At 68.3% G+C, this 115,343-nt stretch carries 100 protein-coding genes, 2 tRNA genes and 1 pseudogene (1 of these 103 running past the window's edge); 60 read left to right on the top strand and 43 right to left on the bottom strand.

The window, feature by feature from the left end:
* The 5 genes in view from A5694_RS11955 to A5694_RS11935 are tightly spaced (at most 38 nt apart) and all read left to right on the top strand, a layout consistent with a single transcriptional unit that may run on beyond the window.
* Positions 1-4,047, top strand: partial view of a non-ribosomal peptide synthetase gene (locus A5694_RS11955; RefSeq protein WP_064922046.1) — the 3' portion only. The gene continues 2,436 nt to the left of window position 1, outside the view; the window shows 4,047 of its 6,483 coding nt (coding positions 2,437-6,483); the start codon falls outside the window, past its left edge; its stop codon occupies positions 4,045-4,047.
* A complete protein-coding gene (locus A5694_RS11950) occupies positions 4,044-8,429 on the top strand; it encodes a non-ribosomal peptide synthetase (RefSeq protein WP_234787917.1) in 4,386 nt (1,461 codons plus the stop codon). The genes A5694_RS11955 and A5694_RS11950 overlap by 4 nt, the downstream gene beginning before the upstream one ends.
* Complete coding sequence (gene mbtG / locus A5694_RS11945) at positions 8,426-9,769, top strand: NADPH-dependent L-lysine N(6)-monooxygenase MbtG (protein ID WP_234786390.1); 1,344 nt, start codon at positions 8,426-8,428, stop codon at positions 9,767-9,769. Before A5694_RS11950 ends, mbtG begins: the two co-directional genes overlap by 4 nt.
* Entirely contained in the window at positions 9,766-9,996 is a 231-nt protein-coding gene (locus A5694_RS11940) for an MbtH family protein (RefSeq protein ID WP_064922044.1), read from the top strand. The genes mbtG and A5694_RS11940 overlap by 4 nt, the downstream gene beginning before the upstream one ends.
* A gap of 38 nt (positions 9,997-10,034) precedes the next feature.
* Positions 10,035-10,550, top strand: coding sequence for a hypothetical protein (locus A5694_RS11935; protein ID WP_082952633.1), 516 nt, complete (start codon positions 10,035-10,037; stop codon positions 10,548-10,550).
* A gap of 3 nt (positions 10,551-10,553) precedes the next feature.
* Here A5694_RS11935 and A5694_RS11930 read toward each other — a convergent pair whose 3' ends face one another.
* Positions 10,554-12,086, bottom strand: coding sequence for a xylulokinase (locus A5694_RS11930; protein ID WP_064922043.1), 1,533 nt, complete (start codon positions 12,084-12,086; stop codon positions 10,554-10,556).
* Positions 12,083-13,477 carry a pyridoxal phosphate-dependent decarboxylase family protein gene (locus A5694_RS11925; protein WP_064922042.1) on the bottom strand — a complete coding sequence of 465 codons (1,395 nt, stop codon included), beginning with the start codon at positions 13,475-13,477 and terminating at the stop codon, positions 12,083-12,085. The genes A5694_RS11930 and A5694_RS11925 overlap by 4 nt, the downstream gene beginning before the upstream one ends.
* Before the next feature lie 112 nt (positions 13,478-13,589).
* On the opposite strand from A5694_RS11925, the gene hrcA reads away from it, so the two are divergent.
* From hrcA to A5694_RS11905, 4 genes are read left to right on the top strand one after another with little or no spacing between them, the layout of a single operon-like run.
* The gene (gene hrcA, locus A5694_RS11920) at positions 13,590-14,633 is read left to right on the top strand and encodes a heat-inducible transcriptional repressor HrcA (RefSeq protein ID WP_064922041.1); all 1,044 of its coding nucleotides are present in this window, start codon (positions 13,590-13,592) and stop codon (positions 14,631-14,633) included.
* A gap of 33 nt (positions 14,634-14,666) precedes the next feature.
* Entirely contained in the window at positions 14,667-15,812 is a 1,146-nt protein-coding gene (gene dnaJ / locus A5694_RS11915; RefSeq protein ID WP_064922040.1) for a molecular chaperone DnaJ, read from the top strand.
* 3 nt (positions 15,813-15,815) lie between these two features.
* On the top strand, positions 15,816-16,559 hold the full coding sequence (locus A5694_RS11910; protein WP_064922039.1) for a 16S rRNA (uracil(1498)-N(3))-methyltransferase: 744 nt from the start codon (positions 15,816-15,818) through the stop codon (positions 16,557-16,559).
* The gene (locus A5694_RS11905) at positions 16,552-17,253 is read left to right on the top strand and encodes a helix-turn-helix domain-containing protein (protein ID WP_064922038.1); all 702 of its coding nucleotides are present in this window, start codon (positions 16,552-16,554) and stop codon (positions 17,251-17,253) included. Before A5694_RS11910 ends, A5694_RS11905 begins: the two co-directional genes overlap by 8 nt.
* On the opposite strand, the gene A5694_RS11900 is transcribed toward A5694_RS11905, so the two are convergent.
* The 3 genes from A5694_RS11900 to A5694_RS11890 are packed head-to-tail and all read right to left on the bottom strand — an operon-like array spanning position 17,232 to position 18,505.
* Positions 17,232-17,879, bottom strand: a complete 648-nt coding sequence (locus A5694_RS11900) for a class I SAM-dependent methyltransferase (RefSeq protein WP_064922037.1) — start codon at positions 17,877-17,879, stop codon at positions 17,232-17,234. The two genes, A5694_RS11905 and A5694_RS11900, sit on opposite strands and share 22 nt — an antisense overlap.
* Before the next feature lie 48 nt (positions 17,880-17,927).
* Positions 17,928-18,311 carry a type II toxin-antitoxin system death-on-curing family toxin gene (locus tag A5694_RS11895; RefSeq protein ID WP_064922036.1) on the bottom strand — a complete coding sequence of 128 codons (384 nt, stop codon included), beginning with the start codon at positions 18,309-18,311 and terminating at the stop codon, positions 17,928-17,930.
* A complete protein-coding gene (locus A5694_RS11890; RefSeq protein WP_064922035.1) occupies positions 18,308-18,505 on the bottom strand; it encodes a hypothetical protein in 198 nt (65 codons plus the stop codon). Before A5694_RS11890 ends, A5694_RS11895 begins: the two co-directional genes overlap by 4 nt.
* Positions 18,506-18,656: 151 nt before the next feature.
* Here A5694_RS11890 and A5694_RS11885 point away from each other — a divergent pair, with 151 nt between their 5' ends.
* From A5694_RS11885 to A5694_RS11860, 6 genes are all read left to right on the top strand, one after another.
* Complete coding sequence (locus tag A5694_RS11885; RefSeq protein WP_064922034.1) at positions 18,657-19,709, top strand: PhoH family protein; 1,053 nt, start codon at positions 18,657-18,659, stop codon at positions 19,707-19,709.
* Complete coding sequence (gene ybeY, locus A5694_RS11880; protein WP_064922033.1) at positions 19,706-20,242, top strand: rRNA maturation RNase YbeY; 537 nt, start codon at positions 19,706-19,708, stop codon at positions 20,240-20,242. The genes A5694_RS11885 and ybeY overlap by 4 nt, the downstream gene beginning before the upstream one ends.
* On the top strand, positions 20,239-21,537 hold the full coding sequence (locus A5694_RS11875; RefSeq protein ID WP_064922032.1) for a hemolysin family protein: 1,299 nt from the start codon (positions 20,239-20,241) through the stop codon (positions 21,535-21,537). Before ybeY ends, A5694_RS11875 begins: the two co-directional genes overlap by 4 nt.
* 101 nt (positions 21,538-21,638) lie before the next feature.
* Positions 21,639-22,535: a GTPase Era gene (gene era / locus A5694_RS11870; protein WP_064922063.1), complete on the top strand. Its 897-nt coding sequence runs from the start codon at positions 21,639-21,641 to the stop codon at positions 22,533-22,535.
* A gap of 49 nt (positions 22,536-22,584) precedes the next feature.
* On the top strand, positions 22,585-23,259 hold the full coding sequence (locus tag A5694_RS11865; RefSeq protein ID WP_165604331.1) for a DUF5642 family protein: 675 nt from the start codon (positions 22,585-22,587) through the stop codon (positions 23,257-23,259).
* Positions 23,260-23,261: 2 nt separating this feature from the next.
* Positions 23,262-24,719 (top strand): flavin-containing monooxygenase, encoded by a 1,458-nt coding sequence (locus A5694_RS11860; RefSeq protein WP_064922031.1) that lies wholly within the window; start codon positions 23,262-23,264, stop codon positions 24,717-24,719.
* An 8-nt stretch (positions 24,720-24,727) separates the two neighbouring features.
* On the opposite strand, the gene A5694_RS11855 is transcribed toward A5694_RS11860, so the two are convergent.
* From A5694_RS11855 to A5694_RS11845, 3 genes are all read right to left on the bottom strand, one after another.
* The gene (locus A5694_RS11855) at positions 24,728-25,606 is read right to left on the bottom strand and encodes a sulfurtransferase (RefSeq protein ID WP_064922030.1); all 879 of its coding nucleotides are present in this window, start codon (positions 25,604-25,606) and stop codon (positions 24,728-24,730) included.
* A 13-nt stretch (positions 25,607-25,619) separates the two neighbouring features.
* Positions 25,620-25,958, bottom strand: coding sequence for a hemophore-related protein (locus A5694_RS11850; RefSeq protein ID WP_064922029.1), 339 nt, complete (start codon positions 25,956-25,958; stop codon positions 25,620-25,622).
* Positions 25,959-26,098: 140 nt separating this feature from the next.
* Positions 26,099-27,535, bottom strand: a complete 1,437-nt coding sequence (locus A5694_RS11845) for an amidase (RefSeq protein WP_064922028.1) — start codon at positions 27,533-27,535, stop codon at positions 26,099-26,101.
* 76 nt (positions 27,536-27,611) lie between these two features.
* Between A5694_RS11845 and recO the strand changes: the two genes are divergently transcribed.
* The 5 genes from recO (at position 27,612) to A5694_RS11820 (ending at position 31,771) form a co-directional block, all read left to right on the top strand.
* Positions 27,612-28,418: a DNA repair protein RecO gene (recO, locus tag A5694_RS11840; protein WP_064922027.1), complete on the top strand. Its 807-nt coding sequence runs from the start codon at positions 27,612-27,614 to the stop codon at positions 28,416-28,418.
* A gap of 112 nt (positions 28,419-28,530) precedes the next feature.
* Positions 28,531-29,049 (top strand): hypothetical protein, encoded by a 519-nt coding sequence (locus tag A5694_RS24075; protein ID WP_165604330.1) that lies wholly within the window; start codon positions 28,531-28,533, stop codon positions 29,047-29,049.
* A gap of 136 nt (positions 29,050-29,185) precedes the next feature.
* Positions 29,186-30,409 carry a class I SAM-dependent methyltransferase gene (locus tag A5694_RS11830; RefSeq protein ID WP_064922025.1) on the top strand — a complete coding sequence of 408 codons (1,224 nt, stop codon included), beginning with the start codon at positions 29,186-29,188 and terminating at the stop codon, positions 30,407-30,409.
* 82 nt (positions 30,410-30,491) lie between these two features.
* On the top strand, positions 30,492-31,379 hold the full coding sequence (locus A5694_RS11825; protein ID WP_064922024.1) for a decaprenyl diphosphate synthase: 888 nt from the start codon (positions 30,492-30,494) through the stop codon (positions 31,377-31,379).
* Positions 31,379-31,771, top strand: a complete 393-nt coding sequence (locus tag A5694_RS11820; protein ID WP_064922023.1) for a hypothetical protein — start codon at positions 31,379-31,381, stop codon at positions 31,769-31,771. Before A5694_RS11825 ends, A5694_RS11820 begins: the two co-directional genes overlap by 1 nt.
* 12 nt (positions 31,772-31,783) lie before the next feature.
* Here A5694_RS11820 and A5694_RS11815 read toward each other — a convergent pair whose 3' ends face one another.
* Positions 31,784-32,176, bottom strand: coding sequence for a Fur family transcriptional regulator (locus A5694_RS11815; protein WP_064922022.1), 393 nt, complete (start codon positions 32,174-32,176; stop codon positions 31,784-31,786).
* The gene (locus tag A5694_RS11810; protein ID WP_064922061.1) at positions 32,173-32,529 is read right to left on the bottom strand and encodes an ArsR/SmtB family transcription factor; all 357 of its coding nucleotides are present in this window, start codon (positions 32,527-32,529) and stop codon (positions 32,173-32,175) included. Before A5694_RS11810 ends, A5694_RS11815 begins: the two co-directional genes overlap by 4 nt.
* Positions 32,530-32,689: 160 nt before the next feature.
* Here A5694_RS11810 and A5694_RS11805 point away from each other — a divergent pair, with 160 nt between their 5' ends.
* Positions 32,690-34,087 carry a glycine--tRNA ligase gene (locus tag A5694_RS11805; protein ID WP_064922021.1) on the top strand — a complete coding sequence of 466 codons (1,398 nt, stop codon included), beginning with the start codon at positions 32,690-32,692 and terminating at the stop codon, positions 34,085-34,087.
* A 478-nt stretch (positions 34,088-34,565) separates the two neighbouring features.
* Positions 34,566-36,068 carry a PGRS repeat-containing protein gene (locus tag A5694_RS24950; protein ID WP_165604329.1) on the top strand — a complete coding sequence of 501 codons (1,503 nt, stop codon included), beginning with the start codon at positions 34,566-34,568 and terminating at the stop codon, positions 36,066-36,068.
* 97 nt (positions 36,069-36,165) lie between these two features.
* Here the strand turns inward: A5694_RS24950 and A5694_RS11795 are convergent, their stop codons facing one another.
* Positions 36,166-36,906: a hypothetical protein gene (locus A5694_RS11795; protein WP_064922019.1), complete on the bottom strand. Its 741-nt coding sequence runs from the start codon at positions 36,904-36,906 to the stop codon at positions 36,166-36,168.
* A gap of 38 nt (positions 36,907-36,944) precedes the next feature.
* The gene (locus A5694_RS11790; RefSeq protein ID WP_064922018.1) at positions 36,945-38,936 is read right to left on the bottom strand and encodes a TPM domain-containing protein; all 1,992 of its coding nucleotides are present in this window, start codon (positions 38,934-38,936) and stop codon (positions 36,945-36,947) included.
* A gap of 126 nt (positions 38,937-39,062) precedes the next feature.
* On the opposite strand from A5694_RS11790, the gene A5694_RS11785 reads away from it, so the two are divergent.
* Positions 39,063-40,316 carry a deoxyguanosinetriphosphate triphosphohydrolase gene (locus A5694_RS11785; protein ID WP_082952632.1) on the top strand — a complete coding sequence of 418 codons (1,254 nt, stop codon included), beginning with the start codon at positions 39,063-39,065 and terminating at the stop codon, positions 40,314-40,316.
* 6 nt (positions 40,317-40,322) lie between these two features.
* On the opposite strand, the gene A5694_RS11780 is transcribed toward A5694_RS11785, so the two are convergent.
* Positions 40,323-41,117: a sensor domain-containing protein gene (locus A5694_RS11780; protein WP_064922017.1), complete on the bottom strand. Its 795-nt coding sequence runs from the start codon at positions 41,115-41,117 to the stop codon at positions 40,323-40,325.
* 82 nt (positions 41,118-41,199) lie between these two features.
* Here A5694_RS11780 and dnaG point away from each other — a divergent pair, with 82 nt between their 5' ends.
* A complete protein-coding gene (dnaG, locus tag A5694_RS11775) occupies positions 41,200-43,113 on the top strand; it encodes a DNA primase (protein WP_064922016.1) in 1,914 nt (637 codons plus the stop codon).
* 110 nt (positions 43,114-43,223) lie between these two features.
* Here the strand turns inward: dnaG and A5694_RS11770 are convergent, their stop codons facing one another.
* A complete protein-coding gene (locus A5694_RS11770; protein WP_064922015.1) occupies positions 43,224-43,475 on the bottom strand; it encodes a hypothetical protein in 252 nt (83 codons plus the stop codon).
* A 129-nt stretch (positions 43,476-43,604) separates the two neighbouring features.
* Between A5694_RS11770 and A5694_RS11765 the strand changes: the two genes are divergently transcribed.
* Positions 43,605-43,680: transfer RNA gene (locus tag A5694_RS11765), tRNA-Asn, on the top strand.
* 25 nt (positions 43,681-43,705) lie between these two features.
* On the opposite strand, the gene A5694_RS11760 is transcribed toward A5694_RS11765, so the two are convergent.
* Positions 43,706-44,110: a hypothetical protein gene (locus A5694_RS11760; RefSeq protein WP_064922014.1), complete on the bottom strand. Its 405-nt coding sequence runs from the start codon at positions 44,108-44,110 to the stop codon at positions 43,706-43,708.
* Positions 44,111-44,235: 125 nt separating this feature from the next.
* Complete coding sequence (locus tag A5694_RS11755; protein ID WP_064922013.1) at positions 44,236-46,155, bottom strand: acyl-CoA dehydrogenase; 1,920 nt, start codon at positions 46,153-46,155, stop codon at positions 44,236-44,238.
* A 52-nt stretch (positions 46,156-46,207) separates the two neighbouring features.
* Here A5694_RS11755 and A5694_RS11750 point away from each other — a divergent pair, with 52 nt between their 5' ends.
* The 3 genes from A5694_RS11750 (at position 46,208) to A5694_RS11740 (ending at position 48,880) form a co-directional block, all read left to right on the top strand.
* On the top strand, positions 46,208-47,338 hold the full coding sequence (locus A5694_RS11750; RefSeq protein ID WP_064922012.1) for an esterase-like activity of phytase family protein: 1,131 nt from the start codon (positions 46,208-46,210) through the stop codon (positions 47,336-47,338).
* 187 nt (positions 47,339-47,525) lie between these two features.
* On the top strand, positions 47,526-48,212 hold the full coding sequence (locus tag A5694_RS11745) for a TetR/AcrR family transcriptional regulator (protein WP_064922011.1): 687 nt from the start codon (positions 47,526-47,528) through the stop codon (positions 48,210-48,212).
* Positions 48,212-48,880 (top strand): TetR/AcrR family transcriptional regulator, encoded by a 669-nt coding sequence (locus tag A5694_RS11740; protein ID WP_064922010.1) that lies wholly within the window; start codon positions 48,212-48,214, stop codon positions 48,878-48,880. Before A5694_RS11745 ends, A5694_RS11740 begins: the two co-directional genes overlap by 1 nt.
* Positions 48,881-48,884: 4 nt before the next feature.
* Here the strand turns inward: A5694_RS11740 and A5694_RS11735 are convergent, their stop codons facing one another.
* From A5694_RS11735 to A5694_RS11725, 3 genes are all read right to left on the bottom strand, one after another.
* Complete coding sequence (locus A5694_RS11735) at positions 48,885-49,250, bottom strand: PAS domain-containing protein (protein ID WP_109535675.1); 366 nt, start codon at positions 49,248-49,250, stop codon at positions 48,885-48,887.
* Positions 49,251-49,667: 417 nt separating this feature from the next.
* Positions 49,668-51,476 (bottom strand): putative bifunctional diguanylate cyclase/phosphodiesterase, encoded by a 1,809-nt coding sequence (locus A5694_RS11730; RefSeq protein ID WP_064922059.1) that lies wholly within the window; start codon positions 51,474-51,476, stop codon positions 49,668-49,670.
* A gap of 226 nt (positions 51,477-51,702) precedes the next feature.
* On the bottom strand, positions 51,703-52,152 hold the full coding sequence (locus tag A5694_RS11725; protein WP_064922008.1) for a MarR family winged helix-turn-helix transcriptional regulator: 450 nt from the start codon (positions 52,150-52,152) through the stop codon (positions 51,703-51,705).
* 138 nt (positions 52,153-52,290) lie between these two features.
* Between A5694_RS11725 and A5694_RS11720 the strand changes: the two genes are divergently transcribed.
* Both A5694_RS11720 and A5694_RS11715 read left to right on the top strand, forming a co-directional pair.
* On the top strand, positions 52,291-54,285 hold the full coding sequence (locus tag A5694_RS11720) for an ATP-binding cassette domain-containing protein (RefSeq protein WP_064922007.1): 1,995 nt from the start codon (positions 52,291-52,293) through the stop codon (positions 54,283-54,285).
* Positions 54,282-55,091, top strand: a complete 810-nt coding sequence (locus A5694_RS11715) for an energy-coupling factor transporter transmembrane component T family protein (protein WP_064922006.1) — start codon at positions 54,282-54,284, stop codon at positions 55,089-55,091. Before A5694_RS11720 ends, A5694_RS11715 begins: the two co-directional genes overlap by 4 nt.
* A 203-nt stretch (positions 55,092-55,294) precedes the next feature.
* Here the strand turns inward: A5694_RS11715 and A5694_RS11710 are convergent, their stop codons facing one another.
* From A5694_RS11710 to A5694_RS11700, 3 genes are read right to left on the bottom strand one after another with little or no spacing between them, the layout of a single operon-like run.
* Positions 55,295-56,626 (bottom strand): ABC transporter substrate-binding protein, encoded by a 1,332-nt coding sequence (locus A5694_RS11710; RefSeq protein WP_064922005.1) that lies wholly within the window; start codon positions 56,624-56,626, stop codon positions 55,295-55,297.
* Positions 56,623-57,435, bottom strand: coding sequence for a carbohydrate ABC transporter permease (locus tag A5694_RS11705; protein WP_064922004.1), 813 nt, complete (start codon positions 57,433-57,435; stop codon positions 56,623-56,625). Before A5694_RS11705 ends, A5694_RS11710 begins: the two co-directional genes overlap by 4 nt.
* The gene (locus A5694_RS11700; protein ID WP_064922003.1) at positions 57,422-58,294 is read right to left on the bottom strand and encodes a carbohydrate ABC transporter permease; all 873 of its coding nucleotides are present in this window, start codon (positions 58,292-58,294) and stop codon (positions 57,422-57,424) included. Before A5694_RS11700 ends, A5694_RS11705 begins: the two co-directional genes overlap by 14 nt.
* Positions 58,295-58,327: 33 nt before the next feature.
* On the opposite strand from A5694_RS11700, the gene A5694_RS11695 reads away from it, so the two are divergent.
* Together A5694_RS11695 and A5694_RS11690 are read left to right on the top strand one after the other, a co-directional pair.
* Positions 58,328-59,842, top strand: coding sequence for a TldD/PmbA family protein (locus A5694_RS11695; RefSeq protein ID WP_064922002.1), 1,515 nt, complete (start codon positions 58,328-58,330; stop codon positions 59,840-59,842).
* Positions 59,839-61,221, top strand: coding sequence for a metallopeptidase TldD-related protein (locus tag A5694_RS11690; RefSeq protein WP_064922001.1), 1,383 nt, complete (start codon positions 59,839-59,841; stop codon positions 61,219-61,221). Before A5694_RS11695 ends, A5694_RS11690 begins: the two co-directional genes overlap by 4 nt.
* A 10-nt stretch (positions 61,222-61,231) precedes the next feature.
* Here the strand turns inward: A5694_RS11690 and A5694_RS11685 are convergent, their stop codons facing one another.
* Positions 61,232-61,699 (bottom strand): nuclear transport factor 2 family protein, encoded by a 468-nt coding sequence (locus tag A5694_RS11685; RefSeq protein ID WP_064922058.1) that lies wholly within the window; start codon positions 61,697-61,699, stop codon positions 61,232-61,234.
* Positions 61,700-61,760: 61 nt separating this feature from the next.
* Here A5694_RS11685 and htpG point away from each other — a divergent pair, with 61 nt between their 5' ends.
* Positions 61,761-63,698, top strand: a complete 1,938-nt coding sequence (gene htpG, locus A5694_RS11680; RefSeq protein ID WP_064922000.1) for a molecular chaperone HtpG — start codon at positions 61,761-61,763, stop codon at positions 63,696-63,698.
* A gap of 2 nt (positions 63,699-63,700) precedes the next feature.
* Here the strand turns inward: htpG and A5694_RS11675 are convergent, their stop codons facing one another.
* Positions 63,701-64,705: a synaptic vesicle VAT-1 family membrane protein gene (locus A5694_RS11675; RefSeq protein WP_064921999.1), complete on the bottom strand. Its 1,005-nt coding sequence runs from the start codon at positions 64,703-64,705 to the stop codon at positions 63,701-63,703.
* Positions 64,706-64,810: 105 nt separating this feature from the next.
* Between A5694_RS11675 and A5694_RS11670 the strand changes: the two are divergent.
* A pseudogene (locus tag A5694_RS11670) lies at positions 64,811-65,485 on the top strand (carboxymuconolactone decarboxylase family protein); the annotation flags it as partial.
* On the opposite strand, the gene A5694_RS11665 reads toward A5694_RS11670, so the two are convergent.
* Positions 65,478-66,350 (bottom strand): alpha/beta fold hydrolase, encoded by an 873-nt coding sequence (locus A5694_RS11665; RefSeq protein ID WP_064921997.1) that lies wholly within the window; start codon positions 66,348-66,350, stop codon positions 65,478-65,480. The pseudogene A5694_RS11670 and the gene A5694_RS11665 sit on opposite strands and share 8 nt — an antisense overlap.
* 114 nt (positions 66,351-66,464) lie before the next feature.
* Between A5694_RS11665 and mddA the strand changes: the two genes are divergently transcribed.
* Positions 66,465-67,256, top strand: coding sequence for a methanethiol S-methyltransferase (gene mddA / locus A5694_RS11660; protein WP_064921996.1), 792 nt, complete (start codon positions 66,465-66,467; stop codon positions 67,254-67,256).
* Here mddA and A5694_RS11655 read toward each other — a convergent pair.
* The gene (locus A5694_RS11655; protein ID WP_064921995.1) at positions 67,198-67,581 is read right to left on the bottom strand and encodes a DoxX family protein; all 384 of its coding nucleotides are present in this window, start codon (positions 67,579-67,581) and stop codon (positions 67,198-67,200) included. The genes mddA and A5694_RS11655 overlap by 59 nt on opposite strands.
* A 79-nt stretch (positions 67,582-67,660) precedes the next feature.
* Between A5694_RS11655 and A5694_RS11650 the strand changes: the two genes are divergently transcribed.
* On the top strand, positions 67,661-68,533 hold the full coding sequence (locus A5694_RS11650; protein WP_064921994.1) for a sigma-70 family RNA polymerase sigma factor: 873 nt from the start codon (positions 67,661-67,663) through the stop codon (positions 68,531-68,533).
* Between the two features lie 126 nt (positions 68,534-68,659).
* Positions 68,660-68,733 (top strand) — tRNA-Ile (locus tag A5694_RS11645).
* A gap of 94 nt (positions 68,734-68,827) precedes the next feature.
* On the opposite strand, the gene A5694_RS11640 is transcribed toward A5694_RS11645, so the two are convergent.
* The gene (locus tag A5694_RS11640) at positions 68,828-69,565 is read right to left on the bottom strand and encodes a PE-PPE domain-containing protein (protein ID WP_064921993.1); all 738 of its coding nucleotides are present in this window, start codon (positions 69,563-69,565) and stop codon (positions 68,828-68,830) included.
* Between the two features lie 286 nt (positions 69,566-69,851).
* On the bottom strand, positions 69,852-70,640 hold the full coding sequence (locus A5694_RS11635; RefSeq protein WP_064921992.1) for a PE-PPE domain-containing protein: 789 nt from the start codon (positions 70,638-70,640) through the stop codon (positions 69,852-69,854).
* Between the two features lie 308 nt (positions 70,641-70,948).
* On the opposite strand from A5694_RS11635, the gene A5694_RS11630 reads away from it, so the two are divergent.
* The 7 genes from A5694_RS11630 to A5694_RS11600 all read left to right on the top strand — a co-directional run bounded on the left by A5694_RS11630 (position 70,949) and on the right by A5694_RS11600 (position 77,002).
* On the top strand, positions 70,949-71,947 hold the full coding sequence (locus A5694_RS11630) for an alpha/beta hydrolase (protein ID WP_064921991.1): 999 nt from the start codon (positions 70,949-70,951) through the stop codon (positions 71,945-71,947).
* Positions 71,947-72,804 (top strand): SDR family NAD(P)-dependent oxidoreductase, encoded by an 858-nt coding sequence (locus tag A5694_RS11625; protein WP_109535673.1) that lies wholly within the window; start codon positions 71,947-71,949, stop codon positions 72,802-72,804. Before A5694_RS11630 ends, A5694_RS11625 begins: the two co-directional genes overlap by 1 nt.
* 26 nt (positions 72,805-72,830) lie before the next feature.
* On the top strand, positions 72,831-73,751 hold the full coding sequence (locus A5694_RS11620; RefSeq protein ID WP_064921989.1) for a hypothetical protein: 921 nt from the start codon (positions 72,831-72,833) through the stop codon (positions 73,749-73,751).
* A gap of 11 nt (positions 73,752-73,762) precedes the next feature.
* Entirely contained in the window at positions 73,763-75,247 is a 1,485-nt protein-coding gene (locus A5694_RS11615) for a flavin-containing monooxygenase (protein WP_064921988.1), read from the top strand.
* A gap of 9 nt (positions 75,248-75,256) precedes the next feature.
* A complete protein-coding gene (locus tag A5694_RS11610) occupies positions 75,257-76,042 on the top strand; it encodes a MerR family transcriptional regulator (RefSeq protein WP_064921987.1) in 786 nt (261 codons plus the stop codon).
* Between the two features lie 70 nt (positions 76,043-76,112).
* Complete coding sequence (locus A5694_RS11605; protein WP_064921986.1) at positions 76,113-76,430, top strand: hypothetical protein; 318 nt, start codon at positions 76,113-76,115, stop codon at positions 76,428-76,430.
* Positions 76,427-77,002, top strand: coding sequence for a carboxymuconolactone decarboxylase family protein (locus A5694_RS11600; RefSeq protein WP_064921985.1), 576 nt, complete (start codon positions 76,427-76,429; stop codon positions 77,000-77,002). The genes A5694_RS11605 and A5694_RS11600 overlap by 4 nt, the downstream gene beginning before the upstream one ends.
* A gap of 65 nt (positions 77,003-77,067) precedes the next feature.
* Here A5694_RS11600 and A5694_RS11595 read toward each other — a convergent pair whose 3' ends face one another.
* Positions 77,068-78,015 (bottom strand): 2-hydroxyacid dehydrogenase, encoded by a 948-nt coding sequence (locus tag A5694_RS11595; RefSeq protein ID WP_064921984.1) that lies wholly within the window; start codon positions 78,013-78,015, stop codon positions 77,068-77,070.
* Between the two features lie 108 nt (positions 78,016-78,123).
* Here A5694_RS11595 and A5694_RS11590 point away from each other — a divergent pair, with 108 nt between their 5' ends.
* Entirely contained in the window at positions 78,124-78,843 is a 720-nt protein-coding gene (locus tag A5694_RS11590) for a DUF2652 domain-containing protein (protein WP_064922057.1), read from the top strand.
* A 24-nt stretch (positions 78,844-78,867) separates the two neighbouring features.
* Here A5694_RS11590 and A5694_RS11585 read toward each other — a convergent pair whose 3' ends face one another.
* From A5694_RS11585 to A5694_RS11575, 3 genes are all read right to left on the bottom strand, one after another.
* On the bottom strand, positions 78,868-79,554 hold the full coding sequence (locus tag A5694_RS11585) for a cutinase family protein (protein WP_064921983.1): 687 nt from the start codon (positions 79,552-79,554) through the stop codon (positions 78,868-78,870).
* A gap of 89 nt (positions 79,555-79,643) precedes the next feature.
* Positions 79,644-81,227: a Na+/H+ antiporter gene (locus A5694_RS11580; RefSeq protein WP_064921982.1), complete on the bottom strand. Its 1,584-nt coding sequence runs from the start codon at positions 81,225-81,227 to the stop codon at positions 79,644-79,646.
* 2 nt (positions 81,228-81,229) lie between these two features.
* Entirely contained in the window at positions 81,230-81,880 is a 651-nt protein-coding gene (locus A5694_RS11575) for a TetR/AcrR family transcriptional regulator (protein ID WP_064921981.1), read from the bottom strand.
* A 107-nt stretch (positions 81,881-81,987) separates the two neighbouring features.
* Here A5694_RS11575 and A5694_RS11570 point away from each other — a divergent pair, with 107 nt between their 5' ends.
* Entirely contained in the window at positions 81,988-83,019 is a 1,032-nt protein-coding gene (locus A5694_RS11570; protein ID WP_064921980.1) for a Rieske 2Fe-2S domain-containing protein, read from the top strand.
* Complete coding sequence (locus tag A5694_RS11565) at positions 83,016-84,104, top strand: NAD(P)H-dependent amine dehydrogenase family protein (protein WP_064921979.1); 1,089 nt, start codon at positions 83,016-83,018, stop codon at positions 84,102-84,104. The genes A5694_RS11570 and A5694_RS11565 overlap by 4 nt, the downstream gene beginning before the upstream one ends.
* Positions 84,105-84,118: 14 nt before the next feature.
* Here A5694_RS11565 and A5694_RS11560 read toward each other — a convergent pair whose 3' ends face one another.
* Genes A5694_RS11560 through A5694_RS11555 form a run of 3 tightly spaced genes read right to left on the bottom strand, consistent with a single transcriptional unit; the run spans position 84,119 to position 85,996 of the window.
* Positions 84,119-85,147 carry a nitronate monooxygenase gene (locus A5694_RS11560; RefSeq protein WP_064921978.1) on the bottom strand — a complete coding sequence of 343 codons (1,029 nt, stop codon included), beginning with the start codon at positions 85,145-85,147 and terminating at the stop codon, positions 84,119-84,121.
* Complete coding sequence (locus A5694_RS25260) at positions 85,144-85,269, bottom strand: muconolactone Delta-isomerase family protein (protein WP_082952631.1); 126 nt, start codon at positions 85,267-85,269, stop codon at positions 85,144-85,146. The genes A5694_RS11560 and A5694_RS25260 overlap by 4 nt, the downstream gene beginning before the upstream one ends.
* A gap of 13 nt (positions 85,270-85,282) precedes the next feature.
* On the bottom strand, positions 85,283-85,996 hold the full coding sequence (locus A5694_RS11555; protein ID WP_064922056.1) for an SDR family NAD(P)-dependent oxidoreductase: 714 nt from the start codon (positions 85,994-85,996) through the stop codon (positions 85,283-85,285).
* A 125-nt stretch (positions 85,997-86,121) separates the two neighbouring features.
* Between A5694_RS11555 and A5694_RS11550 the strand changes: the two genes are divergently transcribed.
* A complete protein-coding gene (locus tag A5694_RS11550) occupies positions 86,122-87,051 on the top strand; it encodes a LysR family transcriptional regulator (protein ID WP_064921977.1) in 930 nt (309 codons plus the stop codon).
* On the opposite strand, the gene A5694_RS11545 is transcribed toward A5694_RS11550, so the two are convergent.
* From A5694_RS11545 to A5694_RS11530, 4 genes are all read right to left on the bottom strand, one after another.
* The gene (locus tag A5694_RS11545; protein ID WP_064921976.1) at positions 87,048-87,737 is read right to left on the bottom strand and encodes an MPT63 family protein; all 690 of its coding nucleotides are present in this window, start codon (positions 87,735-87,737) and stop codon (positions 87,048-87,050) included. The genes A5694_RS11550 and A5694_RS11545 overlap by 4 nt on opposite strands.
* 149 nt (positions 87,738-87,886) lie before the next feature.
* Entirely contained in the window at positions 87,887-88,921 is a 1,035-nt protein-coding gene (locus A5694_RS11540) for a DUF1942 domain-containing protein (RefSeq protein WP_064921975.1), read from the bottom strand.
* Positions 88,922-89,061: 140 nt separating this feature from the next.
* The gene (locus A5694_RS11535) at positions 89,062-90,867 is read right to left on the bottom strand and encodes a serine/threonine-protein kinase (RefSeq protein WP_064922055.1); all 1,806 of its coding nucleotides are present in this window, start codon (positions 90,865-90,867) and stop codon (positions 89,062-89,064) included.
* Positions 90,868-91,005: 138 nt separating this feature from the next.
* On the bottom strand, positions 91,006-92,118 hold the full coding sequence (locus A5694_RS11530; RefSeq protein ID WP_064921974.1) for a cellulase family glycosylhydrolase: 1,113 nt from the start codon (positions 92,116-92,118) through the stop codon (positions 91,006-91,008).
* Between the two features lie 148 nt (positions 92,119-92,266).
* Here A5694_RS11530 and A5694_RS11525 point away from each other — a divergent pair, with 148 nt between their 5' ends.
* Together A5694_RS11525 and A5694_RS11520 are read left to right on the top strand one after the other, a co-directional pair.
* Positions 92,267-93,103, top strand: coding sequence for an SDR family oxidoreductase (locus tag A5694_RS11525; protein WP_064921973.1), 837 nt, complete (start codon positions 92,267-92,269; stop codon positions 93,101-93,103).
* A 14-nt stretch (positions 93,104-93,117) separates the two neighbouring features.
* Positions 93,118-94,668 carry a class I adenylate-forming enzyme family protein gene (locus A5694_RS11520; protein ID WP_234787916.1) on the top strand — a complete coding sequence of 517 codons (1,551 nt, stop codon included), beginning with the start codon at positions 93,118-93,120 and terminating at the stop codon, positions 94,666-94,668.
* Here the strand turns inward: A5694_RS11520 and A5694_RS11515 are convergent.
* Positions 94,659-95,369: an ankyrin repeat domain-containing protein gene (locus A5694_RS11515; protein ID WP_064922053.1), complete on the bottom strand. Its 711-nt coding sequence runs from the start codon at positions 95,367-95,369 to the stop codon at positions 94,659-94,661. The genes A5694_RS11520 and A5694_RS11515 overlap by 10 nt on opposite strands.
* A gap of 47 nt (positions 95,370-95,416) precedes the next feature.
* Positions 95,417-96,799 carry an HNH endonuclease signature motif containing protein gene (locus tag A5694_RS11510; protein WP_064921972.1) on the bottom strand — a complete coding sequence of 461 codons (1,383 nt, stop codon included), beginning with the start codon at positions 96,797-96,799 and terminating at the stop codon, positions 95,417-95,419.
* Between the two features lie 201 nt (positions 96,800-97,000).
* On the opposite strand from A5694_RS11510, the gene A5694_RS11505 reads away from it, so the two are divergent.
* The 9 genes from A5694_RS11505 to A5694_RS11465 all read left to right on the top strand — a co-directional run bounded on the left by A5694_RS11505 (position 97,001) and on the right by A5694_RS11465 (position 112,239).
* On the top strand, positions 97,001-97,948 hold the full coding sequence (locus A5694_RS11505; protein WP_064921971.1) for a hypothetical protein: 948 nt from the start codon (positions 97,001-97,003) through the stop codon (positions 97,946-97,948).
* Positions 97,949-98,097: 149 nt separating this feature from the next.
* On the top strand, positions 98,098-99,555 hold the full coding sequence (locus A5694_RS11500; RefSeq protein ID WP_064921970.1) for a type I restriction-modification system subunit M: 1,458 nt from the start codon (positions 98,098-98,100) through the stop codon (positions 99,553-99,555).
* Positions 99,556-99,557: 2 nt separating this feature from the next.
* Positions 99,558-100,721, top strand: a complete 1,164-nt coding sequence (locus tag A5694_RS11495; RefSeq protein WP_267887752.1) for a restriction endonuclease subunit S — start codon at positions 99,558-99,560, stop codon at positions 100,719-100,721.
* The gene (locus A5694_RS11490) at positions 100,721-101,947 is read left to right on the top strand and encodes an exonuclease domain-containing protein (RefSeq protein ID WP_064921968.1); all 1,227 of its coding nucleotides are present in this window, start codon (positions 100,721-100,723) and stop codon (positions 101,945-101,947) included. Before A5694_RS11495 ends, A5694_RS11490 begins: the two co-directional genes overlap by 1 nt.
* A 104-nt stretch (positions 101,948-102,051) precedes the next feature.
* Entirely contained in the window at positions 102,052-103,395 is a 1,344-nt protein-coding gene (locus tag A5694_RS11485) for a Fic family protein (RefSeq protein WP_064921967.1), read from the top strand.
* Complete coding sequence (locus A5694_RS11480; RefSeq protein WP_064921966.1) at positions 103,392-106,820, top strand: DEAD/DEAH box helicase family protein; 3,429 nt, start codon at positions 103,392-103,394, stop codon at positions 106,818-106,820. Before A5694_RS11485 ends, A5694_RS11480 begins: the two co-directional genes overlap by 4 nt.
* Before the next feature lie 11 nt (positions 106,821-106,831).
* On the top strand, positions 106,832-109,192 hold the full coding sequence (locus tag A5694_RS11475) for a Tex family protein (RefSeq protein WP_064921965.1): 2,361 nt from the start codon (positions 106,832-106,834) through the stop codon (positions 109,190-109,192).
* 7 nt (positions 109,193-109,199) lie between these two features.
* Positions 109,200-110,576 (top strand): FAD-binding oxidoreductase, encoded by a 1,377-nt coding sequence (locus A5694_RS11470; RefSeq protein ID WP_064921964.1) that lies wholly within the window; start codon positions 109,200-109,202, stop codon positions 110,574-110,576.
* Positions 110,577-110,667: 91 nt separating this feature from the next.
* Entirely contained in the window at positions 110,668-112,239 is a 1,572-nt protein-coding gene (locus A5694_RS11465) for an acetolactate synthase large subunit (RefSeq protein WP_064921963.1), read from the top strand.
* An 11-nt stretch (positions 112,240-112,250) separates the two neighbouring features.
* On the opposite strand, the gene A5694_RS11460 is transcribed toward A5694_RS11465, so the two are convergent.
* Together A5694_RS11460 and A5694_RS11455 are read right to left on the bottom strand one after the other, a co-directional pair.
* A complete protein-coding gene (locus A5694_RS11460; RefSeq protein ID WP_064921962.1) occupies positions 112,251-112,898 on the bottom strand; it encodes a cutinase family protein in 648 nt (215 codons plus the stop codon).
* Positions 112,899-113,092: 194 nt separating this feature from the next.
* Positions 113,093-113,767, bottom strand: coding sequence for a cutinase family protein (locus A5694_RS11455; protein WP_064921961.1), 675 nt, complete (start codon positions 113,765-113,767; stop codon positions 113,093-113,095).
* A 431-nt stretch (positions 113,768-114,198) separates the two neighbouring features.
* Between A5694_RS11455 and A5694_RS11450 the strand changes: the two genes are divergently transcribed.
* Complete coding sequence (locus A5694_RS11450) at positions 114,199-115,323, top strand: Hsp70 family protein (RefSeq protein WP_064921960.1); 1,125 nt, start codon at positions 114,199-114,201, stop codon at positions 115,321-115,323.
* Positions 115,324-115,343: the final 20 nt, after the last annotated feature.

Raw genomic sequence — 115,343 nt, 5'->3', positions numbered from 1 at the left:
GTGATCGGTGAGATCTACATCGGCGGAACACATCTGGCCCGCGGCTACTTCGACCGGCCCAGCCTGACCGCGGAACGCTTCGTCGCCGACCCGTGGGCCGTCGGGCAGCGGATGTACCGCACCGGTGACCTGGCCCGCCGCAACGCCGCCGGCGACCTGGAATTCATCGGCCGCGCCGACGACCAGGTCAAGGTCCGCGGCTTCCGCATCGAACTCGGCGAGGTGGCCGCGGCCATCTCGGTGGACCCCAGCGTCGGACAGTGCGTGGTCGTCGTCTCCGACCTGCCCGCGCTCGGCCGCAGCCTGGTCGCCTACCTGACGCCCGCCGGAGACACGGAGGTGGAGATCCCCCGGATCCGGGCCCGGGTCGCCGCCGCGCTACCCGAATACATGGCCCCGGCCGCCTACGTGGTGGTCGACGACATCCCGATCACCACCCACGGCAAGATCGACCGTGCCGCCCTGCCCGACCCCCAGCCGATCGAGACCGCCGCATACCGGGAACCCGAGACCAACACCGAACACACGGTGGCGCAACTGTTCTCGCAACTGCTGGGCCGCGAGCGGGTCGGTGCCGACGACTCGTTCTTCGACCTCGGTGGCCACTCGTTGCTGGCCACCAAACTGGTGGCGGCGATCCGCGCCCGTTGCGGCGCGGAGATCGGGATCCGCGACATCTTCGAGGCCAGCACGGTGGCCCGGCTGGCCGCCGCGATCGAGCGGGCCCGGGCCGGTGAGAACGGGCCGGGCCGCCCGCCGCTGGTCGCGGTGCCACGATCGGGTCCGCTTCCGGTCTCGGCGTCGCAGCTGCGTACCTGGTTCGCCTACCGGCTGGACCCGGACGCCACCGGCGACAACATCCCCCTGACAGCCCGACTCACCGGCCCCTGCGATACCGCTGCCTTGACCGCCGCGCTCAACGATGTGGTGGCCCGCCACGACAGCCTGCGCACCACCTTCTGCGAGATCGACGGGCTGCCTCATCAGATCATCAACCCACCCGTTTCCGTGCCGGTGACCGAACTGCACTGCCCGGCAACCGATCCGGAGGAGGTAGCGCAGTGGACCCGGGCGCGGCTCGACGAGCAGCGCGGCGCGGGCTTCGACCTGGAGCGCGACTGGCCGATCCGGGCGGCGCTGCTTCACCTGCCCGGCGACGAGCGGGTGCTCTCGCTGGTGGTGCACCACATCGCCGCCGACCATTGGTCGGTGGAGGTGCTCTTCACCGACCTGCTGATCGCCTACCGGGCCCGCGCCGCCGGCGCCGAACCCTCGTGGGCGCCACCGGCATTGCAGTATGCGGACTTCGCGCACTGGCAAGGCGAGCTGCTGCGGGACGAGTCGGGGCTGATCGACGCGCAGCGCCGCTACTGGATCGAAGAACTGGCCGACCTGGCCGACGACACCGGCCCCCGGCCGGACTTCCCGCGCCCGGCCACCGTCAACGGCTCCGGTGACTCCGTCGCGTTCACCGTCACGCCGCAGGTGCGGGCCGGGCTGGCGGCGCTGGCCCGCGAGACCGGTGCCACCGAGTTCATGGTGGTGCAGGCCGCAGTCGCGGTGCTGATGCACCTGGCCGGCAGCGGCGACGACATTCCGCTCGGGGTACCGGTCGCCGGCCGCAACGACAACGCCCTGGACAACCTGGTCGGGTTCTTCGTCAACATCGTGGTGCTGCGAAACCGATTGTCGGGCAACCCGACCCTGCGCGAGGTGGTGCTGCGGGCGCGGGAAGCCGCCCTGGGCGCCTACGCCCACGCCGACCTGCCGTTCGACCGGCTGGTGGAGGCGCTCAACCCGGTCCGGACGCTGTCGCGCAACCCGCTGTTCCAGGTGGTGGTGCACGTGCGCGACGCCGCCGAGGTCAGCCACGTGGTGGACAGCAGTGCCGCGGGTGAGCTGGTGTTCCGCACCGTGATGCCGACGTTCGACATCGCGCACGCCGACTTGTCGGTGAACCTGTTCGCCACCGACGACCCCGCCGACGGCCCCCGCTATGACGGTCACCTGATCTACCGCACCGACCTCTACGAGCGCGCCACCGTGCAGCGCCTGGCCGACTGGTTGGGACGGGTGCTGGCGGCGATGGCCGGCGCACCGGAGCAGACCCTGCGCGAGATCAGCCTGGTCGACGATGAGCAGCGCGAGCGGATCCTGCACCAGTGGAGCCGCGGCGCCGAGGCTCCCGCGGACGACCCGCGGACCATCGCCGAGGTGCTGGCCCCAAGCCGCAGCTTCGACGGAGTCGCGGTGCGCTGCGCCGGTGCCGAGTTGACCTACCCGCAGCTGCACCGCCGCTCAGACCAGCTGGCCGCCCTGCTGATCGCAGCCGGCGTGCGGCCCGGAACGCTGGTGGGCCTGTCGGTGCGACGCGACCTCGACCTGGCGGTAGCGCTGGTCGGCATCATGAAGGCCGGTGCCGGCTACTTCCCACTGGACCCCAGCTATCCACGTGCGCGCCTGGAGTTCATGGTCGAAGACGTCGCACCGAAGGTGGTCGTGGTCAGCGCGACGACGCGTGAGGCCATGCCGGCCCCGGACGGCGTGACGCTGGTGTGCCTCGACGACGCCGACGTGCAGGCGGAACTGTCGAAAGACGCTCCCGGAGTGGACCTTCCGGTGCCGCACCCGGACGACCCGATGTATCTGGTGTTCACCTCCGGCTCGACCGGTGTGCCCAAAGGCGTCGTGGGCACCCACCGGTCGATGAGTGCCCGGCTGAACTGGCAACTCGCCCACTACCCGGTGCCCGGCGAGGACATCCGGCTGGCCCAGTCATCGATGACGTTCCTGGAGGGTGGCATGGAGCTGCTGGCCGGGTTGGCCGCCGGGGCCACCATGATCCTGGCCGACGACAACGAGTTCCGTGACCCCGAGGCGCTGGCCCGTCTCATCGTGGATGAACGGGTGGCTCAAGTGACGGCGGTGGCCAGCCTGATCTCGGTGCTGGTGGACTCCGCGCCCCAGGCCGTGGCCGGCCTGCGGCGCCTGGTGTGCAGCGGTGAACCGGTCTCGGCGGACCTGCTGGCCCGGCTCGGTGCGGTGCTGGATCCGAAAGCTCAGCTGCTCAACAACTTCGGAGCCACCGAGACCTCCGGTGCGGTGGTGCGCGGCGAACTGGCGCCGCCCACCCCGAAACTGGGCCGGCCCACGCCCGGCTCGCAGGCCTACCTGCTCGACGACACGCTGCAGCCGGTGCCGCCGGGCGTGGTCGGCGAGGTCTACTACGCGGGACCGCAGATCGTACAGGGGTACTGGAAACGTCCCGGGCTGACCGCAACCCGGTTCGTCGCCAATCCGTTCAATCCCGGTGACCGGCTCTACCGCAGCGGCGACCGCGCCCGCTGGAGCAGCGACGGAGTACTCGAATTCGTTGGCCGCACCGACCATCAGGTCAAGGTCCGCGGCTTCCGGGTGGAGCTGGCCGAGGTGGAGGCGGCGCTGCGGGGTGCCCCCGGGGTGGCGGCGGCGGCCGCCCGTACCTGGGAACAGCGGGGCAGCACCACGTTGGCCGGCTATGTGGTCCCCGACGGTCCGATCGCCGACGCGGCGGAGTTCATCGCGGCGGTGCGCGCCGCGGTGGCCGCGGCACTGCCCGGCTACATGGTGCCGTCCTCGCTGACGGTGCTGGAGACGATGCCGCTGACCGACTCCGGGAAGCTGAACCGGCCGGCGCTGCCGCAGCCGGCGGTGGCCACCCGTGGCGAAGCCGACCCGCCGGTCACCGCCACCGAACAGACCCTGGTCGGCATCTGCGCTGAGTTGCTGGGCGTCGAGCGGATCGGGCGCAGCGACGGCTTCTTCGAACTCGGCGGCGACAGCATTCTCTCGGTGCAGTTGGCCGCCCGGGCGCGAGCGGCCGGACTGGACATCGACCCGCGGATGATCTTCGAGCACCCCACGTTCGCCGACCTTGCCGCCGCCGCCGACATGCGGGTCGCCGGCGACAGCGGCCCCGACGACACGGCGTTCGCACCGATGAGCGTCTCGGGTCTCAGCGGTGAGGAACTGGCCGACCTGACTGCGGCATGGGGCGATTCGCCGTGACCGAGGCCACAACACAGCGCAGCACTGCGCAATCCGTCGAGGACGTGCTGGCCCTGTCCCCGCTGCAGCAGGGGCTGTTCTCGCTGGCCAAGCTCGCCACCGATGGGTTGCCAGTCGACGACGGGGTCGACGTCTACACCGTGCAGTTCGTCATCGACATCGTCGGCGCCGTCGACGCCGGGCTGCTGCGCCGCAGCGCCGAGGCGATGCTGGCCCGGCACGCCAACCTGCGGGCGTCGTTCTGGGATGTCGACCTGCCGCACCCGGTGCAGATCATCCCGGCACGGGCCAACCTTCCGTGGCGGGAGATCGACGCTGCACCAAGTGAATTCGAACAGATCGCACACACCGAACGCACCACCAACTTCGACCTGGCCCGCGGCCCGCTGCTGCGCTTCGTGCTGGCCCGCTCCGCCGCCGACCGGCATCGGCTGATCCTGACCGTGCACCACCTGCTGCTCGACGGCTGGTCGATGGCGGTGTTCTTCGACGAACTGGTGGCGATCTACCGGGCCGGTGGCGTCGACCCGCTGCCCCCGCCGCGGCCCTACCGGGACTACATCGGCTGGCTGGCCAACCAGGACACCGATAAAGCCGTCGCCGCCTGGCGCGACTACCTGGCCCCGCTCAGCGCCCCGACCATCCTGGCCGACAGCGAACGCGCCCAACTGGGCAGCGTCCTACCGCAGACCCACGAGGTGGCCCTGAACCCCGATGACACCGCGCGGCTCACCGACTGGGCCCGGCGGCACGGGCTGACGCTGAACACCGTGCTGCAGTTCGCCTGGGCGGTGCTGCTGAGCCGGCTCACCGATCGCACCGAGGTGGCGTTCGGGGCGGTCGTCTCCGGTCGGCCCCAGCAGCTCACCGGCGTTGAATCCATGGTCGGCCTGTTCATCAACACCGTCCCGGTGGTCGTGTCACTGCCGCCGCGCGCCGAGGTGATCGCGAGCTGCCAAGCCTTGCAACGGGATAGCGCGGCCATGCGTGATCTGGGCTACGTGAGCCTGTCCACGGTGCAGCGGGCCAACACCAACGCGGTCTTCGATACCCTGCTGGTGTTCGAGAACGCCCCGATCGGTGCGGCGGCCGCCGGGGTTACCGCCCCCGACGGCGTGCGGTTCATCCCGGTCACGGTGGAAAGCCTCACCCACTACCCGCTGACCGTGGTGAGCTACCCACCCCGCGACGGCCGGCTCACCGTGCTGCTCGAGACGGTTCCCGAAGCGCTGGGAGAGCTGCCGGTCGTCGACCTGGGCCGGCGGCTGCTGCAGCTGCTGCGTCAGCTGGTCGACCCGGCGCGGCCCCGCATCGCCGACCTGGAGGTGCTGTTGCCCGCCGAGCAGGCCCGCCGGGCCGAACCGGGGCGTGCGCCTGCGGTAGCGGTGCCCGAACTGTTCGCCGCTGCGGCCGCCGCCCACGGCGACCACCCGGCGCTCACCGGCGAGAACCGCACGCTGACCTACGCCGAACTGTCCAGCGAAACGGCCCGGGTGGCACGGGCTTTGGCCGGACGGGGGATCGGCCCGGAGGACCGGGTCGCGATCGCCCTGCCGCGCTCACTGGATTCGGTCATCGCGATCCTGGCGGTGTTGCAGGCCGGCGCAGCCTACGTCCCGATCGATATCAGCCTGCCGGAAGCCCGGATCGAATCCATTCTGCGCCAAGCCGATCCGAAACTGACCCTGACCCCTGAGCTGCTGGCCGAATTACGTTCCGGCGCGGCCGAGCACTGCCCGACCCCGACGGCGATCCACCCCGACTGCGCCGCCTACGTCATCTTCACCTCCGGCTCCACCGGAGAACCCAAGGGGGTCGTCGGCACCCACCGGGCACTCGCGTCGTACTTCGCCGACCACCAGCAGCGCATGTACGCACCCGCGGTGGCCCGGCTAGGCCGGGCATTGCGCATTGCGCACGCCTGGTCGCTGAGCTTCGACGCCAGCTGGCAGCCGCTGGTCGGCCTGTTAGGCGGGCACAGCGTGCACCTGTTCTCGGCCGAGGAGATGCGCGACGCCGAGGCGATCATTGAGGGCATCCGCCGGCACCGGCTGGACATGATCGACACCTCACCGTCGATGTTCACCCAGCTGTTCGACGCCGGCCTGCTCGACGCGCACGCCGCCCACCGGCTCAGCGTGCTGGCGCTCGGCGGAGAAGCCATCGCCCCGCACACCTGGACGAAGCTGCGGTCGGTGTCGGCGGCGGTGGCCGTGCACAACTGCTACGGGCCCACCGAGACCACCGTGGAAGCCGTCGTCGCCGACGTCGCCGACACCGACGTGCCGGTGATCGGAGAAGCGGTGCGGGGCATGACCGCTCACGTGCTCGACTCCGGGCTGCGCGAGGTGCCTGACGGGGTGGCCGGCGAACTGTATCTGGCCGGTGCGCAGGTCACCCGCGGCTATCTGGGGCGCGCCGGTGCGACTGCGGCCCGCTACATCGCCGACCCCTTTGCCGCCGGCGGCCGGATGTATCGCACCGGGGACCTGGTCCGGCGCCGCGCCGACGGCCGGTTGATCTATCTGGGCCGCGCCGACGATCAGGTCAAGGTGCGCGGCTACCGGGTCGAGATCGCGGAAGTCGAGACCGCGCTGGCCGCGGCGACCGGCGTGACCGCCGCTGCGGTCCTGCCCGTTCAGGGGCCGACCGGAACCCAATTGGCCGGGTTCGTCACCGGTGTCGATGTCGATGTCGCCCGGGTCCGCGCCGAGATCGGCGGCCGGCTGCCGGCCTACCTGGTGCCGGCCCGCATCACCGTCGTGGAGTCGATGCCGTTGACCCCCAACGGCAAGCTCGATGCCGAGGCGCTGGTCGCCCTGGCCGGGCCCGTCGTCGGCGGCGGCGAGGAGCCGGCCACCGAAACCGAGCGGGCCTTGGTGGAGATCCTGGCCGAGGTCTTCGGCGACACCGGAGGTCTGGCGGACGCGTTCCCCGGCGTCGAGACCGATCTACGTGACGTGGGGCTCGACAGCATCGTCGCGCTGTCGATGGTGCGCGCGGCACGCCGGCGCGGGCTGCTCATGCGTCCGCGGACGGCACTGACCTGCACCACAATTCGGGATCTGGCCGCGGCGCTGGACACCGAAGCCGCCCACGCCGAACAGGCCGTCGAATGCGCCGCTGACACCGGGCCGATCCCGCTGCTGCCGGCTGGCCGCTGGCTCTACCAGTTCGGCAGCCCGCGCCGGCTCGGACAAGTCGAAGCGGTTCGCCTTCCGGCCGATACCGAACCAGAACGGGTGCGCGCTGCGCTGGCCGCGATCGTCGGCGCACACCCGGTGCTGCACGCGCGCCTCGACCCGGCCACGCTGCTGTTGCACCCGATCGAACCCGTCGACGTCCTGACCGAGATCGCCGTCGAGGCTGATGATCTGGCGGCGGTCACCGAGCACGGCACCCGGTTGCTGGCGAGCCTGGACCCACACGCCGGCGTGCTGCTGCGTGCGCTGTGGCTTCGCCCGCCGACCGGAGCCGGGGTGCTGTTGCTGTGCGGGCATGTGCTGGCCCTGGATCCAGTGTCGTGGCAGGTGATCCTGGGGGAGCTGCACGCCGCGCTGGCGGGCGCCGACCCGCTTCCGGAACGCAGCGGCTACCGGCGCTGGGCCACCGCCCTCACCGAGCGCGCGCACGCGCTGGACACCGTGCCGTACTGGGCTGCCCAACTGGCCGGCGACGACCCGCAGCTGGGCGCTCGACGGGTTCGTCCCGACGTGGACCGCGCCGGTGATCTGACGGTATCGGTGGCCGTCGCCGACGCGGAGATCACCGCTGCGCTGTTGGCGTCGCAGGTGCCGATGCATGACCTACTGGTGGCGGCGACGGCACGGATGATCACCGCCTGGCGCAACCGGCGCGGGCAAGACGGTGCGGCGCCACTGCTTGCCCTGGAGACCCACGGACGCGCCGAAGACGTCATTCCCGACGTTGACACGGCCGACATCACCGGGCTGCTGACCGCGATCTACCCGCTACGGGTACCCCAGGCCGACCCGGCCGGCGTCGCACACGCGCTGGCGCAGATCCCCGGCAGCGGAATCGATTTCGGCCTGTTGGCCTACCTGCGCGCCGACACCGCCGCCCAACTGGGCGCCGCACCCGGGCCCCAGGTGCTGCTGAATTACCTCGGGCGCGTCGACCGGGCCGGCGACGGGCCGGCCGTGGCACCCGATCTGATCGCCGCACTGCCGTCGGTGCCCGAACCCGAGCAGGCGGTGCGCAACGAGCTGAGCATCTTCGCCGCGGTGGCCGACCTCGGGTCGGGTCCGGCGTTGATGACACAGTGGCGGGCGCTGCCCGACATCCTCGCCGCCGGGGAGCTGAGCGAGCTGCAAGAACTCTTCGTCGAGGCGCTGGGCGATCTGGTGGAGGAGCTGCGATGAGCACGCTGGCGGTGGTGGGCGCGGGCGCCAAGGCGGTGGCGGTGGCCGCCAAGGCTGCGGTGCTACGCGAAATGGGTGTCGACGCACCCGAAGTGGTCGCCGTCGAACGCACCGAGGTGGCCGCCAACTGGCGGGCGACCGGGGGCTGGACCGACGGCGCGCACCGGCTGGGCACCAGCCCGGAGAAGGACGTCGGCTTCCCCTACCGCTCCGCGGTGGTGGCCGGCCGCAACGCCGAGATCGACGAGCGGATGACGCGCTACAGCTGGCAGGCCTATCTGATCGCCACCGGCCAGTTCGCCGAGTGGGTGGACCGCGGCCGGCCGGCCCCTACCCACCTGCGGTGGAGTCAGTATCTGCGCTGGGTGGCCGAGGCGGTGCGGCTCAACGTGATCCCCGGCGGGGTGGACCGGCTGTCGGTCGACGGCGCCGGCTGGTTGTTGCATACCCGCGAGACCGAAGTGGCCGCTGACGCGGTGATGATCACCGGCCCCGGCCAGGCGGAGAAGTCGATCTTGCCCGGCAACCCACTGGTGCTCTCGATCGCCCAGTTCTGGCACCGGGCCGCGGCCGACCGGATCAGCGCCGAGCGCGTCGCCGTCATCGGTGGCGGCGAGACCGCCGCGTCGATGCTCAACGAGTTGTTCCGGCACCGGGTTTCGACGATCACGGTGATCTCGCCGCAGGTGACGCTGTTCACCCGCGGGGAAGGGTTCTTCGAGAACACGCTGTTCTCCGACCCGACCGACTGGACCGCGCTGACCCTGTCGGAGCGCCGCGATGCGCTGGCCCGCACCGACCGCGGGGTGTTCTCGGCGCGCGTGCAGGACGCGCTGCTGGCCGACGACCGGATCCGGCATCTACGCGGCCGGGTCGCGCACGCGGTTGCCCGTGACGGCCGAATCCGCTTGACGCTGAGCACGAACCGCGGCGGTGAGAACTTCGAGACCGTGCACGGTTTCGACCTTGTCATCGACGGCTCCGGTGCCGACCCGCTGTGGTTCGTCTCGCTGTTCGGTCAGGACACCCTGGATCTGCTGGAGCTGGGGCTGGGTGGCCCGCTGTCCGGCGACCGGCTGGCCGAGGCGATCGGTCACGACCTGGCCGTCGCCGGCGTCACCCCGAAGCTGTTCCTGCCCAATCTGGCCGGGCTGACCCAGGGGCCGGGTTTTCCGAACCTGAGCTGCCTGGGCCTGCTGTCCGACCGGATTCTGGGTAGCCACATCCCGACGAGCAGTCCCCGGCAAGCGGGAGGTAACCCCGGTGAACGCCCGCTTTCGGCGCCCGCCGAGGGTGCTTTCGCGTCTGGCCGCGCCCTGAAGAACGAGGAGAGTCGATGAGCACCAACCCCTTTGACGACGACAACGGCACCTTCTACGTGCTGGTCAACGACGAGGACCAGTACAGCCTCTGGCCGACCTTCGCCGATGTGCCCGCCGGGTGGCGGGTGGTCTACGGAGGTGAACAGGGCGCCGCCCGCGCGGCCTGCCTGGACTACGTCGAACAGCACTGGAACGACCTGCGTCCCAAGAGCCTTCGTGATGCCATGGCGGCCGAACAGGGGTAATCTGTGCGCGGTAACCGTCGTGCGACAGGGGTGGAACTGTGACTGGAAGACTTCTCCTGACCGGCGCCGCGGCGCTGGCCGCGATCGGGATGAGTTCGGCGACCATCGCGTCGGCGGAGCCGGCCGCACCCCAGGATGTTGTCGCGGGCGCACCGATTCCGCTGGAGCCGGCCCCGGCTCCGCCCGCACCCCCCGCCCAGGGAGCGCCGCTGCCCACCACCGATGAGGTGTCCGGCATGCTCACCCGGCTCAGCGACGCCGGGATCGGCTACAAGGAGAAGGGCGACCTGGTCGAGAACGGCATCACCCAGCAGGAGGGGCACGGCCTGGACCACGAGCTGCGCAAGGCCTACCGCGACGGGGCGTTGCCCTACAACTTCGACGTGCTCAACGTCGTGCCGACAGGCGACGGCAAGGCGCTGGCCAACGTCACCGTCACCGGTCCCAAGATGCCGGCCCCGAAGACCGTGCCGCTGCAGCTGGTCGACCAGGGCAGCTGGGTTCTGTCGCACGATTCCGCGATGCAGCTGTTCCAGCAACTGGCCCAGGGCTGAGTCTCAGCGGCCCAGCCGGGCGAACATGCCCTTCTGCGCCTTGTAGAGCCGGGGGAACTCGGCGAAGAGCCGGTCATAGACCGCGCGGTGGGCCGCGACCGGCTCGAAGACGCCGTCGAGCGGGATCAGATCGCGCAACTCATCGGGATCCAATGCCCCCATGCCGATACCGGCAAACAGTGCGGCGCCGCGCAACTGGGCATTCAACGGGTCGGCCACCCGCTCGCAGGTGCGACCGCACACGTCGGCGATGATCTGGCACCACAGATCCGAGCGCGCCCCGCCGCCGACGATCCGAATCGGCCCGTCATTGCGGCAGAACCGGTTCACGCAGTCGAGCAGCCAGCGGCTGTTGTAGGCCACCCCTTCGAGCACTGCACGCACCAGATCGGCACGGGTGGTGTCCAGCGACAGATTATGAAATCCGCCGCGGGCGTTGCGATCGTCGACGGGGGAGTGTTCGCCTTTGAGCCACGGGGTGAAGATGACCCCGTTCGAACCGGCCGGCGCACCGGCGGCCACGGCGGTCAGCGCGTCGTAATCCAGATCATCGAACACGTTGTCGCGCAACCATTGCAACGCCCGACCGGCGGTGTCCTGGTTGTTGACCAACAGGTAGCTCGACGGGTCGAGGCCCGGCACCGTGGCCAGCTGGTGGAACGCATCGGTCTTCTTGACCGCCACCGGGCAGCTGATCCACGACGTGGTGGAGATGGTCAGGTGCAGCTCGCCCTGGCGCACCCCGCCCGAACCCACCGCCGCGCTGTGCAGGTCGGGAGTGCCGGTAACCACTTGTGCCGCCGGCGAAATGCCGAGCTCTGCGGCGACCGCCGGCGCCACCGGGGAGATGATCGACCCGGTCGGCACCAGCGGGGGCAGCCGGAACCGGTCGACACCGGCCTGCCGCACCAGCACCTCGTCATAGTCGAGCACGGACAGATTGCGGTTGTCGGTGAGCCAGGCGCCCATCATCGACGCCCGCGACGCCGCAGCCCGCCCGGTGAAACACATGCTCAGGTAATCCACCGGCTCCAGCAGCCAACGGGCCGCGCCGAACACCGCCGGGTCGCCGTGTTGCAGGTGCAGCATGTGCCCCACCGGGTCATCGCCGCTCGGGGTCGGGATGCCGCCGTTGCGCCGCAGCCAACTGAGTAGCGCCCGCGGCCGGTAGCCCTGCAGGCGCCCCCCGAACGCCTTGCGGCTGTGGGGGGCACCGCGGGTGTCCATCCACATCACGCACGGTCCGACCGGCCGGCCGTCGGCGCCAACCGGGACGGTGCTGGCCCACTGCCCGGTGATCGAGACACCGGCCACCTGTTCACCGCGCACCCCGCTTTCGGCCAGCCCGCGTTTGGTGGCGTCGCGGATGATCTCCCACCACAGGCCCGCGTCCTGGGTGGCCGCCCCGCCCGGGCCGTACTCCGTGGGCACCGCGGTGAGGTCCGACCACAGCACGGTGCCGTCCAACGCCACGAAACCGACCTTGGGGCCGCCGGTGCCGAGGTCGACGGCCAGCACGACCTGATCGCGGTTCATAGAGGCGGCAGCGACTGCTGGGTGTCGAGCATCTGCTCCATGAACCCCTCGATGAACTGGGCCGCCTCCTCGGTCATTCCGCCCGGCACCCCGCCGTAGACCGCGGCGCTGATCGGCGCCTCGCCGGCTGCGTTCTTCTTCTTGGCGTACTCGACCGCGGCGGCGAGGTCGACGGCGAACGCCTCGGCCACACCGGGCTGCGTTTGCGGCCGGGTGACCGCCATGTGGATGGCGTTGGGGTACTGCTGGCCGTTGAAGCGCCAGCCTTTGGGCTTCATGGCGTCGGCGACGTGGTAGATGTCGAACTCGTCGGAGCGGAAGGCGAAGCAGAACGTCGGGGAGCCCATGATCGTCAGCTCGGGGTGGCTGCGTACCGCGTCCTGCATGGTGAACGCGGTCTCGAAGATCGCCTTGGCATACGACCGGTAGCCCTCCCGTCCCAGCTGCACCATCGACGCCCACGCCGCCGCGATCAGCCCACCCGAACGCGAGCCCTCGATGCCCGGCGAATGGTATTTCCCGCCGCTCCACTCCGGCAGGAAGAAGTACTGCGCGTTGCGGTAGGCCTTGTCGCGAAACAGCACGGTGGAGGCGCCCTTCAACGCGTAGCCGTACTTGTGGTTGTCGGCGGAGATACTGGTGACGCCGGGGACCCGGAAATCGAACAGGGGGACGTCATACCCGAGCTCCTGGGCGAACGGCAGCACGAACCCGCCCAGGCAGCCGTCGACGTGCAAACCCACCCCGCGTGACAAGGCCAGCTCTCCCAGCTGTGGGATCGGGTCCACGGTGCCGTAGCCGTAGTTGCAGGCCGAGCCCATGATCGCGATGGTGTTCGCGTCGATGTTGTTCGCCACCCAGTCGACGTCCACCTGCGTGGTCTGCGGGTCGATCGGGGCCGTGCGCAGTTCGATGCCGAACAGGTGACAGCCCTTGTCGAACGCCGGGTGACCGGTCTCGGGTTTGATGAAGTTTCCCCGGGTGATGCCCCGGTGCTTGGCGGCGTGTTCCCGGTAGGCCAGCAGCGCGTGGATGATGCTGCCGGTGCCGCCGGTGGTGACCATCCCGACCGGCTGCCCGTCGGTGACCGCATCGGCATGCATCAGGTCCAGGGCCATCGCGATGATCTCGCCCTCGAACTTCGTCGCCGACGGGCAGATGTCGCGCTGCAACACGTTCACATGGGCGAACAGCCCGAACGCCTCGTCCAGGAAGCGGTAGTGCTCATGGTCGCCGCAGTACATGGTCCCGGACACCTTGCCGGTCTCCCAGGTGGGATCTTCGGCTTGCGCCATCTCCCGCAGCTCGGCCAGCACCTCCTCGCGTGGCCGGCCCCGCTCCGGTAGCACGCGGTTGACGGTGAAGCGGTCGGAATAGGGGAAGTCGGACATGCCGGTCCTCTCTGCTGCGCCAGCGTGCGGAGACGTACGGAAATCGCGGCGTGTCGGCGTGCAAACACGCACGTTCGCGCCAGGAAATAACCCAGAAAGTAATCTAGTGCCTATGGGTGTGGCTGATGATCGTCGCTTCGAGGTGCTGCGCGCCATCGTCGCGGACTTCGTCGCGACCAAGGAACCGATCGGGTCCAAGGCCCTGGTCGAGCGGCACAACCTCGGGGTGTCCTCGGCCACCGTGCGCAACGACATGGCCGTGCTGGAGGCTGAGGGCTACATCGCCCAGCCGCATACCAGTTCGGGGCGGGTGCCCACGGAGAAGGGCTACCGGGAGTTCGTCGACCGTATCGACGAGGTCAAGCCGCTCTCGAGCGCCGAGCGCCGGGCGATTCTGACCTTCCTGGACTCCGGCGTCGACCTCGACGACGTGTTGCGTCGCGCAGTGCGCACGCTGGCCCAGCTGACCCGCCAGGTCGCCGTGGTGCAGTACCCGACCCTGTCGGTGTCGACGGTGCGCCACCTCGAGGTGATCGCGCTCACCCCGGCGCGTTTGCTGCTGGTCGTCATCACCGACTCCGGGCGGGTCGACCAGCGCATCGTCGAACTCGGCGACACCATCGACGACCACCAGCTTTCCCAGCTGCGTGAGCTGCTCGGCGCCGCCCTGGAGGGTAAGCGGATCTCGGCGGCCTCCACCGCCGTCGCCGAGCTCGCCGGGCACCTGGACGGACGCAGCGGGCTTTCCCCGGGCCTGGCCAACGCGGTCGGGCGGTCGGCGACGGTGCTGCTGGAATCGCTGGTCGAGCACCACGAGGAGCGCCTGCTGCTGGGCGGCACCGCCAACCTGACCCGCAACGCCGCCGACTTCGGCGACTCGCTGCGGTCCGTCCTGGAGGTGCTCGAAGAGCAGGTCGTGGTCCTGCGGCTGCTCGCGGTGCAGCAGGAAGCCGGTAAAGTCACGGTGCGCATCGGTCACGAGACCGAGGCTGAGGAGATGGCCGGCGCCTCGGTGGTGTCCACCGCCTACGGCTCCCAGGGCACCGTGTACGGGGGGATGGGGGTGCTGGGCCCCACCCGGATGGACTATCCGGGAACTATCGCCAGTGTCGCTGCAGTTGCAATGTACATCGGTGAAGTTCTCGGAGCCCGATAATCTCCGGCCGGCAGAAGTTGGGAAAGGTCAGGCGTGGCACGCGATTATTACGGACTGCTCGGCGTCGAAAAGGGCGTCAGCGACACGGAGCTCAAGCGCGCATACCGAAAGCTGGCTCGTAAATACCATCCCGACGTCAACCCCGACGAAGAGGCGCAGCACAAGTTCAAGGAGATCAGCGCCGCCTACGAGGTGCTCTCCGACCCGGAGAAGCGCCGCATCGTCGACCTCGGCGGCGACCCGCTGGAGAACGGCGGGGGTGGCAACGGGTTCGGCGGCTACTCCGGCTTTGGCGGGCTCGGCGACGTCTTCGAGGCCTTCTTCGGCGGCGGTGCGACGTCGCGCGGCCCGACCGGACGAGTCCGGCCGGGGTCGGACTCGCTGCTGCGGATGCGCCTGGATCTCACCGAGTGCGCGACCGGCGTGACCAAGCAGGTCACCGTCGACACCGCCGTGCTGTGTGATCGCTGCCAGGGCCGCGGCACCCACGGTGATTCCCGGCCGATGGCCTGCGACACCTGCCACGGCCGCGGCGAGGTGCAGACCGTCCAGCGGTCGCTGCTCGGCCAGGTGATGACGTCGCGGCCGTGCCCGACCTGCCGTGGCGTCGGTGAGGTGATCCCCGACCCGTGTCACCAGTGCGGGGGCGACGGCCGGGTGCGGGCCCGCCGCGATATCAGCGTGAAGATCCCCGCCGGAGTCGGTGACGGCATGCGGGTCCGGCTGGCCGCCCAGGGTGAAGTCGGGCCCGGCGGCGGACCGGCCGGTGACCTCTACGTCGAGGTGCACGAGCAGCCCCACGAGATCTTCGCCCGCGACGGCGACGACCTGCACTGCCACATCTCGGTGCCGATGGTCGACGCCGCGCTGGGCACCACGGTGGCGGTGGACGCCATCCTCGACGGCCCCACCGAGATCACCATCCCGCCCGGCACCCAGCCGGGGGCCACCATCGCGCTGCGCGGCCACGGCATGCCGCAGCTGCGGTCCGGTGCGCGCGGAGACCTGCACGCCCACATCGAGGTGGTGGTGCCGGAGCGGCTGGACAATCACGACGTCGAGCTGCTGCGCAAGTTCAAGCAGCACCGGGAACGCGAGACCGCCGAAGTCCGCTCGGCGCACGCTGCGCACAGCGGTGGACTGTTCAGCCGGCTGCGCGAAACGTTCAGCGGCCGCTGAGCCTTGGGCGGCCTGTTCTACGTCGAGGCGCTGCCCGAAGTGGGGGCGCTGGCCGACGTCGGTGGCGACGCCGGCTTCCATGCCGCGACGGTGCGCCGAATCCGGCCCGGGGAAGACCTGACCCTGAGTGACGGCGCCGGTGCGGTCGCCGAATGCCGGGTCGAGGAGGCCGATCGCGGCGGGCTGCGGGCCCGGGTGCTGCAGCGCCGGACGGTCGAGGCACCCGTGCCGCCGGTCACCGTGGTGCAGGCCCTGCCGAAATCGGAGCGCTCTGAGCTGGCGGTCGAGCTGGCCACCGAGGCCGGTGCCGACGCGTTCGTGGCTTGGCAGGCCGACCGCTGCGTGGCCCGCTGGGACGGCCCGCGGGCCGACAAGGGGCTGCGGCGCTGGCGTGCGGTGGCCCGGGCGGCGGCCGGCCAATCCCGTCGGGCCTGGGTGCCGCCGGTGGACGGCGTGCTGAGCACCGGGGCGCTGGTGGCCTGGGTCGGTGAGCGGGTCGCCGCGGGTACGACGGTGCTCGTGCTACACGACGCGGCCGGATCCGGGTTGCCCGACGTTGCCGCTGCTCCGGCGTTGGCGGTGGTGGTCGGCCCGGAGGGCGGCATCACCGACGCCGAGCTGGCGGCGCTCACCGGCGCCGGGGCCGTCGCCGCACGGCTGGGGCCCACCGTGTTGCGCACCTCGACCGCGGCGGCGGTCGCGCTGGGCGCGCTGGGGGTGCTGACCCCGCGCTGGCGCCGTGGATAGCCGGGCGGATTCGGCGCCGTCGCTGGTCATCGACGACGGCTACGCGGTCTATCGGGGTCCGGTGGGCAGCGGCGGCCCGATTCACCGTCACGGGGCATTTCAGATCGTGGTCGCCGGAGGAGGCGAACTCGCGATGGTCGACGCCTCCGGAATCCGCCACCAGGCGGCCGCGCTGGTGGTGTCACCGATGGCGCCGCACCGCATCCTGGCCGCGCGGGAGCTGGTCACCTACTTCGTCGAGCCGCACTGCCTGTTCGCCGACCGGTTGCGCCGGCGCTACGGCGTGGGGGTCGCTGCCGCACCCGAGTTGGGTGAACTGACCGAGCAGGACGTTGCCGACGCGTGCCGCCGACCGTCACGAGACCTCGATGCGCGCCTGGTGACGGCCCTTGCCATGCTGGCCGACAGCACCGTCTCGATGCCGAGACTGGCTGCGGCGGTGGGTGTTTCCCCGCAACGGCTGCGGGCGCTGGCCCGCCAGGAACTGGGGATGCCGCTGACCCGGTGGCGCGTCTGGTCACGGCTACGGCGGGCCGTCGAGGCGTTGCAGTCCGGTGCACCGCTCGCCCAGGCCGCGGTCATCGCGGGGTTCGCCGACCAGGCCCACTTCACCCGGCAGATGCGGGAGATGATGGGGCTGACGCCGGCGCTGGTGTTGCACGCCCTGAGCGATCAGCGTTTGCGGGCGACGTAGATCGAGATCGAGCCGTTAATGGTGGACACCAGGTCGGCTTCGCGCACGTCGGTGAAGCCGGCGGCCGAAATCAGCTGCGGGAGAACGCCGTCGGCGTTGGGTTGGGTATCGGTCTTGCCGTCGGCGAACTGGACGAACCGAAACGCCAGGCGCATCAGCGGTGTCCGTTGTAACCCGAAGTCGGTGATCACCAGCCGGCCGCCCGGCCGCAGCACCGCGAACATCGACGCCAGGATGGCGCGTTTGACGTCCATCGGGCATTGGTGCAGCACCAGGCTGGACATCACGCCGTCCATCGACTCCGCGCCCACCGATGCCACCAGGTCGTCGCCCATCCCGGTCAGCCAGCGGACCCGGTCCTGCGTGTCCTTGTCGCGCGCCACCGCCAGGATCTCCGGATCGGGGTCCAGGCCCACGACCGTTGCCTGGGGTTCTACCCGGGCGGCGAGCAGCGCCAGCGATCCGGTGCCGCAGCCCACGTCGAGGATCGCGTCGCCGGGCCGCGGCGCCAGGTGCATGACGGTCAGGCTCCGCCACAGCCGCTCACGCGTCATCGCCACTACGTAGTCGAAGAATCGGGCCGGGGCCAGGCGGCCCAGGGCAGGGGTGAAGGTTTCCTCGCTCATGGCTGTCAGTCTGCGGGCCCCGAGGCGGTCGCGTCTTGAACGAAGCGCTCAGCGAGCCGCGAATGACGACAGGGGGGCGGCGATGTCCTCGATCGGGAGCTCACCGCGCTGTGCGACGTGGTTCATGAATGCCTCGGCCGCGTCGACATCGAAGTCAGGGGAGAGCTCAATGCCATTGAGATACAGGAAGGTCCATGCTGACGCCCAGGCAGTGCGCTTGTTCCCGTCCACCAGGGCATGGTTGCGGGCCAGCGACTGCAGCAGCGCCGCCGCCTTGGCGTACAGATCGGGATAGGCGTCCACACCGAAGACGGTCGCCTGGGGACGGGCGACGGCGGCGTCGAGCAGCCCGTAGTCACCGATCTCGCACGCGTGACCCAGGGCGAACGCACCGGCGACCAGTACGTCGTCGCGGTCGAGAAATTCGGTCAAGCCAGGCGGCGATTCAACTCGGCGGAGCGTTGCGCGATCAGGGCGGCCCCCTCCGCGACCCGGCGCCGGTGTTCGCTGGCCGCGCTGACGACTGCACGGTGCGCGAAGACTCGCAGCGAGACGTTCTCTTCCCCGGCGGCGGCGCGGACGGCGGCGAGTTCCTCGTCGGTGAAGGTGATGTTCAGAGACGGCACTCGACAATGGTACCGCGGACAGTACTGAAACCGGTACCGCAAGGGGCAGGATGAATGCCTGGGGCGTGACAGTGCCCGACGGTAGACTCACAGCATTCGTTTGACCCGCGGATCCCCCGCAAAAGCCAGGAAAGCAGGTATCGGAAACCCCGTGACGCCCCGCGATACCCCCGCTGCCGAACCCGTCGTTCGCAGCAGCGTCGACATTCCACCCGACCTGGTCGTGGGTCTGCTGGGTTCCGCCGATGAGAACCTGCGGGCGCTGGAACGCCTGCTGGCCGCCGACCTGCATGTGCGCGGCAACGCGGTCACGTTCGCCGGGGCGCCGGCCGACGTCGCGCTGGCCGAGCGGGTGATCTCCGAACTGGTGGCGATCGTGGCGGGCGGCCAATCGTTGACGCCCGAAACGGTGCGGCACAGTGTCGGCATGCTGACCGGCGCCGGCGACGACAGCGCATCGCCGGCGGAAGTCCTGACCCTCGACATCTTGTCCCGGCGCGGCAAGACGATCCGGCCCAAGACGCTCAACCAGAAACGCTACGTCGACGCCATCGACGCCAACACCATCGTGTTCGGCATCGGCCCGGCCGGCACCGGCAAGACCTATCTGGCGATGGCCAAGGCGGTCAGCGCGCTGCAGAGCAAGCAGGTGACGCGCATCATCTTGACCCGCCCGGCGGTGGAAGCCGGTGAGAGCCTTGGCTTTCTGCCCGGAACGTTGAGCGAGAAGATCGACCCGTATCTGCGCCCGCTCTACGACGCGCTTTACGACATGATGGATCCGGAGCTGATTCCCAAGCTGATGAACTCCGGGGTGATCGAGGTGGCGCCGCTGGCCTACATGCGGGGCCGCTCGCTCAATTCGGCGTTCATCATCCTCGACGAGGCACAGAACACCACCGCCGAGCAGATGAAGATGTTCCTGACCCGGCTCGGGTTCGGCTCCAAGATGGTGGTCACCGGCGATGTCACCCAGATCGACCTGCCCGGCGGCGCGAGGTCGGGCCTGCGGGCCGCGGTGGACATTCTCGAGGACATCGACGACATCTGTGTCGCCGAGATGAGCAGTGTCGATGTGGTGCGCCACCGGCTGGTCTCCGACATCGTCGACGCCTACTCCCGCCACGAAGCCGAACACAGCGGGCCGGGTCTGACGATGAACCGGGCGGCCCGGCGCGCCTCGGCGGGCAGGTCGCGCCGGTGAGCATCGAGGTCTCCAACGAATCCGGGCTGGATGTCTCGGAAGTCGAGCTGATCAGCGTCGCCAAGTTCGTGCTGGCCCGGATGGACGTCAACCCCGGCGCCGAGCTGTCGATGGTGCTGCTGGACACCGCGGCGATGGCCGACCTGCACATGCGCTGGATGGATCTGCCCGGGCCCACCGACGTGATGAGCTTCCCGATGGACGAACTCGAGCCCGGTGGCCGTCCCGACGCCCCCGAGCCCGGCCCGTCGATGCTCGGTGACATCGCACTGTGCCCGGAGTTCGCCGCCGAACAGGCCGCCGCGGCCGGGCATTCCCTGGGCCAGGAACTGGCCTTGCTCACCGTGCACGGGGTACTGCATCTGCTGGGCTACGACCACGCCGAGCCGGACGAGGAAAAAGAGATGTTCGCGCTGCAGCGTCGGCTGCTCGAGGAATGGGTCGCCGACCAGGTCGAGGCCTACCGGGCCGAGACCCAGAGCGAAAAAGATCGCCGGCTGCTCGACAAGACCAGGTACTTCGACGAACCGTGACCGGAACACCGCTGCTAGTCAGCGTGATCGCGCTGATCGGTCTGGGCGGGCTCTTCGCGGCGATCGACGCCGCGGTGAGCACGGTGTCGGTGGCGCGGGTCGAGGAACTGGTCCGCGCGAAACGTCCGGGCGCGGTGTGGCTGGCCAAGCTGATGGCCGAACGGCCCCGCTACATCAACCTGGTGGTGCTGCTGCGCATCACCTGCGAGATCACCGCCACCGCGCTGCTGGTGTTCCTGCTGCACGCGGTGCTGGGCCTGGACTGGGGACTGTTCGCCGCCGCGGCGATCATGGTGGTGGTGAGCTTCGTGGTGATCGGGGTGGGGCCGCGCACCCTGGGCCGGCAGAACGCCTATTCGATCGCGCTGGCCTCAGCGCTTCCGCTGCATGTGGTTTCGGTGTTGCTCACCCCGATCAGCCGACTGCTGGTGGTGCTGGGTAACTTGCTGACGCCGGGCCGGGGCTTCCGCAACGGGCCGTTCGCCTCCGAGGTCGAGTTGCGTGAAGTGGTGGATCTGGCGCAGCAGCGCGGGGTGGTGGCCGCCGACGAGCGCCGGATGATCCAGTCGGTGTTCGAACTCGCCGACACCCCGGCCCGCGAGGTGATGGTGCCCCGCACCGAGATGGTGTGGATCGAACATGACAAGTCCGCCGGCCAAGCCACCTCATTGGCGGTGCGCAGCGGGCATTCGCGCATCCCGGTGATCGGCGAGAACGTCGATGACATCCGCGGCGTCGTCTACCTCAAAGACCTTGTCCAACAAACCTATTACTCGACCAACGGTGGACGCGACACCACGGTGGCGCAGGTGATGCGCCCGGCGGTGTTCATGCCCGACTCCAAGGCGCTCAACGCACTGCTGCACGACATGCAGCGTGGCCGCTACCACATGGCGTTGCTGGTCGACGAGTACGGCGCGATCGCCGGACTGGTCACCATCGAGGACGTGCTGGAGGAGATCGTCGGCGAGATCGCCGACGAATACGACCAGGGTGAAGTAGCGCCGGTGGAGGAGTTGGGCAGCAGCAGGTTTCGGGTTTCGGCGCGGCTGCCCATCGAGGACGTCGGCGAACTATACGGTGTGCAGTTCGACTCCGGACTCGACGTCGACACGGTCGGCGGCTTGCTGGCGCTGGAGCTGGGCCGGGTTCCGCTGCCCGGCGCCGAGGTAACCTCACACGGGCTGCGACTGCAGGCCGAGGGCAGTCGCGACAGCCGGGGGCGGGTGCGGATCAGCACCGTGCTGGTGAGCCCGGTCGACCCCGAGGGTGAGGAGGCCGCAGGTGAGCGGTGAACCGGGGATGAGCATGCGCCGAGTGTGCGGTTTGGTACGCGACACGCCGGTGCGGGCGTATCAAACCGCACACCCGGCCAACAACTCCCGGGCGGGTGACCATGGCTGAATTCCATTCCGGCTTCGTGTGTTTGGTCGGCCGGCCGAACACCGGCAAGTCCACCCTGACCAACGCGCTGGTCGGCCAGAAGGTGGCGATCACCTCGAACCGGCCGCAGACCACCCGGCACACCATCCGCGGTATCGTGCACCGAGAGGATTTCCAGATCGTCCTGGTCGACACCCCGGGCCTGCACCGCCCACGCACCCTGTTGGGCAAGCGGCTCAACGATCTGGTCCGCGATACCTACGCCGAGGTCGACGTCATCGGCTTGTGCATCCCCGCCGACGAGGCGATCGGCCCGGGGGACCGCTGGATCATCGAGCAGATCCGGACGGTGGCACCCAAGACCACCCTGGTCGTCGTCGTCACCAAGATCGACAAGGCCAGCCGCGACAAGATCGCCGCGCAACTGCTCGCGGTCGGCGAGCTGGCCCCGGAAGCCGAGATCATTCCGGTCTCGGCCGTCACCGGCGAGCAGGTCGACGTACTGATCGATGTGCTGGCCGCGGCGCTGCCGGTCGGCCCGGCGTTCTATCCCGACGGCGAGTTGACCGACGAGCCCGAAGAGACCCTGATGGCCGAGTTCATCCGGGAAGCCGCCCTGGAGGGGGTGCGCGACGAACTGCCGCATTCCCTGGCGGTGGTGATCGAGGAGGTGGAGCGACGCGAAGGCCGGGACGATCTCATCGACGTGCACGCCGTGCTCTACGTCGAACGGGACAGCCAGAAGGGGATCGTGATCGGCCGCGGTGGCGCCCGCCTGCGTGAGGTGGGCACCGCTGCGCGTACCCAGATCGAAAAGCTCTTGGGCACCAAGGTTTTTCTCGACCTGCGGGTGAAGGTAGCCAAGAACTGGCAGCGCGACCCCAAGCAGCTGGGCCGGCTGGGCTTCTAAAAGGGGTGGGCCACCTGCGCTGGAAAGCGGCATTGGGTACATTCCAGGGGTGCCGGAACGCAAGCCGTTGGTTGTCGCCGCTGTTGCCTTGATCATGTGCGCGCAAGCGCTGACCGGCTGCGGGGGATCCCATAAGCCGCTCGATACCACCAAGCTGTTCAACGTCGAGTCGACGTTCGGCTCGGACTTCAAGACCCAGACCAAGGGACCCAACGACATCGATCCCAAAATCCTCGGCCCGCAGAAGATGCCGCCCGGCGTGACCTTCGATCCCGCCGACTGCGCCGACTACGCGGCCAGCAGCGGACGGCCGCCCAAGGGCATCCGCGGCAAGATGTCGATGGTCTCGGTCGTCGGCAACGGCAACCAGTTCGTCGCGATCGCCATGCAGGCCGACCAGGACCTGCCGTATGACGCGGCGGCCGCCGAGAAGTGCAAGCACGTCTCGTTCCAGGCCGGCAAGCTCACCGGCTACCTGGACGAGACGGACGCCCCGCAGATCGACCGCGCCCAGACCACGGGCTCGCACTCGGAGATCGAGATCACCGGCAAGGACGGCCAACAGCAGTCCCGGGAGTCCTACACCTTCACCGCCTATCTCGGCAGCGCCCTGGTGCAGGTCACCGCGAACCCGCAGCCGGTGCGCGGGCAGCCGCTGGCGATGGTGGACGCCGACCGGGCCCGCCAGCTGCTGGTCGACGCGGTGTCGGCGCTGCGCAGCTAACCATGCCGGCACGCGAACCCCGCGTGGTCGTGATCGGCGCGGGCGTAGCCGGCATCACCACCGCCCACCTGCTGCGGGAGCGCGGGTTCACCGACATCACCGTGCTGGAGAAGGGCTCCGACGTCGGCGGCGTCTGGTACTGGAATCGGTATCCGGGGCTGCGCTGCGATGTACCGTCGCAGATCTACCAGTTCGGGTTCGCGCCGAAACCCGACTGGCGGGATACCTGGGCGACCGGTGCGTCGATCCAGCGCTACCACCGCGACGTCGTCGATCAGCTTGGGCTGGCGCCGCTGATCCGGCTCGACACCGAGGTGACCGCAGCGGAATGGGATGAGCAGCGCCACTGGACGCTGAGCACCGCCAGCGGTGAGCAGCTGACCGCTGACTTCGTGATCTGCGCGACCGGCGTGTTGCACCACCCGTTCACTCCCGACCTTCCCGGGCTGGCCGACTTCGCCGGCCCGGTGGTGCATACCGCCCGCTGGGACGATGAGCTCGACACCGACGGAAAGCGGATCGCGGTGATCGGTACCGGATCGACCGGCGTACAGGTGGTTTCCGCGCTACAACCGGACGCCGCGTCGCTCGACCACTACGTGCGGTCGGCGCAATGGATCCTGTGGGCGCCCATGTCGCTGCGGCAGCTGCCCGGGGCGGCCGCGGTGCTGGCGCGTTTCCCGAAGCTGCACCGGACGCTCTACCGGTTGATGGCGCTGGGCGGGTCGGCCCTGTTGACCGACGTCACGACCCGCCCGTCGTGGCGGCGCCGGGCGGTGCAGGCCTATGCCCGAGCGTGCCTGCGAATCCAAGTCCGCGACAAGGCATTACGGGCCAAACTCGAACCCGATGACCAGCCGTTGTGTAAGCGTCAGGTGGTGTCGGGAAGCTATTACCGGGCGATTCGCGCCGCCAATGCCGAGCTGATCACCGACGGCATCGCCGAAATCACCCCGCGCGGCATCCGCACCGCCGACGGCACCCACCGTGACACCGATGTCATCGTGCTGGCAACCGGGTTCCACGCCCATAACTACATGCGCCCGATGCGGTTGATCGGCCGAGACCGGATCAGCATCGACGACGCCTGGGCCAAAGGGCCGCGGGCCTACCGGATGACCACGATCCCCGGGTTCCCCAATCTGTTCACCGTGCTGGGACCGAATTCGCCCACCGGATCGATCTCGCTGCAGTACACCGCGGAGGTGACCGCGCGCTACATCGCGCAGTGGCTGGAGAAGTTCCGCACCGGGGAGCTGACCAGCGTCGAGGTCACCGAGCAGGCGACCACCCGGTTCAATGACGACGTCGCCGCCGCGATGGGCCCGACCGTGTGGAACACCGGCTGCAACTCGTGGTACCTCACCGACGGCGGCGCGGTGGACCTGTGGCCGTTCGATCGGGCGACGATGACGACGATGCTGGGCAGTCCGGACCCAGCGGATTTCCACCTGGGCTGACCGAGGGCTCAGGCTTCGCCGCGGGCAATCGGACGGGACGGATCCGAACTCCACTGCGACCACGACCCCTGGAACAGCGCGGCCGGCCGGCCGGCGGCGGCCAGCGCCGCCACGATCACCGTTGCGCTGATCCCGGAACCGCAGTAGGCCCCCACCGTGTCGTCGCTGCCGATACCGCGTTCGGCCAGCAACCGGGCGAGCTCGTCGTCGGGCAGGAAGGTCCCGTCGGGCGCCAGCAGGGCGGTGAACGGCAGGTTCTTGGCACCGGGGATGTGGCCGGCAGCCGCGTCGAGCGGTTCGTCGTCGCCGCGGAACCGTTCGGGGGCACGGGCATCGAGTAGCGCCAAGGCGCCGGAACGGGCGCCGTCTCCGGCCTCGTCGGCGGTCAGGGTGGGGCGGATGCCGTCGTAGAGGTCTTCGGGCAGCAGGGTGACGTCGCCGGGTTCGGGACTGACCTCACCGGTTTCGAAGCCGGTCTCCAGCGCGCCGCCGGCCGCCGTCCAGGCCGCCAGGCCACCGTCAAGAATGCGGACGTCCCGGAGGCCGGCGGTGGTCAGCAGCCACCATAGGCGCCCGGACGCGGCCCGCTGCCAGTCGTCGTAGATCACCACCGGCTGCCCGCGCCGCACCCCCCAGCGGCGGGCGGCGGCCTCCAGGTTGCGGCCCGTCGGAAGCGGGTGCCGGCCCCGGCCGGTGACGGCAGGGTCGGACAGCTCGTCCTCAAGCGAGACGTACACCGCGCCCGGCAGGTGGCCCTGCAGGTATGCCTGCCTGCCGTCGGGGGCTTGCAGGCTCCAGCGGACGTCGAGGAGGGTCACCGGATCACCGGCTCGCAGCAGCTCAGCGAGCTCCGCGGCGCTGATCAGGACCTTGTCGCGTGGGCCCACCGCGGGGCGCCGCTCAGTAGTTGTTGCAGGAGTTGGCGATCGAGGTGATCGTGCCGATGTACTGCTGGGCCTCCGGCATCGCCTGGATCTGGGTGGCGATCCGCTGCCGCTTGTCGGGCGGCGACGACAGGAAGGACCGCAGCCAGGTCTGGGCGATCGGGGAGGCGTTGAACTCCGCGGCCGCGGCGGGGTTCTCGGCGTTCAGCGCCGCGTTGACCTGCGAGTAGTTGCAGGTGGTGTTGATGATCGGCCCGAGGTCGGGATCGGCCGATGCCAACCCGGCTCCAGCGGAGAGCGACAAAGCCAGACTGCCGGCTGCGACAGCGATCCTGGTCAACGACAGAGTGGCCATTTTGCAGACGCCTTTCCCCAGTGCACCTTTATGTGGATACGAAGACCTAAAAGACGGACCAAGCTTAGCGGACAGCCGATGACGTCGCCGTAGTCACAGGTCGGGGGGTTTTCGGCGTATCACCGGCTAGCCGGGCCGTATTAGGGCTCGATGCGCCACCACGGTGTGGGTTGCTGCGCAGCCCAGCCGCTGATGCCCTCCAGCTCCGCGGCCAGCGAGACCAGCAGTCCGTCGCTGTTGGCCGGTCCCATCAATTGCACCCCGATCGGCAGCCCTGCGCAGGTGAACCCGGCCGGGACGTTGATCGACGGCCACCCCAGCAGGTTCCACGGCCAGGTCAGCGGGCAGGCCGCGATTATGGCGCGGTCGGTTTCCAGGGCGTTCAGGTCGTCGAATGCGTGCACCAGCGGTGGCGGCTGGGCGGTGGTCGGTGCCAGCACCACATCGACGATCCGGAAGATCGAGCCCACCCGGCGCTGGTCCTTCGCCTCGTGCGCGCGGGCATTACGCAATACCGCCTGGGACAACAGCCGGCCGGTGCGCATGTTGGCCAGCGTGCGTGGGTCGAGCGTGACGCCGCCGCCCAGGCTGATCGCGGCATCGAGCACACCCGCAGTGGAGCGGGACAGAAAGTTCCACGACAGCCGCACCCCATAGTCGGGGTTGCCCGGGAGCACGATGTGCCCGAGTAGTCGCAGCCGAGCGGCGACGTGCTCGAGCGCGGCCCCGATCTCGGGGTGCAACCGGGCCGGAAACCCGGTATAGGGGAAGCGGGTGGACATCGCGATCCGCAGTTGCCCCGGCGCCTTGCCAACGTAGTCGGACACCGTGACCGGCGGCGGTTTGTGCAGGTCGCCCTCGGCATTGCCCGAGGCCGCATCCAGCACCAACGCCGCGTCCTCCACGGTGCGGGCCAGCACCCCGTTGACGGTGATGCCGTTGAACGCCTCCGGCAGCGGCCAGGTGGAGATGCGGCCGCGCTGCGGCTTGATACCCACCAGATGCGTCCACGCGGCCGGGATGCGCACGCTGCCGGCGCCGTCGGATCCGATCGCCGCGGCGACCAGGCCCGCGGCGACCGCGGCGGCACTGCCTCCCGACGACCCGCCCGGAGTGTGCCGGCGAGACCAGGGATTGCGGGTATGACCGAACCCCGGACCGCTGGTGAAGGGCCACTGGCCCAACTCGCAGGTGTTGGTCTTGCCGACGATCACCGCGCCGGCGGCTTTGAGTCGCCGCACCACTTCGGCGTCGTGGCGCGCGGGTTGGACGTAGCCGGAGGTGCCGAAGAAGGTCGGCACGCCGGCGATGTCGGTGTCGTCCTTGACCGCGATCGGCACGCCCAGTAGCGGAGCACGGTGGCCGGCCGCCCGGCGCCGGTCGGCTTCGGCGGCACACCGCAGCGCCGAATCGGTGAACACCACCCGGAAGGCGTTGAGTGTGGACTGGCTGGCGTCGATGGCATGCAGTGACCGGCGGACCAGGTCAACCGAGGTCACCTCGCCGCTGGCCAGCTGGTAGAGCTGTTCGGTGAGGGTGGGAAAGCGGGTCCCGGGCGCTGCGGGCGGGTGGGTCATCGGTGACGAGAGTATCCGGCGTGCCACGCCGGTGACCGTCCTCGAAACGCCCCTGCGGTGATGCGAAACTGGTGCGATGCGGCTGTACCGGGACCGGGCGGTGGTGCTGCGCCAGCACAAGCTCGGCGAGGCCGACCGGATCGTCACTTTGCTCACCCGCGACCATGGATTGGTCCGCGCGGTGGCCAAGGGGGTGCGCCGTACCCGCAGTAAGTTCGGCGCCCGGCTCGAGCCGTTCGCCCACATCGATGTTCAGCTGCATCCGGGCCGCAACCTCGACATCGTCACCCAGGTGGTGTCGGTGGACGCGTTCGCCACCGACATCGTCAGCGACTACGGCCGCTACACCTGTGCCTGCGTGATGCTGGAGACCGCCGAACGCCTCGCCGGCGCCGAGCGTGCCCCGGCGACGGCGCTGCACCGGCTCACTGTCGGCGCGCTGCGGGCGGTGGCCGACGGCAGCCGTCCCCGCGAGTTGGTGTTGGACGCCTACCTGCTGCGCGCGATGTCGGTGGCCGGATGGGCGCCGGCGCTGACCGAGTGCGCCCGTTGCGCTACCCCCGGCCCGCACCGGGCGTTTCACATCGCTGCCGGCGGCAGTGTCTGTGCGCACTGCCGGCCGGCCGGCGCCACCACCCCGCCGTTGGGCGTACTGGACCTGATGTCGGCGCTGCACGACGGCGACTGGGAGGCCGCCGAGCTTTCCACCGCGGCGCACCGCAGTCATGCCAGCGGCTTGGTGGCCGCCCATCTGCAGTGGCACCTCGAACGCCGGTTGCGAACATTGCCACTGGTGGAACGTGTTCAGCGGCCAGCGGGATATGACGCGGCGGCCGGTGCCGACGCGGGTGTCGACTCGAGGGCCACCGGCAGCGACGGCTGAGCCCGCCCCTAGGCGACCTGGCAATTGTGTGCGTTTCCGCGGACCACCGGCCCGTCGGCGGTAGGCTGATGCGACTTCACGATCCGAACGCTCAATTTGGAAGGCAGGCCGAATGATTCACGACACCGGGTGGGGGCGCTGGGCGCACAGCACTGCGCCGCGATACGCGGCCGGCCTCGGAGCAGCGGCGGGAGCGCTGCTGGTCGCGGGCTTGGTCCCGGCGGTCGGCCCGGTCGCACAGGCGGGCATCGAGCCCGTCCCCGGTGTCGGGATCATGGCGCCGTTGCCGGCTCATGCCCCGGGCGCTGATGGAGCCGACGGAGCGGACGGGGCCGATGGCGCGGACGGCGCTGCCGGCAAGGGCGGCCAAGGCGGCAAGGGCGGCCAGGGTGGCAAGGGCGGCCAGGGTGGCAAGGGCGGTCAAGGTGGCAAGGGCGGCCAGGGCGGCAAGGGCGGCGACGGTGGCCGAGGCGGCGCCGGTGGCCACGGGGGCGCCGGTGGCGCCGGTGGTGCGGCCGGCCCCGGTGGCCAACCCGGTGCGGGCGGTGCCGGTGGCGCCGGCGGTGCGCCCGGACCGGGCGGTCAGCCTGGTCAACCCGGTCAGCCCGGTCAGCCCGGTCGACCCGGCTGAGTTCGCAGAACATCATCAACCGACGGGCCTGGCACGGCACGGCGATGTGAGTCGCACCCGCCGTCCCGGGCCGAATAACCCCCGCTAAAGTCTGACTCGATCGTGGGGGGCCAATGCAGCAAGGAGCCACAAAGAAGTGACTGAGAACCCACGCGCAGACATCGTCTCCCGGCAGTACGAGCGGTGGACCTACCCGCCGCCCATCCACGACCTTCAGGCGTGGTCGGCAGGAAACTGGGAGTGGTTCGACCCGAGCCATGCGCACCGGGTGCTGTGGCCGGATCGGGAGTACCGTCCCGACCTCGACATCCTCATCGCCGGCTGCGGCACCAACCAGGCGGCAGTCTTCGCCTACAACAACCCCAAGGCCCGGGTGGTGGCCGTCGACATCAGCCAATCGTCGCTGGGGCACCAGCAGTACCTCAAGGACAAGCACGGGTTGTGGAACCTGGAGCTGCACCAGCTCCCGATCGAGGAGTTGTCCACGCTGGGCCAGGATTTCGATCTGGTGGTCTCCACCGGGGTGCTGCACCATATGGCCGACCCGAAGGTGGGCATGCAGGCGATCGCAGACCGCCTGCGGCCTGACGGCGTCGCCGGCATCATGCTCTACGCGCGCTACGGCCGCATCGGCATCGAGATCCTCGAGACGGTCTTCCAGGACCTGGGGTTGGAGCAGAGCGACGAGTCGATCCACACGGTTCGCCAGGCCATCCGGATGCTGTCCCAGGACCACCCGGTCCAGCCCTACCTGAAGATCGCCGGCGACCTGGCTTCGGATTCCGGCCTGGTGGACACCTTCCTGCACGGGCGGGCCAAGAGCTACGACGTCGACGGCTGCATCGACCTGGCCACCTCGGCCGGGCTGGACTTCCAGGGCTGGCTGCTCAAGGCGCCCTACTACGCCCATGATGTGGCCGCGCCGGCGGGCGGCGGCTTCTACGAGAAGGTGAACGCGCTGCCGGAGGCCAAGATCTGGTCGGTGATGGAGCGCATTCACACCCTCAATGCGCGGCACTTCTTCATGGCCACGCGCCCCGACCGTCCCAAGAGCAGCTACGTGGTCGACTTCTCGACGGCCGACAGCCTCGACTACGTGCCGCTGTTCCGCTTCAAGTGCGGCCTCAACGGCAATGAGATCTTCCGGCCGGGCTGGCGTATGCCGCTCAACCCGGCTCAGCTGCCGTTCGTGCAGAGCATCGACGGTCGCCGGAGCATCCGCGAGATCGCCGCGAACCTGGCGCAGGCCGGCGGTCCGAACCGGGCGAGCGCGGCGGACCTGGAGAAGTTCGGGCGGCGGCTGTTCCAGTCGCTGTGGCGCCTGGACTTCGTTGCGATGGACCTGAGCGTCGATTCCTGATCGTCGCGCTAACAGGTAAGTCGCCGCGGCGAATACGCCCTCGTAGCGGGCGGCGCGGTGCCGGTCGGGCAGGATAGGGCACATGGTGTTGAATCGGGCCAATCGGAAGGTCACCTTCCCGCAACTGCCTGCGGCGCCCGACGACTATCCGGTCTTCCCGGATAAGTCCACCTGGCCCGTGATCTTTCCCGAGCTGCCGGCTCCGCCGGGAGGGGGACCGTGCCGTCCGCCGCAGCACACCTCCAAGGCCGTGGCCCCGCAGATCCCGGCGGAGTCGCTGCCCAACCACGTCGCCGTCGTGATGGACGGCAACGGCCGTTGGGCCACTCAGCGCGGGTTGGGCCGCACCGAGGGGCACAAGATGGGCGAGGCGGTGCTGATCGATATCACCTGCGGCGCAATCGAACTCGGCATCAAATGGTTGACCGTGTACGCGTTCTCCACGGAGAACTGGAAGCGCTCCGCCGAGGAGGTCCGGTTCCTGATGGGGTTCAACCGCGAGGTGGTGCGCCGCCGCCGGGAAAACCTCAACGCGATGGGTGTGCGGATGCGCTGGGTGGGATCGCGGCCGAAGATGTGGCGCAGCGTCATCAAGGAATTCGAGATCGCCGAGGCCATGACCGTCGGCAACGACGTCATCACCATCAACTACTGCGTCAACTACGGCGGCCGCACCGAGATCGCCGAAGCAGCACAGGCCATCGCCGCGGAGGCGGTGGCCGGCAAGCTGAACCCGAACCGGATCACCGAGGCCACCATCGCCCGGCATCTGCACCGGCCGGACATGCCCGACGTCGACCTGTTGATCCGCACCTCCGGGGAGCAGCGATCGTCCAACTTCATGCTGTGGCAGGCGGCCTACGCCGAATACATCTTCCAGGAGAAGTTGTGGCCGGACTACGACCGCCGCGACCTGTGGGAGGCCTGCGAACAGTACGCCGCTCGGCAACGCCGGTTCGGGACGGCGTGATGCCGGGGCTGGCCGACCGCCTCGCCACCGTGCTCGCCACGGTGCTGACCACCGACGCGGAGCCTGACGGTGCAGTGACCGTCCACCACGAGGCCACCTTGGCCTCCTTGCGGGTGGTGCCGATCACCGACGAGCTGGAGCTGGTGTCGCTCACCCAGATCCTGGGCTGGGACCTGGCGCTGACCAAGAAGCTGCGTGAGCGGGCGGCCGAGCAGGCACGGCTTAGCCAACTCGGGACGGTCACCCTGGTGGAGAAGGGCGCCACCAAGACCGCGGATGTGTTGCTGCGCTACAACTTTCCGGGTTCGGGCCTGACCGACGACGCACTGTGCACGCTGGTCCTGCTGGTGCTGGCCAAAGGTGTCGACATCCGTGAGGCGCTCACTGCCTGAGGGCCGCCGCGCTCACTTCCTGCAGTCCGCGCAGGTGCCGAAGATCTCGATGGTGTGGCTGACATCGGAGAAGCCGTGCTCGGCGGCGATCTGGGCCGCCCACTCCTCGACTTCGTGATCGCCCACCTCGACCGTGGCGCCGCAGTGGCGGCACACCAGGTGGTGGTGATGGTGCTCCGAGCAGCGCCGGTACACCGATTCGCCGGTGTCGGCGCGCAGCGTGTCGACGGTCCCGGCGTCGGCCATTGCCTGCAGTGTCCGGTAGACCGTGGTCAGGCCGATGTTCTCCCCGCGCTCGCGCAGCGCGTCGTGCAGCTCCTGGGCCGAACGGAAGTCATCGATGGTCTCCAGCAATGCCGAGATCGCTGCGCGCTGCCGGGTGGAGCGCACCCCCGGGGCGGTCAACGGTCCTCACCGGCGTGGGCCACCGCGTCGATGACGATGTGCGCCAGGTGGTGGTCGGCCAACCGGTAGAGCACTTCGCGGCCCGACCGTTCCCCGGTGACCACCCCAGCCGATTTCAGGATTTTCAGGTGCTGACTGACCAGCGGCTGGGGCACCCCGAGCGCGTCGACGAGTTCGTGCACGCAGCGGTGCGATTCCTGCAGCTGCAAGACGATCGCGATGCGCACCGGAGCGGCCAGCGCGCGCAGCAATTCGCCGGCGGCATCGAGGATCTCCCGCGGCGGCGTCGCGGGGAAGGCGGGCCCGGTGTGCTGGTGATCGTCGGCGACCAGGCCGGATGCCGGGGGGGACATCCCACCACCTCCGCCCATGTTGGAAACCGTTTTCAGCTGGCTCCACTGTTCCATGCGTAATGACGCATGTCAAAGAAGCTCGGCGCTGTCGATACGATGTCGGTGCTCTGCGTGTCGGCGTTGCCGGCGCGGCCCCGACAAGACAGGAGTGCACCCCCTCGTGGCGTCCGTCATCGACACCGTCGTCAACCTGGCCAAGCGCCGCGGGCTGGTCTTCCCGGCCGGCGAAATCTACGGCGGCACCAAATCCGCGTGGGACTATGGCCCGCTCGGCGTGGAGTTCAAAGAGAACATCAAGCGACAGTGGTGGCGCTCGGTGGTGACCGCCCGCGACGATGTCGTCGGGCTGGACTCGTCGATCATCCTGCCGCGGGAGGTATGGGTGGCCTCCGGTCACGTCGAGGTGTTCAACGACCCGCTGGTGGAGTGCCTGTCCTGCCACAAGCGGCACCGCCAGGACCACATGCAGGAGGCGGCAGCGGCCAAGCGGCTCGCAAAAGGGGAGCAGGTCGATCCAGACGCAGTGCCGATGAGCGAGATCGCCTGCCCGGACTGCGGCACCAAGGGCCAGTGGACTGAGCCTCGCGAGTTCAACATGATGCTCAAGACCTACCTCGGTCCCATCGAAAGCGAGGAGGGGCTGCACTACCTGCGCCCGGAGACCGCCCAGGGTATCTTCGTCAACTTCGCCAACGTGGTCACCACCGCGCGCCGCAAACCGCCGTTCGGAATTGCCCAGACCGGCAAGAGCTTCCGCAACGAGATCACCCCCGGCAACTTCATCTTCCGGACCCGCGAGTTCGAGCAGATGGAGATGGAGTTCTTCGTCGAGCCCTCCACCGCCGCCGAGTGGCACCAGTACTGGATCGACACCCGGCTGCAGTGGTACGTCGACCTCGGTATCGCCCGGGATAACCTGCGTCTGTTCGAGCATCCGCTGGAGAAGCTGTCGCACTACAGCGCCGGCACCACCGACATCGAGTACAGGTTCGGTTTCCAGAACAACCCCTGGGGTGAGCTGGAGGGCATCGCCAACCGCACCGACTTCGACCTGTCCACCCACACCAAGCACTCGGGCGTCGACCTGTCGTTCTACGACCAGGCGTCCGACACCCGGTACACGCCGTACGTGATCGAGCCGGCCGCGGGACTGACCCGCTCCTTCATGGCGTTCTTGATCGACGCCTACCACGAGGACGAGGCGCCCAACGCCAAGGGCGGGGTGGACAAGCGCACCGTGCTGCGGCTGGACCCGCGGCTGGCGCCGGTCAAGGCCGCGGTGCTGCCGTTGAGCCGCAACGCCGACCTGTCACCGAAGGCCCGCGACCTGGCCGCCGAGTTGCGGCAGTGCTGGAACGTCGAGTTCGACGACGCCGGGGCGGTGGGCCGGCGCTATCGGCGGCAGGACGAGATCGGCACCCCGTTCTGCATCACGGTTGACTTCGACTCGCTCGACGACCAAGCGGTCACCGTGCGGGAACGCGACAGCATGACCCAGGAGCGGGTGGCCATCGACGCGGTGGCCGACTATCTGGCCGTTCGACTCAAGGGCTGCTGAAGGCTCCAGCGGCCTCGTGCCGGTAGCGGCTTACCCCACGATTGGTCGGGGACTCGACAGTACCTTGATCATTCTTCAGGTACGGCCGTGAGCCGGTGAAGAGGCCTGCCCGTCGGCCGGCATGGTCCAGCAGGGGTAGCCGAATAACGGAGTGCGCCGCAACGGATTACAGACTCAAGTTTCGGACCCAGCGGCCGTTTCCGTAACCGACCGTCCCGCATGAACGACACGAAGCGCAGGCATACGTGAGACTGTTGCGGGTCAGGTTGACAGCCGCGCCCGGGCCGGTGTTGGCTCAACTTCGGCTGAGAAATCATCCAGAGTCTGGGTCGGGGAATTGGGTTCTAACACGGGAGGATGGCAGATGGCGGGAAGTAAATACGCAGGGAAACAGCATGATTCACGTACTGCGAAGGCCCGCCGTCGCAATCGTGTGATCGGGGCGGGGGGCTCGGCGGCCGCATTCTTGGCGTTCGGGATGGCCCCATTGGCCACCGCGCCGGACGCACACGCCGACGGACTCGACTGGCTGGTAGATCTGTTCGACCCGAGCATGGTCGCAGGTCCCGCCGTCGACACCACCGGGGTCGACGGCGTGTTCGGCGACTCGCCGTTCTGGGACCAGCTGCTGCTGGCCAACCCCGAGCTCGACCCGGCGAGCGTGGTCGAGTCGTGGATGTACGACCCGTGGCACACGGCCATGGAGGCGTGGATCACCAGTGACATCGGCCAGCAGATCGACAATGCCATCAACACCGCCTACATCCAGATGAACGGCGTGGACAGCCTCGAGGGCGCGTGCGGGCTGATCTGCAACGGTGTCGACGGCACCGAGGAGAGCCCGGACGGCGGCGCCGGCGGATTGTGGTTCGGCGACGGCGGCGACGGTTGGGACTCCACCGTGCAGGGCGTGGCCGGTGGTGACGGTGGTGCCGCCGGGTTCTTCGGCAACGGCGGCGACGGCGGCGACGGCTGGGATTCCACCGTGGCCGGGATCGACGGTGGCGCCGGCGGCAACGGCGGTACCGGTGGCAGCGTCATGGGCGACGGCGGGGTCGGCGGTACCGGTGGCGACGGGTACGACGCGACGGCTAACGGTGTCGGCGGCACCGCGACCGGCTCCAACGGTGGTGCTGGCGGTAACGGTGGCGACACCAGCGATGCCGCCACCTTGATCTTCGGCAACGGCGGGGCCGGTGGCGCGGGCGGTGCCGGCGGCGACGGCACCGCTAACGGTGCTACGGGCACCGTCACTGGCGGCAACGGTGGTGTCGGTGGCACCGGCGGGAACTCGTTCGCCCCCATCGGCAATGGCGGTGAAGGCGGCGCCGGAGGTGCGGGCGGCGCCGGTGGAGACGGGACTGCCAACGGCTCCCAGGGCAACTCGACCGGCGGCGACGGCGGTATGGGTGGCACCGGCGGCACTGCCGAGAACGGCCACGGTGGCACCGGCGGGGTCGGTGGAGCCGGCGGCGACGCCAGGTCTAACGGTCACCTCGGTGTCGCCACCGGTGGTGACGGCGGGGCCGGTGGCACCGGCGGCCAGGGTCTCATCGCCGGCACCGGTGGTGACGGTGGGGCCGGTGGCGACGCCAGGTCCAACGGTTCCGGCGGCATCGCGACCGCTGGTGCCGGTGGTACCGGTGGTGCCGGCGCCGAAGGTGCTACCGGCGCGGCCGGCCAGCCCGGCGGGACCGGTGGTGCCGGCGGCAACGGCGGGGCCGGTGGCGACGCCACGACCAAGGGGTCCGGGGGCACCTCGACTGCCGGTAACGGCGGCGACGGGGGCGCCGGTGGCAACGGCGGCACCGGCGGCACCGGCGGCGCGGTCGGCGGCCAGGGCGGCCCTGGTGGCACCGGCGGGGCCGGTGGCACCGCGACGGCAACCGGCAACGACAGCACGGCGACTCAGGGCACGGCCGGTAAGCCTGGGCCGGACGGCCAGCCGGGCGCGGCCGGACCGACCAGCACCGCTCCCTGAAACGTCTCGACGCAAAAGTGCCCGCACCCCTTGGGGCGCGGGCACTTTCGCGTCGGCGTCGGCGGCGAGATGAGGTTGGCGCCCTGGGGGATCGAGGTCAGTCTCCGGCGACTTCGGGGAATCTCGGCCTGGCTGGCTTGAACCAGTCGGTCCGGGTCCGCCAGGACAGCGCGGACGCGTAGACGAACGCGGTGGCGCTCACGCCCGCGCAGATCCAGCTGGGCAGCGTGACGCCACTGCCGACCAGCACGCTGGTCAACTGCACCAGGATCGCCGCGGGTTTGAAGGTTGCCCAGACCAGGTACAGGTCGATGGCGGGTCTCGAGCGCGGATCGCTCCGGAGGATCAGCAGTACCCGGGCGGTGAACCCGAACAGATACAGCGCAACGGCGGCGACCAGCGCCCAGTACACCCCGAACCACGGTCCGCGGGGCGCGAACACGTCGAAGTGCTCAGGTTGGCCCCAGTCGGCGACGCAGAACACGACGACCACGAGCGGCAGAATGACTTTCAGCGGCGTCGTGACGTGCCGGTGCCCCAGCAAACGGGCTTGGTCGTCGTCGGTCAATCGCGTCGCCAAGTGCTCGAACATGACCAACACGGCGCAGAACATGCACAGCACAGCTAGCATCCCGGCGACGTTCCACAACCCGAGTACCTGGTGTACGAGCGGGTCGAAACGCGTCGTCCCGACCGGGGACATCAGCAGCCCGGCGCACCCGATGAGCACCAGGACGCGGGAAGGATTGGCGTCCCAGCGCGAACCCCAGGTGTGTCGGCGGACCCACAGCGCATACCCGCACGCCAACAGGATCACCGTGAGGGCGACGTCGACCACGGCTCAGGAGTCTACGTAGGAACCGGCAGGACGGGGCCTCAGAACCGGCCGCCGCCGCCGAAGAAACCCCCGCCACCGGAGGAACCGCCGAAGGATGTCGGACTCCAGCCTCCACCACCGCCACCGAAGCCGCCGCCCATCCCGCCTCCACTGAGGATGTTGCCGATGATGATGCCGCCGAGCATGGCCCCGGTGTCGTTGCCACCGCCGGGGCCGCCGTAGCGGCCGTAGTACTGCCGCTGGGCAGCTTGCACGTCCGCCTTGGCCAGGGATTGCGCCGCGGCCGCCAGCGTGGCGGCTCCGTTGGCCTGGGCGATGGCGCCGGCGACGTCGGTGGCGCGCTTGTCCTGCGCGGCCTCGAGCCGGCGTCTGGCCTCGGCCAACCGGGTGCGCGCCTCCGGGCCGACGCTGCCGCGGCGGGTGTCGATGTAATCCGACACGGCGCGGATCCGCGACGAGGCGGTGAACAGCGCCTGTTCCAGGGTGCGGGTCAGCCGCTCGGCGGCGGCGCGTTCCTCAGCCACGGTGCCCAACAGGGCGTCCAGGTCGGAGTCGGCCTTGGTCAACGCGGTAAACGCCCCCAGCGGATCGCCGGTGGCCCGGGCGGCGGCAACGGCCTGCACCGCGGTGTCGCGGGCAGCGGTCAGCTCGGAGCGGCGTGCGCCCGCACCGCGCTGCAGCTGGGCATTGGCCTGCGCGATCCCGGCCTCGGCGTCGGCAATGGCCTCCGGCAGCGTCGCGACCGCGTGGCGGATGTCGCGGGCGGCGTTGTCCACCGCGTCGAGCAGGGCCCGGCCCTGAGCCAGCCCCGACTCGGCGGCCCGCACCGCGTCGACCAGTTCGCTCTGCCCGCCGGTGATCGGGCGGTCGGCCAGGGTGCGCGCCCGGGTGATGTTGCGCTCGGCGAAGGCCGCCCGGTCCTGCGCCGTCTTGACATTGCCGGACACCGAACTCAGTGCCGTGGCGTCGAATTCCCCGTGCAACCCGACCAGATGCTGCTCGGAGGCCGGAATGCGCCCGGTCAGCTCGACGAGCTGCTTGGTCAGGTCGTCCAGGCGGGCCGGTGCATTGAGAACCAGGTCGCGCAACTGCTCGAACGATGCACGCTGGGTCTCCAATTCGCGGTCGGCCTTGGCGGCGGTGACGATCACCCCGGTCAACAGATCGCGCTGCTGGGCCGGCGTCTCGGGGATGTCGTCATCGAGTTGCTGACGCACCGCGAAGGCGTGCTCCATGGCCGCCTTGGCGCTGGCGACCGCCTGCGCGAACGGCCTGGTGCGTTCCTCGCCGAACTCGTCGACGGCCAACTGCAACTCGTTGGCGCTGGTGCGCACCGCGTTGTCGACGTCGACCACCTTCTCCCGCGACAGCGCATCCAAGGCGAACACCGGCACGTCGGCCAGCGCGTTCGGATCGGTCGAATCGACCCGCCGGGCCGCTGCTAGCACCGCGTTGTGCCGGCGCCGCCGCAGATAGCGTGCCACCAACAGCACCACCACACCGGCGGCCGCCACCGCGGCCAGCGCGATCAGGATCGGCACCCAGCTCACTTCGGCCGGCGCTGCCGCCACGTCCAGCCCGCTGGCGGCGACAGCGGCCGCCCCGGCCCAGTCCCCACGGTGCAGGGCCGGCTCGATGTCGTTGCGCCGCAAGGCGTCGACCTTGTCAGCGCTGATCTCGCCGATGCCGTTGGATACCAAAAACGCGTAACTGCGATCGGCGGTTGCCACCGCCAGCAGCGCGTCGTTTCCGCCCAGGTCGCTGAGCTGCGCCGTGCTGCGGCCCCAATCGTCGGCGGTCAGCCCGGAGAAGACGTCGACGTAGACCACCCACAGCCGGATGTGCCGGTCGGTGTAGAGCTTGTCGATCGCAGCCTGCACGCCGGCGCGGTCGGATGGCGAGAGCACTCCGGCGCTGTCGGTGATCGAGCTGGGCAGCCGCAACGGGGGTTGCGCCGCTGCGCCGGGGGCCACCAGCAGCACCGCGATGACGACCGCCAGGGCGGCGCTGAGCAGGCGCGTGATTCGCATGCTGGCCAATGTATATGCGATCTGCGGGTGGCCGCTGAAATTATGTGATGGGCCGGGGGTAGCTGGGCACGGCGTTTCGGCCCGGCATGTCATCGATGCGGACCGGGCCAAAATAGACTGGCGGCGGTGGCCACAAACTCATGCGACAACTACGGCGCGCACGACCGCGACCGCATGGTGGGGGAGTCGTCGAAAACCGCCGGCCTGCCCGGGACCGGCGGCCAGCACCGCACCGACTTCGCCCGCGACCGGGCCAGGGTGCTGCACAGCGCCGCCCTGCGTCGGCTGGCCGACAAGACGCAGGTCGTCGGTCCCCGCGACGGTGATACCCCCCGCACCCGGCTGACCCACTCGCTGGAGGTGGCCCAGATCGGGCGGGGCATGGCCATCGGGCTGGGCTGCGATCCCGACCTGGTCGACTTGGCCGGGCTGGCCCACGATATCGGGCACCCCCCGTACGGGCACAACGGCGAGCAGGCGCTCAACGAAATCGCCGCGGAGTGCGGTGGATTCGAAGGCAACGCGCAGAATTTCCGGATCCTGACCAGCCTGGAACCCAAAGTCCTGGGGCCGGACGGGGCAAGCGCGGGACTGAATCTGACCCGGGCGGCGCTGGACGCCGTCACCAAATATCCGTGGCCGCGCGAGTCGGGAAACGGCCCGGCCCGGACCAAGTTCGGCTTCTATGACGACGACCGGGCCGCCGCCGAGTGGATGCGCCAAGGCGCGCCGGAGGGTCGGGTCTGCCTGGAAGCGCAGATCATGGACTGGGCCGATGACGTCGCCTACTCCGTGCACGACGTCGAGGACGGTGTCATCGCGGGCCGTATCGACCTGCGCGTGCTCGCCGACGCCGCGACGGTGGCCGAACTGGCGCGCCTGGGCGACCCCGACGGCGTCCATGATCTGGCCGCGGCCGCGCATCGACTCACCGAGCTTCCGGTGGTGGCCGCTGTCGGCGGCTATGACGCGACCCTGTCGGCGTCAGTGGCACTGAAGCGGCTGACCAGCGAGCTGGTGGGCCGCTTCGCGTCCGCGGCGATCAGCGCCACCCACGCCGTTGCCGGCCGCCGGCCACTGAGCCGCTACCAGGCCGACCTGACGGTGCCCGAATTGGTGCGGGCCGAAGTTGCCGTGCTGAAAACCCTTGCAGTGCAATTCATCATGTCCGAAGATCAGCATCGCAAAATTCAGGAGGCCCAGCGCGAGCGGGTTCACGCGGTGGCCCACCGGCTGCTCGCCGGGGCGCCGGAGAGCCTGGACCCGATCTTCGTCCCGGCGTTCGCCGCCGCCTCCGATGACGGCGCACGACTGCGGGTCGTCATCGACCAGATCGCGTCGTGCACCGAGGGCCGACTGGAGCGGCTCGCGGCGGGCTGAGCCGACTCAGGCGAGCTTGGTGACCTTGTCCATCATCGCTCGCACCGCATCGATGCTGCTGGTCTGCGGGTCGCCGGAACCGGTGGCGTTCTCGGTGCCGGTGAACGCGATCAGCACCCCGACGATGCAGTTGCCCTGCACGCCGATGGCCCGGGTGTCCGGCGCCTTGGGGCTCTTGTCCAGCACGATCGAGGCCGCCAGCACGTCATCGGTGACCCGCACGTCGGTGATATGCATTTCGGTGCCATGCAGGTGCGGCTGCCCGCCCGAATCCGAGTCGGCGTTGACCGGATGCCCGTCACAGCGCTTCCACTGCGCGGCGAACTTGGCGAACAGCGCTTGTGCGTCCGCCGCAGTGGGCAGCGCGACCACGGCCTCCTTGACGAACATCACCCGGGTGGTGAGCGGCTTGAAGCCGTCCCGGTTGGGTTCGGAGTCGATCCAGGTCTCCCGCGCGTAGCTTTGAACGTCGGCTCCGGAGTACACACTCTTGGGGGCGACATCCACGACGCCGACACATTCGCCGGGCGACGACGAGTCCTCCATCGCTTCCAGACCGCCGTAGGACGGCGGGCCGGTGACGGTCGTGAACGGCTGATCCAGCATCTTGGTCAGCTCGGCGCCGTCGAGCAGGACCTGCTTGACGGTCTCGCCGGTGACCCCCGATGCGGCGCCGCGGGAACGGTCGGGCAGAACCAGCCAGGCGAGCAGCGCCACAGCGGCCAGGGCGGCGACCGCGATCACGAGCAGCAGGCGCGGTCGTCGGGATTTCGCCGCCGTTGGCTGCTCGGACAGACTCATGCGCGCTCCCTGACGTCGACGTTGACGAACCGAGCTTAAAACATGGCGGCTTGCGGCCGGCTGTGCGCTCTAGACTGACCCGGTGCCCGGCCGTATCTCCGATCGCGACATCGCCGCCATCCGCGAACGTGTCCGGATCGAGGACGTGGTCGGCGATTATGTGCAGCTCAGGCGGGCTGGGGCCGACTCGCTCAAGGGACTGTGCCCGTTCCACAACGAGAAGTCGCCGTCGTTTCACGTCCGGCCCAACCACGGCCTGTTCCACTGCTTCGGGTGCGGGGAAGGCGGCGACGTCTACGCGTTCGTGCAGAAGATCGAGCATGCCAGCTTCGTCGAGGCGGTCGAGTTGCTGGCCGACCGGGTCGGCCACACCATCACCTACACCGGGGCATCGGCGACCAACATCCAGCGCGAGCGCGGGGGGCGCAGCCGGCTGATCGCCGCCAATGCGGCGGCGGCCGAGTTCTATGCCGCGGCGCTGGGCACCGCCGAGGCGGCACCGGCGCGCAAATACCTCACCGAACGCAACTTCGACGCCGCCGCCGCGCAGCGGTTCGGTTGCGGTTTCGCCCCGTCCGGGTGGGACAGCCTGACGAAACACTTGCTGCGCAAGGGCTTCGAGTTCAAAGAGCTTGAGGCCGCGGGCCTGTCCCGGGAGGGGCGCCGCGGTCCGATGGACCGGTTCCACCGCCGGCTGCTGTGGCCGATCCGTTCCTCGGCGGGGGAGGTGATCGGGTTCGGCGCGCGCCGGTTGTTCGACGACGACCCGATGGAGGCCAAGTACGTCAACACTCCCGAAACCACGCTGTACAAGAAGTCCAATGCGCTGTTCGGCCTGGACCTGGCCAAGCGGGACATCGCGCGTGGCCACCAGGCCATCGTCGTCGAGGGCTACACCGACGTGATGGCGATGCACCTGGCCGGGGTGACCACCGCGGTGGCCTCGTGCGGCACCGCCTTCGGCGACGAACACCTGGCCATGCTGCGCCGACTGATGATGGACGACAAGTTCTTTCGGGGTGAGCTGATCTACGTCTTCGACGGCGACGCGGCCGGACGACAAGCCGCTCTCAAAGCCCTGGACGGCGAACAACAGCTGGCCGGACAGTCATTCGTCGCAGTGGCCGCCGACGGCATGGATCCGTGCGACCTGCGGCTGGCGCACGGCGACGAGGCGCTGCGCGACCTGGTGGCACGCCGCACTCCGTTGTTCGAGTTCGCCGTTCGCACCGCTCTGGCCGAGATGGATCTGGACAATGCCGAGGGCCGGGTCGCGGCGCTGCGCCGCTGCGTGCCGATGGTCGCCCAGATCAAGGACCCCACCCTGCGCGACGAATACGCGCGCCAGCTGGCCGGTTGGGTGGGTTGGGACGACGTCGCGCAGGTGATCGGGCGGGTGCGCGCTCAGGCCAAGCAGGCCAAGGATTCGCGCGGCGGCGCGGCGCGGGTCTCCACCGCGACCGCCACAGCCGCTGCCCAACCGCCGGTGGCGCGTCCTAACCCGGCCGATCCGACGCTGTGGCCGCAGCGGGAGGCGCTCAAAGCCGCGCTGCAGTTCCCGGCGCTGGCCGGGCCGGTGTTCGACAGCCTGACGGTGGAGAGTTTCACCCACCCCGGCTACGCGGCGGTGCGCTCGGCGATCGAGACGGCCGGCGGAACCGGCGGGACCGCTGCCGCGGCCGCCGGCGCGCAGTGGATCGAGACGGTGCGTGAGCAGACCACCTCGCCGCTGACCGTCGGGCTCATCCACGAGCTGAGTGTGGAGTCGATCCGCGTCGACGACGACAAGTTGCCCCGCTACATCGGCGGGGTACTGGCCCGGCTGCAGGAGGTGTGGGTGGGCCGGCAGATCGCCGAGGTCAAGTCCAAACTGCAGCGCATGTCACCGGTGGAGCACAGCGACGAATACCACGCGCTCTTCGGTGACCTGGTCGCGATGGAGGCCTATCGGCGCAGCCTGCTGGAGCAAGCCAGCGGCGACGAAGTGACCGCCTGATCGCAAGCCCGGCCGGAGGTCGGGTGCAGCGGGTCAGGCGTGATCGGCACCGCGTGATCGCAAGCCCGGCCGGAGGTCGGGTGCAGCGGGTCAGGCGCCACCGGCACCGCCTAGAGCTCGGAGTCCTCCGGGTCTTCCGGCCGCAGCACCATGGTGCCGTCCTCGAGTTCGGTCAGGGTCACCATCGTGGGGTCGGGATGGATCCGGTTGGCGATGCTGCGCCGTCCCTTGTCGATCACCGCCTTGGCGATCGGGCTGCTGGTGAGCGCGTGGTAGGTGCCGACGATCTGCTCGTAGCGTCGACGGCCGGCTTTCGTGCCCATCACATACCCGACGCCCATCACGACGACGTACCCGATCAATGCTGCTCCCTACAACGTGCGGTGTTCCCATCCTGCCCCATCCGGCGGCGCGGCGATTCGGTGCGACCCCCGCGGGACGGTGCTCCTGTCGGCATGCGCTAGAGTCGTGCACGTCCACGCGGACAGCAGTCCCCTGTAGCTCAATTGGCAGAGCATTCGGCTGTTAACCGGAGGGTTGGTGGTTCGAGTCCACCCGGGGGAGCCACGTTTTACCGGCGTCAGCCCAACCCTCAGTCCAGCCTGGGAATCACCGAAGGACCGGACTGCTGCGGCTGCGCCTGAGGCGCGAACATCTGCGGCGGTTGCTGCGGCATTCCCGATTGTTGCTGCTGCTGTTTGGCGGCACGGGCCTGTGCGATCGCGTTGACCAGCGGGCTGGCGGCCATCAGTTCCCGGCGCTCTTCTTCGCTCAGCTCGTAGATCGCCCAGGCGCCCCAGGCGGCCGGGCGCACATACACGGTGACCTTCTGGCGGCCGTTGTTGAAGACGGCCGGAACCGCCACGGCTCGATCGGCGGCGGCAAAGCTGGCCATTTCCTGGGTGATCCGCTCGATATCGGCGGATTCCTGCAGCTCATAGGTCGGCGACTGGCCGCCCTTGGTCGGTGAGGCGTTCAGCGCGAGGAACCACGCCATGGGTGATACTCCTTTGTTTGGGCTCGATGCCGACAGCCTATAAAGGCGGCCGGCGACACGGCCAACCGGCGGTCAGCAAGCCTCGACGGAGGAGAGGCGAAGCTGGACCGAATCAAACCCGGCGGCTAGACCAGGTGTTCCGGATGCAGCATCTCGGCGTATCGCAGCTGTTCGGGGATGCCGAATCCGTCGACCAGGGTTTGGGCGTGCGGCCGCAACTTGCGGCACCGGTCGTTGATGCCGCGGGTGACGGCCTTGGCCCGATCGGTGGACAGGTACCGGTGCTCGATGTACCACGCCTTGTCGTCCTCGATGACGCTGAGCGCGTACAGGTCGCACACCAGCTCCAGCAGATCGCGGGCCTCGGCGTCCGGGCAGGAGTCGATGCCGGCGACGAACGCCTCCAGCACCACCCGGTCGATGTGGGCGGTGGCGGCGTGCAGCACGTGGTCCTGGACCGCGTTGAACGCGTCGAAGTCGCTCATCTCCTCGGACTTGGCGCGCAACCGGCGTGCCACCGAGGTCAGCAGATATTGTTCGCGGTCTTCGAACATGTGCAGTTGGGTCCCGCGGTTGAACAGGCTGCCCTCCTCTTCGCTGTCTTGGCGGGCGTCCACGAACGTTTGGATGATCGTCTCTGCCGCGGTACGTTTCAGCACCCGGTCCCCGACGGTCTCGGCGGCGAACCGCACCCAGTCGACGGGGCTCATCCCGGCGATGTCGTCGGCGTAGGCGGTCAGCAGTTGCTTGGCCACCAGCTGGGTCAGCACGTGGTTGTCGCCCTCGAAGGTGGTGAACACGTCGATGTCGGCGCGCAACGCGATCAGCCGGTTCTCGGCCATGTAGCCGGCGCCCCCGCAGGCTTCCCGCGCTTCCTGGATCGCCCGGGACGCGTGCCAGGTGTTGGCGGCCTTGAGCCCGGCCGCCCGCGCCTCGAGCTCACGCTGCTCCTCGGCGTCGGGATCGTCGGACGTCTGCAGGTCATGGCAGCGGCCCACCAACTCGTTCTGGGCGAACTGCAACGCATAGGACCGGGCGATCAGCGGGAACAACCGGCGCTGATGCACCAGGTAGTCCATGATCAGCACCTCGTGTTCGGCTCCGTCATCGCCAGGCGCACTGAACTGCCTGCGCTGCAACGCATATCGGGTGGCGATGTCGAGGGCGACCCGCGCGGCCGCTCCTGCGCTGCCACCCACCGAGACCCGGCCCCGGATCAGGGTGCCGATCATGGTGAAAAACCGTCGGCCGTCGCTTTCGATCGACGACCGGTAGCTGCCGTCGGCGTCGACGTCGGCGTATCTGTTCAACAGGTTCTCCCGGGGAATCCGGACCTGGTCGAACACGATGCGGCCGTTGTCCACGCCCGGCAGGCCGCCTTTGTAGTGGCAGTCCGAGGTCGTGACCCCGGGCAGGTCATTACCGTGTGCATCCCGGATCGGCACCAGGAAGCAGTGCACGCCATGGCTTTTGCCAGCGGTGATCAGCTGAGCGAAGACCGCCGCGACGGTGGCGGTTTCGGCCGCACCACCGATGTAGTCCTTGCGCGCCGGACCGGTCGCGGAGTCGATGACGAACTCGCCCGTCGTCGCGTCGTAGGTGGCGGTGGTCTCCAGTGACTGCACGTCGCTGCCGTGGCCGGTCTCGGTCATCGCGAAGCAGCCGAGCATCTCGAGGTCGATGATCTTCTGCACGTAGGCGCGGTGGTGACGTTCGGTGCCCAGGTTTTCCACGGCGCCGCCGAACAACCCCCACTGCACCCCGGCTTTGACCATCAGGGACAGATCCGACATCGCCAGCAGTTCGATCATGCTGATCGCCGCGCCCACGTCACCGGTTCCACCGTGCTCCTTGCGGAAACTGTCGGCGGCCACGCCGGTGCCGGCCAGGATCCTGAGCTGTTCGGCGACTTTGGCGCGGGCGATCGCGGTGTTGGGGGTGTAGTGCGGACGGAACTTTTCATCGGAGAGGGTGGCCCGGACCCGGTTCTTCACCGCGCGCCAGCGGCCGTCCAAGGTGTCGCGCAGAGCTTCGGAAGTGGTCACTCCTGCACGGTATCCGGGCGAGGTGGCCGGTAAACGGGGTTTAGATTACGGTGTGCGCTCCACGCTGGCCGGGTTGCTGTCGCTGTGTTGGCTGCTGGTCGCCGGCTGCGGTCGCTGCGAGGCACCGGCGCCGGGGCTGGAATATCTCGGCCAGATCCACCTTCCGTCGAACACCACATTCGACGGCACGGCGGTCGGCGGTCTGTCGGGCATCAGTTATGACCCCGGCCGCGACTGCTACTACGTGATCAGTGATGACCGGTCGGCCAAGGGGCCGGCGCGGTTCTACACGGTTCGGCTCTCGGTGTCGGATCGCGGCGTCGACGATGTCACGATCAGCGCTGTCCACTCGCTGCTGGACGAGCGCGGAGGGCCGTTTGGCCCGCGATCTTTCGGCAGTTCGCCGCCGGTGGTACCGCCCGACCCGGAAGGGATCGCGTTCGACGGCGGCCGACAGCGGCTGTATTGGTCGTCGGAGGGCGAGCGGCTCACCGACGGCCCGCACGGCCCCGTGCTGGCCGACCCCTGGGTCAGGATCGCCGGGCTCGACGGCAGCTACCTCGGCCAGTTCGCCATGCCGCCGGAGCTGGCGATGTCGGCACAGCTCAGCGGGCCGCGCCGCAACACGACGCTCGAGGGTCTCACGCTGACCGCCGACGGCCGGCTGCTGTTCGCTGCGATGGAGGGGCCCGGCTACGACGACGGTGCCCCACCGGATCAGGTCCACGGGGCGCTGACTCGGATCACCGCCTACCGCCTGGACGCGCACGGCGACCCCAGGGCCCCGGTCGCCCAGTACGCCTACCCGCTGGAGCCGGCGACCCCGCCCGCCGAAACCAACGGCCTCACCGACCTGGTGGCGCTGTCGGATACCGCCTTCCTGGTGATCGAGCGGGCGTTCAGCGCCCGACCGGCGGTGCGGCTGTTTCGCGCCGAGATCGGTGACGCCACCGACGTGCTGGGTGTGCCGGCACTGGCCGGGCGGGCCCTGACCCCGATGACCAAGACGCTGCTGGCGGACCTGTCTGCCACGCCCGGCCTGGATCCGCTGGACAACATCGAGGGGATCACGCTGGGGCCGCGGCTGCCTGACGGCCGGCAAACGGTGGTGCTGGTCAGCGACGACAACTTCTCGCCGCGGCAGGTGACCCAGTTCGTGGTGTTTGCGGTGCCTGCGGCCTGAACCACCCGGCGGGCCGGACCTGGGGAGACTGAATACGCTCCGACGACAGCTAATTGGACGTTTTCCGAATGCCGACGGCGGTAATTGACGATTCCGAGTATCGAAAAGAGTCAACTTCAACATTGCCCTGATAGCGTTAGCGCAATGCGGTACGACTGCCGGTCAGTGACGAGGCTGAGATCGCGCGTTGGCTGAAACCACCGACCGGCGCGCCGATGCCACGCGCCAGCAGATCATCCGCGCCGCTGCGCATCAGTTCGCCCAGCGGCCCTATCACGACGTCGGCCTTGACGACATCCTCGCCGAAGCGGAATTGACCAAGGGCGCCATGTATTTCCATTTCCGCTCCAAGCATGCGCTGGCTCTGGCCGTCATCGATGAACAACTGGCCAGGGCGGGGGCGGCGGTGCAGGCGCTGGTCGACCGCAAGCTCTCCGGCCTGGAAACCCTGATCGATGTCGGCTACCTGATGGCGGTCGAGGACATCTGCCGCGACACCGCGCGCGCGGTGCTGCATCTGCTGCCGGTGGTCGGCCGGGCCGAGGGCCTGCAGACCACGGTGCTCAACAACGCGGTCCAGGCGCTGAGCGTGGTCGCCGAACGCGCGATCGCCGAAGGCGACGTCGTCGACAGCGATCCGCACGACATCGCGCGAGTGCTGCTGACGCTGTACCTGGGTTTGCGGCAAGCCGGCAACCTCGACGAGCCCGAGCAGTTCCTGCGCCAGATCGAGCGGGCGCTGATCGTCGTACTTCCGGGTATGGTGCCCGCGGACCGGATCGACTACTTCCTCCAGTTCATCCGGCGACGCACTGCGCTGGCGGTCAAAACCACCTCGGCGGAGTTCGCCGCGGCCGGAGACCGGATCGACTGATGGCACGTCAAGTCCGATCCGAGGCGACGCGGCGGAAACTGCTCGACGCCGCTATCGACGTCTTCGGCGAGGTCGGCTATGTCGCCGCGGGGCGAACCGCCATCATCGAGCGGGCCGGGGTGACCAAAGGTGCCCTCTACCACCACTTCGACTCGATGGAATCCCTGGTGATGGCGATCATCGAGGGCGGATTCGCCACCATGTTGAACACCTTCCGGGGTATGTGCCAGCCGTCGTCGCCGGCGCTGGAGGGCATGATCCACGGCATGTTCGCCGTCACCGCGGTTCTGGCGGCCGACAAGGAGGCGCGCGCGGCGGGCCATCTGGTGTTCGCACTGTCGGAATCCAACGATCTCGGTGGTGATGTCGCCGGGGAGTGGGCGGCCGCGGTGACTGCGCAGACCACCCGCGCGATCGCCGAGGGCGACCTGCGCGAGGACCTCGATGCCGCCCAGGTCGCCGAGTCGATCACCGGCGCCATGCTCGGGACGTGGCTGCTGTCGCACTCCGGCGACAGCGTCGGGCGGCTGACCCGGATGTGGGGGGCGCTGCTCCCGGCGATCGTGGCGGCGGACTCGCTGTCGTATTTCCAGCAATTCCTGGCCCGTGAGGCGCTGCGTTATCAGGTCAGCCCGGGCGCCGACGAAGACTCAGCCGCCGACCGCTGAGCGGTTACCGTTCATCGAGCCACAGCTGCTCGGTGAGGTCCTGGAACGTCGCGAGCGCAACCCGGTCGTCGGCACGTTCGAGTGCCGACTTGCTCATCAATGCCCGCACCGTAGAACCGTCTCGATGTCCAAGGGAGACGACGAGATTGGCCAACGAGTGCATCACCGACAAGGCGGACTCCTCGGCGGGCGGGACGTCGCCGAAGATCTGCCGGAACTCCAGGGCCAGGACCTCTTCCTGGGTGTAGCCCAGCATCGCGGCGAACCCGGTGTTGGCGAACAAGATGGTGCCGTCGTCGGCGATCGCGAGCACCGGGACCGGGATCCGTTCGAGCGCGACCAGAGCCGGCAACTGCCGCAACGTCTCCATCGGGGTCTGAGGGGTTTGCGCGTTCCGCCGTCGCTCCATGTCTCTGATTATGACGGGCGGACACCGCCATCCGGGCTTCCTTGCCGGTGCCGGAGAGTCGGCCGGCGGCGGCCGGCATCCGCGGCGCCCGCGTGGTGTAACTAACAGTCTCGTGGGGGTTGGACACCATCCAAAAGGTATGTATCATTCCTGTTTATGCGAGGGACTGGTTTGCACGGATCGGCGGCGCGGCAGCGCGCGTCGTGGTCGGCGCCGCGCAGTTCCTCCCACAGCTTCGCCCGGGGCACCTCGAGGGGTCCGCACCGCCGATTGCCGCCGCACGCCGAGCCGCGTTGGTGCACCGCACCGACTGCTGCGCTCGCCGGCAGGCAGACGGGGGTGCGGTTGTGTGCCGCGTTTTACCGGGCGATGTTCTTGTCAGATCACCAGCGCCTGGCTGTCGGCTAGGAACGGCATCGCCATCCAGCGCGACGCCAGCATCGCCTCGGCGGCCGGACCCGGCACCGGACGGGAGAACAGGAATCCCTGGGCCCGGTGACAGCCGTGCCGCATCAAGGTGAGCGCGGCCGCTGAAGTCTCCACGCCCTCGGCGACCACCTGCAGGCCGAACGCTTCGGCAAGGGCGATGATCGCTCGTACGATCGCGAGATCACCGGGGTTGACGCCCAATTCACGCACGAACACGGTGTCGATCTTCAACGTGTCGACCGGCAGATCCTTCAGGTGCGACAGCACCGCGTAGCCGGTGCCGAAGTCGTCGATGGCGATCTGCACCCCGGCTTCGCGCAGCTCGGCCAGAGTGCGCCGGGTGGTCTCGATGTTCTGCACCACCGCGCGTTCGGTGATCTCCAGGCACAGTGACCCCGGCCGCAGGCCGAACTCGTCGACGGTCTCCACCACGTTCTGGACGAACCCGCGGGCGGCCAGCTGCACCGGGGAGACGTTGATGCGCAGGGTGGCGTTGGTCCGAACCCCGTTGGCCTGCCATGAGCTGAATTCTGCGCATGCGCTGCGCATCACCCACCGGCCCAGATCGTCGGCCAGGTTGGCGGATTCGGCGATGCTGATGAACGAGCCGGGCAGCAGCAGCCCCCGGGTCGGATGCCGCCAGCGGACGAGCGCCTCGACCGCCACGATCGCGCCACTCCACAGGTCGACCTCGGGCTGGTAGTACAGCAGCAGTGACTCGTCGTCGATCTTGCCCTGCAGGTGCAGCTCGATGTCCTTGCGGAACAAGCTCTTCAGTGACATGTCGTCGGTGGAGCTGACGGTCTGGTTGCCGCCGCCGCGTTTGGCGGCCAGCACGGCCTCGTCGGCGCGGTGCAGCAGTCCTGCACTGGTGTCCTCGCCGGGCAGTCCCACCGTCACGCCGACGCTGACCGTGCTGGTGACGGTGTGGCCCTGGATCTCCACCTTGTCGCGCAGCGCGCCCTGCAGCCGGTCGGCGAAGGTTTCCGCGCTGGCCATCGACATCGGCCAGTCCGGGATGACGACGAACTCGTCGCCACCGATGCGCGCCGTCATGGTCCGGTTCCCGGCGTAGGCCCGTAGCCGGCGGGCGAAGTCCTGGATGAACCAGTCGCCGGCGGAGTGCCCGAGGTAGTCGTTGATCGGCTTGAGCCGGTCCAGGTCGATGTAGAAGACGCCGACCGGCCCGGGGCTGCCCGCGACCAGCCGATCGGAGAGGTGGGCGACCAGGGCGCGCCGATTGTGCAGACCGGTCAGGTCGTCGTGGTCGGCCAGATAACGCAGCCGCTCCTCGGCGACGACGCGGGCCTGCAACTGCGCGAACAGCGACGCGATCGCCTCGATGGTGTTGAGTTCCTCCGGGCGCCACTTGGGCCGGCGGAACTTGACCAGGTAGAGCATGCCGGTGGTCACCGGTCCGGAGATCAGCGGCGCGGTGGCCACCGACAGCGACTCGATGGCGTGGTCCCTCGCCATCTGGCGGACATAGCCGGACTCGGACGGCTCCGGCCGGATGACGGCCACCCGCTTGCCGTGCGCGCAGGTGGTGAAGACCGGGTCGGCGGTGGTGAACGAGACGACCGCCAGGGGATCGGGATCCGGCGGATCAGTGCGCGGCGGCCATTCCGCGACCAGCTTGGAGGCCCGGATCTCGTGATCGTTGTGGCGCAGGAATCCGGCGTCGACGTTGAGCTGCTCCACCAGCGTCTTCAGCACGCGCTCGCTGACCGCGGGCGCCGTGGACGGTGTGGTGGCCATCAGCTCGGCGGCGATCGAGGTGACCAGCGCCAATCTGTCCGCCACGGATGTCCTTCCCCCGAAGACCGCCGGCCCAGTGCAGGAGCCGCCGGGGCGGCGGGAGGCCTGGGGTCGCTTCGAGCCGATGCCGCCATGAGCATATTCGAAAACCGGACCAGGCTGGAAACATCTCAGCCGAATCTCCGCTGGTCCGATGGCGCCGACCCGGGCGGGCCCGTGATCGGCGTCAGCGCAGCGGTCTGGCCGGAGCGGTGTCGGCCAGGAAGCGGCGCAGCACCTCGACCGCGTCGGCGAGCGTCCGGCGGTCCTCAGCAGAGAGGCGGTCCAACTCCGGATCGATCGCCGCGGCCCGGTCCCGGCGGACCTGGTCGAGCGTGCGCACCCCTTTATCGGTGATCCGGATCAGCACGGCGCGGGCGTCCTGCGGGTCGGTCGTACGCGTGGTCAGGCCGGCGTCCTCGAGCCGGCGCACCTGGGTGGTCATCGTCGGCTGCGAGCAGTGGTCGACCGCGGCCAATTCGGAGATGCGGGCCTCGTCGAGATCCTCGATGGTCGACAGCAGTCGGGCCTGCGCACCGGGGATCGGCAGGGCGACCCGCTGGGTGGCCACCCGATTGAGTCGGGCGACGACGCTGAGCAGGTCGGCTCCCAGGCTGGCGTGGACGGGGGCTGCCATCGCGCGAGTATTGCACAACGGTGGAAGGAAGTGGATGAACTCGGTCGGTGAAGCGAAACGGGTGCTGTCGGGATCGGCTGGCAGAATCGACAGGTGACGAAGACCGGCCAGGGCCAGACCCGAGTCCGGGCTCGCTCTATGCAACCGGTCGAGATCGCGCAGGCCGCGGTGATGGCGGCGTTGTGCGCGGCGACGGCGATCATCGCGGTCGTGGTGCCCTTTGCCGGCGGATTGGCGCTGCTCGGCACGGTGCCGATGGGCCTGCTGGCCTACCGCTACCGGATCCGGGTGCTGATCGCCGCCACGGTGGCCGCCGCGACCATCGCCTTCCTGATCGCGGGCATGGGCGGCTTCATGACGGTGGTGAACTGCGCCTACATCGGCGGGCTGACCGGCGTCATCAAACGCCACCGTCGCGGTCTGCCGACCGTGATCCTGGCCTCGGCGGTGGCCGGCGCAATCTTCGGTGCCGGCGTGGTGGCGTCGCTGGCCGTGCTGTCGCGGCTGCGCCACCTGATCTTCGATGCGATCACCGCCAATGTGCACGGCGTCGCGGCCGCCATGGCCAAGGTTCCGCTGCCCGAATTCCAGCGGGCCGCTGCCGACCTCACCGGATTTCTCGGCGTGCTGCTGCGCTACTGGCACCTGCTGCTCCTGGCGCAGACAACGGTCGGCGTGATGATCGTCTCCCTGCTGGGCTTCTGGGCCTTGTCCCGGGTGCTCGACCGGCTGCGCGGCGTGCCCGACGTACACAAACTGGACCTGACCGCCGAGAGCGGCCCCATCGCGCCGGTACCGGTGCGCCTGGGTCAGGTGCGGTTCCGCTACCCGCAGACCCGCCACGACGCGTTGGGGCCGGTGAGCCTGGAAGTACAAGCGGGCGAACACGTCGCGGTCACCGGCGCCAACGGGTCGGGCAAGACCACCCTGATGCTGCTACTGGCCGGGCGGGCACCCACCGCGGGCACCGTCGAGCGCCCCGGCGCGGTGGGCCTGGGCGCCCCCGGCGGCACCGCGGTGGTCATGCAGCATCCGGAGAGCCAGGTGCTGGGCACTCGGGTTGCCGACGATGTGGTGTGGGGCCTGCCGCCGGGCACCACCATCGACATCGACCGGCTCCTGGACGAGGTCGGTCTATCCGGTTTCGCCGAGCGCGACACCGGCGGCCTGTCCGGCGGTGAGCTGCAGCGGCTGGCGGTGGCCGCGGCGCTGGCCCGCGAACCGGCCCTGCTGATCGCCGACGAGGTCACCAGCATGGTGGATCCGCAGGGGCGTGAGGTCCTGCTGGGAGTGCTTTCGGGGCTATCTGAACGGCACAGCACCGCGCTGGTGCACATCACCCACTACAACGACGAGGTCGGCAGCGCGGACCGAACCATCGACCTGTCCGGCTCGCCGGACAACACCGCCATGGTCGAGACCGCTGACGTGCCGGTAGCGCCCTCCGGCGTCGCGCCGGGCCGCTCCGGCCCGCCGGTACTGGAACTCGCCGGCGTCGGGCACGAATACGGCAGCGGCACCCCGTGGGCCAAGACCGCACTGCGTGACATCAGCTTCACTGTCGACGAGGGCGACGGCTTGCTGATCCACGGCGGCAACGGTTCTGGCAAGTCCACGCTGGCCTGGATCATGGCCGGCCTGACGACACCGACCGTCGGCAGCTGCCTGCTCGGGGGTCGTCCCGCCGACGAACAGGTCGGGGCGGTCGCCTTGTCGTTCCAGGCGGCCCGGCTGCAGCTGATGCGCAGTCATGTCGGCCTGGAGGTGGCCTCGGCGGCCGGCTTCTCGCCGCACGATCACGCCCGGGTCAGTGCCGCGCTGGCGGCCGTTGGACTGGATGCGGCGCTGGCGGGTCGGCGCATCGACCAACTCAGCGGCGGCCAGATGCGCCGGCTGGTGCTGGCGGGCTTGTTGGCCCGCTCGCCGCGGGCCCTGATCCTCGACGAACCGCTCGCCGGTCTGGATGCCACCAGCCGGCACGGGCTGCTGCGGCTCCTGGAGGACCTGCGGCGCGAGACCGGCCTGACCGTGGTGGTCATCTCCCATGACTTCGCCGGGCTAGGGGAGTTGTGCCCGCGCACGCTGCACCTGCAGAACGGCGTGCTGCTGCCGGCACCGGCGGGTGCGGCATGACCAACCGGCCCCGTCGAACTCCGCGTCCGGTGGTGCTGCTGCGTCCGGTGCCCGGTGACTCCGCGGTGCACCGATTGTGGGCCGGGACCAAGCTGTTCGTTGTTTTCGGTATCTCGGTGCTGCTGACCTTCTACCCGGGCTGGTTAACGATCGGCGCGGTGGCGCTGCTGGTGTTCACGGCGGCCCGGGTCGCCCGCATTCCGCGCGGCGCCCTGCCGTCGGTGCCGCGCTGGCTGTGGGTGCTGCTGGTGGTCGGCGGTGCCACCGCCGCCATGGCCGGCGGTGAACCGGCCGGCCTGGGCGGGCTGCTGAACTTCCTGCGGATCACCGCCCTGTCGATCGTGCTGCTGGGACTGGGGGCGATGGTGTCGTGGACCACCAACGTCGCTGAAATCGCGCCGGCAGTGGCCACTTTGGGCCGGCCGCTGCGCCTGCTGCGAATCCCGGTGGACGACTGGGCCGTTGCGCTGGCATTGGCGCTGCGCGCATTTCCGATGCTGATCGACGAATTCCGGGTGCTCTACGCCGCCCGCCGGCTGCGGCCCAGGACGCGGCCGCGTACCCGCCGGGAACGCCGGCGCCGCTGGGCGCGCGAGGCGATCGATTTGATCACCGCGGCCATCACCGTGACGCTGCGCCGCGCCGACGAGATGGGCGATGCGATCACTGCTCGTGGTGGAGTGGGCCAGATTTCGGCGCTGCCGTCGCGGCCTGGGCTCGCCGATGCTGTGGCGCTGGCGCTGGTCGCCGTGGTGTGCGGTGCCGGGCTGGCGCTCGAGCTGACGGTGCTGACCACCGCCGGCTAGGTTCAGCAATCGGTCTTCCCGGCGCGCGTCCGGGCCCCGTCTCCCGGAGCCGCCGGGGAGGAATACATCTGATGCCCGGCTCTGCGCGACAACTCGGCTTGCGCGACGGTGGTAGGCGCGCGTTGTCGCGCATAGCCGGGCACACACCACATCGGTGCCACTGCCGCGTGCACGGTGTTCGACATCGCAGCGCCGCCGGCTAGCTACCGACGCGCTGCCGCGTTCGCGGCGTCTTGAGCCTTACGCAACGTGGCGGCGACATCGGCGCGGCCCAAAAACATCTCGTCGAAATAGGGTTTGATCGCCTGGTTGCCGGCCGGAAACCCCTCGAAGCCACCCGGAGCGGGGATGCGCGGGCCGGCGAGCACCGCGAAGAACGGGGTGACATCGACCCCGCGGTGCGCCCAGTAGTCGAAGTAGACGGGCTGGGCGCTGAGCACCGCCGGGATCGCCGCCCCCTGCCGGCCGACGTATTGGTTCCCTTCGCGGCCGCCCAGCCAGGACAACACTGTTCGCACCGCCTCCGGGTGAGGTGAGGCGGCGTTGCCGGCGGCGGCGATCCCGTTGGTGACGCTGACCCGACCGGCCGGTCCGACCGGCAGCATCGCCACGCCCCAATGGAACGCGGCCTGCTCGGCGACGGCCGCCAGGTTGTAGGTGCCGGATTGGAACAGCGCCATCTTGCCGGCCAGGAACTGGTTGCGGGAGAAGTCGCCGTTGGTGTTGGTGTCCGAGGCCGGCGGCGCCACGTGGTCGGCATTGATCAACTGCACCAGGTAGTCGAACGCGGCCGCCGCCGCCGGGTTGTCGAAGGCGAACTCGTCGTCGCGCTGGAACACCCCGCCGGCTGATCCGATGAAGTTCAGGTAGATGCCCTGCGGGTCGTTGGCGGCGTTGTAGCCCCACTGCCGGATCCGGCGCTGGTCGAATCCCGGTGTGGCTGCGCTGCGCCCGGCAACGTCGCGCGTGAGCTCGGCCAGAAGCGGTCGCAGGGTGTCGTTGCGGCCGTGTGGATCCCAGCGCAGCTGCGTCAACCGGGCGGGATCGACTCCGGCGGCGGCCAGCAGGTCCGCGTTGTAGTAGAGCGCGATACCGGCGTCGGTGAGCTGCGGCACCGCCCACAGCGTCCCGTCCCGGGTGAACTGATTGACCACCGACGGCTCCCAATCCGCCCCGACCGCATCGATTTTCATCAGCCGCCCGCTGTCGGCATAGCCGGCCAGGTAGGCGTCGGAGAGCCAGAAGATGTCGTCGGCGCCGCCGCCGGCGACGTCGGTGCGCAGCGTGTCGAAGTAGCTGGCGTAGGAGACGACGTTGACGCGCACGTCGATGTCGGGGTGGGTGCGGTTGAACGCCGCGAAGGACTGCCGGTAGGCCGCCGCGACCTGCTCGTCCCACAATCGCACCGTCACCACCGTCTTGCCGCCGGCCGAGCGGGTCGCGGCGTGATCGAGCAGCACCGCCGCCAGGCCGAACAGCGCGGCCACTGCGACGACCGCGATCGCGAACAGGGTGGAGAACCGTGGCCGACTCATTTGATCCCTGTGACGACGATCGAGGCCACGATCCGGCGCTGGAACGCCACGAACATCACGATCAACGGGATCATCGCGACCGTGGTCGCCGCCATCACCAGCGTCCACTGCGCGTTGTAGCGCGACTGCAGCGCTGCGGTGGCCACCGTCAGCACCCGCCACTTGTCGCCGCTGGTGATCACCAACGGCCACATGAAGTTGTTCCATTGCGAGACCACGGTGATCAGTCCGAGGGTGACCAGGATCGGCCGGCTGGCCGGCACCATCACGTGCACGATCACGTCCAGGGTGTTCGCGCCGTCGAGACGCGCGGCGTTCACCAGGTCGTCGGGGACGGCCCGGAAGTACTGCCGCAACAGGAAAATCGCGTATGGGGAGCCGAAGACGAACGGCAGCACCAACGCCCAGAACGTGTTGCGCAGACCCAGCTGCGCCATCATCAGGTACAGCGGCACCACCGTCACGGTGGCCGGCACCATCAAGGTGGCCACATACACCCAGAACAGCTTGTCGCGGCCCGGGAAGTCCAGCCGGGCGAATGCATACGCCGCCAGCACCGAAAAGCTCAGCTGCCCCAGCACGATCACCGCTGTCATCAGCGTGGTCACCGCGGCCGCGCGGCCGAACCCCGCCCCGCCCAGATCGGCGTAGTTGTCCAGGGTCGGGGGATCGGGCCACGCCAGCGGAGTGCCAGTGGCGAACTGGCGGGCCGGGGTGAACGACGTCAACAACCCCAGTCCGAACGGCGCCAGGGTGATCAACGCGCCGAGCGTCAGCAGCGTGTAGACGCCGGCGTTACGTGAGGTCATAGCTGACCCGCCGTCCCAATGACAGCTGCTGCACCACCGTGACACCGACCAGCACCGCGAACAGCACCAGCGCCATCACCGCTGCCCGTCCGATCGCTGCCGCCCCGAACGCTTCGTCGTAGATGCGGTGTGCGATCAGGTCGGTGCGACCCGCGGGGCCGCCCCCGGTGAGCGCGTACACGGTGTCGAACACCTGCGCCGCACTGACCACGCCGGTGACCAGGACGAAGAACATGGTGGGTCGCAGCATCGGCAACGTGACCCGCCAGAACCGCTGCCAGCCGGTGGCCCCGTCGATGCGCGCCGCTGCGAGCACCTGGGTGGGAATGGCCAGGATGCCGGCCAAGAAGAACAGGGCGACGTAGCCGACGTTGGTCCACACCACCACCGCCGAGGTCACCGGCAGCGCCAACCCGGGGTCGGTCAACCATTCGATGCGATGCCCCAGCACGGTGCTCACCGCGCCGTCGGTGGGGCTCAGGATCCAGCGCCACAGCACCGCGATCGCCAGCGGCGCGCAGATCCAGGGCAGCACGTAGATGGTGCGGAACGCACCGCTGCCGGGCAACTCACGGGCCAGCAACACCGCCACCCCCAGCCCCAGCGCGGTCTGGACCGGGACGACGATCGCCACGAAAAGCACCGTCACCGCAAGTGAATTGCCGAACACCGGATCGGTCAGCACCGAGCGCCAGTTGTCGGTGCCGACATAGCTGATCGGCCCCAGCAGGTCCCAGCGGTGCAGACTCAGCCATACCACCACCAGCATCGGCAGCAACAGGAACGCCACCACCCCGAACAGGCTGGGCGCCAGCAACGCGTAGGCCAGCGAGGTCGAGCGGCGCGGCGAGTCTGCCATGCAGGTATTAAAACCGCTCGTTACCGTGGACCGGTGACACCGAACCGGGGGATCGATGCCGATTTTCTGGCCCTGCCCCGCCACGAGCTGGCCGATGCCGCCTTGTCGGCGGCCAGAGCTGCCGGCGCCGAGCATGCCGACCTGCGGATTCACCGGATCGCCACCGAGATCGTCCGGTTGCGCGACGGCGAGCTGGAGACCTCCGTCGTCAACCGCGAACTCGGGTGCGCGGTCCGGGTGATCGTCGACGGCACCTGGGGCTTCGCCTCACATGCCGAACTGGCGCCGGGGGTGGCCGCCGACACCGCACGCCGGGCCGTGCAGGTGGCCCGCACGCTGGGCGCCCTCAACCGGGAACGCGTCGAGTTGGCCGCCGAGCCGGTCTACCGCGACGCGAGCTGGGTGTCGGACTATCGCATCGACCCGTTCGACGTGCCCACCGCCGACAAGATCGACGTGCTGGAGGACTACTCCGGGCGGCTGCTGGCCGCCGACGGGGTGCACCACGTCACCGCTGCGCTGACCGCGGTCAAAGAACAGACGTTCTACGCCGACACCTTCGGGTCGTCGATCACCCAGCAGCGGGTACGGCTGATGCCGGTCTGCGAGGCGGTCACCGTCGGAGCGGACGGTTTCGACTCGATGCGCACACTGGCCCCGCCGACCGCGCAGGGCTGGGAGGCGGTGGCCGGCGACGAGGTGTGGGATTGGTCGGCGGAGCTGGCCCAGCTGCCGCTGCTGCTGGCCGAGAAGATGAAAGCCCCCAGCGTGACGGCCGGGCCGACGGATCTGGTGATCGATCCGACCAACCTGTGGCTGACCATCCACGAATCCATCGGGCACGCAACCGAATACGACCGGGCGATCGGCTACGAGGCAGCCTACGCCGGCACGTCGTTCGCCACCCCGGACAAGCTCGGCACGTTGCGCTACGGCTCGCCGGTGATGAACGTGACCGCCGACCGCACGGTGCCCTATGGCCTGGCCAGCATCGGCTACGACGACGAAGGGGTGGCCGCGCAGAGCTGGGACCTGGTGCGCGACGGCCTGTTCGTCGGCTACCAGCTGGACCGGGTGTTCGCGCCGAGATTGGGTCAGGCCCGCTCCAACGGCTGCTCGTATGCCGACTCGCCGCACCATGTTCCGATCCAACGGATGGCCAATGTCTCGCTGCAGCCGGGCACCGAGGACGTGTCCACTGCCGACCTGATCTCCCGGGTCGACGACGGCATTTACATCGTCGGGGATCGATCGTGGTCGATCGACATGCAGCGCTACAACTTTCAGTTCACCGGGCAGCGGTTCTTCCGGATCCGCGACGGCCGGCTCGACGGGCAGCTGCGTGACGTGGCCTATCAGGCGACCACCACTGATTTCTGGAACGCGATGGAGGCCGTCGGCGGCGCCGCGACATGGCGGCTGGGCGGGGCGTTCAACTGCGGCAAGGCCCAGCCCGGCCAGGTGGCTGCGGTCAGCCACGGCTGCCCGTCGGCGCTGTTCCGCGGGATCAACGTGCTCAACACGCGGGCCGAGGGGGGCAGGCAATGATTCCGGCGCAGCAGGTGATCGACCTTGCCCTGGACGCCGCCGGCAGCGGCCGGCACGCCGGCACCGACACCGAGACCATCGTGCTGGTCACCGACCGCACCGAGGCGTCACTGCGGTGGGCGGGAAACTCGATGACCACCAACGGGGTCTCGAGCAGCCGGACCACCACGGTGGTCACGATCGCCCGCGACGATGAGGGGCCCCGGGTCGGCTCGCTGTGCTCGGCGGAGGTGGACCCCGCGCTGATTCCCGAGCTGGTGGCGGCCTCGGCGGAGGCCGCCGCGGGTGCGCCGGAAGCCCGCGACGCCGCAGAGCTGGTGGGCGGCAGCGGTATGCCGGATGACTGGGACGCCGACGCACCGGAGACCGGGGCCGAGGTCTTCGCCGGCCTGGCGGCGTCGCTGAGCCGAGGCTTCCGCGGGGCCGACCAGTTGTACGGCTTCGCCCGACACGAGGTGGCGACGACGTTCTTGGCGTCCTCGACCGGGCTGCGGCGCCGCTTCACCCAGCCCACCGGGACGGTGGAGATCAATGCCAAACGCGCTCGCGCCAGCGCATGGGCCGGGGTCAGCACACCGGATTTCGTTGATGTGCGCTGCGATTCGCTGCTGGAACAGTTGTCGAGGCGGCTGGGGTGGGCGGCGCGCAGCGTCGAACTGCCCGCCGGGCGTTATGAGACGTTGATGCCACCGTCGACCGTGGCCGACATGATGATCTACCTGGGCTGGACGATGAGTGGCCGCGGCGCCCAGGAGGGCCGTACCGCCCTGTCGGCGCCCGGCGGCGGGACCCGGGTGGGAGAGCGTCTGTCCGATCTGCCGTTGACCCTGTATTCCGACCCACACGCCTTCGGACTCGAGTGTGCGCCGTTTGTGGCGACCGGCACCTCCTCGGAAACGGTATCGGTGTTCGACAACGGCCTGGACATCGGCTGCGTGGACTGGATCCGCGGCGGGGTGATCAACGCGCTGGCCTACCCGCGGGCCGCGGCCGCGGAGTTCGGTGCCCCCGTCGCGCTGCCCGCCGACAACCTGCTGATGACGGGCGGTTCGGCCAGCATGGACGAGATGATCGCCTCCACCGAGCGCGGGCTGCTGCTGACCACGCTGTGGTACATCCGCGAGGTCGACCCGACCACGCTGCTGCTGACCGGGCTGACCCGTGACGGCGTCTATCTGGTCGAGGACGGCCAGGTGAGGGCGGCGGTGAACAATTTCCGGTTCAACGAGAGCCCGCTGGACCTGCTGCGCCGGGCCACCCAGGCCGGTATCGCCGAACCGACGCTGCCGCGGGAGTGGGGCGACTGGGCGACGCGGGCGGTGATGCCCTCACTGCGGATTCCCGACTTCCACATGTCGTCGGTGAGTCAGGCGCAGTGATAGCAGGGGTTCAGACCAGCTCGGTGGCGTCGCATATCCAGGACATGTCCTCGGTGGCAAGGTTCTCGAGGTAGTTGGGCGGCGCGAAGGCCAGCACACTGCCGTAGTCCCAATAGTCTTTCCACACCGTGATTTTCCCGTCGACAACCCGATGCACGGTGGCGAACCGCAGGGTGCCCTGCTCACCGGTCGGGAATATCCACGTCTCGGAGTGCTCGTACATGACATCCGGACCGTTCGACACCAACTGACCGCCGTGGTGCCGGTAGTCGGCCAGCCGGTCAAACAGCAACCGGAGCCGTTTGACGATGTCCTCGGGGCCGCGCGCCGCCGCTGCCGGCATCGGCATATCGACGTAGAGGCAATCGGGGGCCAAGAAGGTCTTGAGCGCGTCCCAATCATGTCGCGCCAGCGCCTGCCACATGCCCAGGACGATGTCGCGGGATGCGGTGGCTGAATCCGAAGCCGAGGCGTCCATCATGATGGTCACTGAACCGGGTCGCCGGGCTGGTGTCAATCATCGAGGAGGGAAGATCTCAATGAACGCGCGTGTGGAGCAGCTGGAGTTTCAGGCTGAGGCCCGTCAGCTGCTGGATTTGATGGTCCACTCGGTCTACTCCAACAAGGACGCATTCCTGCGGGAGCTCATCTCGAATGCCTCCGACGCACTGGACAAGCTGCGGCTCGAGGCGTTCCGCAACAAGGACCTCGAAGTCGACACCTCCGACCTGCACATCGAGATCGAGGTCGACAAGGCGGCCCGCACCCTGACCGTCCGCGACAACGGCATCGGCATGTCGCGCGAGGAGGTGGTGGACCTGATCGGCACCCTAGCTAAGTCCGGCACCGCTGAGCTGCGCCAGCAGCTGCGGGAAGCCAAGAATGCGCAGGCCTCGGAGGAACTGATCGGGCAGTTCGGCATCGGGTTCTACTCGGTGTTCATGGTCGCCGACCGGGTCGAGATGCTCACCCACAAGGCTGGGCAGAGCGAAGCCATCCGGTGGGAATCCAGCGGTGACGGCACCTACACCATCGAACCGGTTGAGGATGCGCCGCAGGGTACGTCGATCACCTTGCACCTCAAGCCCGAAGACACCGAGGACGAGCTGCACGACTACACCGCGGAGTGGACGATCCGGAGCCTGGTCAAGAAGTACTCCGACTTCATCGCCTGGCCGATCCGCATGCAGGTCGAGCGCCGGGTCCCGCAAGACGCAGAAGCAGAGGGCGGCGGGGAGACCGTGACCGTGGAGACCGCGACGCTGAACTCGATGCAGGCGCTGTGGGCGCGGCCCAAAGACGAAGTCTCGCAAGAGGAATACAACGAGTTCTACAAGCACATCGCGCATGCCTGGGACGACCCGCTCGAGGTCATCGCGATGAAGGCCGAGGGCACCTTCGAATACCAGGCGCTGTTGTTCATCCCGTCGCACGCCCCATTCGACCTGTTCAACCGGGACGCCCACGTCGGGGTGCAGCTCTACGTCAAGCGGGTGTTCATCATGGGCGACTGCGACCAGCTGATGCCCGAGTACCTGCGCTTCGTCAAGGGCGTCGTCGACGCCGCGGACATGTCGCTCAACGTCTCCCGGGAGATCCTGCAGCAGGACCGCCAGATCAACGCGATTCGCCGGCGGCTGACCAAGAAGGTGCTGTCCACCATCAAGGAACTGCAGGCGCAGCGCCCGGAGGACTACCGCACGTTCTGGACCGAGTTCGGCCGCGTCGTCAAAGAAGGACTGCTCTCCGACTTCGACAATCAAGAGACGCTGCTGGCGATCAGCTCCTTCGCCTCGACGCACAGTGACTCCGAGCCGACCACCTTGGCCGAGTACGTCGAACGCATGAAAGACGGCCAGGAACAGATCTTCTACGCCACCGGTGAATCCCGCCAGCAACTGCTGAAATCACCGCACCTGGAAGCGTTCAAGGCCAAGGGCTATGAGGTGCTGCTGCTCACCGACCCGGTCGACGAGGTGTGGGTGAACACCGTCACCGAATTCGACGGCAAGCCGCTGCAGTCGACGGCCAAGGGCGAGGTGGATCTGGATTCCGAGGAGGACAAGACCGCGCACGAGGCCGAGCGCAAAGAGCAGGAGAAGGATTTCGCCGAGCTGATCGCCTGGCTAAAGCAGATCCTGACCGACCACGTCAAAGAGGTGCGGCTGTCCACCCGGCTGACCGAGTCCCCGGCCTGCCTGATCACCGACACCTTCGAGATGACCCCGGCGTTGGCGCGCATCTATCGCGCCAACGGTCAGGAGGTGCCGGTCGGCAAGCGCGTCCTCGAACTGAACCCGGGCCATCCGCTGATCACCGGTCTGCGCCAGGCGCACAGCGAGCGGGCCGAGGATGCCGGGTTGGCCGAGGCCGCGGAGTTGCTCTACGGCACAGCGCTGTTGGCCGAGGGCGGGTCGCTGGAGGATCCGGCGCGGTTCGCCGAGCTGCTGGCGCAGCGACTGGCCCGCACTCTGTGAGCTCACGGCACCAGCACCACCTTGCCGACGTTTTCTCGCGCTGCCAGAATGCGGTGCGCCTCCGGAGCTTCGGCGAACGGCACCGCCGCATGAACCAGCGGTGCCGCGGTCCCGTTGGCCAGCGCCTGTGACAGTGGGGCGATCCAGGGTTCGAGCGTGCCGCGATCGTCCCACAGCCGCAACATGTTCAGGCCGATGACGGTCTTGGATTCCTCCATCTGCTTGAGCAGGCTGAAGCCGCGCAGCATCGCCAGCGCCTGGGGTGCCGCCCGCCGCAGTGACCGCTTCTCGCCCTGCTGCAGCGACGACAGGCCGTAGGCCACCAGCCGTCCGCCGGGCCGCAGCAACGCGAATGATCGCCGCACCGAGGTGCCGCCGAGCGCGTCGAGCACCAGGTCATAGGGTGGCAGGCCATTCCACCAGCCGGTGCGGCGGTAGTCGATGGCGCGGTCGATGCCCAACGCGGTGAGCTGATCGTGCTTGCCCGGCGATGCGGTGCCGTGCACGATCGCGCCGGCGGCCTTGGCCAGCTGGATCACCGCGATCCCGACCCCGCCGGCCGCGGCGTGCACCAACACCCGCTCTCCAGCACGCAGGGAACCGTAGCCGTGCAAGGCCGCCCAGGCCGTCGCGTAATTCACCGGTATCGCAGCGCCCTGCTCGAAGCTCATCGCCCCGGGAAGCGGCACCGTGTCGGCGGCGCTGGCGTTGACGATCTCGGCGTAGCCGCCGAACCGGGTGCCGGCCAATACCCGCTCGCCGACGCGAGCCTTATCAACGCCCTCTCCGACCGCTTCGATGGTTCCGGCCACCTCGTAGCCGACCACCGCGGGCAGCTTCGGCGCTTCGGGATACAGCCCGACCCGGGCGAGGTGGTCGGCGAAGTTCACGCCCGCCGCGCGCACCGCGATCCGCACCTGGCCGCGGGCGGGCGGCGGCGGATCGGGGCGATCCTGTACCTGCAGCACCGACGGCGGCCCGTGGTTGGTGATGACGACGACGCGCATGGCTTTCAGCCTATTGCGGTTGCGGCCATAATCCTTGGGATGGACGTTTTCGATGAGCTGTACCGGTTGGCGGCGTGGTCGGGCGAGGCGGCCGCCGACGCAGATCCCGCGGTGGCCGAGTTCGCCGAGCAATTCCGGGTCGACGTCTCGATGATCACCGACGCGCAGCGCGCCCGGCTGCGGGAGGCGTTGGGGGACGCCACCTTTGATGCCGTGGTACGGATCTTCCTCGCCGACTTCGTGCCACGGGTGCTGGCCGGCCTGGATGCGCTCGGGGTGGCGGTGCCACCGCCCCCGGTTGCCTCGGATCCCTCGGGCCATCCGGCTGAGGTGCTGTTCAACGGCTTCATGCCGGCCGTGGCGCGCCTGCGATCGCTGGACGCGGTGACCTCTGAGCTGGTGCGGTTGCGGGGTGCGGCCCAGCACAATTGCCGCTTGTGCAAATCGCTGCGGGAGACCACCGCCCTGGATGCCGGCGGATCCGAGTCGCTCTACGGCCAGATCGAGCGGTTCGAGGACTCGGGGCTGCTCAGCGAGGCGCAGAAGGCGGCGCTGCGCTACGTCGACGCCCTGATCTGGACACCGGCGCAGATCGACGCCGAGGTGGCTGCCGGGGTACGCCGGCACTTCAGCGACGAACAGGCCGTCGAACTGACCCTGGACGTGATGCGCAACGCGGGCAACAAGATCGCGGTCGCGCTGGGCGCCGACGCACCGCGGGTGGCCGAGGGCACCGAGCGCTACCTGCTAGATGCCGACGGCCAAACCGTGTTCAGCTGACGCCGTCGCCGTGGCGGGCCAAAAAACCCAGGACGGCGTCGGCGAAGATGTCGTTGCGGTCCCCGGCGACCATGTGGCCGGCGCCGGCGACATCGATGAACTCCACCTGGGGGAATCGGGCCAAAAACGCTTCGGCGCTGCCCGCGCTGACCAGGTCGCTGAGTTGGCCGCGCACCAGCAGCATCGGCACGCCGCCGTCGAGGATGGCCTGCACCGCGGCGTTAAGACGCTCGACGTCGTGGATCTCCATCGGCCCCTGGTGCTCGGGGCCGCTGATGAACTGCGGATCCCAGTGCCAGTACCAGCGATCGCCGCGGCGGCGCAGGTTGGCGGTGAGCCCGGTGAGGTCGGTGGGGCGGGGCCGGTGCGGGTTGTAGGCGGCGATCGCGTCGGCGACCTCGTCGAGGGAGTCGAAGCCGGACTCCATGTTCTCGGCCATGAACGCCTGCACCCGTTCCGCGCCGGAGGTGTCCATATTGGGCACGATGTCGACCAGCACCACCGCGCTGGCGGCCCCGGGCGCCAGTTCGCCGCAGAGCAGCATCGCGGCGCACCCACCCAGCGAGGCGCCCACCAACACCGGATCCGGCGGCAGGGTGCGTAGCACCTCGTGGATGTCGGTGGCGAAGCTGACCAACCGGTAGTCTCCCTCGGCCGCCCAATCCGATTCGCCGTGCCCGCGCAGATCGACGGTGACGGCCTGCCAGCCACGCTCGGCCACCGCCGCCGCGGCCCGGCCCCAGGAACGACGGGTCTGGCCGCCGCCGTGCAGGAACACCACAGCGCGGGCGTCGGGGTCCCCATGGCGGTCGGCGATGATGCGCACATCGCCGGGCGCGTGGGTGACGAACGTTTCCGCAGTCATTCTGGGATGGTAAGCATGTGCTGCTGGGCGGTTCTCAATTGGCCAGGCAAAACCCCTATTGAGCTGGGCGTTACCGGGGCTACGATGGAGTATTCCTCACCTTGGGAGGCCGTCATGGCCCGCTTTCTCGCACTCGCATACGGGGTGTTCAACTATCTGGTCTTCCTCGTGGTCTTCCTGTACCTGGTCGGCTTCGTCGGCGACTTCGTCGTGCCGCGCAGCGTGGACCACGGCCCGCCGGCGCCGGTGGGGTTGGCGATCGTCATCGACGTCGCGCTAGTGGCGCTGTTCGCGGTGCAGCACAGCGTGATGGCGCGCCCGGCGTTCAAGCGATGGTGGACCCGAGTGGTGCCCGAGAGCATCGAGCGCAGCACCTACGTTCTGGCCTCGAATCTGGTTCTGGCCCTGCTGTTCTGGCAGTGGCGGCCAATCCCGGCGACCCTGTGGAACCTGACGGTGCCGGCGGAGCGCACGGTGCTGTGGGGACTGTTCTGGATCGGCTGGGCGATAGCTTTGGCGTCGACATTCATGATCAGCCACCTGGACCTGTTCGGGCTGCGCCAGGTGTACCTGGCGTCGCGCGGAGAGCCGTACAACCATGTCGGCTTTCAGACCCGGGCGCTGTACCGGGTGGTGCGGCACCCTCTGATGCTGGGGTTCGTGATCGCGTTCTGGGCCACGCCCACCATGACCGCTGGCCACCTGCTGTTCGCGGCCGCCGCCACCGGCTTCATCCTGATCGCGCTGCAGCTCGAGGAGCACGATCTGGTCGGGGCGCTGGGCGAGGACTATGAGCAGTACCGCACCGAGGTGCCGATGCTCGTGCCCGTGCGATGGCGCGGCGAGTTCAGGCGAACGGCTGCAGGGCGAACCGGCCCCAGGCCAGGAACGCGAACAGGGCGATAAAGACGAGGTCGCCGGCCAGGTAGCCCCACTCGCTGCGACGCAACCTGATTGTGGCGGCCCCGGCCATGAACAGCATCAGCCCGCACGCGGCGATCGGTACCAGCAGCGGTGCCACGCCGACGGCCGCGGGAAGCACCAGGCCGATCGCGCCGATCAGCTTGAGGGTCCCGATGGCCTTGAGATGACTGCCCCCGAAGTCGTCGACCCAGTGCTGGTTGGCGCCCAATGCCCGGTACTTCTCCTTCGGCAGCAGCAGCAGGGCGGCGCCGCCGGCAACAAACCCGGTGGCGACGACGCCGGCGATGATCCACAGCGCGGTGTTCATGTAGTACTCCTTCGTGGTTACCTCGGTCGGGTGCGGTTCGTCATTACCTATGACGGACCAGGACCACGAGAGGTAACCGATGACCCCCGAGACCCAGTTGGCGGAAGCTTTCGAGCAGCAGCGCCGTCGCCTGCTCACGTTGGCGCACCGGGTGCTGGGCTCGCGATCCGACGCCGAAGACGTGGTCCAGGAGGCGTGGCTGCGGTTGTCCCGCCAGGATGAGGCGATCGACAACCTGCCCGGGTGGTTGACGACCGTGATCAGTCGCATCTGCATCGACACCCTGCGGGCGCGCGCCGCGCGACCCCCCGAGGTCTCGATCGACGACGACCTGCCCGAGCTCGTCGTTACCGAAGACCAGGACACGCCAGAAGACGTTGCGGTGTTATCGGATTCGGTCGGGCTGGCGCTGCTGGTCGTGCTGGGGTCGTTGCGTCCCGATGAACGGCTTGCGTTCGTGTTGCACGACATGTTCGCCGTCCCGTTCGCCGAGATCGGGCCGATCATCGGGAAATCGGCCGATGCCGCCAAGATGCTGGCCAGCCGGGCCCGCCGCAAGGTCCGGGGTGTTCCGCAGCCGGCGGGGGATCGGCGTGAGCAGCGCGAGGTCGTTGATGCCTTCCTGTCGGCCGCCCAGTTGGGCGACTTCGACGCCCTGCTGCGGATACTCGCTCCCGATGTCACCTGGCGCCGGCACACGGCCCGCGGCGTCACCGTCACGACCGGATCCGGCGAGGTCGTGGAGGCGGTCCGCCGGGGTCAGGGGGCGCGCATCACCGCACGTCGCGTCCTGGTCAACGGCGAACCCGGAATCCTGGGCTGGGGCCCGACCGGGCGGCCGCTGAGCCTAATGGCGTGCACGGTCCGAGATGGCCGCCTGGTGGGCATCGTGTCGATCGCCGACCCGGTCCGGTTGGCCGGCCTCGACCTGCCCAAGCCTCCCGAGGCGTAACCGCTGACTCTTGATCAGCGGTCCGAAGGACGACCGTGGTCTGCGGGATGGGGCGCGTCGAGCACACCACCGTGTGTCGTCAGTGCGCCGCGCGGGCGCTAATCTCATGGTCGCTGGTTAGTGCCGGGGGCGGTAGCTCAGTCGGTTAGAGCCGCGGACTCATAATCCGTTGGTCGCGGGTTCGAGCCCCGCCCGCCCCACAAGGTCCGGATGACGTCGGACGGTGCTTGAGAGTTACATCGGCTGATCCTTGACGCTGCCCGGCGCCGCTTGGCTCACTGCGGCGCCCGTGTATCACGCGGCGCTGAGCGCGTTGAGCAGCGCATCCCACAATTCGGTGGAGGTCAGTGTCGGAATGTCGTTGATCGTGGTCAATCCGTCGACTGTCGTTGTGGCCGCGTCGATTTCGGCTGGCGTCAACCCGAGGTAGGCCTCGTGGAGTTCCAACCCGAGCATGAGGTCCTGCCAACTTGTGCCTAAGACGCCGGGTTCGGCGTAGGCGTCGCCGTGAATGTTGTACACCTCGGTCGGGTACAGGTCGTTGGGGACGACGGTGGTGTTGGCGCCGAGCATGACGAAACGCAGCGCGTCGCTGGGGACGCCGGCTTCGGCGAGTTGCTGTTCGGCGAGGGCGGCCACCAGGCTGCTTTGCGAGTAGGTGAAAATGGTCAGCGGGTCGCTGCACGCGCCGGAGGCGTCGCAATCCATGTCGCCGGCGGCGTAGTCGGCAAGGACCGCGTTGACGAGGATGGATTCGCCCTGCGGGACGCTCTGGAAGAAGTCGTTGGATTCCGGTGTGGTCAGTGCCAGCGTCGACGCGGGAGTGCCCTCATACCCGTTCGGCTCGAGGTACAGGTTGAGTGCGTCGCTGATGTAGGCGGCATTCGGTGTCGGGATTCCGGTGGGGCCCAGGATCAACGCGTTGGTTGAGCCGTAGAGGAAGTCGTAGTTGTCTTCGTCGGCGGCGTTGGCCGCAGCGGCCAACCCCAGCGCGGCGCCGCACAGCGCGGCGCCGAGGATCAAGTGCTTCATGGGTCCCCTCGGGTGCGAGTTCACAGATGACGTCGCCGAGCGGCTCTGATCGGCAGGTGAAGAGGTTGGCCGACACCCGCGATAGATGGCGAGCGCGCCGCGGCAGCGGTTGTCGACGGCAGAATTATTTCAGGTGGCGTCAATTTGGTCTCGGGAATCGAAATATCGCCGAGCGAGATTGATCACGTCTGGCCACGCGGCCACGAACCAAGGGGAAGGGACGGTCACGCCGTGAGAGTCCAATATGACGTCCCACGGCGCGGCCGCTCGGCCCAAGCCCAGCCCGTCACACGGCAAAGAACGAACTGAACAGCGCTTGGAACAGTTCGGGGAAGCTGAGTTCTGGAATCTCGTTGAACGTGGTCAGTCCATCGGTAACCGATGTGGCAGAGTCGATCTGGTCTGCCGTCAATCCGAGGTAGGCATTATGGACTGCCAACCCGTACAGCACGTCCTCCCAGCTCGTGTTCCCGAACAGCAGGTCTATCCAGCTCTGGGTTAACGAGTGCGTTGTGTAGATGTCGCCTGCGATGTTGAAAACCTCGGTGGGGTACATGTCGGTGGGGACGGCAGAGGGGGTGGCGCCGAGCATCACGAAACGTAACGCGTCCTCGGGGACGCCGGCTTTCACGAGGTCGTCTTGGGCGTAAGCGGCTATCAGGCTGCTTTGGGAGTAGGTGAAAATCGTCAGCGGATCACTGCATGCCCCGGAGGAGTCGCAGTCCATCTCGCCGGCGTTGTAGGCAGCGAGAACCGCGTCGATGAGGACTTTCTCGCCCTGCGGGACGCTCTCCAGGAAGTCATAGGAGTTGGGCAGAGTCAGCGCTTCCGACGACGCAACGGTGCCCTGGTACCCCAGTGGATCAAGGTACAGGTCGATCCCGTGGCTAATGTAGTTGGCGCTCGGGGTCGGGATTCCGGTCGGGCCCAGAACCAGTGCGTCGGTTGAGCCGTAGAGGAAGTCGTAGCTGGCGGCGGCGGTGGTGTCGGCGGCGGCGTCGGCGTTGGCGTTAGCTGCGCCGGCGAAGGCCAGCGCGGCGCCACAGAGTGCGGCGCCGAGGAGCACTTGCTTCATTACGTCCCCTTGTTCGTAAGGTCAGATGGTGTCGCCGAGCTGCTCTGCTGAACTCGTTCCGTTGGCCGGCATCGGGTAGATGCCGATCCGCGCTGCCCCCGGCTGCCAACATGCAAAATTATTACCGGTAGCGTCAATTTTTTCTACAAAAATCGGAAGAATCGCCGATCAACCGGCGACTGGTCACGCGGTGGGCTGAGCCGGTCGGCCACCAGTCATCAGCGACGGGCGTTCCCGTCGGTGCGGACCCCGAGATAGCTACATCACAGACCGTGCCATTGACAAATGGCGCAATCGATGGTGTTGTCATGGGCGTGACGGATCCCGACAGCTCCGCGCTGCCCGCCGTACCCACCCGAGCAACACTGCGAGCGGTCTTTTCGGCCGCTGTCACACGCTGGACACTCGGTTGTCTGACCAGCGTCATTCCGATGAACCGACCCGGCGTCTGGTTCGGACGCGGTCTGATCGCCACCATCATGGGGGCGTTCGGGTCGATGCCCGGCGGGACCAGGATCATTCCGGTGCATGCCCCTGGGGTGCGTGGCGAATGGGTGCTCGGGCCCGGCGTCGAGTTCGGCAACCGGGCCGGCTACTACGTGCACGGCAGCGCCTACGTCATCTGCTCGGCGCGCACCCATCGCAAGCTCGTCGCCAATCTGTCTGCCGCCACCGGCTTGCCGATGTTCGTCGTGGACTACCGGCTGGCGCCCGAGCACCGGTTCCCGGCTGCGGCTGACGATGTCGAAGCCGGCTACCGCTGGTTGTTGGCCCAGGGGTATGCGGCCTCGGACCTGGTGATCGGCGCGGACTCCGCCGGCGGGCATCTGACCTGTGACCTGTTGTTGGCACATGCCGGCGAACCGGGTTTTCAGCCGGCCGGGGTGGTGCTGTTTTCGCCGCTGATCGACCTCACCTTGGGGCTGGCCCAACAGCAAGAAGCCGTGCGCCGTGACCCGGCGATGTCGGCCCGCGCGGCACGCCGCATGGTGGGGCTCTACACGCGAGGGCAAGGTCACGACAACACGCGGCTGCGGCTCGACTTCGCCGGGGCGGATGCGCTGCCGCCGGTGCTCATTCAAGTCGGTGGGTTCGAGATGCTGCGTGCCGACGCGCACCACCTGGACGCCGAGATCCGCCGGGCCGGCGGAACCAGCACCCTGGAGGTGTGGCCGGGGATGGTGCACGTCTTCCAAGCCCTGCCGCGGCTGGCGGCCGAGGCCGAGTCCGCGCTGCGCCGTACCGCTGCCTTCATTGCCGACGTCTATGGCGACAACATTTCTGACGCACTCGAAGGAGCCTGCTGATGCTGGGAATCGACTTGGTGCGCAATATCTTCCGTGCCGAGCGGCGCACAGCGAATGCCAAAGCGGTGGTCACCGGCGCCGGTAGCGGCATCGGACGTTCCTTCGCCCTGGAGTTGGCCCGCCGTGGCGGCGACGTCATCTGCGCAGACATCGACGAAGCTCGCGCGGTCGAAACCGTGGCGCTGATCGATCAGCTGCCCACCGGCACCGGGCATGCCGTGCAGTGCGATGTGTCGGACCGCAGCGCGATCGAGCTGCTGGCCAAGCACGCCCACGACATCTACGGTGGGGCCCCGACCCTGGTGATCAACAACGCGGGCGTCGGCATCGGTGGAAAGCCAGTGGGCGACATCGGTTTCGAGGACTGGGACTGGGCGCTCGGGATCAACCTGTGGGGGGTGGTCTATGGCTGCGAGGTCTTCACCCCGATCCTGCGTGACGCCGGCCGCGGGGGAATCATCAACGTGGCATCGGCGGCCGGATTCGCTGCCGCCCCGTCGATGGCGGCATACAACGTGTCGAAAGCCGGCGTGATGTCGCTGTCGGAGACCCTCGCTGCCGAGCTGGACGGCACCGGCATCGCCGTCACCGTGCTCTGTCCGACGTTCGTGAAGACCAACGTCTTCACCGATGGGCGGATCACACCCAGCTCGATGACCCTCAGCCAGCAGCTGGCTCGCTGGACCGGGCTCTCTGCGGACAATGTCGCGGCGCGCACGTTGGACGCCCACGACAGTGGCCGGCTGTACGTGGTGCCCCAACTCGACGCCACCGTCATCTGGCACCTGAAGCGGCATTTCCCCGGCCTGTATGTCCGCGGCGCCGGGCTGCTCGGCCGCGTCCTTCCCAAGAACTGACCCGTCTCACGAAAGGAATAGCGATCATGGCGATGGACCTCGACGACATGCTGCAGAAGATCAAGGACAAGCAGTGGGCCCTGGTCGATATCGACTGGGACGCTCCGGGAGCCGAGTTGATCGAGCCGGAGCTGTGGGCCAAGCTCAAGCCGTTCATGACCGACCTGATGTGGATCGAGAACGTCGGCGCCCGCGGATTCGCCGCGCTGGCCAAGAAGGCCCCCAACCCGACGTTGAAGAGCATCTACGAGCACTTCCATGCCGAGGAGCAGAAGCACGCGAACGCCGAACTCGCGCTGATGCGGCGGTGGGGCATGTTGGACAACGACGAAGTTCCGCCGCCGAGCGTCAACGTACAGCTGGTGATCACCTGGCTCGACAAGTTCTCCGATGGCATGTCGCTGTCGATTCTGGGCACTGTGATCCCCATGCTGGAAGTGGCTCTGGACGGCGCACTGATCAAGTTCATCACCGACGAGGTCAAAGACCCAGTAGCCCAGGAAGTGTTCAAGCGGATCAACTCCGACGAGTCGCGCCACCTGGCGGTCGACTTCGAGGTGATGGACATTCTGGGCCACGCCAGTATGCGCAAGTTGCTGGTCGAGTTGGTCGGCAGCTGGATGAACCCGGCACTGCTGGTCGGTACGTTGAGCTACTTCCCGCTGCTGAACAAGATGCGCGACAACATTGTGGCGATGGGCGTCAATGAGGAACGCCTCTACCAGGCGATGCGCCGTTTCCAAAATGTCGGTGAACGAAGCGCTTTCGCCCGCAGGGTGCCGATGTATCAGTTCATCTCCTGGCACGGCAAGAAGGTGATCGACCGCAGCTCGAAGTACCACTGGCTGGCGGATTCGCTGGTTAAGGTCACCGGCCTGATCCCGCCGGCGATGGTGCAGCACACCCCGACCTGGTCGCAGGAACTGACCTACGAGCCGGTCGCGTAAAGGAGCAGGACATGACGATCTCCGTAGCGATCATCGGCGCCGGATTCGCCGGCATCGGGGCCGCCATCCGCCTCAAAGACCAAGGCATCACCGACTTCACGATTTACGAACGGGATTCGCGGGTCGGCGGCACCTGGCGCGACAACACCTATCCCGGCGCCGCCTGCGACATCCCGTCGCGCCTGTACTCCTACAGCTTCGCGCTCAACCCCGACTGGTCGCACACCTACTCGGGCAGCGCCGAAATCCTGGCCTACATCGACAGCATGGTCGAATCCGCCGGCATCGCCCCGCACATCCGGTTCGGGCACAACGTGACCGGTATCGAATACGACGCCGAAGCAGGCGAGTGGACCATCGGCATCGCCGACCGGGAACCGGCACGCGCCAAGACTGTCATCGTGGCGTCCGGGCCGTTGTCCAACGCCAGCTTCCCGGATATCCCCGGCATCGAGACCTACGAGGGCCACAAGATCCACAGTGCCCGTTGGGATCACGACTACGATTTCGCCCGTAAGAAGGTGGCCGTCATCGGCACCGGCGCCAGCGGCGTGCAGATCATCCCGGAACTGGTCAAGGTGGCGGAGTCGGTCAAGGTGTTCCAACGCACCCCGGGGTGGGTGCTGCCGCGGATCAACACCGCGACGAGCGGCTGGCTGAAGAAGATCTACAAGGAGGTGCCGCTGGCCGAGAAGCTGATGCGGTCCGCCTGGTTCTGGGGCCACGAGTCGGTCGCGGTCGGGGTGGTGTGGGACAGCCCCTTCACCCGGCTGGTGGAGGCCCTCAGTTTGGCGAACCTGCGTGCGCAGGTGAAGGATCCGTGGTTGCGGCGACAACTCACGCCCGACTTCTCCGCCGGCTGTAAACGGCTCCTGATGACCAGTGACTACTACCCGGCACTGCAGCAGGACAACTGCAAGCTGGTGACCTGGCCCATCGCCCGGCTGTCGCCCAAGGGTATTCGCACCGTCGAGGGTATCGAGCACCAGTTCGACGCCATCGTGTTCGCCACCGGATTCGAAGTCTCCAAAGCCGGTACTCCCATCCCGATCACCGGTATCGACGGTCGGGACCTGGCAGCGGAGTGGAGCAAGGGCGCCTACGCCTACCGCAGCGTCGCGGTCTCGGGCTATCCGAATCTGTTCTTCACCTTCGGTCCGAACTCGGGCCCCGGCCACAGCTCGGCGCTGGTCTACATGGAGGCTCAGATCGACTACATCGTCACGGCGATCGCCAAACTGTTGCAGTTCGACTGGAAGTCGCTGGACGTGCGGCGCGAAGTGCAAGACCGCTACAACAAGGACATCCAGCGGCGCCTGAAGGCCACGACCTGGAACTCCGGCTGCCAGAGCTGGTATCTGACCGAGGACGGCTTCAACGCCACCATGTTCCCGGGATTCGCCACCCAATACGTCAACCAGCTCAAGTCGTTGGACCTGCGCGACTTCAAGATCACCGCGGCAACGACGAGCCGCACCCCGGTGCTGACCGCCTAGGATGCGCAGGTGGCTGAGTACCGGATCGACGACCTGGCACGAGAGGCGGGCACGACCACCCGCAACGTGCGGGTCTACCAGGAGAACGGCCTGCTGCCCCGGCCGCAGCGCCGGGGCCGGGTCGCGATCTACACCGACCGGCACCTCAGCCAGCTGCAAGCGATCATCCGGCTGCTCAGCGAGGGCTTCACGGTCAAGCACATCCTGAAGTTCCTGACCGGGCTACAACGCGGTGCGGACCTGGTCGAGGTGCTGGATCTGGCGGATCTGGCCGAGCTGGTGACCACGCCATGGTCGAACCCGGTGTCGCAGACCATGACGCGCGAAGACCTGGAGTCACGGCTGGGCGGGTTGGACGCAGCGATGCTACGCCGATTGACCGATGGCGGCGTGATCGCGCCGACCGACACCAAAGACAGCTACCTGGTCACTGATCTGCGCCTCGTGGACGACTTCGCCACCTTGGTTTCGCGCGGTATGCCGCTGGCAGCGCTGTTGGACGCGGTCGGCGCCGTCGACGCCAAGCTGGATGAGGCGGCCAGCGTGATGGCCCGCAGCGGATACACGGAGGTGGTGCGCCAGCGGGGGACCGGATGGCTACCCGGCAACGAGACCGAGCTTGCCTGGGCCGCCGATCTGGTGAACGCGATGCGCCGAGTGGCAAGGCGGGCGGCACATGCGAGTCTGGATCGCGCCTTCGACGCGGCGGTGCGCGCCGAGTTGCGGCAGTACCAGCAGGAGAGCCAACAGCACGACACCAGCCCGAAGAGAGCATCTGAGTCAAAAAGCCGTTGAACCGCGCGGGATGGTTGATGATGGGAAGTTGCGCGGGTATCCCTTGGAACGGGAGGTCTGGCGAAAGGCTATGTCGGACATTACGGAGCTGCATCGGGCGCTGCTGGCGCGCATTCTCGACGGCAGTGCGGCAGCACCGCGCGAGCTGCGTAAGGCCGCCTTCGACAACGCGGGCCTCGATGAACCGATGCGCACCCTGGTCGACAAGGTCGCCCTCCGCTCCTACCAGGTGACCGACGAGGACATCGCCGCCGCAGGTGCCGCCGGCCTCAGCGAGGACCAGATCTTTGAGATCATGGTGTGCGCCGCGGTCGGTCAGGCCACTCGCCAATACACCGGTGCGCTGCAGGCGCTGGCCGGGGCGACCGGCGAGCGAGGCCAACGATGAGGTTGGCGATCCTCGATCACGGGCACCGGCTGCGCACCAAGGCCTTGCTGCGGGTGATCCGGCTCGTCTCGGGCCAGCCGGTGGTCGACGCGGTCAAGCTCGCGTTCTACCGCCCCGACTTCTACGGTGCCGGTGCGTTGACGCACGGGGCGATGCGCGGGCCGTCGGCGTGGTCGATCGGGGAACGGGAACTGATGGCCGCCTATGTCTCCAAGGTCAACGACTGCCCGTTCTGCGTGGCCGCGCACACGGCCACCGCCAACCTCTGTTATGACGATGAGTCGACGGCTGCCGCGGCTCTCGCCGACCCGCGCGCGGCGCCGATCTCAGAGCCGCTGCGGGCGACACTTGGGCTGCTCGGCAAGCTCACCCGCGAGCACAGCATCACGGTCGAGGACGTCCGTGACGTGCTCGCGACCGGCGTCACCCCCGCCCAGCTCGAGGACGCCCTCGCGGTCAGTCTGGCCTTCAACATCACCGGCCGGCTGGCCAACGCGTTCGACTTCGAGGTGGTCGGGCCCGCCGCCATGTCAGCCGGTGCCCGCCATCTGGTGAAGCGCGGCTACCGCTGACCACTCGACCGGGGCGTTGCCGGCACGACCCGGACGCCCGGTTGCACCGGCGACCCTCACCTCGATCATCGTGGCCGCAGTACCGGTGTGGTCAGCGTTCCACGGGTGAGGTACTCGTCGAGGTTTCGTAGCGCCAACGCGGCCATCGCGGCGCGGGTGCGCGCTGTCGCGCTACCGACATGCGGTAACAGCACCACATTGCCCTGTTCACGCAACGCCGAGGGAACGTGCGGCTCGTCGGTGTACACATCAAGCCCCGCACCCGCAAGCCGCCCGCTGACAAGTAATTCCACCAGCGCATCCTGATCGACGACGCTGCCGCGGGCGACGTTGATCAGGTAACCGGCTTCGCCCAGCGCCTCCAGCACCTGCCGACTGACCAGCCCCCGGGTTGCGTTCCCGCCGCTGACCGCCACCACCAGCACGTCGACTGATTCGGCGAGCTCGACCGGCGACCCGGCGTAGCGGTACGGGCAATCGGGCACCTGCCGACGATTGTGATACGAGATCGCGCAGTCGAATCCGAGCAGCCGAGACGCAATCGCCGCGCCGATGCGCCCCAGACCCAGAATGCCCACCTGGGCGCCGCTCACATCACGGGTCAACGCAAGCGGCCCCTCGACCGGCCAACGACCGGCCCGGACATAACGGTCCGCGGCGCACAGTCCCCGCATCGTCGCAAGCACCAAACCCACCGCGGTATCGGCGACGCTGTCGTTGAGCACATCGGGCGTGTTGCTGACCCCGATGCCCCGCCGCTGGGCCTCCTCGACATCGACCAAGTCGTAGCCGGCGCCGTAGTTGACGATCGCCCCGAGATTGGGCAACGCCTTCATGAGATGACCATCCACACCCGGTGGACCGGCCACCACGGCAGCGGTCACGCTCGGCCCATGCTCAGCCAGGAACGCGTCTCGCTCGGCACCGGCAGGCAACCGCAGCGGTTGATATTTCGCGGCGGCCAAGGCGGCGGCCAGCGCCGGATCCGGTGTCCCAACTTCGAGAACCTCCATACCGCCAGTGTCCACGGCGGGCGCTTCGGATCGGCGGCCGTCGACCAGACCGCATGGCCACGAATCACCATGGCCTTATCGGCGCTGCGAAACTACACTCTTGAGTTCATGGCCATCCGGCGCGCGGTGCTCGTCATCGCCGACATCGGCGGCTACACCGCCTACATGAACTGGAACCGGACCCACCTGGTGCACGCCCAGATGGCGGTGGCCACGCTGCTGGAATCGGTCATCGACGCCGCCAAGGGCATGAAGCTGGCGAAGCTCGAGGGTGATGCCGCCTTCTTCTGGGCGCCCAACGGCGACGCCCAGACGCTGGTCAGCGACCGGCTGGCGCGGATGCACCAGGCGTTCCTCGACCGGCGGGCCCGTATCGAGAACAGCCGCATGTGCAACTGCGCGAGCTGCAAACAATTGATGAACCTGTCGCTGAAGTTCGTCGCCCATCAGGGCGAGGTGGCGGAGCAGAAGGTCAAGCGCCACACCGAACTCGCCGGCGTCGACGTCATCCTGGTTCACCGGATGCTGAAAAACCAGGTGCCGGTGCCCGAATACGTGTTGATGACCGATGCGGTCGCACAGTGCCTCGACGAGCCGGTGCGGCGAACCTGCCTGCCGCTGCTGCACGACTTCGAGGGCCTCGGCGAAACCTCGACCTACTACCTGGATCTGGCGAACTCGGCGCTGCCACCACCGGCAGCCGCTATGGGGTGGGCCGGCAGGATGAAATTCCGGTGGAATGCTTTGCCGTTCATGGTCGGTGCCAAGGAACCCTGCGCGGGGTTTCGCAGCCTGGGCCGTGGGGCCCCCGAGCTCTCGAAGGGCTGACAGCGGCGGTCAGCTGCAGGCCACCTAGAGCTTTCCGGCGACGAAGTCAGCTGCTTGGTTGACCATCCCTGACGAGATATAAGCACTGGCCAGGTGTTGCGGCCAGTTCTCCTGCCAGGTGTTGGGGTCGGCGGGGTTGCAGACCGGATCGGCGCCATGGCACTGCTCGATGGTCCGATCGTTGTAGATCGGGCTGAAGTTCGTGATGGGGCCGACCCATTGACTGCCGTTGCCGAAGAGCGCCACTGCGGCGATGTGCTCGTCGGCGCCGGGCGGCAAAGGATTGGTGAAGCCCATCACCGAGAAGGGGACCGCAAGCACCACGTCGGTGACCGCCGCGCCCAGTGAGTAGCCCCCCGGCACGATGCGGGTGTTCGGGCATCCGTTGATCGTGTTCTGGATGTGCGCGCTCATATCGTTGGCGCCTTGGTCGATCTCATTGTCAGCGGGGTACTTCACCGCATACAGACTGACGTATTTGGAGGTCCTGGAACGCAGTGCGCTGACGAACGCGTTGCCGACCGCGCCGGCCCCGGGCGATTCCAGACGACCACGGGCGAATACCACTTCGACGTCGGGGCAGGCCGCGTTAGCCGGGGCGACCGCACCTGGCGGCCCGGCGGGAATCACGACAGGGGCGGTCAGCAAGACTGCCGCCAGCACAATGCCTGAACTTGCGAGTCGCAGTCGGCGGGCCGAGGAAACGCTCACGCAGTGGATAGTAGTGGTCGGCAGCCGGCCTGTCGCCCTGGACCGGGACCCGGTCACCGCACTGCGTTCGTCATCGACGCGTCGGGCCGCTATTCGGTGTCGGCAGGTCCCAGTAGCCGCACTTCTTCGACGTCCATTTCCGCCTGGACCTCACGTAACACGATGTCGTCGATCTCATTTCGGTCCCGAAGCTCGGTTACGGCCCGACGTTTGTGCTCCAGGACGCCCAGATGTACTCGGCGCACCACGTCGTCACGTTCGGCGGCGGCGTTGTGCTGATCGGCCACCGCCACCAGCGCAGCTTCATCCTGATATTCCTTGCGCAGCCGGTCCATCAGATCGGCGCTGACGTTGAGGTCGTCGGCGATCCGCGGTAACGCGTCCAGGGCAGCTTCCGCGGCGCGGGTACGCGCCAGGTGCAGTTCCTGCGCGTGCGCGGCATCCTCGGGCATCTGGGCCCAGCGAACCACCGCGGGCAAGGTGCTGCCCTGCACCAGCACCGTCACCAGGATCACGAACGACACCACGTAGATGATCAGATTGCGATCCGGAAAGGGCGCGCCTGCATGGGTTGTCAACGGAACGGCCAGTGCGGCGGCCAGGGAGACCGCGCCGCGGAAACCCGCCCAACTCGACACCGCGCGCTGGCGCCAGTCGACGCGACGGCTCCGCTGCACGGCGCGCCGGTCCACGGTGCGGATCAGCACGGTGGTGATCTCCGACCACGCGATTCGGGTCACGATGACCACACCGGTGACGGCGAGGGCCAGCACCGTGGCATGACGAAGGCCGTCGCCGACATTGACGATCCCGTGCACCGCGCCGGGAATCTGGACCCCGACGAACACCCACAGCGAGCCATTGATCAAAAACGTTGCCATGTCCCAGAACGCGAATGCCTGCAGCCGCGAGCGGGCCCCGATCACCCGCGGGCCGACGTAGGACAACACCAGCGCCGACACCAGCACCGCGACGACGCCGCTGCAGTGAAACGTCTGGGCGAGCAGAAACGCCGCGAACGGCGTCAAGACGCTCAGCGCGCCTTCCTCCAGCGGCGAGTCAATGCGGCGGCGCAGCAGCGTGACCGCGGCGCCCACCAGCAGTCCGGCCGCGATACCGCCCAGGTATGAACCGACGAACCGGCCCACCAGGTCGACGGGTCCGATTGCGGGGCTGCCCGTGGCTACCGCGACCGTCACCGCGAACAGCACCAGTGCCGTTCCGTCGTTGATGATGCTTTCGGCGCGCAGCACGGTCAGCGGCCGGCGCGGCAACTTCTTCGCCAGACCCGCCACCGCCGCGGCATCGGTGGGCGACAGGACGGCGCCCAGCACCGAGGCCGCATGGGGTTCCATTCCCAGCCAGCGCGCCGTCCACGCCACCGCCACCGCCGTGGCGATCACCAGCCCGACGCTGACGAGCACGATCACCCGCAGGTTCGCCCGGATCTCCCGGAAGCTGGTGTTCATGCTCTCCCAGTACAGGATCGCCGGCAGGAACAGCAGCAACACGATCTCGCCGTCGAGCTGGGTTTCGCCGAAGCGGGGGATCAGACCCAGCATGCCGCCGAGCAAGATGAGCAACACCGGCGGCCCGACGCGATACCGCTTGCCCAACAGCGTGCCCGTGACCACGGTGGCGACGAGCGTGACAACAACGACGAGGCCAAACACCCTCACATCCTGCCGTGTCGACGGTGCGCTGGGGAGCCTTCGAGATAGGCCGCCAAGGCATTGGTCAGACCGCGCCGGGCCTCCTCGAGGTCGGCATAGGAGCCCAGCTGACGCTCGGAGACCAGCCCGCGCATGGCACCCGGGATAAGGGCGGCCACCTCCCGCACCCGTTGCGGGTCGACCTCCAGGTCGGCGAACGCGCTATGGCAGGTCTGCAGCCAGCTTCTGCCCCAGGAGAACAGCTCCGCCGCGGTACGCGGATACAACCGCTCCAGCTCGTGATGGTCGCGGGGGAGCGCGGCCCGCAGGTTCTCGATCGCCCGGGAATCCTGCGACGCCAGCCCGTGATAGAGGGTGTCGATGATCGCGGCAACCCGATCCCGTAGCGGGGCATCCTTTTTCAGCTCGGCGAACGCCGATATGGTCGCGTCCCGCCGCTCGGCGGTCCGGTGCAGCACTGCCGCCCAGAAGCCGTCGACGTCGCCGAACTGATATTGCACCGCGCCCCAGGTGGCGCCGCTCTCCTTGGCGATCCGGCTCGCCGACACCGCGCCCGGGTCGCCGGTGGCCAGCGACCGCACCGCCGCGTCCAGCATCGCCTCGCGGGTCGCTTGCCCGCGCTTGTTGCTGCGCCGCGGTGCGGGTTGCGTCATCCCAGGAATCCTAGCAACATTTCCATAGTACCCCCTATGATTCTGTTGTCGGGCGAACTATGCTGCGGAAGTCGGCCCGCTCGCGACCATGGAGAGGACACGCACGCATGGCTAAACCGCCGCTGTCGATGAAGCCGACCGGCTGGTTCCAGGTCGCCTGGTCCGACGAGATCGGTGTCGGCGACGTCCACACCATGAAGTACTTCGGCCAGGAGATGGTCGCCTGGCGCGCCGAATCCGGGCGGCTCACCGTGATGAACGCCTACTGTGAGCACCTGGGTGCACACCTGGGTTACGGCGGCACCGTCTGCGGCGAAGTGCTGCAGTGCCCATTTCACGGCTGGCAGTGGAACTCCCAGGGACGCAACGTCTGTATTCCCTACCAGGACAAGCCCAATCGCGGCCGGCGGATCACCACCTACCCGGTCGTCGAACGCAACGAATCGGTCTACATCTGGCATGACGTCCACGGACGCGAGCCGTTCTTCGACCCGCCGGACGTATTCGCCAGCTTCGATGACCGCAGCGCGGCCGATTACTACCCGCAGCAGCGGCTATACCGGCAGAGCCTGGAAATGCACCCGCAGTACGTCCTGGAGAACGGAGTGGATTTCGCGCACTTCAAGTACGTGCACCGCACCCCGATCGTGCCGGTGTTCACCCGGCACGACTTCGCCGAACCGGTGTCCTACGTCGACTTCACCATCACCTTCGAAGGCGACGACGGGCAGCGCATCGAAGACGTCAACAGCGGTGTGGAGGCCATCAACGGCGGCTTGGGTATCGCGGTGACCAAGAGCTGGGGGATGATCGACAACCGCACCATCTCGGCGATCACGCCCGTCGACGATTCCACCTCCGATGTCCGGTTCATGGTCTACATCGGCCGCACACCAGCCGGCGATCCGGTGCGCGCCGAGGCCAGGGCGGCCGAATTCGGTCGCGAAGTGATCCGGCAGTTCGAACAGGACATCCACATCTGGTCGCATCAGCGCTATTCGGATCCGCCGGCGCTGGCCACCGCCGAATACTCCGGCTTCACCGCAATCCGCCAGTGGGCCAAACAGTTCTACCCCGACGGCATCGGGGGCAGTGCCGCCGAAGTCTATGCAGCGACCCAGAAAGGCTCCTCCGCATGACCGCATCCACCAGCCCGATCCGCGTGTTCCAGGTCGCCACCGGCAACGTCGGCTCCGAGATGATCAAACGGATCGCCGCGCGTCCCGATCTGGAGCTCGTTGGTGTGCACTGCTATTCGCCGGAGAAGGTGGGTAAGGACACCGGTGAGCTGGTCGGCATCGCACCCAACGGGGTGAAGGCGACCGGCAGCATCGAGGAGATCATCGCCGCCAAACCGGATGTGCTGACCTTTCACGGGGTGTTCCCCGACGAGGATCTCTACGTCCAGGTTCTGGAAGCGGGCATCAACATCGTCACCACTGCCGACTGGATCACCGGTTGGCACCGCGACCACAACCACCCGCACCGGTCCGGAAAGCCGGTGACGCAGCTGCTCTCCGAGGCCTGCGCCAAGGGTGGCGCGACGTTCTACGGGACCGGGATGAACCCGGGCCTCAATCAGATCCTGGGCGTGGTGGCCGCGGCCGACGTCGCCGAGATCGAGAACGTCACCACCATCGAGTCGGTCGATGTGTCGTGTCATCACTCCAAGGAGACCTGGATCGAGGTCGGCTACGGCCAGCCGGCCGATGATCCGGAGATCCCGGCCAAACTGGAGAAGTTCACCCGCGTCTTCGCCGACAGCGTGCTGATGATGGCGGACTGCTTCGACCTGACCCTCGACGAGGTCACCTTCAGCTACGAGCTGGGCGTGTGCACCAAGGACGTAGACCTGGGCTGGTACACGCTGCCCAAAGGATCGTTGGGCGGCAACTACATCAAATACCAGGGCATGGTCGACGGGGTGCCGCGCGTCGAGACACACCTGGAATGGCAGATGACCCCGCACACCGAACCGAACTGGAAGATCAAGGGCTGCTACATCACTCGGGTGACCGGCGACCCGTGCATCTACAACAAGCACATGATCTTGCCGAAACCCGGTGTGGACCTGTCCAACCCCGACAACTTCGCCTCGATCGGCATGACCGTTACCGGCTTGCCCGCCCTGAATGCGATCCGATCCGTGGTGGCCGCCCCGCCGGGGCTACTGACCAGTGCCGACCTGCCGTTGCGGGGGTTCGCGGGACGATTCCGGGTGTAACGGTTCTGCCGCGGTCAGACCGCGCCGGCCAACCCACGCAGGATCTGCGACGTTGATCCGCCGGCGGCATGCCGGTAGCCGGTTCCGGCCCACAGATGAACCAGATCCGGTTCGCCGGCCGCCGCTGCCGCCTTGCGCAGCGGACTGGTCAGATGGTGGATTGCCGGGTAGCCCAGCGGGGCACGGCTTTCGTAGGTGTCGATGAAGGTGTTCCGCAGCCCCCGTGCGGGACGCCCGGAGAAGGCCCGGGTGACGACGGTTTCGGTGCGGCGCGGGTCGGTCAGCGCGGCCTGGTGCGTGCTTGAGGCCCCGCTTTCGTCAGCCCGCAACAGTGCGGTGCCCACCATGGCCGCGGCGGCGCCGGCGTGGATGGCCTCGGCAACCTGCGTGGCGGTGGCCAGGCCCCCGGCCGCGATGACCGGCAGGCCAACGGTCGCCCGGATCTGGGCGATCAGCTCGGTCAACGGTTGCGGTGGAGGCGGCCGATCGGGAGTGAACGTGCCCGAATGCCCTCCGGCGTCGCGGCTTTGCACCGCAAGCATGTCGACGCCGACGTCGGCGGCCTGCGCCGCCTCGGCGGCGGAGGTAACGGTCTGGATGACCGTCGTCCCGACCGCTTTCAGTGCCTGGACGACGGCTCCGTCGGGAAGCCCGAACGTAAAGCTCACCAGCGGCACCGGGTCCGACACCAACAGGTCGACCTTGGCGCCGAAACAGTCGTCGTCCTCGATCGGCTCAGCGGGCAAGGTGAGCCCGAACCGGTCGGCTTCGTGTTGCATCAGCGACGCATACGCGCGGTAGGCGCCGGCGTCGACGTGAGTCCGGTTGGGGACGAAGACGTTGACACCGAAGACCGATGTGCGCGCCCGCACCGCGGCGATCTCGGCGGCGAGGGCGTCGGGCGTCTTGTACCCGGCGGCCAGGAAGCCGAACCCGCCGGCGTCAGATGCGGCGTGCACCATCGCCGGGGTCGAGGGGCCGCCGGACATCGGCGCGGCGATCACCGGGAGGGCGAGCCCCAGCGTGGACAAGGGTGTCGTCATCGGGGTCGCCCCTGGGCCGCTAGCTCGCGCGCCCGGATCGCTTCGCGCGCGCGGACTGCGTCGACCTCGGATTCGGGTGTCCCCGGCGGAACGTGGGTTGTCATCTCGACCAAGTACTCCATGGCCGGTCCCTTTCTAGTGCCCGGCGCTTTGGCCGCCGTCGACGTGCAGGATCTCGCCGGTGACGAACGGCGCGTTTTCCAGGTACATCACCGCGTCGACGACATCGGCGATCTCCCCGATCCGGCCCAGCGGGTGCAGCGCGGCCAGCATGTCGTGTGTCGAGGGGTCGTGCATCGGGGTGCTTATCGTGCCCAGCGCGACGGTGTTGACTCGGATCCCGCGGCTGGCGTACTCGATCGCCAACTCCTTGGTCACCGCGTTCAGACCACCTTTGGTCAGGGATGCCAGCGCGGCGGGGATCTGCGAATACGCGTGATCGACAAGGCTGGTGGAGACGTTGACGATATGGCCGCCGCCGTCGCGGGACAACATCGCGGCCAGAGCGCTGCGCGACACCTCGAAGAAGCCGCGCAGGTTCACCCCGGTGACGGCCTCATAGTCCTCGTCGGTGTAGTCGGTGAACGGTTTGGCGATGAAGATGCCGGCGTTGTTGATCAGGGTGTCCACCCGGCCGAACCGGTCGAGCGCGGCGTCGATGATCTGCCGGCCGGCTCCCGGGGCGGCGACGTCGACCGGCACGGCGAGCACCTGGGGATCGTCGAACTCAGCGGCGGAGCGAGCAGCGGCGACGACGGCGTAATCCAGCTTCCGGTAGGCCGATACCAGCTCGGCGCCGATACCTCGTGATGCGCCGGTGATGACCGCGACCTTGTGCATCTGGCTCATGGGACCGTCCTTAAGTTCGTAGTTGCGCTCGCTGCAACGATCGTCTGGCATCCGAGCATCCCTCGGCCACGATCAGTTTGCTCAGTGCTGAGAGGATTAGCCTCCTACCGCACTACGATGACGCGATGGAGCTGCGTCAGCTGCGCTACTTCGTTGCTGTTGCCGAGGAGCTGCATTTCGGCCGAGCGGCCGCGCGACTGCATATCGCCGGCCCGTCGCTCTCCCAGCAGATCAAGGCCTTGGAGCGCGACCTGAAGGTGCAGCTGTTCGACCGCAACCGGCGGGAGGTGGTGCTCACCGCTGGGGGTACCGCGCTGCTGCCTACCGCCCGGTCGTTGCTGGCGCACGCCGACGAACTGCGCAGGCAGGCCGCCGGCTTGTCCGACTCGGAGCCGGTCCGCTTGGGCTACGTCAACTGGCGGCCCGTCGATCTGGCCGAGCGCACCGCGGGGGTGGCCCAGTTGCACATCGACGCATGGGTTCTGCCTTCGCACGCCCAGGCGCTTCGGGTGGCGGAGCGCGCGCTCGACCTCGCCATCTGCTGGGTTCAGCGCGCCGATCTTGACCAGCTCGATCTGCAGGCCCGTCTGATCGGTGCCGACCTGCTCTACGCAGTCAGCCCGGTTGGCGAACCCAACGAGCCGGTTGCAGCGAAAAACCTTGTGGTGCTGCTGGATTCCGATATCGCCAGCTGGTCATCGTGGAATCGGTACGGCGTGGAGTTCGCCCACGACACCGGCGCCCAGACGGTGCACATCGACGACGGCGGCGTCACCGGCCCGGCGTTCTTCGAACACGTCCGCCGGCAGCGTCGCCCGGTCCTGAACACTCCGAAGGCCCAAAATGACCGCCTGCCACCGGATTTGGTACGCCGGCCGGTCGTGTCCCCGCGGCCGTTCTGGAGCTGGTCGCTGGTCTCCCGGCGCGACGAGTCCCGGCCGGCCGTCGAGCTGGTGGGCGCCGCCCTCACCGAGGGAGTCGGCGAGCTCGGTTTGACCGGCGAGGACGCGTGGCTGCCGGCTGACGATCCGTACGCAGGCGCTGCGCAGCGTTAGGGGGCCTCAGCGGGAAGCGGCGTGCCGGCGCTGCCTTCGGGCAGCGGAGTACCGGAACTGCCGGCGGGCGGCGCGGCCGGGCGTGATGACGGGCCGCGAGCCGGCGCGGGCGCCCGATTGTTGGTGCCGCCGTTGGTCGGAGCTTGCGCCGCCGATCCGCCGGCGGGAGCCTGCGGCTGCGGCGCGGCCGGGCGGGCCTGCGGTGCCGGTGCGGATGCTACCCACCGGATCAGGTCGGTGCCACCGGCCTGGTAGACCAAGCTGTTCGGGGCATCGCCGGTGACATCGAAATAGACCTTGCCGCTGGTCTTTTGGCCCTGAGCGAGCCCCGTCGGCACGATGCCCTGCGGTGTCGGCACGGTGAACAGGGACTGATAATTCTGGCCGCTGGCCGAGCGGGCGCTCAAGTTGGCGACGATCGGGAAAACCGTGCCCTGGATCGCCTCGTCGGTGGCGGTGGCCTCCCATAGGGTGCCGCTCGGCTGGTAAGGGATGGCGTCCGTGCTGGGCTTCAGGTCGTTGACCGTCCAACCGTGCACTCCCGGACCCTCGGGCAGCGTGCCCTGCGTTCCGATCGGGTGGGTGACCGGGGCGGGGTCAGGGTTGTCGGCGGCGGCGATGCCAGTGCTGAATGTGCCGGCAGCGGCCAGCGCGCCCGCTGCCAGGGCGGTCGAGATGGACTTCATGGGTCTGACTCCTCGGTTCGGTGACATCCCGGTGACTGGTACTCAAGTACAGAATCGTAACGGCCCAGCGGTGAGGCCGCCGTGAAACGAGTCCGGCCCGGACCCCGCGCGAAGCGGAGGCCGGGCCGGACCGATGATCTAGGGCTCGCTCAGTGCGATCCGGTCACATTGCTCGCGCCGCTGGCCGCCGGGGCCCCGGCGGCGGGAACCGGGGTGCCCTGGTTGCCGGCCGGAACCGGCGGGTTGCCGGCCTCGGTGCCCTGCGGGTTTGCCGGAGCTGTGCCTTCCGCGCCGGCCGTCGGCGCACCAGGGGTCTCCGCCGGAAGCGGCGTGCCGGAGCTGCCGGCGGCCGCGGGGGTGTTGCCGGTAGCCGCGGGAGCCCCGGCCGCCCCGGGAGCCGAAGCCTCCGGGGTGCCCGCCGAAGCCGGCGCCTCCGCGCCGCTGGCCGCGGCCGGCGTGCCCTCGGTGCCGCCCGCGGCTGCCGGGGTGCCGTCGGCCTCGGCCGGCAGCGGGGTGCCCTGGCTGCCCGAGGCGAGCGGGGTGCCCTGGCTGCCGGTCGCAGCAGGCGTGCCGTCGGTGGTCTGGTTACCGGCCGGGGCCGGGTTGGTCTGCGTGCCGGACTGGGCCGGCTTCGGGTTGGTGGCCGCCGGAGTGCGCTGCGAGCCGGCCGCCGGGGCCGACGAGCCGCCGGCCGGGGCGCTTGGTGCGGCCGGGGTCCAGACCAGCTGGTCTTTGCCGGCGAACTGGTAGACCGCGCTGTTGGGTGCGTCACCGGTGACGTCGAAGTAGACCTTGCCGCTGGTCTGCTGACCCTGCGCCAGGTTGGAGGGGTTCACGCCCTGCGCGGTGGCCACCCCGAACAGCGCGGGGTAGGTCTGGCCGCTGGGGGACCGGGCGCCGAGGTTGGCGATCACCGGGGTCACGGTGCCCTGGATGGCCACGTCGGTGGCGGTGGCCTCCCACAAGGTGCCATGCGGCTGGTAGGGGATGGCATCGGTGCTGGGTCGCAGGTCGCTGACCGTCCAACCCTGGATGACCCCGCCGTTGTCCACAGTTCCCTGGGTGCCGAGCGGGTGGGTCGTCGCGGTGACGTCACCGGCGTCCGCGCTGGCGGTCGCGATGCTGACGGCTCCGGCTGCGGCCAACGCTCCGGCGGCGGCCACAGCGGTAGTGATCAACTTCATTGTTGGTTGACTCCTCGGGTCGACTGGATCTTGAGGGATAGTGCAGTCCAGAACGCAAATCCTAACGGATTTGACAATGACGTTTGTTCACGTCTCAGGGTTTAAGTCGCCAACGGCCGCGCATTGTCGGTCGCCGGCGATCAGGAGTGCGAACTCCACCAGGTGTAGAGCTGCTCCAGTGACGGCGCGCTGTGCTCGGTGTGCAATCGGGCGATCACCAGACTGGCGTCATTGGTCCAAACCAGGGTGGGAGACCCCTGGCGCATCCCGCAGAGCAGCATCCCGCTCGGCTTGTCCGGGGTAGCGGTGCGGTGCCAGGCGCCCGGCGACTGGATCCTGCCCGGGCAGGTGACGACGGTGATGGCCTGCACGGTGTTGTCGAAGCTCAGACGCAGCGCGCCGGCGTCCGGGAACAGGGCATAGCTAGCCGAGGGCGGGCCGTCCACGTCCACGTTGCGGCCACAGGTCACCTCCGCGATGGCGCCACCCATCGGCGTGGTCGGGGTGCAGACGTCCTGCGGGTAGCCGGCCGGCAGCAGCTTGAGCAACCGCGCCTGGGCTTCAGCCGATGACATCGACGTCGCCGGACCGTTGGCCGCCGTGGTGGAGCCGGCATCGCCGGTGTCGGCGGCCAGATCGTCGGAGCCGGACCGGTGCGTCATCCAGGTGATCAGCCCGACGACCACGGCCAGCGCCGCCGCAAGGCGCAGCACTAGCTTGCGTTTGCCGGGATCGCGATACGTGGGCGCCGGCCGCGGCGAGCTGAACCAGTCGTCGTCGGGGGTGGAGATGCGCGGGATGCCCGGCGGCGGGACGGGGTGCACGGCGGCGACCGCGGCCTCTGGCAGTGGCGCGGTGTCGGGTTCGGCAGGCGCGGCCGGCGGGTTGGCCGACCGCGCCACCGGTGCAGACACCGGGGCGGCCGGCGGCATCCGGGGCACCTGGGCGGCCGGCGGCACAGGGGCGGGCGCCACCGGAGGTTTCGGCGGCTCGGCGGCAGGCGTCTGCGTAGGCGGGGTCACCGGCGGCACGCTCGGCTGCGGCTGCTCGAGCAGCGGCGGAGTGGACTGCTGGCTGGCCTCGTAGATGTGCAGCATCCGGTGCTGATCGGGTGCGCTCAACGCCTGATAGGCCGCGGTGGCCAGCTCGGCGGCGCTGGCGAAGCGCTGCTGCGGATCCTTGGCCATGCCCTTGGCGATCACCGCGTCAAAGGCGGGTGGGATCGTCGACCCGGCATGGCTGGGGCGGGGAATCGGTTTGCTCAGATGAGCATTGGCCAGCATCTTGACGCTGTCGGCCCGGTACGGCGGCGAACCGGTCAAGCACTGGTAGAGCACGCACGTCAGCGAATAGATGTCCACGCCCGCGCCGAACTCGCCGCCGGCGAACAGCTCCGGTGCCGAGTACTTCCACCGGGCGCCGGCATGGTCGGTGTCGGCCGTCTTCGCCCCGGGCGCACCGGCGATCCCGAAGTCCACCAGGTAGACGAAGTCCTCATGGGTCAACAGGATGTTGCGGGGCTTGACGCCCCGGTGAATCACCCCCCCGGCATGCGCGGCATCCAGCGCCGATGCAGCCTGCCACACCATGTTCACCGCGCGGGACGGGGGCAGCACCCCGGTTCGCTTCAACAGCGCGGACAGATCGTTGCCGTGCACCAGCGGCATGTCGATGAAGACTTCGCCGTCCAGCTCACCGTAATCGCGGACCGGGACAACGTGCGGCTCTTGGACGCGCCCGACGGTGAGCGCCTCACGCTGCAACCACTCCCGGAACGCCGGGTCCCGGCCCAGCGCCGGGGCGAGTAGTTTGAGCGCGGCGGTGCGGTCCTTGCCGGTATCGACGGCCTCGTAGACCTCGCCGGTGGGGCCGCGGCCCAGCAGGCGTTTGAGGAGGTAGCGCCCAACCCGTGACCCAGCCCGCGAACCCGACGCGGTCTCGCCCATCATCGACTCCTCAAGTCAGACCCGTGAACGCCGATCACCGAACCGGCGGCCCGACGACATTGCCGCCAATAATTTCATCACTGAACCGGTCGGCTATCAGCCGGTCGCGCCAACCTCCCCGAAATCCGGCCGTCCCGGTCAGCGGCCGGCCAGGTTGCTGATCGTCATGATCTCCAGGTTGCGGTACGCGCGGCCGGTGGGCTGCACCAGATCGTGGAACCAGACCTGCGGCGCAGCGGTGTAGGGGCTGTCCCAGGAGTCCCATGGCAAGTAGGTCTGCGTTCTCCCGGCGACGAAACCCCAGTTGTAGGCGCCCACATTGTGACGCTTCATGATCGGCAGAATCCCGTCGATGGTGTTGCCGCGGGTGCGCGCCAGGTACTCGGTGCACATCATCGGCCGGCCCAGCGGCGCGAGCTCAGCGATCCGGTCGCTGAACAACGCCGGCTTGTCATAGGAATGGAACGTGATGATGTCGGAGCTGTTGAGTTGGGTGTTGACGATCGCGCTGCCCTGCCGCGATCCCTCCCAGATTCCGCTGGTCAGCGGCTGACGGGCATCGACTGCCCGGGCCCAGCTGAACACCTGGGGAAGTAAGTCACTGACGAGGTCGAGCTTGTCGGACCGCTCGACGCTGCTGTATTCCCGGGCCATGTTGTCCGGCTCGTTCCACAGATCCCAGGCCAGAACCCGTTCGTCGTAACGGAATTGGGTCATCACTCCGGTGACGTAATCATGCAGGGTGCGGTAGTAGTTGCGGTCACCGAGCCGCTCGGCGCCGGGACTTTGCACCCATCGGGAGTTGTGGATGCCGGGCCGCGGCGCGGGCTGCGGACCCGCCTTGGGAAACGGGTCCCAGCAGGAGTCGAACAACACGAACATCGGCTTGATGCGGTGGCGGGCAGCGACGGAGACGAACTGGGCCAGCCGATACTGGAAGCCTTTGCGGTCCAGCGCCCACAGCTGGTCGTGCAGGAAGACCCGCACGGTGTTGAAGCCGGCCGACCGGGCCCACCCCAGCTCGGCGTCGATGCGCCGCAAGTCGAACGTTCCCGGCTGAAACATCTCGAGCTGGTTGACCGCGGTCGAGGTGATGTAGTTGGAGCCGACGGGCCAGCCCTGTGCCTGATACCAGCGGTTGGCCCGGTCGATCGACCACCGGCCGGGGTCCGCGGCGGCGCGCGGAATCCGGCTCAGTGTGGGACCCGCCGCCAACAGAAGGGGCAGCCCCAGTGCCGTTCGACGTTTCACGAACTGACCATAACGTCCAGACCCGTGGCACGGCGTTTGAGCGTCCGGCCTGTCGCCCGGCAAATCGGGCACGCGCACCCGCGGCGACGCCGGCCACCTACACTGCACGGATATCTTCGCTCCGTTTCGCGTCGTCGGGAGGCCGACTGTGTCGCAACACCTGCAGAACAAGGTCGTCGTCATCACCGGCGCCGGCGGCGGATTCGGCAAACTCATCGCCGAGAAGTGCGCCGCCAAAGGTGCGCACGTGGTCGGTGTTGACATCGGCGCGGCGAATCTGGCCGCGGTCTTCGACGGGATCCGCGCGGCCGGGTACTCCGGCACCCAGCACGTCGCCGACGTCACCGACATCGAGCAGATGAAAGCCGCTGTGCAGCACGCGGTGGCGACCTTCGGCGCGGTGGACGTCATCGTCAACAACGCCGGGGTGATGCCACTGGCCTACTTCGCCGATCACGAGCGGGCCTGGCAGCAGTGGCACCGGGCGATCGACATCAACATCAAGGGCGTGGTGAACGGGATCTCGGCCGTCTACGACCAGATGATCGACCAGGGCCGGGGCCACGTCGTCAACATCTCGTCGATTTACGGCAACGCCGGCGTCGCGGGGTCGGGCGTCTACAGTGCGACCAAGGCCGCCGTCACCGTGCTGTCGGACTCGTTGCGCAGCGAAGCCAAGGGCAAGATCAAGGTGACCACGGTCAAACCGACCGGTGTGCTGGGCACCAACCTGGCCAGCGGGGTAGTCAACGGCGCGGCGATCATGGGCATCGTCGGATCCCGCGCTGAGAGCTACATGCAGTCGCTGACCGCGTTCGCCAACGGCACGCTGACCGCTGAACAGACCGACGTCGACTCGGTGAAGTACTGGCTGATCACCCCCGAGGACCTCGCCGACGCCGTGGTGCACGTGATCGACCAGCCGTGGGGCATCAGCATCAGCGACATCACCGTGCGGGCAAGCGGCGAAGACTACCTCTACTGACTTCGAGCGGACCCGTGCAGACCGATTGGGATTCACCGGCTTTCACCGCCGCCGAAGCGGCCCGCTATCACGCCGCCGGCTGGTGGTCGCAGACCACGCTGTCGGACGCGGTTCACCGCAACGCGCAACGGTTGCCGGGCCGCGTCGCCTATGTGGACCACCCGGGCACGGGACTGACTTGGCGGGAATTCGACGCAGCGGCAGACGCGCTGGCGGCCCAGCTGGCCGGGATCGGCGTCCGGCCGCGCGACCGGGTCGCGGTGTGGCACCGTGACTCGGCCGCCATCCATGTGCTGTTCGTGGCGATCGAACGGTGCGGCGCGGTGGTGGTGGGCATCGGTGCGCGGGCCGGCACCCGCGAGGTGAGCGCGATCCTGGCCGGCGCGCAGGCCAAGCTGTTGATCACCGACGAGCAGCGTCACGCGGATACGGCCGGCCTGCCGATCGAAACGCGGAGCATCGACGAGCTGACGTCAGCTGCCACAAGGGCCATGCCCGGGCCGCAACTCGGCCCCGACGACGTGTTCCTGATCAACTCCACCTCCGGCACCACCGGGCTGCCCAAGTGCGTCGTGCACACCCAGAACCGCTGGCACTACTTTCACCAGCGCGCCGTCGCCAACGGACAGCTGCGTGCCGACGACATCTTTTTGCCGATCATCCCCACGCCGTTCGGCTTCGGGCTCTGGACCAGCCACACCACCCCGATCCACCTCGGCGCTACCGCGGTGCTGTTGGACCGCTTCACCCCAGCAGCGACCTGCGCTGCTATTGCCCAGCATCGAGTCACCGTATTGTGCTGTGTGAGCACGCAATTGACCATGATGATGGCCGATGCGACCAGCCGTGAGTTCGATCTGAGCTCGCTGCGGGTGGTCTTCACCGGCGGCGAGGCGCTGCCCTACCGGCCGGCCGCGGAGTTCGAGGAACTCACCGGAGCCACGATCCTGCAGTTCTACGGCTCCAACGAGACCGGGCTGCTCAGCGGAACCACCCTCGACGACCCGCTGGACAAGCGGCTGCGCACCGGGGGCCGCGTCGTACCGGAGATGGCGGTCCGGCTGTTCGGCGGCGAAGACGGCAACACCGAGGTGACCGACACCGGCCGCGGCCAGCCGGCATGCCGGGGCCCAGCGACCAGCCTCGGCTACCTCAACGGGGTTGATCACGACAAGCTGTTCACCCCCGACGGCTGGATGCGGATGGGGGATATCTGTGAGATCGACGGCGACGGCTATCTGCGCGTCACCGGCCGCACCTCGGATTTCATCCTGCGCGGCGGCAAGAACATCAGCGCCGCCCAGGTCGAGGACGCCGTTATGAGCCACCCGGCGATCGCGCTGGCCGCCGCGGTCGCCATGCCCGATGAGGTGTTCGGCGAAAAGGTCTGCGCCTTCGTGGAACTCGCCGGCGAAGCGGCCCTCGAGCTACCCGACCTCGTCGAGCACCTGCTGTCGCTCGGGGTGTCCAAAGAGCTGCTGCCCGAACGCCTTGTCGTCGTCGACGAACTGCCGCGTTCGTCGGGCGGCAAGATCGCCAAAGGGCAGCTGCGCAACTACTGGTAGCCCTCGTACACCTGTGACGGGCCCTCGGGAGTGATCACATAACCCACCGTCGCGACGTGCACGTCGCCGACCGGGTCGAGTTCACGGTAGCCGCCGAACAGTTCGACGTCGTTGTCGGCCAAGCCGATCCGGAAACCACCCCACAGGTAGGGCACCGGAAACCACAGCTGCTTTCCCGGAAGCTCATGCAGCACCTCGACCGGGGGATAGCGGAACATCTGACGCAGATCAACGCCGCGGAACAGCTGCTGGATCAAATCGTCGATGATTCCGGTGAGCTGAGCGTTGAGCGCGGCGATCCGGTCGCGCTCCAGCGGCGCCGCCGGGGGCTTGAGCACCGCCAACAGCTCAGCGGGCCGGTCGTGCTCGACGGCGATGTCATAGGCGGTGCGGCCGGCGGCGTCGGGCTGGCTGCGCAAGGCGCCCCGCTCGATCAGCCACGACGCCACGTCCGGGGACACCCCGTGCCAGCCGGCCTGATGCAGCACGGTCAGCCAGGTCTTTCCGCCCGGCCGCCACGCCTTGACGTCGACCACGTGGTCACCGCGGTCGAGTTCCCGCATGACCTTGCGCCAGTTGCCCCGCTTGGCCATATCCGCCAGGTACAGCGCAGCTTGAGCCTGCCGGTTGCCCAGCAGCGAGCGGTCCATCACCCCCGGCCACAGCGGTGCGTTGTTGCGGATCTCGGCGTAGGTCGTCACGGTGCCATCTTCTCGCGGTTCGGGCTCGGCTGCCTCAGGGACCACAGCTAAGGGTCCTCATCGTCATCGAGGAGTTCCTCCGGGTGGTGCAGATGGTTGATCCGCGGTGGGCTGGTGCCGTCGGTCCAGGCCAGGCGACCTTGCTCGGTGACCACTGTCTGTAGATCGCCGCGGGTGGCGCCGCCGTGGTCGGGCCCGCAGGCGAAGTAGAGCTCGTCGGGATTGGTGCGCCCGCCGCGCGCCCAATCGGTCGAATGGTGAACTTCGCAGTGGTAGCCGGACTCCGGACAGTTTGGTCTGGTGCAACCGCGGTCCCGGGCGTGGCAGATGATCCGGTGGTCCAGGGTGGCGATGCGCTTGCTGCGGCCCAGATACAGCGGCCGCTCGGAGTGGTTGTCGAAGACTGCGAGGTAGTGGATTGAGTCGGCCGCCATCCGGATCAGGTCCTGCATCGGCAGCCGGCTGCCGCCGCCGGTGCGGGCCGGGCCGGGCATCGGGACATCCGGGTCGGCCATGGCGAGGGCCGCCTGCTCGAGGTCGGCGAGTCTGGTGGTGACGATGACGGTCACGGGAACGCCGCGGTGGGTGCCCATAGCGCCGGACTCGATGCCATGGCGCAGCGCGAGTTTGAGTGCGTCGTGGTCGCGTTGTCCCGACGAGCGGGTATCGCGGTCGGTGGCGCCGTCGGGTTGGCGGTGTCCGGGGCGAACCGCGGCGATGGCTGCCTCGAGGTAGGCGCGAGTTTCGGGGTCGATGCAGCCGGAGAGCCGGCTCATCCCGTCGGGACCTTGGCGACCCAGGACCAGGTTGCGCCGCCGTGCCCGGTCCTCATCGGTGAAGTTGCCGTCGGGATTGAGGTGATCGGCGATGGCGTGGCCGAGGGCGGTCACGAAGGCGGCGTCCTGTTCGGAGGCGTGGCGCACCAGGGTACGTTCGGCAGCCTCGCGATCGGCCGGTGCGACTTTGGCGGGCAGTTCATCGAGGGCCTTGGCGACCGCTTTGATGTGGTCGTCACCGATACGGCCGTCCTCGACAGCAGCGGCGACTTCGGGAAGCTCGGGCGGGGCCGGCGGTCCGGTCAGATTGCGCCTTGGCCGGATGCGGGCAGCGATGCGGAACCGGCGCCGGACCTCGGCTCGGGTGATGCGCAGGCGTGACCACAGCAGGTCCGTGATCTTGGTGTCGGCGGGCAGTCGGGGGTCGTCGGGTCCGTCGGCCGGGTCGGCGATCTCGCCGAAGATGCGATAGGACAGGCCGCGATTGACTCGATGCTGGGTTTCGAGGTGTTCGGCGACCTCGACGCGAAACGCGTTGCCCACTATGTCGGTGTCGGCGCAGCGGAGCCGGGCTTGGGCGTCGTCGATCAGAGCCAGGTCCGCGCGGATGGCCGCACGGGCCGCCGCGGCGGGGGGAAGGATCTGATCGGACATGCCCCCAAAATATCGAACGTCTGTGCGAACGGTACGGCTCGAAGGGCGGCCTGTGGATCAATCGGGCAACTGTGGAGAGATTGCCTCCACCTGAGCTGGACAGGGCGCCGTCGCCGAGTTCAAGGTCGCGGTGACCGTCAAGTACCGAGCTGTGGAGCCAGCTGGGGGTCGACTGTCAGACCGGCCGGTTAGCGTCCGGCTATGGGCCTGGATGCTTATGTCTCCTGCAATTGTTACCGCGAGGGCTTGACCACCGAGCCGCCGATGCCGCGTAGCCGGCTCAAGATCGACGAGCGGGGCGACGTTGTGCCGATCCATTTCAGTCACGATGACGATGACGACACCGATGACGACATCGACATGTGGGATGAGCTCATGAACTGGAAAGAAACGGCATGTGCACACCCGAGCATGCAGCTTGCCGGTGAGCTAATGGGCAACATCATGAGCATCGCCTGGCTGCGAAGCGTTGCCGCTGGCCTTCCCGCGGACCGTTTCGGGAACTTGGCGGAGATCTTGTGCGGGCTGAGCGGCATGATGGACAGCTACCAGCCGGCCTCCGACGTGCGGAGAGCGTCGCCCGAGTTGGATGCGCTGTTGCGCCAGGACTATGTCGGATTGACGCGGATCATCTGCGCGGATGGCGACTGGGTCGTCGACAACCAGGTTGATCGAGGGGCTGTCGACTACGCGTCATTTCATTCCCTTGACTACGGCGCCGGATACAACGCGCCTTGGCCAGATCTGGTCGAGCTGGGTATCGAGGCTTACGAGTTCGTGGTACGGACCCGCGCCGAGCAGCCTCGGGAGCTGCTGCGAGCACGGATTCTGAGGCAGGAGTGGGACGCGGGCAACGTGGAATACCACGAACACGGCCGCCGCAGGCAGGTGTCGCTGGTCACCTTCACCAATGTTCAGAATGGCGAATCGGTCCGGGTGCGGTCTTTCGGAATCTCGTCGGTGGCCGTGTCGGACGATGCAGCCGGCCATGGAGGACTTCCGAATGGTGACGAGCGTCGTCGCTATCCCTCGTTCCTCTTCATCTCCGAGCGCAAGCTGATGCTGGCCGAATGCTGGTGGCAGCTGGCCGCTCTCAAGCGCCTATTTGACGCCTCGGTGGCGTCGGGCAACCCCGTGGTGTGGTGTTGACCGCCGACGTTGGCGCGCGGGAGCTTGTAGGGCCGCATCGAGCCGGTGACCATGTCCTTGCGCAGCGAAGGCTCCGGGTTCCAACGCTGTCGGTAGCGCCCTATATACAGTGCTGTTCAATCTCCGACGGCCGCAGACAGGTGGGTGCAGTGATAACCGGTGAGCTCAAGGGCAAGATCGACCGGGTCTGGGACGCGTTCTGGTCCGGCGGCATCTCCAACCCGCTGGAGGTCATCGAGCAGATCACCTATCTGCTGTTCATCCGCCGGCTCGATGATCTGAACACGCTCGCCGAGAACAAGGCCCGCCTCACCGGCGCTGGCGACGGCATCTTGTTCGGCGCGAGCCAGCAGCATCTGCGGTGGTCCAAGCTCAAGCATGAAGACCCGACGCTGATGCACAAGATCGTCGCCGACGAGGTCTTCCCGTTCCTGCGCGGCCTGGGCGGTGACGGGTCGACGTATTCGGAGCACATGCGCGACGCGCGGTTCACCATCCCCACCCCCCAGTTGCTGTCGCGAGTGGTGGACCTGCTCGACGACATCCCGATGGATGACCGCGACACCAACGGCGACCTGTACGAGTACCTGCTGTCCAAGATCGCCTCCGCCGGCGTCAACGGGCAGTTCCGTACGCCGCGGCACATCATCAAGGCGATGGTGGCGATGACGGCACCGCGGCCGGGCGATGAGATCTGCGACCCGGCCTGTGGCACAGCCGGATTCCTGGTGGCAGCGTCTGAGTACGTCCGTGATCAGCACCCTGGCGTATTGACGAACGCCGAGCAGCGCCAACACTTCCACGCCAGCATGTTCCACGGCTACGACTTCGATGCCACCATGCTGCGCATCGGCAGCATGAACATGCTGCTGCACGGGGTGGAATCGCCGGACATCCGGTACCGCGACTCGCTGTCTGAGGGCGCCAGCGAGGATGCCGAGAAGTACACGCTGATCCTGGCCAACCCGCCGTTCGCGGGTTCGCTCGATTACGAGTCGACGTCCAAAGATCTGCAGCGCGTGGTCAAGACCAAGAAGACTGAGCTGCTGTTTCTGGCGTTGTTTTTGAAGCTGCTGAAGCCGGGTGGTCGGGCAGCGGTGATCGTGCCCGACGGTGTGCTGTTCGGATCATCGAAGGCGCACAAGGAACTTCGTAGGGTGCTGGTGGAGGAGCAGAAGCTCGACGGGGTGGTGAAGCTGCCGTCGGGGGTGTTCCGCCCGTACGCCGGGGTGTCGACGGCGATCCTGCTGTTCACCAAGACCAATTCGGGTGGCACGGACCATGTGTGGTTCTACGACGTGCAGGCCGACGGGTTCTCGCTTGATGACAAGCGCAATCCGGTGGAGGCAAACGACCTGCCGGATGTGGTGGCGCGGTGGGCGCTGCGAGACGGTTCCGAACGTGAGCGGGGCCGAACCGAGCAGTCCTTCGGCGTGCCCAAGGACGACATCGTCGCCCAGGGCTATGACCTGTCGCTGAACCGGTACAAGGAGATCGTGCACGACGAGGTCGAGCACCGGCCGCCGTTGGAGATCATCGCCGAAATCGAGAAGTTGGAGGGGGAGATTTCGACGGGGCTGGCGGAGTTGAAGGCGATGCTGTCGTGAGGATGGTGGCGCTGGGGGAGGTGGCAGAGATTAACCCCCGAGCGACAGTCATTCCGGCTGCCGAGGAAGTCTCGTTTGTTGGTATGGCGCAGCTCGGCGCGACAACGGGTGCAACGGAACCTGGAACGACGCGAAGATTTTCGGAAGTTAGTAAGGGCTACACTGTCTTTCGAGATGGCGATCTTCTCGTCGCCAAAATCACACCATGTTTCGAGAACGGCAAGATCGGCCAGGCCCGGCTGCTGCACAAGGTCGGCGTCGGTTCTACCGAGTTCCATATCGTCCGACCTGGGAAATGTCTGTACGATCGGTATTTGCTGAATTTTTTGAGGCAAGACTGGGTTCGCGCGCAAGGCGAGTTGCGGATGACTGGCAGTGCGGGCCAACGCCGAGTTCCTGCGAGCTATCTTGCGGAACTTCGTATTCCCGTCCCGCCGCTGGACGAACAGCGCCGCATCGCCGCGATCCTCGACCAGGCTGATGCGCTACGCGCCAAGCGTCGTCAGGTCATCGCCCATCTCCACGAACTCGCGCAGTCAGTCTTCCTTGACATGTTCGGCGACCCCGTCCGGAATCCCAAGCAGTGGAAAATGTATAGGCTCGGGGATCAGATTTCCTCGATGCAGTATGGCCCGCGGTTCTACAACGAGTCCTATTCAGCTGAAGGTGTCAGGATCGTTCGGATCACTGATCTAGATCAGGCTGGACGACTCAAGTTCGATTCGATGCCAAAGATGGACGTCAGCGACGACGATTTCCGCAAGTTCTGTTTGAATCCGGGCGACATCGTTTTCGCGCGTACGGGGGCGACCGTAGGAAAACTCGCCCTCATCACAGGGCAAGATCCACCGTGCATAGCCGGCGCCTATTTCATCCGGCTTAAGCTTAAAGATGGCGTTGAGCCGGAGTACGTTGCCGCAGTGCTCCGATCGCGCAGCACCCAATCAATCATCGTTTCCGGATCCCATCAGTCCGCGCAGCAGAACTTCAGTGGGCCTAGTTTGCGCTCGCTTCCGCTGCCGTTGCCGCCGAATCAACTGCAGCGGCAGTTCCGCACGACATTGGCCGCGCTGGCGAAACGGCGCGCCTCGTGTGAGTACGCGGCTTCGTCTGCCGACACCCTCTTCGCCTCCCTGCAATCCCGCGCTTTCCGAGGGGAACTCTGATGGCCTTCGCGGTAATCGATTTCGAGACAACAGGGTTCGTTCCGGAGCGCGCCGACCGCGTCGTCGAGGTCGGGATAGTGCTCACCGACGACCATGGCGCGATCGAGGACGAGTGGACGACCCTGATCAATCCGCGTCGCGACATAGGTGCCTCGCACATCCACGGGATCACCGCCGGAGATCTGTTGGACGCGCCCGAGTTCGGCGACATCAGCGGCCACGTCCTCGACATGCTCAGCGGTCGCACGGTCGTCGCGCACAACGCCACCTTCGACATGCGCTTCCTGCTGTGCGAACTGCGACGGGCCAACTACACCATCGTCGACCGCCCGGCAGCGCTGTGCTCGATGAAATGGGCGGGCCGGATCCTTGGCGCTGCCAAGCTCGCGCACTGCTGCGAGGCATTCGGAATCGCCCTGCCCGACGCGCATTCGGCGCTCTGCGATGCCCGCGCCACCGCGCAGCTGATGGCTCGGCTGATGGCGTCCTGTTGTGACAGCGTCGACTGGCACGACGACATCAAGCGCTGCGCCGCCTACACCTGGCCCGCGCCGTCGGCGCCGGCACGGCACGTTGCCGCGGTACCGCGTGGGCAGGCCAGTACGGATCCGCACGAGTGGTTGCGCACGGTACTGCAAGCCTCCTGGATTCCCGGATATCCCGAAGACGAAGCCGCCTACCTGCTGGTGCTGGAAAGCGCCCTGTTGGACCGCGAGGTCTCGCGCACCGAGGCCAGGCAGCTCGTCGATACCGCCGCTGCGGCGGGCCTGAGCCGAGCCACCCTGGAGCGGCTGCACCGCGATTACCTGCGCAGCATCGCCCGGGAGGCGTTGGCCGACGGGGTCGTCACCGCGGTGGAGCGCGACGACCTCACGTCTGTAGCGGCTGCGGTCGGCCTCACTGCGCACGACGTCGACGAAGCCCTGGAGTGGGCAGCGGGTCACTCGATCGAGGCGACGGGGTCCCGGTTCGCCCTCCGGGCCGGAGATCGGGTGGTGTTCACCGGGGAGATGAACCGCAGCCGCGAGGAGTGGATCGCGGCAATCGTCGCGGCCGGCCTGACGAGCGGCGGGGTCACCAAGTCCACTCGGCTGGTGGTCGCCGCTGACCCCGACTCGCTGAGTGGCAAGGCGGCCAAGGCGCGCGCTTACGGGATTCCGGTGGTTGGCGAGGAAGCGTTTGAGCGGATGTTTGCGCAGTACAGAGCGGATATGGCCACGACATGAGCGTCAGGCGGTCGCAATGTGCGTAAACGTACATCGCCGGACACGCTATTAACGTTTAATTGCACAAGGGTTAATCAAAGGGCATGTAGTGAACAGATAGGGCGATGGCGGAACTTCGGGAGCTGTACTGGGAGCCCACACACGGGCGTGGCCTGGTATCGCGCGACCGGCGCGGCGGACCGTACGCCGCTTACGTTCCGGACCGGTTGTGTGATCGCCCGGTCCTGATCCCCGCCGAGCTGGCGATCTTCGCCGCATCCGTGGAACGGAAGATCCTGCGCCTGGCCGCGGGGCCGAATGCGAGGAGCCTGGAAGGCATCTCCCGGTTCCTGCTCAGGTCGGAGGCGATCGCCAGTTCGATGATCGAGGGCATCGCGCCCTCGCCTCAGCAGGTTGCGATTGCCGAGCTGGCCCAGGACGAACGGATCCGCGGATTCAGCGCTCAGGCCGGTCTGGTGGCCAACAACATCACGGTGCTCCGACAGGCGGCACTCGGACTTGTTCAGGCTCCCGCGATGACGGTCGAAGACATCGTCGCGCTGCATGCCCGCCTGTTGCCGGACGAGAAACACCGTGGACTGCGCGAAGTGCAGAACTGGATCGGCGGGTCGAACTGGAATCCGCTCGAATCGGCCTTCGTGCCACCACCTGCCGACCGCGTCTCCGATCTCATGGATGACCTGGTCACCTACCTCAACGGCTCGGCACATGGTCCGCTGATTCAGGCGGGCCTGGTGCACGCCCAGTTCGAGACGATCCACCCGTTCGTCGACGGCAACGGCCGGGTCGGTCGCGCACTCATTCACACCGTGCTGGCACGGCGGGGGCTGTCGTCGAGGGCGATCCTGCCGGTGAGCCTGGTGCTTGCCACGTTGCGCGACCGCTACATCGATGGACTGGCGGCATTCCGCTACATCGGTGATCCACTGAGCGACCTCGCGGTCACCGGTGTTGCGTCATGGCTGGGGATCTTCGCTGAAGCCGCGGAGGTCGCTGTCGAGCAGGCCGAGCGGTTGGCGGGCGAGATCGAGGTGCTGCGAGCCGAATGGGGCCAACGACTGGCGGGCTGGCGTACCGACCATGGGAAGCGCCCGGAGCCCCGCGCCGACTCGGCCACGTCAAGATTGCTGGGGATGCTCTCGGAAGCGCCGATGCTGACGGCGCGAACGGTTCAGCGCCTCCTTGATGTTTCGTTTCCTCGGGCACGAGATGCCCTTGATGAACTTGCGGAGGCGGGCGTGTTGTCGCGAAAGAGCGTCGACAGAGGCACCACCGGCTATCTGGCAAACGAGGTGCTCGACCTGGTCGGTCTGGCTGAGCGGCGGATGGCGAGCACCCGGTTCGATACCCGGATGAGTAAGCCCAACCGGCCGGCACCCGCACCACCCGAGCGCAGAGTGCCCGCGCTCAGCGATGATGCCATAAACCACGAGCAGGAGGATCAGTGACCAACTTCGCCTTCCTGAAAGTCGTTGATTGGCCCGAGATCTACGCCGACTGCGCCAAAGCCGAAAGCTACGCCACCAGCGACCCACGTTCGGCGTGCTTCTACGCCCGGCGCACCGCCGAACAACTGGTCGAATTCCTTTACGACATCATGAACCTCGCCGTCCCCTACAAGGACGACCTCGCGGCCCGGATCAACGACACCGCTTTCCGGGCGAAGGCCGGCCAGGGGATCGCGCAGAAACTCAACTTGATTCGCCGGCTCGGCAACACCGCGGTGCACGACCCGCGCCCAATTCCGCCGCGCGCCGCCCTCGACGCGCTCAAGGAACTGCATCACGTGATGGTGTGGGCGGCATTCCATTACTCCACCAACCCGAAGGCCGTGCCGCTCAAGGCAGTCTTTGACCCGGCGCTGGCGGCCAGATCCGCACCGCTGACCAGAGAAGACGTCGCCCGGCTCGCCGCAAAGTTCAAAGCCCAGGACGACGCGCACGCCAGGGCGCTGGCCGAGAAAGACGAGCTGGCCGCGGCCAAGGACGCCGAGATCGCCGCCCTGCGTGCGCAGATCGAGCAGGTCCAGGCCGCGAACGCTCAAGTCGATGACCGCGACTACGCCGAGGATGAGACCCGTGACCGGTTCATCGACGTGCTGCTGCGCGAGGCCGGCTGGCCGCTGACCGACGCACGCGACCGTGAGTACGAAGTCACCGGGATGCCCAACAACCACGGCATCGGCTACGCCGACTACGTGTTGTGGGGCGCCGACGGGCTACCGCTGGCCGTGGTCGAGGCCAAGCGCACCAGCAAAAGTCCCGAGATCGGGCAGCAACAGGCGAAGCTCTACGCCGACTGCCTGGAGAAGATGACCGGACGTCGCCCCGTCATCTTCTACACCAACGGCTACGAACACTGGATCTGGGACGACGCGGCCGGCTACCCGCCCCGGCACGTCCAGGGCTTCTACACCCGTGACGAACTGGAACTGGCGATTCATCGCCGCCATGCCCGACAGCCCCTGGCTGATGCGACGATCGACACCGAGATCGTCGAACGCCACTACCAGCACCGCGCAATCCGGGCGGTGGACAAGGACTTCGCCGACAAACGGCGAGAGGCCCTGCTGGTGATGGCGACCGGGTCCGGCAAGACCCGCACCGTCATCGCCCTGGTCGATCAGCTGATGAAGGCCGGCTGGGTCAAGCGAGTGCTGTTCTTGGCCGACCGCACCGCGCTGGTCACCCAGGCCGCCAACGCGTTCAAGAAGCATCTTCCAGCGGCGACCACCGTCAACCTGGTGACCGAAAAGATCACCGATGGTAGGGTTTACGTCTGCACCTACCCGACGATGATGAACCTGATCAACGATACCGAAGCCGGGCTGCGCACCTTCGGGCCCGGATATTTCGACCTGGTCGTCATCGACGAAGCGCACCGTTCGGTGTATCAGAAGTACCGGGCGATCTTCGACTGGTTCGACTCCCTGCTGGTAGGGCTGACCGCGACACCCAAGGATGAGGTCGACCACAACACCTACCGGCTCTTTCACCTCGAAGACGGTGTTCCCACCGACGCCTACAGCCTCGAAGACGCTGTCGCGGAAGGCTTCCTGGTTCCCCCGGTAGGGGTATCGGTCGGCACCCAATTCCTGCAGCAGGGCATTCGCTACGCCGACTTGAGCGAAGAAGAGAAAGACGAGTGGGACGCTCTGGACTGGGGCGATGATGGCGTGGTCCCGGACGCGGTGACGTCGGAGGAGCTCAACAAGTTCCTGTTCAACGAGGACACCGTCGACAAGGTGCTCGCCGAACTGATGGACAAGGGCGGCAAGGTGGCCGGGGGAGACCGGCTGGGCAAGACCATCATCTTCGCCAAGAATCAGGACCACGCTGAGTTCATCGAGGCGCGGTTCAACGTCCAATACCCTGAATACGCTGGTCACTTCGCGCGCGTCATCACGCACAGCACGGTGTATGCGCAAACCCTGATCGACGACTTCTCGGTTCCAGACAAGGCGCCGCACATCGCGATCTCGGTGGACATGCTCGACACCGGCATCGACGTGCCCGACGTGGTCAACCTGGTGTTCTTCAAGCTGGTGCGATCCAAAACGAAGTTCTGGCAGATGATCGGCCGCGGCACCCGGCTGCGCCCCGACCTGTTCGGGCCGGGACAAGACAAACAGAACTTCTATGTGTTCGACTTCTGCGGCAACCTCGAATACTTCAGCCAGGACCTTCCCGGATCGCAAGGGTCCGTGCAGAAGTCGCTGAACCAGCGGCTCTTCGAAACTCGCCTTGGCTTGATCACCGCATTGGATGCGGCAGTACCGCCGGACGGGACCGAGCCGGCCGAGGGAGCCGGCACCGAATCAGAACGGGGCCTGCGGGTCGATGCCGCCTGGTCGCTGCACCGGATCGTCGTCGGGATGAACCTGGAGAACTTCCTGGTCCGTCCGCACCGCAAATGGGTTGAGCGCTATGGCGACTGGGCGGCATGGACTGCGCTGACGCAAGAGGCCGCGGACGAGGTCGCCGAACACCTGGCCGGCCTACCATCGGGCGCCACCGAGACCGACGAGGACGCAAAACGTTTCGACCTGCTCATCCTGCGCCGCCAGCTCGCGCAACTAGAGGGCGACACGTTGGGCGCCGAACGGCTGCGCGAACAGGTGCAGAACATCGCATCCGGGCTGCTCAATCAGACCGCGATCCCGTCGGTGGCAGCACAGCAGGAGCTGCTCGACGAGGTCGCCGGCGACCAGTGGTGGGTCGATGTCACATTGCCGATGCTCGAAGTCGCGCGACGCCGGCTGCGCGGCTTGCTGAAGTTCTTGGAGAAGACCAAGAAGGTGCGGATCTACACCGACTTCGAGGATGCGCTGACGGCGTCGACGGTGATCGATCTGCCCGGCATCGCCCCAGGAACGAACTTGCCGCGATTCCGGGCCAAGGCCGCGGCCTACCTCAAAGCGCATCAGGACCACGTCGCACTGCAGCGGCTGCGGCGTAACAAACAGCTGACCGCCGCGGACCTGGAGGCATTGGAGCAGATGCTGGTTGATAGCGGTGCGGGCGAAGCCGACGACATCACGCAGGCCGGCGAAGAGGCGCACGGGTTGGGCTTGTTCATCCGGTCTTTGGTGGGGCTGGATCGGCAGGCCGCGGCCGAGGCCTTTGGCACCTACCTGGATGGCACGAAGTTCACCGTCGAGCAGATCCGGTTCGTCAACCTCATCATCGACGAGTTGACCGACAACGGGCTGATGGAGCCGTCCCGCCTCTACGAGTCGCCCTACACCGACCACGCACCGCGCGGGCCGGAACAGGTGTTCGGTGACGACGAGGTGGGCGGCATCGTAGCCATCCTGCGCGCGGTCAAAAATCACGCTGTGCCGGAGCCGGGAACTGTCAGCGGCGTTCGGTAGGGTCCGTCGGCGTGACCGCCAACGTAACGCTTAAGTCCGTGAATGCCCGCCTCGCTGAGGAACTCGCGGTGGCAGAACGGCAGGTCGCCGCCGCCGTCGCGCTGCTCGACGAGGGGGCGACGGTGCCGTTCATCGCCCGCTACCGCAAGGAGGTCACCGGCAGCCTCGACGACGGCCAGCTGCGCACTCTCGAGGAGCGGCTGCGCTACCTGCGGGAGCTCGACGACCGGCGGGCCGCCGTGCTGGCTTCGATCGAGGAACAGGGCAAGCTCACCGACGAGCTGCGGGCGGCGTTGCTCAGCGCTGACACCAAGGCCCGCGTTGAGGACATCTACCTGCCCTACAAACCCAAGCGCCGCACCAAGGCGCAGATCGCCCGCGAAGCGGGTCTGGAACCGCTGGCTGACCGGCTGCTGGCCGATCCGAGCCTGGACCCGCAGCAGCTCGCCTCGGAGTTCACCGGTGAGGAGGTCGCCGACGCCGCGGCAGCGTTGGAGGGCGCCCGCGCGATCCTGGTCGAACGAGCCGCCGAGGACGCCGAACTGGTGGGCGCGGTCCGCGAGAAGTTCTGGGCGGCCGGTTCGCTGCGGACCGCCCCGCGGTCCGCGGATGCCGCGAAAACGGCTGCTGCACAAAAGTTCCGCGATTACTTCGAGTTCAGCGAAGCACTGGAGACCATGCCGTCGCATCGGGTGCTGGCTGTATTGCGTGGCGAGAAGGAAGATGCCCTGGCGCTGGCCTTCGACGGCGGCGAGAACGAGCCCTACCAGGCGATGGTCGCCGAATCGCTCGGCGTCGACATGACCGCGCCGGGGCCGGCGACGCCGTGGCTGACCGAGACGGTGCGGTGGGCGTGGGAGACCCGGCTGGCGTTCTCCGCAGCGGTCGACGCCCGGATGCGGCTGAAGCAGCGCGCCGAAGCCGACGCGGTGGCGGTCTTCGCCCGCAACCTCAAAGACCTGCTGCTGGCCGCCCCGGCCGGCAACCGCACCACCCTCGGTCTCGACCCGGGCTTCCGCACCGGGGTGAAGGTGGCTGTCGTGGACGGCACCGGCAAGGTGCTCGACACCTGTGCGATCTACCCGCATCAGCCGCAAAAACAGTGGGACCAGGCCAAAGCCGCGCTGGCGGCGCTGGTCGCTCGGCACGGCGTGGATCTGATCGCGGTCGGTAACGGCACCGCGTCGCGGGAGACCGACGCCCTGGCCGCCGAGCTGATCGCCGACCTCAAGGCCGCGGGCGCCCCCGCACCGGTCAAGGCGATGGTCAGCGAGGCCGGCGCCTCGGTGTATTCGGCGTCGGCCTACGCCGCCCACGAGCTGCCCGATCTCGACGTCACCCTGCGCGGGGCGGTGTCGATCGCGCGGCGGCTGCAGGATCCGCTGGCCGAGCTGGTCAAGATCGAGCCGAAGTCGATCGGAGTCGGCCAGTACCAGCACGACGTCACGCCGGGAACGCTGGCGCGCAGCCTGGACGCGGTCGTCGAGGACGCGGTGAACGCCGTCGGCGTCGACCTCAACACCGCCTCCGCGCCACTGCTGGCACGGGTGTCGGGGGTGTCGGAATCGTTGGCCGAAGCCATTGTGGCCCACCGCGACCAGACCGGGCCGTTTCGTAACCGGGCCGCCCTGCTCGACGTGCCGCGGCTGGGGCCCAAGGCTTTTGAGCAGTGCGCCGGATTCCTGCGCATCCGCGACGGTGATGACCCGCTGGACTCCTCGGGGGTACATCCGGAGGCTTACCCGGTGGTCCGGCGCATCCTGGACCGCGCGGGGGTGTCGCTGGCCGAGATCATCGGCGACGAACGGCTGCTGCGGTCGCTGGAACCCGGCGACTTCGCCGACGACCGGTTCGGGGTCCCGACCGTGACCGACATTCTCGCCGAGTTGGAGAAGCCCGGGCGCGACCCGCGGCCGGCGTTCTCCACGGCGACGTTCGCCGCCGGGGTGGAGAAGGTGGCCGACCTCAAGGTCGGCATGGTCCTGGAGGGGGTGGTGACCAACGTTGCGGCGTTCGGTGCGTTCGTTGATGTCGGCGTGCACCAGGATGGCCTGGTGCACGTCTCGGCAATGTCGGACCGTTTCGTCTCCGATCCGCACGAGGTGGTCCGCTCCGGCCAGGTGGTGAAGGTGAAGGTGCTCGACGTCGACGTCGACCGCCAGCGGATCGGCCTGAGCCTGCGGCTGGGGGACAAGCCGGCGGGCAAGGCCGGCAAATCCGCCTCGGGCCCAGGTGCCAAAGCGGCTGCGCGCCGTGACACCGGCAAGCAGAATCGGGGGGAGCGGCGGGGTCACGGCGGCGGGCGCCGGGAGGCGGCGCCGGCCGGCGGGTCAATGGCCCAGGCGCTGCGGGACGCCGGATTCGGGAAGTGAGGGCCGCATGCTAGATGCCGCAGTCGAGCAGGAGTTCGCCGAGATCGTCGGCGCCGCCGCACTGCTCACCGGCGAACAGATCGGACCCGACTACTCCCACGACGAGGCGCTGGTGGGCGCACCGGTGACGCCGCGTTACGTCGCCCGCCCGCAGACCGCCGAACAGGTCGCGGCGCTGCTGGCCGCCGCCAGCAGGGCCAAGACCCCGGTGACCGCCCGCGGGTCGGGCACCGGACTGTCGGCCGGCGCGCGGCCGTGCGCCGACGGCCTGTTGATCTCCTTCGAGAAGATGAACGCGATCCTGGAGATCGACACCGACAACCAGGTCGCGGTGGTGCAACCCGGGGTCACCCTGGCCGACCTCGACACCGCGACCGCCGAGGCCGGGCTGATGTACACCGTCTTTCCCGGCGAGCTGTCGGCCAGTGTCGGCGGCAACGTCGGCACCAACGCCGGCGGTATGCGCGCGGTCAAGTACGGCGTGACCCGCCACAACGTGCTCGGGCTGCAGGCCGCGCTGCCGACCGGCGAGCTGATCCGCACCGGCGGGAAGATCACCAAGTTGTCCACCGGATACGACCTGACCCAGCTGATCATCGGCTCGGAGGGCACCTGCGCGCTGGCCACCGAGGTCACCGTGCGGCTCTACCCGCGGCTGGCGCACTCGGCCACCCTGCTGGCCCCCTTCGCCGACCTCCCCGCGGTGCTGCGCGCGGTGCCGACAGTGGTGGGCAGCGGCGTGGACCCGGTGATCCTCGAATACATCGACAAGCTCACCCTGGCCGCGATCAGCTACTCCCAAAACCTCAACCTCGGCATCCCCGACGCCGTCCGCGAGACCGCTGAAGCGCATCTGGTGATCGGGTTGGAGAACCGTGACCACGACCGCCTCGACGACGACGTCGCCATGTTGGGCGAATTGCTGGGTTCACTGGGCGCAGTCGATGTCTATGTGCTGGAGGGCAATTCGGCGCACGCCCTGATCGAAGCCCGGGAGAGGGCGTTTTGGACGGCCAAGGCCGCCGGTGCCCACGACGTCATCGACGTGGTGGTCCCGCGGGCGGTCATGCACGAGTTCTTCACCCGCGCACAAGGTTTCGCCCAAGCTGCGGGCGCCGGGGTGGTGGGGTGCGGACACGCCGGTGACGGCAACGTCCACCTGGCGGTGTTCTGCGCCGACGACGAGCTACGGCACCGGCTGCTGCATGACATCTTCTCCGCGGCGATGGCGTTGGGCGGGGCGATCTCCGGCGAGCACGGCCTGGGGCGGGTCAAGACGCAACACTTCCTGGACCTGGAGGATCCGGTCAAGCTCGCCCTGATGCGCCGGATCAAGGACGCCTTCGACCCCGCCGGGATCCTCAACCCCGGCGTGCTTGTATAGGCAGGAAACCGCGAGTGTGCCGTTTCATCCGTCGGCACCGGCGCGTCGCGAATGAAACGGCACACTCGGCGTTGGTAAGAAAGGCAGCCAGATGACCAACGGAGCACAGGCCCTGATCACCACCTTGGTCGACAGCGGCGTGCAGGTCTGTTTCGCCAACCCCGGCACCTCCGAAATGCACTTCGTGGCCGCGTTGGACTCGGTGCCGCAGATGCGTGGGGTGCTGTGCCTGTTCGAAGGCGTGGTGACCGGCGCGGCCGACGGCTACGCCCGCATTGCCGGAAAGCCGGCCGCCACCTTGCTGCACCTGGGGCCCGGGCTGGGCAACGGTCTGGCCAACCTGCACAACGCCCGCCGTGCGCACGTGCCGGTGGTCAACGTCATCGGGGATCACGCCACCTACCACAAGAAGTACGACGCGCCGCTGGAATCGGACATCGAGCCGCTGACCGACTGGACCCACGGCTGGGTACGCCGCACCGGCGCCGGGGCCGAGGTCGGGCGCGACGCCGCCGAAGCGGTGGCCGCCTCGATGGCCAGCCCGGCCCAGGTGGCCAACGTGATCCTGCCGGCCGACATCTCCTGGGACGACGGTGCGCAGCCGTCCGGCCCGGTGAAACCGGTTCCCGCGGCCGCCCCCGATGAGCAGGCTGTCGCCGAGATCGCCGACGTGCTGCGCAGCGGCGAGCCGGTAGCGCTGCTGATCGGTGGCCCTGCCGCGGCCGAGGTGGGCGCACTGGAGGCCACCGATCGGATCGCCGCCGCGACCGGGGCGCGTGCGCTGGTGGAGACCTTCCCGGCCCGGTTGGCTCGCGGGGCCGGGGTCCCGGCCCTCGATCGGCTGGGCTACCTGGCCGAGCAGGCGGCGTTCCAACTCGACGGGATCAAGCACCTGGTGGTCGCCGGAACGCGGGCCCCGGTGTCGTTCTTCGCCTATCCCGGCAAGCCGAGCGACCTGGTGCCCGAGGGCTGTGCGGTACACAATCTGGCCGGGCTCGAGACGGATGTGGTCGCCGCCCTCACGCAGTTGGCCGCGGCGGTGGCTTCGGATGTGCAGCCGCGGCCGGCGCCCGCGGCCGCTCCGGAACTCCCGGCAGGACCGCTGACCCCGCAGAACTGGGTGCAGGTGATCGGCGCACTGCTACCCGAGGGCGCGATCATCTCCGATGAGTCCAACACTTCGGGCCTGCTGCTGCCGGCCGCCACCGCCGGGGCACCGCGCCACGATGTGCTCACGCTGACCGGCGGGGCGATCGGGCAGGGACTGCCGGTCGCGCTGGGCGCTGCCGTCGCCGCCCCGGACCGGCCGGTGATCGCACTGCAAGCCGACGGCAGCGCGGCCTACACCATCTCGGCGCTGTGGTCGATGGCCCGCGAGAACGTCGACGTGACCACGGTGCTGATCAACAACAGCTCGTATGCGATCCTGCGGATGGAACTGGCCCGGGTGGGCGCCGCAGGCGAAGGGGGCCGGTACGGCGCCAAAGCCGAAGCCCTGCTCGACCTGTCGCGGCCCAACATGGACTTCGCCAAGATCGCCGAGGGGTTCGGTGTGCCGGCGAGCGTGGCGACCACCTGCGAGGAACTCGCCGAACAGTTCCGCCGGGCCCTGGCCGAACCGGGGCCGCACCTGATCGACGCGCGGGTGCCGAGCGTGTTCTGAGCCGCGTCGGCCTAACTGATCGTCAGACGGGTCGCGGCGAACGCCGCGCCCTCATCGGCCTTGCCGTCTTGCACGTACATCAGATGCGGGACGACGCTGCCGCTCTCTTCGCAGTAGATGTCGCCCGCCAGGCAGAAGTCGATGCTCTTGGGGCGGTAGGAGGCGGCCAGCACCGGCAGCGGGCCGCCCCACAGCGAGGTGGAGTACGGACTCGACGGCGGGCCGAAGAGTGCCACCGCGACGACATGGTGGGCGACCGCGGGTGGCAGCGAATTGCTCGACATCTCGATCACACTGGCGCCCTGGGAGTAACCGCCGAGCACGAGTTTGGTGTTCGGGCAGTTTGCGACCGTGGCCTGGATGTGCGCGGTGGCGTCGTTCTCCCCGAGCAGCGCGCTGTTGCGGTAGTCGGTGCTCGCCGGGTACTCGACCGGATAAACCTGCACGTCACGGCCGGGTAGTTGCTCCTTGAGTGAAGCGACGAACGCCTCCCCGACATCGCCGAGACCGGGGGGCTGCCCGGAGCCGCGGGCAAACACCACCTCGGTGTCCGGGCAGGGCTCGGCGACGGCGGCCGGCAGGCCCGCCGGGGTGCTCAGCAACGCTCCCGCCAGCGTCGACGCGGCAGCGACGGTGCGAACAGTGTCACGCAAAGTCATCCTTGAATGCTGACATGCCGCCACCTGCCGACCGGCCCGTGGGTCGCCATACCGCGCCGGGTCGATCCGGTCGACCGGCCGACCTCGGGTTCCTGCCGCAGGCAGATGAGGGTGCTGGCGACGCTGCGCGGAGCCGACTGCACTAGCGGTCATCAGCAAAGAGCGGCGCCGGTGCCAGGCGGCGAATGCGGTGGTTACAGCCGATTTGCCGCGTAGGCGGCACCTTCGTCGACGATCCCGTCGTAGGCGCCGGGGGCGTGCGCTGCGAAATTCATCCCTTCCGAGCAGACCGGGTCTTCCGGGGTGCACAGCTGGATGGTCTTTCCCGTGTACGCGGGGCCGATGACCACGGGCGGTTGGCCCAGGAAGTTCATCGCCCGCTCATTCGGGGTGCCGAAGAGCACCACAGCGGCGACATGGTCAGCCACCTCCGGCGGCATCGGCCGTGGTATATCGACCCCTTCCACGCCGTCGGGGATGACATTGGCGGTGGAGAATCCCATCACCGCGGCGCCCTGGGAGAAGCCGCCGAGCACCATCTTGGTCTTGGGGCAATTCGCCGCGGTGGCCTCGATGTGGGCGGTGGCGTCGCGGATGCCCTGGATGCCGGTCGGCCAGTCGTTGGTGGCCGGATAGTCGACCGCGTAGACCTCCATGGAACGCTCGCCGATCCGGGGCCGGAGCGCGTCGACGAATGCTTGCCCGGTTTCACCGACACCGATGGCCTCGTCGGTGCCTCTAGCAAACAATACTTGGACGTCGGGACAGGGGTCGGCGAAGGCAGGGGGAGGGGTGGCAGTGGTGCTCTGCAGCAGCCAGGTCAGCGCCAGCACAACACCGAGGGAGCGAGGGATCCGAGGTGTGTTCACCCGTACATGGTGGCATAAGTCGTGGCGCGACGTAAGTAAACAACGCTGGGAATTCGCGTAGTAGAGGGCTCGCGGGGGTGCGCGTCCCGCCCCGCCGGGCGGTCCATGCCGAAGAGCTGAACCACGGCTGAAGCCCGCTGTGGTGAGCGTGCAGTTACCGTCACGTGGCCGTCCGGTGTCGGCGAAGTGACCATCCGGTGGGGTCGCCCGAGCAAACTCGGTGCCGGGCAGTGAGGTCGCTCGACAGACCCCGGTTTCGCGCCACCGCGCGCCGAACCACGCCCGGCCCGTCGCTACCTGCCGCGGGCGCAGCCGGGACCGGTGCGCCGCACCTACGGCGCTGCAATGTCGGGTAAATAAGACACTCATCGATAAAATTGCATACGATCCGGTGCGTTTCGATCGCCGGTGGACACTGCGGATGGGACAGCATGGCGCATGACACAGGCCCCGCGGTGGGCATGTCCGTCGGAGCGACCACTCTGGCGGCCGTCACCGCCGACCGGGCGATCACTCGGCGGCCGGTGCTGACGCTGTTCCGGGACCGCCCCTCGCAGATCGGCATGCCTTCGGAGAATTCCGCGGTCACTGCCGCCCTCGACGAGCGCGGCCTGGTCGTGACCGATTTCGTGGACCGTGTCGGCGGCGGTGGACCGGTGGTAGCCGGCGACGGCTCCACGCACCGCGCTGAGCAGTTGCTCGGCGACGGGCTGCACGCGCTGGCCTACGCCGCGACTGAGGGACGGCCGCTGCCGCCCGCGGTGGCGGTCACCCACCCCGCCCACTGGTCGCGGGAGGCCGTCGGTGCGCTGCGCACCGCGTTGGGGCGGGTCTCGGAGTGGGCGCAGCACCCGGTGACCTTGATCTCCGACACCACGGCGGTGCTGACCGCCCTGCAGGCGAATCCGGGCTTGCCCGACCACGGCATCATCGCGGTGTGCGACTTCGGCGGCAGCGGCACCAATATCAGCCTGGTCGACGCCGGCCGTGGTTTCGAGCCGATCGGCGCCACCCGCCGCGTCACCACGTTCTCCGGTGATGTGATCGATCAGGCGCTGCTCGATCATGTGGTGGCGGATCTGGGCGGCAACGGCGACGGACCGCCGACGGTGGGGTCGCTGACCCGGTTGCGCAGCCAGTGCCGCGACGCCAAGGAGCAACTGTCGACCGAGACCGTCGCCGAGCTGGCGGGATTCCACGGCGGCGTCTGGCTGACCCGTGCAGAACTCGATGAGGCGCTGCGCCAGCCGCTCGACGGTTTCTTCACCGCGTTGCAGAACACCTTGGACGACAACGAGATCAGGCCCGACGACCTGTCGGCGATCGTGTCGGTCGGGGGCGGGGCCAACATGCCGACCGTCACGACCGGCCTGTCGCAACGCTTCGGCTCCCCGGTCATCAGCTCCCCGCGACCACAACTGACCGCGGCTATCGGCGCCGCGCTGAGCGTCGCCGGCAATGTGGTGGCGACCCCGAAGAAGGCGCCTCCGCCGGCCGAGCCGCCACCACATGATCGAGCAGCGCCTGATCGATCACATCACCGGAGAACGTGGTGACGCGGCGGGTGGCGCCGATC

Source organism: Mycolicibacter sinensis (assembly GCF_001667945.1).
In the GTDB taxonomy this organism is placed as follows: Bacteria; Actinomycetota; Actinomycetes; order Mycobacteriales; family Mycobacteriaceae; genus Mycobacterium; species Mycobacterium sinense_B.
Note: the sequence above shows the minus strand (reverse complement) of the source record. Positions and strands in the feature narration are given on the sequence as shown.

Coding starts and splice junctions, on each gene's coding strand:
- A5694_RS11635 (WP_064921992.1), bottom strand. CDS start 70,640: ATGAAGCAAGTGCTCCTCGGCGCCGCACTCTGTGGCGCCGCGCTGGCC.
- A5694_RS11790 (WP_064922018.1), bottom strand. CDS start 38,936: ATGCGAATCACGCGCCTGCTCAGCGCCGCCCTGGCGGTCGTCATCGCG.
- A5694_RS11570 (WP_064921980.1), top strand. CDS start 81,988: ATGGCTAAACCGCCGCTGTCGATGAAGCCGACCGGCTGGTTCCAGGTC.
- A5694_RS11940 (WP_064922044.1), top strand. CDS start 9,766: ATGAGCACCAACCCCTTTGACGACGACAACGGCACCTTCTACGTGCTG.
- A5694_RS11550 (WP_064921977.1), top strand. CDS start 86,122: ATGGAGCTGCGTCAGCTGCGCTACTTCGTTGCTGTTGCCGAGGAGCTG.
- A5694_RS11930 (WP_064922043.1), bottom strand. CDS start 12,086: ATGAACCGCGATCAGGTCGTGCTGGCCGTCGACCTCGGCACCGGCGGC.
- A5694_RS11685 (WP_064922058.1), bottom strand. CDS start 61,699: ATGGACGCCTCGGCTTCGGATTCAGCCACCGCATCCCGCGACATCGTC.
- A5694_RS11820 (WP_064922023.1), top strand. CDS start 31,379: ATGCCGGGGCTGGCCGACCGCCTCGCCACCGTGCTCGCCACGGTGCTG.
- A5694_RS11450 (WP_064921960.1), top strand. CDS start 114,199: ATGGCGCATGACACAGGCCCCGCGGTGGGCATGTCCGTCGGAGCGACC.
- A5694_RS11595 (WP_064921984.1), bottom strand. CDS start 78,015: ATGGAGGTTCTCGAAGTTGGGACACCGGATCCGGCGCTGGCCGCCGCC.
- A5694_RS11650 (WP_064921994.1), top strand. CDS start 67,661: ATGACCCCCGAGACCCAGTTGGCGGAAGCTTTCGAGCAGCAGCGCCGT.
- A5694_RS11505 (WP_064921971.1), top strand. CDS start 97,001: ATGGGCCTGGATGCTTATGTCTCCTGCAATTGTTACCGCGAGGGCTTG.
- A5694_RS11825 (WP_064922024.1), top strand. CDS start 30,492: ATGGTGTTGAATCGGGCCAATCGGAAGGTCACCTTCCCGCAACTGCCT.
- mbtG (WP_234786390.1), top strand. CDS start 8,426: ATGAGCACGCTGGCGGTGGTGGGCGCGGGCGCCAAGGCGGTGGCGGTG.
- htpG (WP_064922000.1), top strand. CDS start 61,761: ATGAACGCGCGTGTGGAGCAGCTGGAGTTTCAGGCTGAGGCCCGTCAG.
- A5694_RS11780 (WP_064922017.1), bottom strand. CDS start 41,117: ATGAGTCTGTCCGAGCAGCCAACGGCGGCGAAATCCCGACGACCGCGC.
- A5694_RS11555 (WP_064922056.1), bottom strand. CDS start 85,996: ATGAGCCAGATGCACAAGGTCGCGGTCATCACCGGCGCATCACGAGGT.
- A5694_RS11720 (WP_064922007.1), top strand. CDS start 52,291: ATGCAACCGGTCGAGATCGCGCAGGCCGCGGTGATGGCGGCGTTGTGC.
- A5694_RS11700 (WP_064922003.1), bottom strand. CDS start 58,294: ATGGCAGACTCGCCGCGCCGCTCGACCTCGCTGGCCTACGCGTTGCTG.
- A5694_RS11690 (WP_064922001.1), top strand. CDS start 59,839: ATGATTCCGGCGCAGCAGGTGATCGACCTTGCCCTGGACGCCGCCGGC.
- A5694_RS11625 (WP_109535673.1), top strand. CDS start 71,947: ATGCTGGGAATCGACTTGGTGCGCAATATCTTCCGTGCCGAGCGGCGC.
- A5694_RS11600 (WP_064921985.1), top strand. CDS start 76,427: ATGAGGTTGGCGATCCTCGATCACGGGCACCGGCTGCGCACCAAGGCC.
- A5694_RS11730 (WP_064922059.1), bottom strand. CDS start 51,476: ATGGCCACCACACCGTCCACGGCGCCCGCGGTCAGCGAGCGCGTGCTG.
- A5694_RS11460 (WP_064921962.1), bottom strand. CDS start 112,898: ATGACTTTGCGTGACACTGTTCGCACCGTCGCTGCCGCGTCGACGCTG.
- A5694_RS11810 (WP_064922061.1), bottom strand. CDS start 32,529: ATGTCCCCCCCGGCATCCGGCCTGGTCGCCGACGATCACCAGCACACC.
- A5694_RS11630 (WP_064921991.1), top strand. CDS start 70,949: ATGGGCGTGACGGATCCCGACAGCTCCGCGCTGCCCGCCGTACCCACC.
- A5694_RS11485 (WP_064921967.1), top strand. CDS start 102,052: ATGGCGGAACTTCGGGAGCTGTACTGGGAGCCCACACACGGGCGTGGC.
- A5694_RS11470 (WP_064921964.1), top strand. CDS start 109,200: ATGCTAGATGCCGCAGTCGAGCAGGAGTTCGCCGAGATCGTCGGCGCC.
- A5694_RS11605 (WP_064921986.1), top strand. CDS start 76,113: ATGTCGGACATTACGGAGCTGCATCGGGCGCTGCTGGCGCGCATTCTC.
- A5694_RS11575 (WP_064921981.1), bottom strand. CDS start 81,880: ATGACGCAACCCGCACCGCGGCGCAGCAACAAGCGCGGGCAAGCGACC.
- A5694_RS11540 (WP_064921975.1), bottom strand. CDS start 88,921: ATGAAGTTGATCACTACCGCTGTGGCCGCCGCCGGAGCGTTGGCCGCA.
- A5694_RS11535 (WP_064922055.1), bottom strand. CDS start 90,867: ATGGGCGAGACCGCGTCGGGTTCGCGGGCTGGGTCACGGGTTGGGCGC.
- A5694_RS11710 (WP_064922005.1), bottom strand. CDS start 56,626: ATGAGTCGGCCACGGTTCTCCACCCTGTTCGCGATCGCGGTCGTCGCA.
- A5694_RS11565 (WP_064921979.1), top strand. CDS start 83,016: ATGACCGCATCCACCAGCCCGATCCGCGTGTTCCAGGTCGCCACCGGC.
- A5694_RS11760 (WP_064922014.1), bottom strand. CDS start 44,110: ATGGCGTGGTTCCTCGCGCTGAACGCCTCACCGACCAAGGGCGGCCAG.
- recO (WP_064922027.1), top strand. CDS start 27,612: ATGCGGCTGTACCGGGACCGGGCGGTGGTGCTGCGCCAGCACAAGCTC.
- A5694_RS24075 (WP_165604330.1), top strand. CDS start 28,531: ATGATTCACGACACCGGGTGGGGGCGCTGGGCGCACAGCACTGCGCCG.
- A5694_RS11900 (WP_064922037.1), bottom strand. CDS start 17,879: ATGAGCGAGGAAACCTTCACCCCTGCCCTGGGCCGCCTGGCCCCGGCC.
- mddA (WP_064921996.1), top strand. CDS start 66,465: ATGGCCCGCTTTCTCGCACTCGCATACGGGGTGTTCAACTATCTGGTC.
- A5694_RS11495 (WP_267887752.1), top strand. CDS start 99,558: ATGGTGGCGCTGGGGGAGGTGGCAGAGATTAACCCCCGAGCGACAGTC.
- A5694_RS11615 (WP_064921988.1), top strand. CDS start 73,763: ATGACGATCTCCGTAGCGATCATCGGCGCCGGATTCGCCGGCATCGGG.
- A5694_RS11845 (WP_064922028.1), bottom strand. CDS start 27,535: ATGACCCACCCGCCCGCAGCGCCCGGGACCCGCTTTCCCACCCTCACC.
- A5694_RS11675 (WP_064921999.1), bottom strand. CDS start 64,705: ATGCGCGTCGTCGTCATCACCAACCACGGGCCGCCGTCGGTGCTGCAG.
- A5694_RS11860 (WP_064922031.1), top strand. CDS start 23,262: ATGCCGGCACGCGAACCCCGCGTGGTCGTGATCGGCGCGGGCGTAGCC.
- A5694_RS11705 (WP_064922004.1), bottom strand. CDS start 57,435: ATGACCTCACGTAACGCCGGCGTCTACACGCTGCTGACGCTCGGCGCG.
- A5694_RS11465 (WP_064921963.1), top strand. CDS start 110,668: ATGACCAACGGAGCACAGGCCCTGATCACCACCTTGGTCGACAGCGGC.
- A5694_RS11510 (WP_064921972.1), bottom strand. CDS start 96,799: ATGTCCGATCAGATCCTTCCCCCCGCCGCGGCGGCCCGTGCGGCCATC.
- A5694_RS11715 (WP_064922006.1), top strand. CDS start 54,282: ATGACCAACCGGCCCCGTCGAACTCCGCGTCCGGTGGTGCTGCTGCGT.
- A5694_RS11560 (WP_064921978.1), bottom strand. CDS start 85,147: ATGACGACACCCTTGTCCACGCTGGGGCTCGCCCTCCCGGTGATCGCC.
- A5694_RS11545 (WP_064921976.1), bottom strand. CDS start 87,737: ATGAAGTCCATCTCGACCGCCCTGGCAGCGGGCGCGCTGGCCGCTGCC.
- A5694_RS11655 (WP_064921995.1), bottom strand. CDS start 67,581: ATGAACACCGCGCTGTGGATCATCGCCGGCGTCGTCGCCACCGGGTTT.
- A5694_RS11640 (WP_064921993.1), bottom strand. CDS start 69,565: ATGAAGCACTTGATCCTCGGCGCCGCGCTGTGCGGCGCCGCGCTGGGG.
- A5694_RS25260 (WP_082952631.1), bottom strand. CDS start 85,269: ATGGAGTACTTGGTCGAGATGACAACCCACGTTCCGCCGGGGACACCC.
- A5694_RS11850 (WP_064922029.1), bottom strand. CDS start 25,958: ATGGCCACTCTGTCGTTGACCAGGATCGCTGTCGCAGCCGGCAGTCTG.
- A5694_RS11725 (WP_064922008.1), bottom strand. CDS start 52,152: ATGGCAGCCCCCGTCCACGCCAGCCTGGGAGCCGACCTGCTCAGCGTC.
- A5694_RS11925 (WP_064922042.1), bottom strand. CDS start 13,477: ATGTCCGACTTCCCCTATTCCGACCGCTTCACCGTCAACCGCGTGCTA.
- A5694_RS11490 (WP_064921968.1), top strand. CDS start 100,721: ATGGCCTTCGCGGTAATCGATTTCGAGACAACAGGGTTCGTTCCGGAG.
- A5694_RS11590 (WP_064922057.1), top strand. CDS start 78,124: ATGGCCATCCGGCGCGCGGTGCTCGTCATCGCCGACATCGGCGGCTAC.
- A5694_RS11735 (WP_109535675.1), bottom strand. CDS start 49,250: ATGGAGACGTTGCGGCAGTTGCCGGCTCTGGTCGCGCTCGAACGGATC.
- A5694_RS11740 (WP_064922010.1), top strand. CDS start 48,212: ATGGCACGTCAAGTCCGATCCGAGGCGACGCGGCGGAAACTGCTCGAC.
- A5694_RS11665 (WP_064921997.1), bottom strand. CDS start 66,350: ATGACTGCGGAAACGTTCGTCACCCACGCGCCCGGCGATGTGCGCATC.
- A5694_RS11620 (WP_064921989.1), top strand. CDS start 72,831: ATGGCGATGGACCTCGACGACATGCTGCAGAAGATCAAGGACAAGCAG.
- era (WP_064922063.1), top strand. CDS start 21,639: ATGGCTGAATTCCATTCCGGCTTCGTGTGTTTGGTCGGCCGGCCGAAC.
- hrcA (WP_064922041.1), top strand. CDS start 13,590: ATGGGTGTGGCTGATGATCGTCGCTTCGAGGTGCTGCGCGCCATCGTC.
- A5694_RS24950 (WP_165604329.1), top strand. CDS start 34,566: ATGGCCCCATTGGCCACCGCGCCGGACGCACACGCCGACGGACTCGAC.